The 115,343-nt window shown below is 35.5% G+C and carries 129 protein-coding genes and 4 tRNA genes (1 of these 133 running past the window's edge); 84 read left to right on the top strand and 49 right to left on the bottom strand.

What is annotated here, in order from left to right:
* A protein-coding gene (locus tag VEU72_02660) for a 30S ribosomal protein S13 (protein HYL66036.1) crosses the window boundary here: on the bottom strand, positions 1-362 show its 5' portion. It extends 241 nt beyond the left edge of the window; only the first 362 of its 603 coding nucleotides appear in the window; it begins with the start codon at positions 360-362; its stop codon lies off the left edge, out of view.
* 83 nt (positions 363-445) lie between these two features.
* Between VEU72_02660 and VEU72_02655 the strand changes: the two genes are divergently transcribed.
* From VEU72_02655 to VEU72_02645, 3 genes are read left to right on the top strand one after another with little or no spacing between them, the layout of a single operon-like run.
* On the top strand, positions 446-2,080 hold the full coding sequence (locus VEU72_02655; protein ID HYL66035.1) for an AAA family ATPase: 1,635 nt from the start codon (positions 446-448) through the stop codon (positions 2,078-2,080).
* Positions 2,070-3,413 (top strand): VWA domain-containing protein, encoded by a 1,344-nt coding sequence (locus VEU72_02650; protein ID HYL66034.1) that lies wholly within the window; start codon positions 2,070-2,072, stop codon positions 3,411-3,413. Before VEU72_02655 ends, VEU72_02650 begins: the two co-directional genes overlap by 11 nt.
* 2 nt (positions 3,414-3,415) lie before the next feature.
* The gene (locus tag VEU72_02645; GenBank protein ID HYL66033.1) at positions 3,416-3,727 is read left to right on the top strand and encodes a hypothetical protein; all 312 of its coding nucleotides are present in this window, start codon (positions 3,416-3,418) and stop codon (positions 3,725-3,727) included.
* On the opposite strand, the gene VEU72_02640 is transcribed toward VEU72_02645, so the two are convergent.
* Entirely contained in the window at positions 3,720-4,229 is a 510-nt protein-coding gene (locus VEU72_02640) for a hypothetical protein (GenBank protein HYL66032.1), read from the bottom strand. The two genes, VEU72_02645 and VEU72_02640, sit on opposite strands and share 8 nt — an antisense overlap.
* Positions 4,230-4,385: 156 nt before the next feature.
* Here VEU72_02640 and VEU72_02635 point away from each other — a divergent pair, with 156 nt between their 5' ends.
* Positions 4,386-7,472: a peptidase gene (locus VEU72_02635; protein HYL66031.1), complete on the top strand. Its 3,087-nt coding sequence runs from the start codon at positions 4,386-4,388 to the stop codon at positions 7,470-7,472.
* 37 nt (positions 7,473-7,509) lie between these two features.
* Here VEU72_02635 and VEU72_02630 read toward each other — a convergent pair whose 3' ends face one another.
* From VEU72_02630 to larC, 3 genes are read right to left on the bottom strand one after another with little or no spacing between them, the layout of a single operon-like run.
* Entirely contained in the window at positions 7,510-8,667 is a 1,158-nt protein-coding gene (locus tag VEU72_02630; protein HYL66030.1) for a cysteine desulfurase family protein, read from the bottom strand.
* A complete protein-coding gene (gene larE, locus VEU72_02625; GenBank protein HYL66029.1) occupies positions 8,664-9,464 on the bottom strand; it encodes an ATP-dependent sacrificial sulfur transferase LarE in 801 nt (266 codons plus the stop codon). The genes VEU72_02630 and larE overlap by 4 nt, the downstream gene beginning before the upstream one ends.
* Complete coding sequence (larC, locus tag VEU72_02620; GenBank protein ID HYL66028.1) at positions 9,461-10,693, bottom strand: nickel pincer cofactor biosynthesis protein LarC; 1,233 nt, start codon at positions 10,691-10,693, stop codon at positions 9,461-9,463. The genes larE and larC overlap by 4 nt, the downstream gene beginning before the upstream one ends.
* 155 nt (positions 10,694-10,848) lie before the next feature.
* Between larC and VEU72_02615 the strand changes: the two genes are divergently transcribed.
* Both VEU72_02615 and larB read left to right on the top strand, forming a co-directional pair.
* Positions 10,849-11,763, top strand: coding sequence for a malate dehydrogenase (locus VEU72_02615; protein HYL66027.1), 915 nt, complete (start codon positions 10,849-10,851; stop codon positions 11,761-11,763).
* Positions 11,764-11,800: 37 nt separating this feature from the next.
* The gene (larB, locus tag VEU72_02610; protein ID HYL66026.1) at positions 11,801-12,583 is read left to right on the top strand and encodes a nickel pincer cofactor biosynthesis protein LarB; all 783 of its coding nucleotides are present in this window, start codon (positions 11,801-11,803) and stop codon (positions 12,581-12,583) included.
* Here larB and VEU72_02605 read toward each other — a convergent pair.
* Positions 12,573-13,292 carry a VIT1/CCC1 transporter family protein gene (locus VEU72_02605; GenBank protein ID HYL66025.1) on the bottom strand — a complete coding sequence of 240 codons (720 nt, stop codon included), beginning with the start codon at positions 13,290-13,292 and terminating at the stop codon, positions 12,573-12,575. The genes larB and VEU72_02605 overlap by 11 nt on opposite strands.
* Before the next feature lie 105 nt (positions 13,293-13,397).
* On the opposite strand from VEU72_02605, the gene VEU72_02600 reads away from it, so the two are divergent.
* A complete protein-coding gene (locus VEU72_02600) occupies positions 13,398-14,963 on the top strand; it encodes a radical SAM protein (GenBank protein ID HYL66024.1) in 1,566 nt (521 codons plus the stop codon).
* Here VEU72_02600 and VEU72_02595 read toward each other — a convergent pair.
* The 6 genes from VEU72_02595 to VEU72_02570 form a co-directional block, all read right to left on the bottom strand.
* Positions 14,956-15,294 (bottom strand): hypothetical protein, encoded by a 339-nt coding sequence (locus VEU72_02595; protein HYL66023.1) that lies wholly within the window; start codon positions 15,292-15,294, stop codon positions 14,956-14,958. The two genes, VEU72_02600 and VEU72_02595, sit on opposite strands and share 8 nt — an antisense overlap.
* A 59-nt stretch (positions 15,295-15,353) precedes the next feature.
* Positions 15,354-16,601 carry a PEFG-CTERM sorting domain-containing protein gene (locus tag VEU72_02590; protein HYL66022.1) on the bottom strand — a complete coding sequence of 416 codons (1,248 nt, stop codon included), beginning with the start codon at positions 16,599-16,601 and terminating at the stop codon, positions 15,354-15,356.
* Between the two features lie 68 nt (positions 16,602-16,669).
* A complete protein-coding gene (locus VEU72_02585; GenBank protein HYL66021.1) occupies positions 16,670-17,491 on the bottom strand; it encodes a PEFG-CTERM sorting domain-containing protein in 822 nt (273 codons plus the stop codon).
* A 72-nt stretch (positions 17,492-17,563) separates the two neighbouring features.
* Complete coding sequence (locus tag VEU72_02580; GenBank protein ID HYL66020.1) at positions 17,564-18,439, bottom strand: PEFG-CTERM sorting domain-containing protein; 876 nt, start codon at positions 18,437-18,439, stop codon at positions 17,564-17,566.
* A gap of 66 nt (positions 18,440-18,505) precedes the next feature.
* Positions 18,506-19,066 (bottom strand): PEFG-CTERM sorting domain-containing protein, encoded by a 561-nt coding sequence (locus VEU72_02575; GenBank protein HYL66019.1) that lies wholly within the window; start codon positions 19,064-19,066, stop codon positions 18,506-18,508.
* 261 nt (positions 19,067-19,327) lie between these two features.
* Positions 19,328-20,233: a PEFG-CTERM sorting domain-containing protein gene (locus tag VEU72_02570; protein HYL66018.1), complete on the bottom strand. Its 906-nt coding sequence runs from the start codon at positions 20,231-20,233 to the stop codon at positions 19,328-19,330.
* A gap of 170 nt (positions 20,234-20,403) precedes the next feature.
* Here VEU72_02570 and VEU72_02565 point away from each other — a divergent pair, with 170 nt between their 5' ends.
* The 7 genes from VEU72_02565 to VEU72_02535 all read left to right on the top strand — a co-directional run bounded on the left by VEU72_02565 (position 20,404) and on the right by VEU72_02535 (position 29,688).
* Positions 20,404-20,655: a DNA-directed RNA polymerase subunit H gene (locus tag VEU72_02565; GenBank protein HYL66017.1), complete on the top strand. Its 252-nt coding sequence runs from the start codon at positions 20,404-20,406 to the stop codon at positions 20,653-20,655.
* Complete coding sequence (locus VEU72_02560; protein ID HYL66016.1) at positions 20,655-24,002, top strand: DNA-directed RNA polymerase subunit B; 3,348 nt, start codon at positions 20,655-20,657, stop codon at positions 24,000-24,002. The genes VEU72_02565 and VEU72_02560 overlap by 1 nt, the downstream gene beginning before the upstream one ends.
* Positions 24,002-27,796 carry a DNA-directed RNA polymerase subunit A' gene (locus VEU72_02555; protein ID HYL66015.1) on the top strand — a complete coding sequence of 1,265 codons (3,795 nt, stop codon included), beginning with the start codon at positions 24,002-24,004 and terminating at the stop codon, positions 27,794-27,796. The genes VEU72_02560 and VEU72_02555 overlap by 1 nt, the downstream gene beginning before the upstream one ends.
* Complete coding sequence (locus tag VEU72_02550) at positions 27,789-28,109, top strand: ribosomal L7Ae/L30e/S12e/Gadd45 family protein (protein HYL66014.1); 321 nt, start codon at positions 27,789-27,791, stop codon at positions 28,107-28,109. The genes VEU72_02555 and VEU72_02550 overlap by 8 nt, the downstream gene beginning before the upstream one ends.
* 76 nt (positions 28,110-28,185) lie before the next feature.
* Positions 28,186-28,644: a NusA-like transcription termination signal-binding factor gene (locus tag VEU72_02545; GenBank protein HYL66013.1), complete on the top strand. Its 459-nt coding sequence runs from the start codon at positions 28,186-28,188 to the stop codon at positions 28,642-28,644.
* A 4-nt stretch (positions 28,645-28,648) separates the two neighbouring features.
* The gene (locus VEU72_02540) at positions 28,649-29,086 is read left to right on the top strand and encodes a 30S ribosomal protein S12 (GenBank protein HYL66012.1); all 438 of its coding nucleotides are present in this window, start codon (positions 28,649-28,651) and stop codon (positions 29,084-29,086) included.
* Positions 29,087-29,088: 2 nt separating this feature from the next.
* Positions 29,089-29,688, top strand: coding sequence for a 30S ribosomal protein S7 (locus tag VEU72_02535; GenBank protein ID HYL66011.1), 600 nt, complete (start codon positions 29,089-29,091; stop codon positions 29,686-29,688).
* A gap of 27 nt (positions 29,689-29,715) precedes the next feature.
* Here VEU72_02535 and VEU72_02530 read toward each other — a convergent pair.
* Together VEU72_02530 and VEU72_02525 are read right to left on the bottom strand one after the other, a co-directional pair.
* A tRNA-Gln gene (locus VEU72_02530) sits at positions 29,716-29,819 on the bottom strand.
* 32 nt (positions 29,820-29,851) lie between these two features.
* Positions 29,852-30,172: a hypothetical protein gene (locus VEU72_02525; GenBank protein HYL66010.1), complete on the bottom strand. Its 321-nt coding sequence runs from the start codon at positions 30,170-30,172 to the stop codon at positions 29,852-29,854.
* A 35-nt stretch (positions 30,173-30,207) separates the two neighbouring features.
* Between VEU72_02525 and VEU72_02520 the strand changes: the two genes are divergently transcribed.
* Complete coding sequence (locus VEU72_02520) at positions 30,208-30,915, top strand: YkgJ family cysteine cluster protein (protein HYL66009.1); 708 nt, start codon at positions 30,208-30,210, stop codon at positions 30,913-30,915.
* On the opposite strand, the gene VEU72_02515 is transcribed toward VEU72_02520, so the two are convergent.
* The 3 genes from VEU72_02515 to alaS are packed head-to-tail and all read right to left on the bottom strand — an operon-like array spanning position 30,912 to position 37,557.
* Positions 30,912-31,919 (bottom strand): NAD(P)/FAD-dependent oxidoreductase, encoded by a 1,008-nt coding sequence (locus VEU72_02515; GenBank protein ID HYL66008.1) that lies wholly within the window; start codon positions 31,917-31,919, stop codon positions 30,912-30,914. The genes VEU72_02520 and VEU72_02515 overlap by 4 nt on opposite strands.
* Positions 31,920-31,973: 54 nt before the next feature.
* Entirely contained in the window at positions 31,974-34,847 is a 2,874-nt protein-coding gene (leuS, locus tag VEU72_02510) for a leucine--tRNA ligase (GenBank protein HYL66007.1), read from the bottom strand.
* A 4-nt stretch (positions 34,848-34,851) separates the two neighbouring features.
* Complete coding sequence (gene alaS, locus VEU72_02505) at positions 34,852-37,557, bottom strand: alanine--tRNA ligase (GenBank protein HYL66006.1); 2,706 nt, start codon at positions 37,555-37,557, stop codon at positions 34,852-34,854.
* 79 nt (positions 37,558-37,636) lie between these two features.
* Here alaS and VEU72_02500 point away from each other — a divergent pair, with 79 nt between their 5' ends.
* From VEU72_02500 to VEU72_02490, 3 genes are all read left to right on the top strand, one after another.
* Complete coding sequence (locus VEU72_02500; GenBank protein HYL66005.1) at positions 37,637-38,143, top strand: hypothetical protein; 507 nt, start codon at positions 37,637-37,639, stop codon at positions 38,141-38,143.
* Between the two features lie 101 nt (positions 38,144-38,244).
* Positions 38,245-38,547 (top strand): 50S ribosomal protein P1, encoded by a 303-nt coding sequence (gene rpl12p, locus VEU72_02495; GenBank protein ID HYL66004.1) that lies wholly within the window; start codon positions 38,245-38,247, stop codon positions 38,545-38,547.
* Positions 38,548-38,635: 88 nt separating this feature from the next.
* Positions 38,636-39,274, top strand: coding sequence for a trimeric intracellular cation channel family protein (locus VEU72_02490; GenBank protein HYL66003.1), 639 nt, complete (start codon positions 38,636-38,638; stop codon positions 39,272-39,274).
* Between the two features lie 30 nt (positions 39,275-39,304).
* Here the strand turns inward: VEU72_02490 and VEU72_02485 are convergent, their stop codons facing one another.
* Positions 39,305-40,171 (bottom strand): 50S ribosomal protein L10, encoded by an 867-nt coding sequence (locus VEU72_02485; GenBank protein ID HYL66002.1) that lies wholly within the window; start codon positions 40,169-40,171, stop codon positions 39,305-39,307.
* 1 nt (position 40,172) lies between these two features.
* On the bottom strand, positions 40,173-40,829 hold the full coding sequence (locus tag VEU72_02480; GenBank protein ID HYL66001.1) for a 50S ribosomal protein L1: 657 nt from the start codon (positions 40,827-40,829) through the stop codon (positions 40,173-40,175).
* A gap of 178 nt (positions 40,830-41,007) precedes the next feature.
* Between VEU72_02480 and VEU72_02475 the strand changes: the two genes are divergently transcribed.
* A complete protein-coding gene (locus tag VEU72_02475) occupies positions 41,008-41,442 on the top strand; it encodes an Lrp/AsnC family transcriptional regulator (protein ID HYL66000.1) in 435 nt (144 codons plus the stop codon).
* A gap of 1 nt (position 41,443) precedes the next feature.
* Here VEU72_02475 and VEU72_02470 read toward each other — a convergent pair whose 3' ends face one another.
* Genes VEU72_02470 through VEU72_02460 form a run of 3 tightly spaced genes read right to left on the bottom strand, consistent with a single transcriptional unit; the run spans position 41,444 to position 42,601 of the window.
* Complete coding sequence (locus VEU72_02470) at positions 41,444-41,926, bottom strand: 50S ribosomal protein L11 (protein ID HYL65999.1); 483 nt, start codon at positions 41,924-41,926, stop codon at positions 41,444-41,446.
* A gap of 37 nt (positions 41,927-41,963) precedes the next feature.
* A complete protein-coding gene (locus VEU72_02465) occupies positions 41,964-42,419 on the bottom strand; it encodes a transcription elongation factor Spt5 (protein ID HYL65998.1) in 456 nt (151 codons plus the stop codon).
* Positions 42,420-42,421: 2 nt separating this feature from the next.
* Positions 42,422-42,601 (bottom strand): preprotein translocase subunit SecE, encoded by a 180-nt coding sequence (locus VEU72_02460; GenBank protein ID HYL65997.1) that lies wholly within the window; start codon positions 42,599-42,601, stop codon positions 42,422-42,424.
* A 39-nt stretch (positions 42,602-42,640) separates the two neighbouring features.
* Between VEU72_02460 and VEU72_02455 the strand changes: the two genes are divergently transcribed.
* Both VEU72_02455 and VEU72_02450 read left to right on the top strand, forming a co-directional pair.
* Positions 42,641-43,417, top strand: coding sequence for a D-aminoacyl-tRNA deacylase (locus VEU72_02455; protein ID HYL65996.1), 777 nt, complete (start codon positions 42,641-42,643; stop codon positions 43,415-43,417).
* Entirely contained in the window at positions 43,414-43,710 is a 297-nt protein-coding gene (locus tag VEU72_02450) for an MGMT family protein (protein HYL65995.1), read from the top strand. Before VEU72_02455 ends, VEU72_02450 begins: the two co-directional genes overlap by 4 nt.
* Here the strand turns inward: VEU72_02450 and VEU72_02445 are convergent.
* Together VEU72_02445 and VEU72_02440 are read right to left on the bottom strand one after the other, a co-directional pair.
* Complete coding sequence (locus tag VEU72_02445; protein ID HYL65994.1) at positions 43,707-44,159, bottom strand: 50S ribosomal protein L19e; 453 nt, start codon at positions 44,157-44,159, stop codon at positions 43,707-43,709. The genes VEU72_02450 and VEU72_02445 overlap by 4 nt on opposite strands.
* A complete protein-coding gene (locus VEU72_02440; protein HYL65993.1) occupies positions 44,143-44,544 on the bottom strand; it encodes a 50S ribosomal protein L32e in 402 nt (133 codons plus the stop codon). Before VEU72_02440 ends, VEU72_02445 begins: the two co-directional genes overlap by 17 nt.
* A gap of 56 nt (positions 44,545-44,600) precedes the next feature.
* Here VEU72_02440 and pckA point away from each other — a divergent pair, with 56 nt between their 5' ends.
* Positions 44,601-46,250, top strand: coding sequence for a phosphoenolpyruvate carboxykinase (ATP) (gene pckA / locus VEU72_02435; protein ID HYL65992.1), 1,650 nt, complete (start codon positions 44,601-44,603; stop codon positions 46,248-46,250).
* Here the strand turns inward: pckA and VEU72_02430 are convergent.
* Positions 46,247-48,289, bottom strand: coding sequence for a S8 family serine peptidase (locus tag VEU72_02430; GenBank protein ID HYL65991.1), 2,043 nt, complete (start codon positions 48,287-48,289; stop codon positions 46,247-46,249). The two genes, pckA and VEU72_02430, sit on opposite strands and share 4 nt — an antisense overlap.
* A 77-nt stretch (positions 48,290-48,366) precedes the next feature.
* Here VEU72_02430 and VEU72_02425 point away from each other — a divergent pair, with 77 nt between their 5' ends.
* The 15 genes from VEU72_02425 (at position 48,367) to VEU72_02355 (ending at position 59,159) form a co-directional block, all read left to right on the top strand.
* Complete coding sequence (locus tag VEU72_02425) at positions 48,367-48,984, top strand: superoxide dismutase (GenBank protein HYL65990.1); 618 nt, start codon at positions 48,367-48,369, stop codon at positions 48,982-48,984.
* A gap of 65 nt (positions 48,985-49,049) precedes the next feature.
* Positions 49,050-49,466, top strand: coding sequence for a prefoldin subunit alpha (gene pfdA, locus VEU72_02420; protein ID HYL65989.1), 417 nt, complete (start codon positions 49,050-49,052; stop codon positions 49,464-49,466).
* A 12-nt stretch (positions 49,467-49,478) separates the two neighbouring features.
* Positions 49,479-50,867, top strand: coding sequence for a signal recognition particle-docking protein FtsY (ftsY, locus tag VEU72_02415; GenBank protein ID HYL65988.1), 1,389 nt, complete (start codon positions 49,479-49,481; stop codon positions 50,865-50,867).
* Entirely contained in the window at positions 50,864-51,778 is a 915-nt protein-coding gene (gene argF / locus VEU72_02410; GenBank protein ID HYL65987.1) for an ornithine carbamoyltransferase, read from the top strand. The genes ftsY and argF overlap by 4 nt, the downstream gene beginning before the upstream one ends.
* Before the next feature lie 49 nt (positions 51,779-51,827).
* Complete coding sequence (locus tag VEU72_02405; protein ID HYL65986.1) at positions 51,828-52,316, top strand: 50S ribosomal protein L18; 489 nt, start codon at positions 51,828-51,830, stop codon at positions 52,314-52,316.
* A complete protein-coding gene (locus VEU72_02400) occupies positions 52,313-52,945 on the top strand; it encodes a 30S ribosomal protein S5 (protein HYL65985.1) in 633 nt (210 codons plus the stop codon). Before VEU72_02405 ends, VEU72_02400 begins: the two co-directional genes overlap by 4 nt.
* 6 nt (positions 52,946-52,951) lie before the next feature.
* Positions 52,952-53,419 (top strand): 50S ribosomal protein L30, encoded by a 468-nt coding sequence (locus VEU72_02395; GenBank protein HYL65984.1) that lies wholly within the window; start codon positions 52,952-52,954, stop codon positions 53,417-53,419.
* Between the two features lies 1 nt (position 53,420).
* On the top strand, positions 53,421-53,843 hold the full coding sequence (locus VEU72_02390) for an uL15 family ribosomal protein (GenBank protein HYL65983.1): 423 nt from the start codon (positions 53,421-53,423) through the stop codon (positions 53,841-53,843).
* Positions 53,840-55,273 (top strand): preprotein translocase subunit SecY, encoded by a 1,434-nt coding sequence (secY, locus tag VEU72_02385; GenBank protein HYL65982.1) that lies wholly within the window; start codon positions 53,840-53,842, stop codon positions 55,271-55,273. Before VEU72_02390 ends, secY begins: the two co-directional genes overlap by 4 nt.
* Complete coding sequence (locus VEU72_02380) at positions 55,251-55,850, top strand: adenylate kinase (protein HYL65981.1); 600 nt, start codon at positions 55,251-55,253, stop codon at positions 55,848-55,850. The genes secY and VEU72_02380 overlap by 23 nt, the downstream gene beginning before the upstream one ends.
* Positions 55,840-56,472 (top strand): EMC3/TMCO1 family protein, encoded by a 633-nt coding sequence (locus tag VEU72_02375; GenBank protein HYL65980.1) that lies wholly within the window; start codon positions 55,840-55,842, stop codon positions 56,470-56,472. The genes VEU72_02380 and VEU72_02375 overlap by 11 nt, the downstream gene beginning before the upstream one ends.
* 1 nt (position 56,473) lies before the next feature.
* Positions 56,474-57,058, top strand: coding sequence for a cytidylate kinase family protein (locus tag VEU72_02370; GenBank protein ID HYL65979.1), 585 nt, complete (start codon positions 56,474-56,476; stop codon positions 57,056-57,058).
* Positions 57,030-58,028 (top strand): RNA-guided pseudouridylation complex pseudouridine synthase subunit Cbf5, encoded by a 999-nt coding sequence (locus VEU72_02365; GenBank protein HYL65978.1) that lies wholly within the window; start codon positions 57,030-57,032, stop codon positions 58,026-58,028. Before VEU72_02370 ends, VEU72_02365 begins: the two co-directional genes overlap by 29 nt.
* Before the next feature lie 26 nt (positions 58,029-58,054).
* The gene (locus tag VEU72_02360; protein ID HYL65977.1) at positions 58,055-58,504 is read left to right on the top strand and encodes a hypothetical protein; all 450 of its coding nucleotides are present in this window, start codon (positions 58,055-58,057) and stop codon (positions 58,502-58,504) included.
* A gap of 514 nt (positions 58,505-59,018) precedes the next feature.
* Positions 59,019-59,159 (top strand): hypothetical protein, encoded by a 141-nt coding sequence (locus tag VEU72_02355; GenBank protein ID HYL65976.1) that lies wholly within the window; start codon positions 59,019-59,021, stop codon positions 59,157-59,159.
* A 10-nt stretch (positions 59,160-59,169) separates the two neighbouring features.
* Here VEU72_02355 and VEU72_02350 read toward each other — a convergent pair whose 3' ends face one another.
* Positions 59,170-59,451 carry a hypothetical protein gene (locus VEU72_02350; GenBank protein HYL65975.1) on the bottom strand — a complete coding sequence of 94 codons (282 nt, stop codon included), beginning with the start codon at positions 59,449-59,451 and terminating at the stop codon, positions 59,170-59,172.
* A gap of 124 nt (positions 59,452-59,575) precedes the next feature.
* Here VEU72_02350 and VEU72_02345 point away from each other — a divergent pair, with 124 nt between their 5' ends.
* The 3 genes from VEU72_02345 (at position 59,576) to VEU72_02335 (ending at position 64,067) form a co-directional block, all read left to right on the top strand.
* On the top strand, positions 59,576-61,774 hold the full coding sequence (locus tag VEU72_02345) for a CDC48 family AAA ATPase (protein ID HYL65974.1): 2,199 nt from the start codon (positions 59,576-59,578) through the stop codon (positions 61,772-61,774).
* A gap of 347 nt (positions 61,775-62,121) precedes the next feature.
* Positions 62,122-62,219, top strand: a tRNA-Ser gene (locus VEU72_02340).
* A gap of 561 nt (positions 62,220-62,780) precedes the next feature.
* On the top strand, positions 62,781-64,067 hold the full coding sequence (locus VEU72_02335) for an FAD-dependent oxidoreductase (GenBank protein ID HYL65973.1): 1,287 nt from the start codon (positions 62,781-62,783) through the stop codon (positions 64,065-64,067).
* Here the strand turns inward: VEU72_02335 and VEU72_02330 are convergent.
* The gene (locus VEU72_02330) at positions 64,038-64,439 is read right to left on the bottom strand and encodes a hypothetical protein (GenBank protein ID HYL65972.1); all 402 of its coding nucleotides are present in this window, start codon (positions 64,437-64,439) and stop codon (positions 64,038-64,040) included. The genes VEU72_02335 and VEU72_02330 overlap by 30 nt on opposite strands.
* A 125-nt stretch (positions 64,440-64,564) precedes the next feature.
* On the opposite strand from VEU72_02330, the gene VEU72_02325 reads away from it, so the two are divergent.
* Both VEU72_02325 and VEU72_02320 read left to right on the top strand, forming a co-directional pair.
* Positions 64,565-64,825, top strand: a complete 261-nt coding sequence (locus tag VEU72_02325; GenBank protein ID HYL65971.1) for a hypothetical protein — start codon at positions 64,565-64,567, stop codon at positions 64,823-64,825.
* 34 nt (positions 64,826-64,859) lie between these two features.
* Complete coding sequence (locus tag VEU72_02320; GenBank protein ID HYL65970.1) at positions 64,860-65,408, top strand: HD domain-containing protein; 549 nt, start codon at positions 64,860-64,862, stop codon at positions 65,406-65,408.
* 6 nt (positions 65,409-65,414) lie between these two features.
* Here VEU72_02320 and VEU72_02315 read toward each other — a convergent pair whose 3' ends face one another.
* Entirely contained in the window at positions 65,415-66,377 is a 963-nt protein-coding gene (locus tag VEU72_02315; GenBank protein HYL65969.1) for a D-glycerate dehydrogenase, read from the bottom strand.
* Between the two features lie 86 nt (positions 66,378-66,463).
* Here VEU72_02315 and VEU72_02310 point away from each other — a divergent pair, with 86 nt between their 5' ends.
* Positions 66,464-67,411 carry a radical SAM protein gene (locus tag VEU72_02310; GenBank protein HYL65968.1) on the top strand — a complete coding sequence of 316 codons (948 nt, stop codon included), beginning with the start codon at positions 66,464-66,466 and terminating at the stop codon, positions 67,409-67,411.
* Here the strand turns inward: VEU72_02310 and VEU72_02305 are convergent.
* A complete protein-coding gene (locus VEU72_02305) occupies positions 67,408-69,060 on the bottom strand; it encodes a PAS domain-containing sensor histidine kinase (protein HYL65967.1) in 1,653 nt (550 codons plus the stop codon). The genes VEU72_02310 and VEU72_02305 overlap by 4 nt on opposite strands.
* A 124-nt stretch (positions 69,061-69,184) precedes the next feature.
* On the opposite strand from VEU72_02305, the gene VEU72_02300 reads away from it, so the two are divergent.
* The 4 genes from VEU72_02300 to VEU72_02285 all read left to right on the top strand — a co-directional run bounded on the left by VEU72_02300 (position 69,185) and on the right by VEU72_02285 (position 72,873).
* A complete protein-coding gene (locus tag VEU72_02300) occupies positions 69,185-69,319 on the top strand; it encodes a hypothetical protein (protein ID HYL65966.1) in 135 nt (44 codons plus the stop codon).
* 40 nt (positions 69,320-69,359) lie between these two features.
* Positions 69,360-71,273 carry a 2-oxoacid:ferredoxin oxidoreductase subunit alpha gene (locus VEU72_02295; GenBank protein HYL65965.1) on the top strand — a complete coding sequence of 638 codons (1,914 nt, stop codon included), beginning with the start codon at positions 69,360-69,362 and terminating at the stop codon, positions 71,271-71,273.
* A complete protein-coding gene (locus tag VEU72_02290; protein HYL65964.1) occupies positions 71,263-72,228 on the top strand; it encodes a 2-oxoacid:ferredoxin oxidoreductase subunit beta in 966 nt (321 codons plus the stop codon). The genes VEU72_02295 and VEU72_02290 overlap by 11 nt, the downstream gene beginning before the upstream one ends.
* Positions 72,229-72,438: 210 nt before the next feature.
* Positions 72,439-72,873, top strand: coding sequence for a hypothetical protein (locus tag VEU72_02285; protein HYL65963.1), 435 nt, complete (start codon positions 72,439-72,441; stop codon positions 72,871-72,873).
* On the opposite strand, the gene VEU72_02280 is transcribed toward VEU72_02285, so the two are convergent.
* From VEU72_02280 to VEU72_02265, 4 genes are read right to left on the bottom strand one after another with little or no spacing between them, the layout of a single operon-like run.
* Positions 72,866-73,396: a hypothetical protein gene (locus VEU72_02280; protein ID HYL65962.1), complete on the bottom strand. Its 531-nt coding sequence runs from the start codon at positions 73,394-73,396 to the stop codon at positions 72,866-72,868. The genes VEU72_02285 and VEU72_02280 overlap by 8 nt on opposite strands.
* Before the next feature lie 34 nt (positions 73,397-73,430).
* Complete coding sequence (locus VEU72_02275; GenBank protein ID HYL65961.1) at positions 73,431-73,982, bottom strand: hypothetical protein; 552 nt, start codon at positions 73,980-73,982, stop codon at positions 73,431-73,433.
* A gap of 44 nt (positions 73,983-74,026) precedes the next feature.
* Entirely contained in the window at positions 74,027-74,797 is a 771-nt protein-coding gene (locus VEU72_02270; protein ID HYL65960.1) for a coenzyme F420-0:L-glutamate ligase, read from the bottom strand.
* A 42-nt stretch (positions 74,798-74,839) separates the two neighbouring features.
* The gene (locus tag VEU72_02265) at positions 74,840-75,889 is read right to left on the bottom strand and encodes a hypothetical protein (protein HYL65959.1); all 1,050 of its coding nucleotides are present in this window, start codon (positions 75,887-75,889) and stop codon (positions 74,840-74,842) included.
* 93 nt (positions 75,890-75,982) lie between these two features.
* Here VEU72_02265 and VEU72_02260 point away from each other — a divergent pair, with 93 nt between their 5' ends.
* Positions 75,983-76,381, top strand: a complete 399-nt coding sequence (locus VEU72_02260) for a hypothetical protein (GenBank protein ID HYL65958.1) — start codon at positions 75,983-75,985, stop codon at positions 76,379-76,381.
* A 51-nt stretch (positions 76,382-76,432) separates the two neighbouring features.
* Here VEU72_02260 and VEU72_02255 read toward each other — a convergent pair whose 3' ends face one another.
* Positions 76,433-77,725, bottom strand: coding sequence for a PQQ-dependent sugar dehydrogenase (locus tag VEU72_02255; GenBank protein HYL65957.1), 1,293 nt, complete (start codon positions 77,723-77,725; stop codon positions 76,433-76,435).
* 149 nt (positions 77,726-77,874) lie between these two features.
* Here VEU72_02255 and VEU72_02250 point away from each other — a divergent pair, with 149 nt between their 5' ends.
* The 5 genes from VEU72_02250 to leuD (VEU72_02230) all read left to right on the top strand — a co-directional run bounded on the left by VEU72_02250 (position 77,875) and on the right by leuD (VEU72_02230) (position 82,139).
* Positions 77,875-79,152: a 3-isopropylmalate dehydratase large subunit gene (locus VEU72_02250; protein ID HYL65956.1), complete on the top strand. Its 1,278-nt coding sequence runs from the start codon at positions 77,875-77,877 to the stop codon at positions 79,150-79,152.
* Positions 79,149-79,631 (top strand): 3-isopropylmalate dehydratase small subunit, encoded by a 483-nt coding sequence (gene leuD, locus VEU72_02245; GenBank protein HYL65955.1) that lies wholly within the window; start codon positions 79,149-79,151, stop codon positions 79,629-79,631. Before VEU72_02250 ends, leuD (VEU72_02245) begins: the two co-directional genes overlap by 4 nt.
* An 89-nt stretch (positions 79,632-79,720) precedes the next feature.
* Positions 79,721-80,092 (top strand): hypothetical protein, encoded by a 372-nt coding sequence (locus VEU72_02240; GenBank protein HYL65954.1) that lies wholly within the window; start codon positions 79,721-79,723, stop codon positions 80,090-80,092.
* Positions 80,093-80,149: 57 nt separating this feature from the next.
* A complete protein-coding gene (gene leuC, locus VEU72_02235) occupies positions 80,150-81,565 on the top strand; it encodes a 3-isopropylmalate dehydratase large subunit (GenBank protein HYL65953.1) in 1,416 nt (471 codons plus the stop codon).
* A 1-nt stretch (position 81,566) separates the two neighbouring features.
* Entirely contained in the window at positions 81,567-82,139 is a 573-nt protein-coding gene (leuD, locus tag VEU72_02230) for a 3-isopropylmalate dehydratase small subunit (GenBank protein ID HYL65952.1), read from the top strand.
* A gap of 92 nt (positions 82,140-82,231) precedes the next feature.
* Here leuD (VEU72_02230) and rpsI read toward each other — a convergent pair whose 3' ends face one another.
* Genes rpsI through VEU72_02210 form a run of 4 tightly spaced genes read right to left on the bottom strand, consistent with a single transcriptional unit; the run spans position 82,232 to position 84,163 of the window.
* Positions 82,232-82,678 (bottom strand): 30S ribosomal protein S9, encoded by a 447-nt coding sequence (gene rpsI, locus VEU72_02225; protein HYL65951.1) that lies wholly within the window; start codon positions 82,676-82,678, stop codon positions 82,232-82,234.
* A complete protein-coding gene (rplM, locus tag VEU72_02220; GenBank protein HYL65950.1) occupies positions 82,678-83,148 on the bottom strand; it encodes a 50S ribosomal protein L13 in 471 nt (156 codons plus the stop codon). Before rplM ends, rpsI begins: the two co-directional genes overlap by 1 nt.
* Positions 83,141-83,488 carry a 50S ribosomal protein L18e gene (locus tag VEU72_02215; GenBank protein ID HYL65949.1) on the bottom strand — a complete coding sequence of 116 codons (348 nt, stop codon included), beginning with the start codon at positions 83,486-83,488 and terminating at the stop codon, positions 83,141-83,143. Before VEU72_02215 ends, rplM begins: the two co-directional genes overlap by 8 nt.
* Positions 83,489-83,527: 39 nt before the next feature.
* Positions 83,528-84,163, bottom strand: coding sequence for a DNA-directed RNA polymerase subunit D (locus VEU72_02210; protein ID HYL65948.1), 636 nt, complete (start codon positions 84,161-84,163; stop codon positions 83,528-83,530).
* Positions 84,164-84,248: 85 nt separating this feature from the next.
* On the opposite strand from VEU72_02210, the gene VEU72_02205 reads away from it, so the two are divergent.
* Genes VEU72_02205 through VEU72_02170 form a run of 8 tightly spaced genes read left to right on the top strand, consistent with a single transcriptional unit; the run spans position 84,249 to position 88,718 of the window.
* A complete protein-coding gene (locus VEU72_02205) occupies positions 84,249-84,935 on the top strand; it encodes a ribosome assembly factor SBDS (GenBank protein ID HYL65947.1) in 687 nt (228 codons plus the stop codon).
* Positions 84,935-85,636 carry an exosome complex RNA-binding protein Rrp4 gene (gene rrp4 / locus VEU72_02200; protein ID HYL65946.1) on the top strand — a complete coding sequence of 234 codons (702 nt, stop codon included), beginning with the start codon at positions 84,935-84,937 and terminating at the stop codon, positions 85,634-85,636. Before VEU72_02205 ends, rrp4 begins: the two co-directional genes overlap by 1 nt.
* The gene (gene rrp41, locus VEU72_02195; GenBank protein ID HYL65945.1) at positions 85,617-86,330 is read left to right on the top strand and encodes an exosome complex exonuclease Rrp41; all 714 of its coding nucleotides are present in this window, start codon (positions 85,617-85,619) and stop codon (positions 86,328-86,330) included. Before rrp4 ends, rrp41 begins: the two co-directional genes overlap by 20 nt.
* Positions 86,331-86,335: 5 nt before the next feature.
* Positions 86,336-87,142, top strand: coding sequence for an exosome complex protein Rrp42 (rrp42, locus tag VEU72_02190; GenBank protein HYL65944.1), 807 nt, complete (start codon positions 86,336-86,338; stop codon positions 87,140-87,142).
* A gap of 1 nt (position 87,143) precedes the next feature.
* The gene (locus VEU72_02185) at positions 87,144-87,359 is read left to right on the top strand and encodes a 50S ribosomal protein L37 (protein ID HYL65943.1); all 216 of its coding nucleotides are present in this window, start codon (positions 87,144-87,146) and stop codon (positions 87,357-87,359) included.
* Positions 87,343-87,588 carry a KEOPS complex subunit Pcc1 gene (locus VEU72_02180; GenBank protein ID HYL65942.1) on the top strand — a complete coding sequence of 82 codons (246 nt, stop codon included), beginning with the start codon at positions 87,343-87,345 and terminating at the stop codon, positions 87,586-87,588. The genes VEU72_02185 and VEU72_02180 overlap by 17 nt, the downstream gene beginning before the upstream one ends.
* Before the next feature lie 23 nt (positions 87,589-87,611).
* Positions 87,612-88,001 (top strand): prefoldin subunit beta, encoded by a 390-nt coding sequence (locus VEU72_02175; protein ID HYL65941.1) that lies wholly within the window; start codon positions 87,612-87,614, stop codon positions 87,999-88,001.
* A gap of 30 nt (positions 88,002-88,031) precedes the next feature.
* Positions 88,032-88,718, top strand: coding sequence for an ERCC4 domain-containing protein (locus VEU72_02170; protein ID HYL65940.1), 687 nt, complete (start codon positions 88,032-88,034; stop codon positions 88,716-88,718).
* Between the two features lie 83 nt (positions 88,719-88,801).
* Here VEU72_02170 and VEU72_02165 read toward each other — a convergent pair whose 3' ends face one another.
* Both VEU72_02165 and VEU72_02160 read right to left on the bottom strand, forming a co-directional pair.
* Positions 88,802-89,269, bottom strand: coding sequence for a nucleotide-binding protein (locus VEU72_02165; GenBank protein ID HYL65939.1), 468 nt, complete (start codon positions 89,267-89,269; stop codon positions 88,802-88,804).
* Positions 89,259-90,074, bottom strand: a complete 816-nt coding sequence (locus tag VEU72_02160) for an NAD(+)/NADH kinase (protein ID HYL65938.1) — start codon at positions 90,072-90,074, stop codon at positions 89,259-89,261. Before VEU72_02160 ends, VEU72_02165 begins: the two co-directional genes overlap by 11 nt.
* A gap of 90 nt (positions 90,075-90,164) precedes the next feature.
* Here VEU72_02160 and VEU72_02155 point away from each other — a divergent pair, with 90 nt between their 5' ends.
* From VEU72_02155 to VEU72_02140, 4 genes are read left to right on the top strand one after another with little or no spacing between them, the layout of a single operon-like run.
* Positions 90,165-91,010 (top strand): sulfurtransferase, encoded by an 846-nt coding sequence (locus tag VEU72_02155; protein HYL65937.1) that lies wholly within the window; start codon positions 90,165-90,167, stop codon positions 91,008-91,010.
* A gap of 3 nt (positions 91,011-91,013) precedes the next feature.
* Entirely contained in the window at positions 91,014-91,319 is a 306-nt protein-coding gene (locus tag VEU72_02150; protein HYL65936.1) for a hypothetical protein, read from the top strand.
* Positions 91,320-91,357: 38 nt separating this feature from the next.
* Positions 91,358-92,314 (top strand): 4Fe-4S binding protein, encoded by a 957-nt coding sequence (locus VEU72_02145; protein HYL65935.1) that lies wholly within the window; start codon positions 91,358-91,360, stop codon positions 92,312-92,314.
* A gap of 58 nt (positions 92,315-92,372) precedes the next feature.
* Entirely contained in the window at positions 92,373-94,403 is a 2,031-nt protein-coding gene (locus tag VEU72_02140) for a cellulose synthase family protein (GenBank protein HYL65934.1), read from the top strand.
* A gap of 2 nt (positions 94,404-94,405) precedes the next feature.
* On the opposite strand, the gene VEU72_02135 is transcribed toward VEU72_02140, so the two are convergent.
* Both VEU72_02135 and msrB read right to left on the bottom strand, forming a co-directional pair.
* Positions 94,406-95,671, bottom strand: a complete 1,266-nt coding sequence (locus VEU72_02135; GenBank protein ID HYL65933.1) for a chemotaxis protein — start codon at positions 95,669-95,671, stop codon at positions 94,406-94,408.
* A 247-nt stretch (positions 95,672-95,918) separates the two neighbouring features.
* Complete coding sequence (msrB, locus tag VEU72_02130; GenBank protein ID HYL65932.1) at positions 95,919-96,299, bottom strand: peptide-methionine (R)-S-oxide reductase MsrB; 381 nt, start codon at positions 96,297-96,299, stop codon at positions 95,919-95,921.
* A 106-nt stretch (positions 96,300-96,405) separates the two neighbouring features.
* Here msrB and htpX point away from each other — a divergent pair, with 106 nt between their 5' ends.
* From htpX to VEU72_02105, 5 genes are all read left to right on the top strand, one after another.
* Positions 96,406-97,323 (top strand): zinc metalloprotease HtpX, encoded by a 918-nt coding sequence (gene htpX, locus VEU72_02125; GenBank protein ID HYL65931.1) that lies wholly within the window; start codon positions 96,406-96,408, stop codon positions 97,321-97,323.
* 133 nt (positions 97,324-97,456) lie between these two features.
* Complete coding sequence (locus VEU72_02120) at positions 97,457-97,609, top strand: hypothetical protein (GenBank protein HYL65930.1); 153 nt, start codon at positions 97,457-97,459, stop codon at positions 97,607-97,609.
* A gap of 354 nt (positions 97,610-97,963) precedes the next feature.
* Positions 97,964-98,533, top strand: coding sequence for a hypothetical protein (locus tag VEU72_02115; protein HYL65929.1), 570 nt, complete (start codon positions 97,964-97,966; stop codon positions 98,531-98,533).
* The gene (locus VEU72_02110; protein HYL65928.1) at positions 98,533-100,140 is read left to right on the top strand and encodes a hypothetical protein; all 1,608 of its coding nucleotides are present in this window, start codon (positions 98,533-98,535) and stop codon (positions 100,138-100,140) included. Before VEU72_02115 ends, VEU72_02110 begins: the two co-directional genes overlap by 1 nt.
* 42 nt (positions 100,141-100,182) lie before the next feature.
* On the top strand, positions 100,183-100,605 hold the full coding sequence (locus tag VEU72_02105; protein HYL65927.1) for a hypothetical protein: 423 nt from the start codon (positions 100,183-100,185) through the stop codon (positions 100,603-100,605).
* 5 nt (positions 100,606-100,610) lie between these two features.
* Here the strand turns inward: VEU72_02105 and VEU72_02100 are convergent.
* A tRNA-Gly gene (locus tag VEU72_02100) sits at positions 100,611-100,684 on the bottom strand.
* A gap of 82 nt (positions 100,685-100,766) precedes the next feature.
* On the opposite strand from VEU72_02100, the gene VEU72_02095 reads away from it, so the two are divergent.
* Positions 100,767-101,042 carry a hypothetical protein gene (locus VEU72_02095; protein ID HYL65926.1) on the top strand — a complete coding sequence of 92 codons (276 nt, stop codon included), beginning with the start codon at positions 100,767-100,769 and terminating at the stop codon, positions 101,040-101,042.
* On the opposite strand, the gene VEU72_02090 is transcribed toward VEU72_02095, so the two are convergent.
* The gene (locus tag VEU72_02090) at positions 101,034-101,549 is read right to left on the bottom strand and encodes a 50S ribosomal protein L16 (protein HYL65925.1); all 516 of its coding nucleotides are present in this window, start codon (positions 101,547-101,549) and stop codon (positions 101,034-101,036) included. The genes VEU72_02095 and VEU72_02090 overlap by 9 nt on opposite strands.
* Positions 101,550-101,638: 89 nt before the next feature.
* Complete coding sequence (locus tag VEU72_02085) at positions 101,639-102,532, bottom strand: S16 family serine protease (GenBank protein ID HYL65924.1); 894 nt, start codon at positions 102,530-102,532, stop codon at positions 101,639-101,641.
* A 144-nt stretch (positions 102,533-102,676) separates the two neighbouring features.
* Here VEU72_02085 and endA point away from each other — a divergent pair, with 144 nt between their 5' ends.
* The 5 genes from endA (at position 102,677) to VEU72_02060 (ending at position 105,115) form a co-directional block, all read left to right on the top strand.
* Positions 102,677-103,246 (top strand): tRNA-intron lyase, encoded by a 570-nt coding sequence (gene endA / locus VEU72_02080; protein HYL65923.1) that lies wholly within the window; start codon positions 102,677-102,679, stop codon positions 103,244-103,246.
* A 35-nt stretch (positions 103,247-103,281) separates the two neighbouring features.
* A complete protein-coding gene (locus tag VEU72_02075; protein ID HYL65922.1) occupies positions 103,282-103,443 on the top strand; it encodes a hypothetical protein in 162 nt (53 codons plus the stop codon).
* A 69-nt stretch (positions 103,444-103,512) separates the two neighbouring features.
* A complete protein-coding gene (locus VEU72_02070; protein HYL65921.1) occupies positions 103,513-103,932 on the top strand; it encodes a hypothetical protein in 420 nt (139 codons plus the stop codon).
* A gap of 125 nt (positions 103,933-104,057) precedes the next feature.
* The gene (locus tag VEU72_02065) at positions 104,058-104,696 is read left to right on the top strand and encodes a hypothetical protein (protein ID HYL65920.1); all 639 of its coding nucleotides are present in this window, start codon (positions 104,058-104,060) and stop codon (positions 104,694-104,696) included.
* 254 nt (positions 104,697-104,950) lie between these two features.
* Positions 104,951-105,115 carry a CxxC-x17-CxxC domain-containing protein gene (locus VEU72_02060; GenBank protein HYL65919.1) on the top strand — a complete coding sequence of 55 codons (165 nt, stop codon included), beginning with the start codon at positions 104,951-104,953 and terminating at the stop codon, positions 105,113-105,115.
* An 81-nt stretch (positions 105,116-105,196) separates the two neighbouring features.
* On the opposite strand, the gene VEU72_02055 is transcribed toward VEU72_02060, so the two are convergent.
* A tRNA-Glu gene (locus VEU72_02055) sits at positions 105,197-105,272 on the bottom strand.
* 111 nt (positions 105,273-105,383) lie between these two features.
* On the opposite strand from VEU72_02055, the gene VEU72_02050 reads away from it, so the two are divergent.
* Positions 105,384-106,265 carry a hypothetical protein gene (locus VEU72_02050; GenBank protein ID HYL65918.1) on the top strand — a complete coding sequence of 294 codons (882 nt, stop codon included), beginning with the start codon at positions 105,384-105,386 and terminating at the stop codon, positions 106,263-106,265.
* Positions 106,266-106,523: 258 nt separating this feature from the next.
* Here the strand turns inward: VEU72_02050 and VEU72_02045 are convergent, their stop codons facing one another.
* Positions 106,524-106,670 carry a hypothetical protein gene (locus VEU72_02045; GenBank protein HYL65917.1) on the bottom strand — a complete coding sequence of 49 codons (147 nt, stop codon included), beginning with the start codon at positions 106,668-106,670 and terminating at the stop codon, positions 106,524-106,526.
* 98 nt (positions 106,671-106,768) lie between these two features.
* On the opposite strand from VEU72_02045, the gene VEU72_02040 reads away from it, so the two are divergent.
* Both VEU72_02040 and VEU72_02035 read left to right on the top strand, forming a co-directional pair.
* Positions 106,769-108,004, top strand: coding sequence for a hypothetical protein (locus VEU72_02040; GenBank protein HYL65916.1), 1,236 nt, complete (start codon positions 106,769-106,771; stop codon positions 108,002-108,004).
* Positions 108,005-108,029: 25 nt separating this feature from the next.
* Positions 108,030-108,704, top strand: a complete 675-nt coding sequence (locus tag VEU72_02035; GenBank protein ID HYL65915.1) for a hypothetical protein — start codon at positions 108,030-108,032, stop codon at positions 108,702-108,704.
* Here the strand turns inward: VEU72_02035 and VEU72_02030 are convergent.
* The gene (locus VEU72_02030; GenBank protein HYL65914.1) at positions 108,656-109,162 is read right to left on the bottom strand and encodes a hypothetical protein; all 507 of its coding nucleotides are present in this window, start codon (positions 109,160-109,162) and stop codon (positions 108,656-108,658) included. The genes VEU72_02035 and VEU72_02030 overlap by 49 nt on opposite strands.
* A gap of 65 nt (positions 109,163-109,227) precedes the next feature.
* Between VEU72_02030 and VEU72_02025 the strand changes: the two genes are divergently transcribed.
* Entirely contained in the window at positions 109,228-109,872 is a 645-nt protein-coding gene (locus tag VEU72_02025) for a hypothetical protein (GenBank protein HYL65913.1), read from the top strand.
* Here VEU72_02025 and VEU72_02020 read toward each other — a convergent pair.
* Entirely contained in the window at positions 109,850-110,173 is a 324-nt protein-coding gene (locus tag VEU72_02020) for a nitroreductase/quinone reductase family protein (GenBank protein HYL65912.1), read from the bottom strand. The genes VEU72_02025 and VEU72_02020 overlap by 23 nt on opposite strands.
* An 87-nt stretch (positions 110,174-110,260) precedes the next feature.
* Here VEU72_02020 and VEU72_02015 point away from each other — a divergent pair, with 87 nt between their 5' ends.
* From VEU72_02015 to VEU72_02000, 4 genes are all read left to right on the top strand, one after another.
* Positions 110,261-110,710 carry a PRC-barrel domain-containing protein gene (locus tag VEU72_02015; protein HYL65911.1) on the top strand — a complete coding sequence of 150 codons (450 nt, stop codon included), beginning with the start codon at positions 110,261-110,263 and terminating at the stop codon, positions 110,708-110,710.
* A 185-nt stretch (positions 110,711-110,895) separates the two neighbouring features.
* Positions 110,896-111,942, top strand: a complete 1,047-nt coding sequence (locus VEU72_02010; GenBank protein HYL65910.1) for an ATP-binding cassette domain-containing protein — start codon at positions 110,896-110,898, stop codon at positions 111,940-111,942.
* Positions 111,939-112,709, top strand: a complete 771-nt coding sequence (locus VEU72_02005) for an ABC transporter permease (GenBank protein ID HYL65909.1) — start codon at positions 111,939-111,941, stop codon at positions 112,707-112,709. The genes VEU72_02010 and VEU72_02005 overlap by 4 nt, the downstream gene beginning before the upstream one ends.
* A 114-nt stretch (positions 112,710-112,823) precedes the next feature.
* Positions 112,824-115,343 (top strand): HYR domain-containing protein (locus VEU72_02000; GenBank protein ID HYL65908.1); only part of this gene is annotated, 2,520 nt, incomplete at its 3' end.

Here is a 115,343-nt window from a genome sequence, read left to right as displayed (position 1 = left end):
CGAAAACCTCTCCAACTGTTTGTATTTTTTTCACGCTCTATATCATTTCTAACATTAAATTCTATATCTGAAGTAATCAAGTGCAAGTTTTCTCCAGAATCCATATCTTTTCGTCTATTTAGAAACCATGAAGGTACATTAATTGATGATGGATTTTTCATTACCTTTTCTATTTCCTCTACTTGAGATTCAGTGAGAAATCCAATATTGCTATTCTGGTCTATCTTAAGAACATCTAAGATTGCTTTGGCAAAATTGTATCCTATTCCTCTTACTTGACTTACCCCTATGATCATTTTTTTTGCTCCAGGAACATCCTTCCCCGCAATCCTAACAATGTGTCTGTATTCTTGTGAAGACAAGTAAAACAAAATTTCCTAAACCCCGATAAAAACCATGCTAAAGCAAACAATACTTTAAATCGCATTTAGGCTAATTTACCATATTGGCGCAGGAATTTGAAAATCTTGTAAGACGAAGCTATTCTTCAACTCCAAAATATACTGAAGTAATGGCAGGTCTCCCTGAAGATTACAAACAAATCAAGACTCTAGGTGATCTTTTAGAAATTAACTACAAAATAATTGGAGCTAAAGAACAACTTCGACAAAACCTAATTTCAAAAATGCTGACAAATGAGACCAAATATCCGGAAATTATTGGATTTGAAGATGATGTAATTCCTGCACTAGATAGAGCAATCTTGGCGTGTCATGATGTGATGCTAGTTGGACAAATTGGCCAAGCAAAAACAAAGATTGCTAACACCATTTCCAAGAATCTTTTGTCGCCAATACCGGTTATCAAGGGAAGTATAACAAATGATTCTCCAATGGATCTGCCACAAGACGAGATGATTTCATTATTAGAAGATAAAGAAAACACAACATCAGTTCCAAAATTTTACATGGATTCTGAAAGTATGGAAAAAATTCGTAACAACAAACTTGATACAAAAATTGAATGGGTTGAAGGCAAGGACAGATACAAGTATGTACTTGCTACACCAGATATATCGGTAAAAGATCTTGTTGGACAGATAGACGCAATTAAAATTACAAAAAAAGGAACCGAGATGTATAAAATTGAATCATATTCGCCAGGTCAGTTGATGCAAGCAAAGCATGGTCTCTTTTGCATAGATGAATTACCTGTACTTGATACAAGAAAGCAAGTTGCACTACTTTCTGTTCTTCAGGAAGGCCGGTTTACAACTGGAGCTTATCCTGTTATATTTGAACCAAAAACTGTCTTTTTTGCAACTGCAAACCCTATTGACTATACACATTCTGGTAAGATAATAGAGCCTCTTTATGACCGACTAAAAAGCCACATTCACACTCACTATCCAAAATTAATAGATGATGAAATGTTAATCATAATACAAGAAGCAAAAATCTCAAAATCATTCATTCCAATTTTCATGTTAAGAATTTTAGCAAAAATAATTCAAGATGCACGTATAAGTAATGAAGTAAATCAAGACAAGGGAGTTAGTGTACGCATGGGAGTACATAGCCTTGAGCTTTTAGTTGGTGAATCTGAACGAGCACGAGCCGTATCGCACAAAGTTCTTGCAATTCCACGACCTTCTGACATATTTTGTATCAGTCAAGCTACAAAATTTGAGCTTGCAGAAATGGATGACACCATTACAAATAGAGAAAAAGTACTCAACAATTTAATTACAATCGCACTCAAAGAGACTTCACTTGAATATGTAAAAGGAACTGATCTCTCCATACTGGAGCGGATTAAACAAGAATTTGTGGGCAAGACATTTCAAGTTTCTCAAAAGATCCTAGGCGCAAATAGTATGCAAACTTCGTATGAAAACCAACTAAAGAATTTTGAAACTATGAGATCTTTGATTGGAACAATATATGAAAAAATATCCGATGAACAAAAAGAATTTGAGAAAAAAACACAGAAACATAATATAAGATCTGAATATCTCTCCATATCTGATAGTGCAAAAAGTGAACTAAGAGCTGCGATAACAGAGTTGATACTAGAAGGACTATGTGCCATAGATCCAAAAATTCTTGACAAAAAAGAGGCTGTATTTGTTGCAGCCTAGATCCAAAAATTTTGTCTATTTTTTAAACCAAGAAAACGACAAAAAAACATCAAATACTGAGGTGTCAAACAACACACTACAAAAAATCCTCCAGACAATGGCAAAACAAGCTCTAAAAGAAAAAACACCTAATGTTCAAGAACTCGATCGTATCTTAGAGGGAATTATTCAACAATCTAACGAAAAATCAGAAATGCAACAAAATCAGGAAGAAAAAGAAACAGACATTCAAGGAACAGGTGAGCCAATCACAAAGTACTTGAAAAAAATTGGCTATCTCAAGGATGAAAAAAAATGGCTGACAAACAAGGCATTTTTTGAGATCGGAGGAAAACTACTACATGATGTAATGAAGTCAATAAGTGAAGGAGGATTTGGATTTCATGAAACAAAAAATGCTGGTGCAGGAAGTGTCATCATGGACACTACAAAAAAACTAGAACTTGGTGATGATGTGAGAAATCTTAACGTTCCACAAACTATACTAAATTCGATTCAAAGAATTAAAAAATCTTCAGAAATCAAATTTCCAATCTCTCTAAATATTGATGACTTTGAAGAATTTGAGACAATTGAAGAGACCAAAGTTGCTGTTGTGTATTGTATTGATCTCAGTTCCACCATGAAATATTCTGTTAGTTCAGGAGAAGGAAGCAGGATAGAAGCTGCAAAAAAAGCACTTTGGACTTTGTATGTTTTAAATAAAAAATTTTTTCCTAATGATTCTATTTACGTGGTTGGTTTTGGTTCTCTTGCATCAGAAATAGATCCTTATGACATTCCATACCTGAAAACATATGATGCAAATGATAATTTTTTACATTATACCAATTATCAGGCAGCATTTAGACTATCATTAAAAATTTTAAAACGTGACGGTTCTCAAAATAAAAGAATAGTAATGATAACTGATGGTCAACCAAGTGCTAGTTTTATTGATAATGAATCTCAAAAAAAGGATATACTTTCTGACAAGCCATACTCTCACTTTTACAAACCTGATGAAGCCACACTTTTGAAATTACAAAATGAACGCGATATAAAATTGGATACGGGTGGAGAGATGGTGTATCTCTGTTACCGATATAGACAGGTTGATCCAGTAATAGATGCCAAAACTCTCTTTGAGGCAAAAAAATGTAAGCGTGAAGGAATTGAAATTGATACTATTATGGTAAGTGAGGAAGTTGAACTTTTGAGTTATGTGGAAGGATTGGAAAGGCAGCTTAAAGGAAGGGCATATTACATAAACCCTGAGAATATTGATAAGATATTGATTACCGATTTCATTTCAAACAAGAAGAAAATATTAAGTTCAAAACAGGCATGGTAAAAATGGATAAAAATTATGACAAACAAAAAATGTTAGAAATTTTAGTAGATCCAGACGTTTCTATAATATTGTCAGAACTTGAAGATGGAAGTAAAGACTCTTCCTATCTTGTGGAAAAATTGCAGATATCTGACACGGAAATAAAAGAAAGATTAGCATATGTAATACAATGTGGTTTTGTTAAACTAGATCTGATAGAAAATAAAGCCATTTACACTGTTGATAAGGAAAAACTAAATGATATTATGGAGATGGATGAGAATTTTTCAGGGGTTGTTGACGGTTTAACTGAACTTGATCAATATCTTAATTGATATTGGTTTTACCGCGATTCTTAACAAGATACATTATTCCTATTGCAAGTCCGCTTAGTCCTGTTATAAGCAGAATAAAACTACACATGTCTATTAGTGCTATGTTTTGTGGATAATTTCCTATTACTGCCAAAATTTGGATTTCTCGCGATCCTTGATTTTCAATTTGTATTTTGTATGTTCCACTAGTAGAAATGATAAAATTTTCTTGGATCTGGCTTTTTGTTATTGACTTTGATATGACTGTCTCGCCTACAGGACTAAGAATACTTACTTTGATATTGTCTTCTTTTTGAAAATCTGTAATTTGAATAGAATAAACACCGTTTTGATTCTTTGATGGATCAAGATCTTTTGTTAGGGTCATTGATGCACCAGGCAAAAGATTTTGTTGCTGATTTATAACACTTCCGTTTATTAATTGAGATTCATAAAATGTAAGTGCAATTCCGATAATTACCAAAACTGCGCTGATTATAATAACTATCTTGAATTTTTTCACAGCGAAAGTTGAAGATAACCCTAGTTAAAACTTGGGATTGTAGATGAATTAAAAATATAAAAAATTTTAAGTTGGAATATGGAGTAATTTTTCTAAATAAAGTACAAATCATTCGACAACAATATTTGCAAGTTCTGCAGTTCATGTAATTATAGAATGAACCTGCGTACGATAATGGCTTTTACTCTCATAGTATTTCTTATGACCACTCCGCTATCGGTAATTAATGTAGTACATGCTTATTCTGATCATCCAGATCTGTTTATATCTGCAGAAAATAGTGCGTTTGAGAATCATTTCTCAGGAGCTATGGTTGTAGAAGTGGTTGTAAGAGATAGTAGTATTAGTCCAGTTGATCAACAACTAGGTGAACCAACCGTTACATTAAACGGAAGTCCACTTAGGATGGTGCAAGGCTCTAGTGGAGCATGGTATGCATTTTTTGCTAACGTAGACAAAGCAAAGCAAGCAGATCAAATTTCATTACCTGGAACAGCTGGTCAAAACTTAGACTTTGGTGTCTTTTGTGACAGGAGTACTGATCCATCTGTATTAGGAGTCAGTTTTTCACAAACTGACGGTGTTGCAATTCCAAATAATGGAATAACAGGTGCAACCCAAGGTACCGCATCATTTACTGCATGTACTGGTGTTCTAGGCCCTCCTACCGATCAAATGAGTGTGATTAGAAATCCTCCTGGTCTTAACATGAATTCTGGAGTGAAAACTGGTCAGATTGGGATAAATCCAAATGCATGGCCACTTGTCCAGCTTTTTACTTTTAGTAATAATGTAACTATAGAATATGATAAAGCTGGAGGCTCTGAAACTGTAAATCTGACATATGACGACATGACGGACATTTCCTCGAAACTTGACAGAACTAATTATCCGCAAGGCTCTGATGTCTTTGCAACAATAAATGATATGCAACTCAATGAAGATCCTACCGCCATAAATTCTTGGACATTCAATGTTAATTCTCCAGAAGCAACCTTCTATCAAGCATTTCCAGAATCTGGTTCTGTTCCTAGTCCAGCAGGATTAGTAAACTTGTACCCAAATCTTAGCAGCTTAGGCTTCAAAGATAACGGACATGTCGAAATGAATTTAGGTGCTGTAGCACAATTGAAAACAAATCAACTTCAAACCACTACTTCAATCACAAGTGGAGCTACCTATAATAAATTGGTAACATTTGTAGAAACTGCACCAAATTCAGGAATTTTTGAAAGCTCGTATGCCAGTACATCTGCAATTGGAATTTTAAATAATGCACCAAGGGGTCAATCGGCTTCTATATCTTACAATTCACAATCTACTTCAATATTATCTGGTACTGCTAATGCGGATCTATCTCTTGGTACACCTCCAAATGTGCAATTAAATTCTAATCAGAAACCAACACTGTCTCTTGTTGCACCAAGTGGACAATTTAATCCTGGTCAAAAAGCAATAATAACGCTTGTAGATAGTAATCAAAACCTTAATGGAGCAATAGTTGAACGTCTGGATGATTTTAGAAGCTCTGCAATATTACCTACACTAAAACTTGGAAATCCAGTTACATTGAATAGTGCATCAAACGTACAATTTTATCCAAGTTCTGCTGGCTTTGCTGGAGGAATATCGGTTCCATCTAATGTACCTGACTCAAATTCTGCTAGATTGATAATTGATACTACCTCTTCACCCAGTGGTCCTTTTAAGAAAATTATATTAAATCTTGGAATCACAGAACAAACCCTGAAAAGTCTGTTTATTGATACAAGTCAACCAAATTCAGGTGGAACCAATTGGATAAATTATGATCTAAGATCATTTCAGCTTCAACTTGGAATTAACTCATTTTCAGATACTAGCATGACTCTATACTTTGGTGCTTTAGGAAATAACCCAGTTCAGATACTAACTCCGGGCAGCATATCATCTAGAAATGGCCTTGTCCAAATAAGTGATGCTAATGTAGCTGCAATAAATGCAATATCTTCATCATCTCCAGTGTTTTTAGAAATTAATTTTGATACATCTGGCAGTCCATCAAATGGAGGAACAATATCAAGTGGAACTGAACCAATTGTGTTTGATTTGTTCTCTTTTGGAAATCAAAATAATCAAAAAATAAACAATGCGATATACAGAGCTGAACTACAAGAAACATCTGCCAACTCCAGTATATTTACAGGGACTTTGGAATATGCAATTACAAATCAATTAAATCAGTATGATCCGAATTTAATCAAAAGTCTCAGAACATTTGGTCAGGATATAAAATTTCTTGTAAATGATCAATTGACAGATAATAACGCAGTACATCTTTCAATCTCAGGTGTTTCAGCTAGCGGAGGAAATAACATTTCAAGTTTACAATCTGGTATTCAAACGCACACAGGAATAGTTACACTTGATTCACAAAGCTATGGACTTGGGCGACCTGTCACTATAACTCTAAACGATCCAGATCTTAACACGGATCCGAATGCAATTCAGACTTATACTACAGTAAATGATCCCAACTCTCCTGCAGATGATACGGTAGGAGATTCAAGTGGTAACATACTCTTAGAAGTCTGGATTAAAGGATTCAGATTTCATCACTGTACAGTAGGTGGTGTTTTTCACGGGGGTCTTGCTTCAACAGGATTTGCTCTTACTGAAACTGGTCCAGGTACTGGAATTTTCAAAGGAAGCTTTGGTATGCCAACACAAATTTGTAGTGAAGATGGAACCGCATTAATTTCTCCAATAGGAGGAAGCGTTCAAGTATGGTATCATGATTTCAGAGATGCTTTAGGACGATCTATTATTGTAGGTCTGTCTCCTTCACCTCCTACCCAATCTTATCCTATCTCAACGCCTTCTTCTACAACTCAGCAAACTCAAACCACATCATCTACAATCAGTATAAATCCACAGATGACAGATAATTATGATAGACCACTATTGGAAAAACCAACAGTTGGAACAAATCTAAATTTTGTAACACAGATTTCAAATAACGATAACCTGTTGACAAAAGGTTATTCATATATTGTACAAATAAAAGATGAAAACGATAGAGTTGTGTATATCAATTTGGTAAATGGATACGTTGATCCTGCAAGCACAAAAACAGCAGAACTTTCTTGGACTCCTAACTCTGTAGGCAAATATACTGTAGAAATTTTTGTATGGGATAAAAATGGAGTTGCATTACCTCTTACACAAAAAACAACATATAGTGTAGAAGTTATTTCTAAATAAACAATTATCTGTTTAAATTACAATGTTTATATTAGATCTAAAAATTATATTTTTCTTTGTATGGTGAAACTGTACGTAATTCTTTTACTACTTTTTTTAAGACTTGAACAGTTTCATTAATCTCTTCTTCTGTGTTTGTTATTCCAATAGTTAAACGCAGAGATCCCGTTATTTGTTCATGAGAAAATCCCATGGCTCTAAGTACGTGTGATGCTTTTTGTACTTTCACAGAACAAGCGGAACCGGTTGATGCAGCAACTTTATTTTCATCAAGTTTGATTATTAGATCCTCACCATTTACACCAAGGAATGTAAAATGAATGTTATTTGGTATTCTTTTTTCAGGATGACCATTAAGTTTGGTATGTGGGATTTCTTTTAAAACCTCATTGATAAGCTTCATACCTAATTTTTTAAAATGTTCATGATTTTGTACAATGTTATCATTTGCAAGTTGGCACGCCATGCCAAAACCCACAATACTTGCCACGTTTTCTGTTCCTGAACGCAGACCATTTTCTTGACCGCCGCCCAAAATGAGAGGATCAATTTTAACACCTTTTTTGATGTATAACGCGCCAACACCTTTTGGTCCATTTATTTTATGAGAAGATATAGATAACAAGTCTATGCCAAGATCCTTTACATTAATTGGAGTTTTTCCTGCAGCTTGTATTGCATCTGTATGAAATACAATTTTTTTTGCTTGTGTGATCTTCCCAATCTCTGTAATTGGCTGAATGGTGCCCACTTCATTATTGGCAAACATTATACTGACAAGACAAGTATCATGCGAAATTTCTTTTTCAACATCTTCTGGATTTACAAGACCATATTTGTCCACAGGAAGATATGTTATCTGAAAACCTTCTTCCTCAAGTCGTTTACATGGTTCCAGTATTGCATCGTGTTCTATTGATGATGTTATGATGTGTTTACCCATGTTATGATGTGCAATTCCATAAAGCGCAGTATTGTTTGATTCTGTTCCTCCCGATGTTATGAGCATCTCACTGCTTTCCGCATTTATCAATGACGCAATTCTTTTTCTTGCATTTTGAATTGCAATGTTGGCAAGACGACCATACTTGTGAATAGATGAGGGATTTCCGTACTGTTCTTTGAAATATGGAATCATCTCTTCAATTACTTTTTCGTGTACTGGAGTCGATGCGGCGTTATCTAGATATATCAATCTACTATCACATTGAGCTTTCCAGGTCTGTATCCTTCTGGGTCTACAATAACGGATGTGAATCCAATCTGTTTTAACCTCTCAATGAGTTTTGATAATTTTGTTTGATCAGAAAGTAGGTTTATTTCTTTCTGCTCCACTTCAATTTTTGCAACACCATTAAAATCACGTACACGAACTTGTCGTACTCCAAAAAACTGCTTGACCAAAATTTCGCCCATCTCAATTCTTGCAAGTCTTTCTACTGTTACTTCTTGTCCCCATGGAATACGAGACGCAAGACAAGAGTTTGATGGTCTATCGTATACTGATAAACCGACTTTTTGTGCATATTCTCTAACATTCTCTTTTGTAAACCCTGTCTCTACAAGTGGACTCCTAACCCCATTTTCTTTTAGAGCCTTTATTCCAGGTCTGTATTCTCTTAGATCATCAAGATTAGTACCGTCCACGATGATACTGGCATTCTCTTTTTTAGAGATTTCATTAAGATGTTCTGAAAGTTCATTTCTACAATGAAAACATCTAGTGTTATCATTTTTTACAAATTCAGGATTTTCAAGTTCATTATATTGAATTACAATATGCTTGATTCCAATTTCTAAGCAAATTTTTTCTGCAGATTCTAATTCCTCTTGTGCCAACGTCTTATAATCAGCTGTAATTGCAATTGCCGAGTTTCCAAGTGATCTATGTGCTGCATATGCAACAAGCGCACTATCTACCCCACCAGATAATGCAACAAGCACTTTAGATTGTCCATTAAACCAATTAATCAATTCATCAATCTTTGTCATTTCAAACTCAATTTTTGCTTGATCTCAGTTCTAATAAACTCGTTTGCATCTTTAAATGATATTGAAAGTGAATCTGCAATTAATTTAATATCTACTGCTTCCACTTTGAAGTGCTGTATAATATCCTGATTTTTTACCATTTTGCATCTTACTGTAAAACTTTTTCCATAGATTATTACAGGCACAGAAATAGTTACTCTTGGTACAACAAACCTAGATGATGATCTAATTCTTATTCCTAATGTACCTGTTTCAGAGATCAAAGTATCGAGAATGGCATTTATAGAACTAGAATCACATATAATAGAAACTAGATTTGTCGGCCTGCCTTTTTTCGTTATAGCAGGAGCTACTGTAACATCTTTTGCTCCATTTGCAATTATTTTATCAATCATGTGGCCCAAAACTTCGCCAGAAATATCATCAAGATTTGTCTCAAGTATTTGTACTGTATCTTGTTGAAATTGTTCTGTCTTGTCAGCTTTTACAATTTTAAGCACGTTAGGAAATCCATCAAATTTTTTCTTTCCTGACCCATATCCTATTGATTTTACTCTCATTGCAGGATAAAATTCTGCACAACTATCTGCCAGATTGACAAGAAGACTAGCTCCTGTAGGTGTAGTGAGTTCTTCCTTAATTTGCCCACCAGAAATTATGATATTTGAATTTCGGAAAATTTCTAAAATCGCACTAGCAGGATTTGATACCGTTCCATGTGAAAAAGTAAGTGTGCCTCCTCCCACTGCTACTGGCATGGTGATTACCTCTTCTGAGAAAAAATTCAAATCATCTAAAGCAACTGCAGTTCCAATTATATCAACCACTGTATCTATGCTTGAAGCCTCATGGAAATGTACTGATTCCATAGGCTCTCCATGAATTTTTGATTCCGCCTTTATCAACGATCTAATGCTTTCTTTGGCAAACACTTTGGCGTGTTCAGAAAGATCAATTTTATCTGATGTTAATAATATACATTCTTGAATGTCAGTACCTTTACGTTCATGAATATTTTCTTTAATATCAAGTAAAAGTTGAATTGCTTCTATTCCATGATTAACAATTTTGTCAAAGTCAATCTTTTGGATTTTAGATCCTGAAAGATAGTTCTCTGAGACATGAACTCCATCAATTACTTTTGATTTATTTGCACCCATGCTTACTAGAGCTGAAAGTAGCATATCGCCTGAAATTCCAGCTACTTGTGGATCTATTATTAACACCATAGAATTGTAAACTCATGAGAATGCATATAAATTGTAATTTTAATTCACGTGCGGTTTCAAGTAATTTTATCAAATTCAGAGAAATTACTTCATACACGACTTTATTCTATAATATAATAGTGAAGTTTAATTAGCGATTAAAATCACGCCTGTTTATGATTACTATTGTAGGTTCTGGTAAAGTAGGTGGTGCAGCTGCACTTTTTACTGCGTTACGAAAACTTTCTGATGAAATTCTTCTTTTGGATGTTGTGCAAGGCCTTCCACAAGGAGAAGCCATGGATCTTAATCACATGTTATCAGAAAAGGGAATTGATGTGAATATACGTGGTTCAAACGATTATTCTGAAATGAAAGGCTCTGAGATTGTTGTTGTGGTAGCAGGTTCTGGGCGAAAACCAGGGATGACAAGAATGGATCTTTTAAAAATTAATGCATCTATTGTTAAAGGCGTTGTAGAGAACATAAAAAAATATGCCAAGGATTCTATGATAATACCGGTTACAAATCCACTTGATCCAATGGCATACCTTACTTACAAAGTATCTGGGTTTCAAAAAAATAGAGTATTTGGAATGGGTGGAATGCTTGACTTATCCAGATTTGTACAGTTCATACATCAAGCAACTGGTTTTTCACGTGATTCTATACGCGCACTAGTCATAGGTGAACATGGTGAGAACATGTTACCTCTCGCAAGATATTCCACTGTATCAGGAATTCCTCTTACATCAATTTTATCAAAACCAAAACTCGATGAGATTGTACAAGATACAAAACAAGTAGCGGCCAAAGTCATAGAACTAAAGGGTGCTACTGTACATGCACCTGGAAATGCGATTTCAGCTATAATTGAAGCAGTAGTTAGAGATACAAAACAAGTAATTCCAGTTGCAACATGTCTTGATGGAGAATATAGTTATTCTGATGTTACTATTGGTGTGCCTGCAGTTATTGGTAAAAATGGTGTAGAAAAGATTATTGAACTAGATCTTGATTCTAATGAAAAAGAATTGTTCAAAAAAGGCATTGAAAGCGTCAAGACAGCTATTTCTGGTCTGGAATTCTGATTAGATTTTTAACTACAATAAGGATTTACAGTTATCATTGAATCTCATAGAAATTCTGGAATCGCTCAAGATAGGAAAGATCTCTGTAACTAAAGCAAAAAAACTACTTTCTTTACACTCTGTAGAAAAAATAGAAGAAATTGCTAAATTTGATGTTGGTAGGAAATTTAGGCGTGGTATTCCTGAGGTAATCTTTGCAGAAAAAAAACAACTAGTAGATCTAAAAAAAATATTACTTGCAGCTATTTCAAGATCTGATCCACTACTTGTATCAAGAATTAATAAAAATGATTTTAAAAAAATCATTTCTTTTTCAAATAAAAATAAGATCAAGACCAATCTTGGAAAAAATACTACATCGGTGTTGTTTTTTAAAAAAATGATAAAGACTTCTGGTGGCCGTGTTGGCATACTGACTGCTGGAACTTCAGATATTGGTATAGCTGAAGAAGCAAGATTGATAGCAGAAGCAATGGGCTGTATGTGTACATGTAGCTATGATGTGGGTATTGCTGGATTGCATAGGGTATTTCCTATAATAAAAAAAATGATACGAGCAGATGTAGATGCAATTGTGGTAGTTGCTGGAATGGAAGGTGCTTTACCATCTATAGTTTCGTCTCTTGTAGATATTCCTGTAATAGGAGTACCATCATCAATTGGATATGGTTATGGAGAAAAGGGAGTTGCAGCACTTGCTTCAATGCTGCAAAGTTGTACACTTGGACTTTCTGTAGTAAATATTGATAATGGTATAGGAGCAGGTGCTATTGCAGCTAACATTGCAAACAGAAGTGTTAGAAAAAAAACTAGAGTTTGAGTATACCGATATTTGCTAATTCTGAACCTATTCCAAATCCTACTAATGCAATACCAGTACCAAGTCCTGCCATTTCTAATCCACCACGGATAATACTAAGATTGGCAAGTCTAGATTTGACCGCTCCTATTACAAATGATGCTGATAGACTGGTTGCTATTGCAACAAGCAATGGTACATATCCATGTGCAAAGAAATATGGAATGATTGGCAATATTCCTCCAATCAGAAAAGATCCAAACATGCGAAACGCACTTTTTAATGGACTGCCAATAATTTCCAAGTTTAATTTTAATTCTTCAGTAAGCATAGTATCAAGCCAAACTTTTTTATCAGAAGTTATCTTGTTTACAATTCTCTCAAGTTCATTTCCAGAAAATCCTTTTGCCTTGTAAACATCTTCTATTTCTTGTCTTTCAGCTTCTGGAACATTTTCCATTTCCCATTTTTCTCGTTCTATCTCTGAATGTAATAGCTGTGTTTGTGCTTTTACTGCAAGATAATTTTGTACAGCCATGGCTTTTGCCCCTGTAAACATTGCTACAATGGCAGCAAGTATAATTATGTTTGAAGAAACATCTGCACCGCCAACTCCTGCAACAATGCCAAGAGAGGTGTTGATTCCATCACCAAAACCAAACACAAAGTCTCTAATTGAGCTGATTTCTTTCTGATGTCTTTCTACATGCCTTGGTTCTGATATGCCCATAATAATATACAAAGTTGTCCCGATTTATATGTCAAAATATAAAATCTGTCAAAAGAAGATAACGACCTAAACGATTTATATCATAGTATAAAGAAGAAGACAGAAATGGCTGGTAAGAGGATAGTCTTAACTGCAGACCGTAGCCTGATGACTAATTACAGAGGTAACTTCCTTTACGGTTTTATTGCATGTGGTCCTTATGAGGTACTTCCTGAATGGGTCTTTGATAAAGTATTTTGTCCAAGTGTAGAAACCGATCCCGTAACGGGTGAAGCAAAAGTAGCCCAAGTTGGTTTACGAAGAGTAGAATCTGCACTCTTACAAGGATACAAAAGAGATGAAGTCTTTGTGGCCCAACCTGAAAATCTTGAAAAATGTATAGGTCCTGACACAAAAGTTGTTGGAATAAATGTCATGGATCCTCTTGGCATGGCCCCTGTTACTACAACAATGTCACCAGAGAAACTTTCCTATGTTGCAATGAAATTCAAAAGAATGTGTGCTAGTATAATACAATTGAAGAAAAAATATAATTTTCATGTTGTTGTTGGTGGAAATGGTGCATGGGAACTTGCAAAAACTGATAGAATGAAAATTCACGGTATTGATACTGTGGTTGTAGGTGAAGCAGATGAGCTTGCACTTGATCTATTTCATGATTTAGAAAAAGGTGATGCTCCCGAATTAATGCATTGTTTTGTTAAAAACATTCAAAACATTCCAATTATTCAAGGTCCTACAGTAAACTCACTGATTGAAGCAATGCGTGGATGTGGACGAGGCTGTGACTTTTGTGATGTTAATAAGAGATCAAAAAAAGATTTACCTCTAGACCGATTACAGCATGAGGCAAAGATCAACCTAAATTATGGATTTGATTCGATCTGGTTACACTCTGATGAAATGCTGCTTTATGGTTGTGACAATCGAAACTTTCAACCAAATTATGATGCAATAACTGAACTGTGGAGGGGATTAAAATCTCTAGGTGCAAGGTTTGTTGGTACGACCCACATGACATTTTCTGCTGTTTGTGCTGATCCAAAATTGTTACACGATATGTCAGAAATTAATGGCATGAGTAATGAAAAGTGGCTTGCGACAAATCTGGGAATAGAAACAGTTGCACCAAGAATGGTCAAAAAACACCTCGGAGTAAAAACTAAACCCTTCTCTACTGATGAATGGGGTTGGGTTGTCCGAGAGGGTGCAAAGATATTAAATCAAAATCATTGGTTCCCTGCAGCTACTCTCATAATAGGATGGCCAGACGAAACCCCCGACGAAACAAAATACACTATAGACCTAGTAGAAGATTTCAAACAAACACGAATGCGCGGTCTTGTAGCACCTTTACTTTATCAAGACTTTAATGAGAAAAACTCTATGCACTTTGGTAACCTAAACGAAGCCCAGTTTACATTATTCTGGAAATGTTGGGAACATAACTTGCGAGTTATAAACGATATAATCCCAATAATCATTAGGAACAAATCGTTTGGACCTCCTATGAAAGTACTCATGTATGGTATGATAAAGGCTGGAACTTGGGCAATTATGCGATATTTGAGAGGCTTGAGTAAAGAACTATTCAATGGAAGACTACCAGATGAAATAATGGAACATTACGCAAGAAGTAGATCCGTTAATGCTCCTGCATATACTAGGTAGGATTTTTTTCTAGTTCTTTTATTGCAGCATCTGCAATAGTATTTCTTTTTGGAGTTAGTACCACAAAATAATTTTTATCTGTCCTTTCAGCTGCTTCTACAGACCTGTATTTTTTTGTATTCATGTCAAATTCCAGCATTTTTCCATCAAGTTTTCCTTTCGTGTATATCATAAGATACATGTCTCCTGTTGTTGGATTGAGTGGAATTAATGAAAATATGTAACCTTTGTAAGAATTAATTGGTAACATGTTTTTCATGGGTGGTGCTATGGTTGACATGTATACGAAAATATCTTCTGGGGAATTAAATTCCTCAAACTCAAAATTCATTATGTGACGTTTGTTATTGTATAATAATAAGTTTAACTAAAAATAAGAAATTAAACGTTCTAGTATTTTGGCATGAATCTTAACCCAGTCTTTGCAGATACAGCAATTATGGATATAATTGCAATTGCAAGTACTAGCATTGCTATTGGGCCAAACTCTGGAACTATTTGTGTGCCAATGATATCTATTTTAGTATCAGCTGCATGGAATGGAATGCTAAGATCTCTTGTGATACTATCTTTTGTTTCTGTAAACTGCACTGGTGCTCCACTTACCATGACTATGAATTTGTCATCTGGTTGTGTATTTGGATTTATTTGCACACCAGTCATTTTTTGATCAGCAGTTAGATTAGCCTGTACTTTGGCATCCATTAAAGTTCGTGGTAGATCTACAGTTAGAGAACCGTCAGATGTAGCAGCTATTGTTACTTCGAGCATTAGCTTGTCAGCATAAACATCCATGCTTTTTACAGTTCCTCCCTTGATGATATATGGAACACTATATGTTTGACCTCCAGAGTTAATCTGGAAGGTATCACTTATCATAGGCGTATTTGTAATAATTTGCCCATTACCTCCACTGTATCGAAATGTGATTGTAGCATTTTGATATTTGCCATACTGAGCTATAACGGTATAGTTTCCGGCTTGTTTCCATAATGGTCCATTTGCTTTAAGTGTGATAGTGAAAGTTCCGGTGGAAGATAGAGGCGGTTGACCAATTGAAACTAAATTTTTTAGTGAATCTCTCACTATGACGGCAATCGCTGTTTGATTTTGTATGTCTCTTATGGTTCCTTTTATGATTACAGTATCTCCTTGATTGTATGATTGTTGATCTGTGGTAACTACCATTGGTAGAGTTGCACCAAGAGCTGTGCCTGATTGAGTATTTTCAAGTATTTGATGTGCATTTGTTTGATTGTTAGTAGATGATTGTGGAACTCCTGTAGCAGCTGCAGTTCCTATATTTACATAAAATACTTGAAAGCTAGAGGTCCCGTCTTTGTAAGTGACATCCACACTACCAGTTAAGTTTCCACTTCTTTGATATGTATGACTAAGTGTTGTCTTATTTAATATATCATGAGGAGTTGCATCTCCGAAATTCCACTCTATCGCTTTAGAACTAAATCCGCCAAGATTGACGCTCAGATTAACTGTTAATGGTGCTTGACCACTAAGCGGAGTGACATTAACAGTTAATGGATGCGAAATTACGGCATGAGCTGGATTTAATGTGATAACGGTAGATATGGTAACTATAGTTAAAATAATGTAAACTAAACATATCGACTTCTTCATATTTACTAGCAAATAATCAATGATAATGAGTATTTATGTATTAATAAAACAAAAGTTGACTTGGAGTTTTAGTATTTTGGCATGAATCTTAACCCAGTCTTTGCAGATACAGCAATTATGGATATAATTGCAATTGCAAGTACTAGCATTGCTATTGGGCCAAACTCTGGAACTATTTGTGTGCCAATGATCTCTATGTCCTGATCTCCTTGCAGAAATTGTATTGTTAATGTTCTAAAACTATTGTTTGTTTCTTCACCTGATGGTTTTACTTCTGCACCATCAATTAAGACAATAAACGAATCATCTTGTCCATTACTAGTTTTGGCATCAATCAATGTTCTTGGAATTTGTAGTACAACAGTTCCGTCACTAGTGGAATTTAAAGAGACGATTAGGGAAATGCTTTGAGGATCTATGGTCATATCTTTTACCATCCCGCCACTGATGGTATAATTTACACTAAATGTTTGTTGACTACTGGGATCTTTGACTATGAAGTAATTACTTACTGGAGTTATGGAGCTAGCAAAAATAAAGGTTGTCTGTGCTGTAACCGTAGGACCGTATTGCACCTTTACTGTATATGTTCCACTGGATACCCATAATGGACCTTTAGCTTTAATGTTGGTATCTGAATAAGTACCATCTTGTGAAACATCAATCTGATCTACATTAACCAAATTACTATTGGCATTGAAAATCTGAATGGTTATAGGGGTTCCTGGCACAACAGCTTTTACAACTCCGGAAATCACAATAGAATCATTAATAGTATAAGATGATTTGTCTGTGGTGACTGTAATATTAGGAGCTGTTTGTGCAAAACTTGGGATGCACCAAACTGATAAGACAAAGAGTGCAAATATTGGAAAAACAAAATAACGCATAACAAATTTGATCTCTACGTGTATATTTCCTTTACTATGATTAGATCTAAAAAATGAAAAAAATTGAATGTTCTAGTATTTTGGCATGAATCTTAACCCAGTCTTTGCAGATACAGCAATTATGGATATAATTGCAATTGCAAGTACTAGCATTGCTATTGGGCCAAACTCTGGAACTATTTGTGTGCCAACGATCTCTATTTGTCCAGCTCCTACAGTAAATGGAATTGTTACTGTTCTTGTATCAGAGGTAGTTGTTTCTGTAGCAGTGTCTTTTTCTTCACCATCTACTAACACAACAAAGCTTTGATCATTGTTGCCGTTTTTTGAATCAAGTACTGATCTTGGAATGTTAAGTATAATTTGTCCATCATCGTTAGCTTGAATGTTCACAGTCAAGGTTTTTGATGCGACACTAAGAGTTCCACTTAACACAGTGCCACCGTTGATGCTGTAGGGTATGCAGTATACTTCATCATTTAGTGTGGCTGCAAGTTGATTTGAATCACAACTTATTGCACCGCCGCCAGGAATCGTAAACTGGACTTTAGCTGATGTCCCTTGTTGGTTTCCATATTGGGCAAAAATTGTGTAAACTCCACTTTTAGTCCATAATGGACTTGCAGTGGTCAACTTCGTTCCAAAATCGCCATTGTTGTCCAATGTTAGTTGACTGACTTGAACAATACTTCCAGAAGGATCACTTACTCGTAAGGTGATCTGTTGACCTGGGTAAGGATTTCTTACATGACCACTTACCATGATGATGGAGTTGTGATCATATACTGCCTTGTCTGTCGACACTGTTAATGGAATAGGTATACTTTCACCAGGCAATGGATTGGATGTTCCCGAAGGAAGCATTTGCCATTGTGCAAAAGCTGGAACCACTCCCACAACAGCTATTGTGGCAAGAATAGCGATCAGCGCGTATTCTTTATTACTCATCTTGTTTGCGATTTAGTCGGTATCACTATTTATGTATATTTAAAAAAATGAAAAAAATTGAATGTTCTAGTATTTTGGCATGAATCTTAACCCAGTCTTTGCAGATACAGCAATTATGGATATAATTGCAATTGCAAGTACTAGCATTGCTATTGGGCCAAACTCTGGAACTGCTGGTGGTTGTGCTGGTAATGTACCGGTAAGCTCAACCTGAACGCTGTTGGTTCTGGATTGCTCATCGCCCTGTTGGACATAAATTGTGTATGCTCCATTTTCTGTCCATATTGGACTACTAGTGTTTAATTTGGTTGTGAAGTCACCATTGCTATCAACAGTTAGTTGTGCAGCGCTTACAACATTTCCAGATGGACTAGTTACTTTCATACCTACATCTTGACCAGGATATGGGTGATCTACATGACCACTTACCATGATGATGGAGCTGTGATCATATGTTGATTTATCCGTAGTTACAGATATTGGCAGAATTGGTCCGCTGGCAGTAAGAGGGTTGTAAGTTGCCTTCGGTAGACAATCTGGTGGACAGTCTGCAAAAGCTGGAACCACTCCCACAACAGCTATTGTGGCAAGAATAGCGATCAGCGCGTATTCTTTATGAGTACTCATCTTGTTTGCGATTAGGAAGAATGGATATTTATGTATATTTAAAAAGACTTTGATACCTGATAGGACATTTTTGTTCCTCTTACCGATCTGGATATAAAATCAACATACAAAACTTTCAATTTGATTTACTTGCGTTTTGTATTGTAATCCATTTATTTCCTTCAATTTTGATACTGTGAGTTCTGATATCACGTTAGAAACAGAAGAGTTTGGGTCCTTGAAGGTAATAGAATTTTAAAAAAATGAAAAAAATTGAATGTTCTAGTATTTTGGCATGAATCTTAACCCAGTCTTTGCAGATACAGCAATTATGGATATAATTGCAATTGCAAGTACTAGCATTGCTATTGGGCCAAACTCTGGAACTATCCATGTACCAATGATCTCTATTTGTCCAGTTCCATCAGTGAATGGAATTGTTAGAGTCCTGTCAGTAGTTGTTTTTGTTTCAGTAAATTGAGCTTCTTGACCATCGTTTAAGACAAAGAATTGATCATCTGTTTGATTATTTATCTTTGCATCTATCAATGCTCTTGGTAGATCTATAGTTAATTGTCCATTCCCTGTTGTTTGTATTGATACTATCAATGATTTAGATGGGATATCAGCCTTAATTCCAAGCACTTTACCATTTGTGATGCTATATGTAACTGAAAAGTCAGTACCATCCACTTTTATGGTGTTTCCTGATGGTCCGCTCTGTCCAGAACCAGTAAACTGGAATGTTGTTTTGGCCGATCTATCTTTACTACCAAACTGTACATCTACTTCGTAAGTACCAGCAGATTGCCACAAACTACTCCCACCAACTGTGATCGTTGTACTGTATGTTCTATCACTTCCGAGATCTACTTGAGCTATCTGCACAACATTTCCAATAGGATTTCTAACTATAACTGAAACTGGTGTACCAGAAATGTAGTCTTGTGTTGTTCCTGATATGGTGAGTTTGTCTCCATCGTTATACGATGTTTTGTCTGTTGTAACGGTAATTGGTACTCCTGTTGTGGTTGTAGGATTTTGTGTACCTGCAAGTATGGGATTCTGGTACGGATTTTGCGTCCCTGTAGAATTTGTATTTGTAGAATTGTCTGCAAAAACCGGAATAGTCGCTGTTGCAGCAACCAGAATTGCAAGTAATGCAAATCCACTAAAACGAGTACTCATCTTGTTTTTGGATTATTTTTTCACTATTTAAGGTTGCGAAAAAAATTATTGACAAGAAACAGTAAATTTCAAATCCCGCTAATTACATATATATTAACCTCTCGGCTGAAAATTCATAGTTTGTGGATTAATTGTTCATTTACAGCTAATGTTAGAAGGAGCTCTTTAACATGATAACTAAAAAAGATCACATCCTAGTTCCAGATCATATCTATGTTCCAAAACATGAGATAATGACAAAAAAAGAAGCTGAAGAAACACTAGAAAAATTTCATACAAAACCTACTGAAATGCCACTTATTTATGTAAACGATCCTGCCATCAAAGGCTTGGGAGTAAAACCTGGTGATATGATTAAGATAACAAGAAAAAGTGCAACTGCTGGTGAGAGTGTCTATTACAGATACGTGGTGGAAGAGTAATGGCAAATATTTCAAATAAACGTTGGCCAATAATTCAGGACATATTAAAAAGAGAGGGTATAGCTCGCCAACATCTTAATTCATATGATGAGTTTTTGGAAAGAGGTCTTCAAAGTATAATTGATGAAGTTGGACAAATAGAAATTGAAAGCGCAGAATATCCATACAAAATTCAACTTGGTAAGCTAAAACTACAACAACCAAGAATGATGGAACTTGATGGTTCTATAACACACATAGCTCCTATGGAAGCAAGACTGCGTAATGTTACATACGCATCTCCAGTAATGCTTGAGGCAAGTGTTGTAGAAGATGGAAAAATTCTAGAATCAAGATTTGTTCACATTGGTGACATGCCAGTTATGGTACGATCTAATGCTTGCCTTTTGCATAACCTCTCTGATCAAAAACTTGTAGAACATGGTGAGGATCCAAACGATCCTGGTGGATATTTTATTATAAATGGATCAGAACGAGTGATTGTTGGACTAGAAGATCTTTCTTACAATAAAATTATAGTTGATAAAGAAACCGTTGGAGGTAACACTGTCTTCAAAGCTAAAGTCTATTCATCTATTGTTGGTTATCGCGCAAAACTTGAACTTGTAATGAAAAATGATGGTTTGATAGTTGCAAAAATTCCGGGTTCACCTGTTGACATACCTGTAGTTACTTTAATGCGAGCTCTAGGACTTGAATCTGATAGAGAAATTGCAGCTGCAGTTTCACTTGTTGATGACATTCAAGATGAACTTGAAGCATCATTTGAAAAGTCAGGCGATGTACCAACTGCAAAGGATGCGATAGTATACATCAGTAAGAGAATAGCGCCTGGAATGCTTGAAGAATTTCAGATAAAGAGAGCAGAAACTTTGCTTGACTGGGGACTTTTACCACATCTTGGAAAGCATCCAGATAATAGAAAGGAAAAATCACAATTTCTGGGCGAAGCAGCTTGCAAATTAATTGAATTAAAACTAGGCTGGCTTACACCTGATGATAAAGATCATTATGGAAATAAGGTCATAAAATTTGCGGGTCAGATGCTGGCAGATTTATTCAGAACTGCTTTTAGAAACTTGGTTCGAGATATGAAATATCAACTTGAACGTTCTGGACAGAAAAGAGGAATTAATGCGGTTGCAGCAGCAGTAAGACCAGGTATAGTTACTGACAAACTAAATAATGCAATTGCAACAGGAAATTGGGGAAGAGGCAGAGTAGGAGTAACCCAGCTTTTAGATAGAACAAACTATCTTTCAACAATTAGTCATCTTAGAAGAATTCAATCTCCTTTGAGCAGAAGTCAACCAAACTTTGAGGCACGAGATTTACATTCAACACATTTTGGTAGAATATGTCCAAGTGAAACCCCTGAGGGATCAAATTGTGGACTAGTCAAGAATCTGGCTCTTTCTGCAATAATATCGGTGAATGTTCCATCAGAAGATATTATTGAAAAACTCTACGATCTTGGAGTGACTTATGTTTCAGATGCAAAAGATGAGCTAAAAAAAGAAGGAACAAGAATTTTTGTTGATGGAAGACTAATTGGATATTATAAAGATGGACAAAAGCTTGTAGATTCATTACGTGAGCTAAGAAGAAATTTCAAAATTCATCCTCACATTGGAATATTTTTGTACCAGTCTGATATTGAAGGTTCTACAAAAAGACTTTATGTAAACTGTAATGCAGGAAGAGTTCTACGTCCTTTAATCGTAATAAAAGATAACAAACCGCTTTTAACACAAGAACTCATAGATAAGGTAAGCAAAAAATTCCTTTCCTGGAGTGATCTTTTACACATGGGGGTAATTGAATTAGTGGATGCAAATGAGGAAGAAAACTGTTACATTGCAATGGATGAAGAGAATGTAAAAAAACATACTCATATGGAAATATTCCCATCTGCAATTCTTGGAGCTGGCGCATCTATAATTCCATATCCTGAACATAATCAATCTCCAAGAAATACATATGAATCCGCCATGGCAAAACAAAGTCTTGGTTTTTCTACCCCGTTGATGAATGCAAGTACATATGTGCGACAGCATTTCATGTTATATCCTCAAACTCCAATCGTAACAACAAAAGCGATGGGACTTTTAGGATTAGAAGACAGGCCTGCTGGACAAAATTGTATTGTTGCAGTACTACCTTTTGATGGTTACAATATTGAAGATGCTATAGTTTTAAGCAGATCATCTGTAGAAAGAGGACTAGGAAGAACTTTCTTTTATAGAATCTATGAAGCAGAAGCGAAACAATATCCTGGAGGAATGAGAGATAACTTTGAAATTCCAAATGCAGAAGCAAATATTCGTGGTTTTCGTGGTGAAAAAGCTTACAGATTGTTAGAAGAAGATGGCGTAATTGCAACTGAATCAACAGTTCAAGGTGGAGATATTTTGATTGGAAAGACAAGTCCACCAAGATTCATGGAAGAATATAGAGAATTTGAGGTAAAAGGACCATATAGACGAGATACCTCAATCGGAGTAAGACCATCGGAGAATGGTGTTGTTGATACCGTTGTCATGACTCAATCACACGATGGTGGCCGGATGTATAAGATTCGAGTTAGAGATGTCAGAGTTCCGGAAATAGGTGACAAATTTGCATCTAGACATGGTCAGAAAGGAGTTGTAGGTTTACTTGTAAATCATGAAGATCTACCATATACAGCTGATGGAGTTGTTCCAGACGTATTAATTAATCCACATGCATTTCCATCTAGAATGACTGTTGGAATGTTTCTAGAATCAGTGACTGGAAAAGCTGCAGCACTTAGAGGCACTAAAATGGATGGCTCTGCATTTGTAGGAGAAAAATTGGAGGATGTCAAAGGAGTCCTAGAATCTGCAGGTTTCAAATATTCTGGAAAAGAAATGATGTATGATGGAAGAACAGGAAAAGCATTTCCTGCCGAAGTTTTCATTGGAGTTGTATATTATCAAAAACTTCACCACATGGTTGCAGATAAGATCCATGCTAGAGCAAGAGGACAAGTACAGATGCTAACAAAACAACCTACAGAAGGACGTGCACGTGGAGGCGGTTTGAGATTTGGAGAAATGGAAAGAGATTGTCTTATTGCATACGGTGCTTCTATGATGTTAAAGGATAGACTGCTTGATGAATCAGACAAGGCCGATATTTATATCTGTGAAAGATGTGGGCTAGTCTCATATTATGACATCAAACAACGACGCTTTGTTTGTAGAGTTTGTGGCGATAAAGCAAAGGTGACATCAATTTCAGTAGCCTATGCATTCAAGCTCTTGTTACAAGAAATGATGAGCTTAGATGTTGCTCCAAGACTCTTGATAAAGGAGAAGGTATAATGGCTCTTGAAACAATAAAGATAATCGACGGAATCAAATTTTCCGTTTGGTCACCAACAGAAATTAGAAAGTATTCTGTTGCAGAAATTACTGCTCCAGAAACTTATGATGAAGACGGGATGTCTGTACAAGGTGGACTAATGGATGGACGGCTTGGAACATTAGAACCAGGACAGAAATGTATTACATGTGGCAATACTGCTGCAAGGTGTCCTGGACATTTTGGTCACATTGAACTTGCCGAACCTGTCTTACATATAGCATTCATTGATAATATCTACAAACTTCTTTTGACTACATGCAGATCCTGTGCTAGACTGAAAATTCCAAAAGAGGACCTGGAAGAATATCATAGAATACTGAACAAAGAGGCAGCATATACGGTAATATCTGTAAAACATATACCAGACCAAATTATTGAAAAAGCAAAAAAAGAAAAGACATGTCCGCATTGTGGCAAATCACAATATGATATGATCTTTACAAAGCCGACAATCTTTATTGAAAAGACGGAACTTGGTGAAAACAGATTACTGCCAATAACAATTAGAGAAAGATTCTCTCACATGATTGATGATGATTTGAAACTTTTGGGATATGATCCTTCCACTGCAAGACCAGAATGGTTTGTACTCCAAGTTCTACCTGTACCACCTGTAACTGTAAGACCATCAATAATTTTAGAAACAGGAATTAGATCAGAAGATGATCTAACACACAAACTTGTTGACATAATAAGAGTAAATCAGAGATTAAAAGAAAGTAAAGAAGCAGGAACTCCTCCACTTATTGTTCAAGATCTTGTTGATTTGTTACAATATCATACAACAACATATTTCGATAATGAGGTTTCTGGAATTCCACAAGCTCATCACAGATCAGGTAGACCGCTGAAAACTTTAACACAAAGACTAAAAGGAAAAGAGGGAAGATTCAGAGGCTCACTTTCTGGAAAAAGAGTAGACTTTTCCAGCAGAACTGTGATTTCACCAGATCCAAATCTTGACATTGCTGAGGTTGGAGTCCCAGAAGCTGTAGCAATCAAACTTACAATACCTGAAGTTGTTACAGAATGGAATATTGAAAGACTAAAGAGACTTGTGATAAATGGTCCAAACAAATTCCCAGGAGCAAATTATATTGTAAGACCTGATGGAGTAAAGATTAGACTTGATTTTGTTGAAGACAGAGAAACAATTGCAAACAACATCGAGATTGGATATCTCATAGAAAGACATCTGTCAGACGGTGACATTGTCATGTTTAACAGACAACCATCTTTACACCAAATGTCAATTATGGGTCATTATGTTAAGGTCTTACCAGGAAAAACTTTCAGATTACATCCATCGGTATGTCCTCCATACAACGCTGACTTTGATGGAGATGAGATGAACTTACATGTACCACAAAGTGAGGAAGCTAGAGCTGAAGCAATTCTTTTGATGCGTGTACAGGATCAGTTGATCTCACCAAGATATGGAGGACCAATCATTGGAGCATTACGAGATTTCATCACAGGAGCATATCTATTAACAAAAGATGACACTACACTAACACCAGAATACTTTGCAAATCTTGCAATGATTGGAGGATACGATGGAACTTTTCCAGAACCTGCAATTAAAAATAAAAACGGTCAGTTTTATACTGGAAAACAACTATTCTCACTTTTCATGCCAAAAGACTTTAACTATGTAATTACGTCAAAGTGGTCTAAAGGAACCAAAGGTCCAACAAAAGATGTTGTAATAAAAAATGGTCAGTTAATCAGTGGTGTAATTGACAAAGCATCAATTGGTGCTGAAGAACCAGATAGTGTTTTGCATAGAATCACAAAAGACTATGGATATGATGAAGCAAAGAAGTTCCTAAATTCTATTTTGGTAATGCTAAAACAATTTATCACACATTATGGTTTTAGTTATGGCTATTCTGATCTTGAGCTTTCAACAAAAACAAAAGAAAACATTCTAGGCGGAATACAAGAAACATACGACAAGGTTTATGATCTTATCTCCCAAGCAAAGAAAGGAACTTTGCAGCTTAGTAGAGGTCTTTCTGCAGATGAAGCATTAGAAGCATATATTGTAAATGAGCTTTCAAAAGCAAGAGACAAGGCAGGAAGCACAGCTGACAAGTCTTTTGATGAAACAAATGCTGGAAGAATTATGGCTACAACTGGTGCCAGGGGCTCATCTCTGAATATAGGACAGATGGCTGGTGCCTTAGGTCAGCAATCAATCAGAGGAAAAAGAATCAACAAAGGATACAACAATAGATCTCTTCCACACTTTAAAGAAAATGATACTAATCCAGATTCGAGGGGATTTGTAAAATCAAACTATCGTGAGGGTCTTTCTACATTAGAATTTTTCTTCCATGCAATGGGAGGGCGTGAAGGTCTTGTAGATACTGCAGTTAGAACCCAACAAAGTGGTTACATGCAAAGAAGATTGATCAATGCACTTGAGCACCTTAAGCTAGAATATGATGGAACTGTACGAGATCCACATGGTCATATTATACAATTCTTATATGGTGAAGATGGAATCGATGTCGCAAAAAGTGATCACGGTGAAGCATTTAGAGTTCAAAGATTAATAGAATCTGAAACAATTATTGACATTGGTAAAAAAGCAACAAAGGAAGAGATAACAGAACTTTCCAAGAAATACACAAAGACATTCAATCCACGATTAACACACGCAGTACACGATGCCTTACTTGAATCAAAAATAAGCAGAGACGGTGTTGAAAAAGTTTGCAAGAAGGCATTAGAGTTGTATGATGATGCCAAAGTAGAACCGGGGCAAGCAGTAGGTGTAGTAACTGCACAATCTATTGGTGAGCCTGGAACTCAGATGACACTAAGAACATTTCACTTTGCAGGAATTAGAGAAAGAAATGTAACACTCGGTCTTCCAAGATTAATTGAACTTGTTGATGCACGCAAAAAACCAGTAACACCAACAATGGACATCTATCTGGAAGAAAACTACAAAAAATCAAAAGAAAAAGCAATCAAAGTTGCACGTGAAATCTTACATACAAAGGTTAGTGCACTTGTATCAAGCACAGAAACTGATTATTCCACAAAAATCAAACTGAATCTAAATACTGACAAGCTAAAAGAAAGGGCTTGTACCATAGCTGATGTTGAAGAGGCATTACAATCATCAAAAAAGAAATTTGAAATTGAAACTAACGGTAATTCCATTACACTAACACTTGCTGAAGAATCAGATGCTCAAACAGTTCTTGCAATGAGAAATAAAATTCTTGGTACCAAAGTAAAAGGGGTAGCTGATGTTGAAAGAGTTACTATAGTGCAACAAGACGATGAATGGGTAATACAAACATCTGGTTCTAACATTGCAAAGGTGTTTGAAATTGATGGTGTTGACAAGAAAAATATACGCACAAACAATGTCTTTGAAATTGCAAGTACACTAGGAATTGAAGCTGCACGTAACGCACTGATAAATGAGCTTAGCTCAACACTTGAGGACCAAGGTCTTGAAGTAGACATTAGATATCTTATGCTTGTTTCAGATTTGATGTGTTCTAGAGGATATATGCAACAAATTGGAAGACATGGAATTGCTGGAACAAAGACAAGTGTACTTGCAAGAGCTGCATTTGAAATTACTGTTCCAACCATTGCAGAAGCTGCATTGGCTGGAGAAGTTGAACAACTAAAAGGTGTGACAGAAAATGTAATTGTTGGTGGAAATATTCCTGTAGGAACTGGAACCGTGGATCTTTACATGAAGGTAGTTGAAGATGGCTAAACTTCTAGAAAAAATAATCAAAGATGCCATGGATGACAAAAAGTGTTCTCTAGGTGCAAAAGAGGTAATTGGTTCAATGAAAAATTCTAAATTGATAATTTTATCTCAATCTATTCCAAAGAATACACTTCAAAAGATACAAGAGACTGCAACAAGCTCCAAAGTTCCTACTTTGAATTTTAAGGGCTCGTCTGTTGAACTTGGAAGGCTTTGTGGTACGCAATTTAGAATCTCTGCACTTTCGCTTAAAACTTTGAGTGAAACAAATCTCAAAACACTTTTGAAAGAAGTGGAAGAGGAGATACAACAATAAATGTCTTATTTTTGCATAATTTTTTATGAAGATTTAAATGTCCCACGAAGAGATCGATTTTAAAACAGGCATAGAAATGACGGAAACAATCAAACTAACAACCGACCAAATTAAACTGATGTCGCTATTTCAAAACGTAACTGGTGCAACAGCTCGTGATTGTATTGAAGATGAAAAACTTGATAGAGTAATCTTTGTTGTAAATCCAGGTAAGATGGGTCTTGCAATAGGCAAGGGTGGTTCCACAATTCGAAACCTACAAAACGTAGTAAAAAGAAATGTTGAACTTGTGGAATATTCTGATGATCCTGCAGATTTTCTCAAAAATATGTTAAATCAAAAGCTTGTATCTGAAGTTAAAATAAACAAAAGACTTGATGGTTCTATGCAAGCAATTGTTATGGTTGATGCAAAAAAGAAAGGTATCGTAGTTGGTCGTGAAGGTCGTAACGCTGAGAAGGCAAGACTACTTGCAAAAAGATACTTTCAAATTTCCAGTGTTCTAATACAAAGTCCAGAAAAAATAATGGAATAAAAATATGGCAAAATCACCACTCGGTCTATTTTCAGGAAGAGTTCTAAAAGATAAAAGAAAGAAACAACGTTGGTCTATTGGTACTTATAAAAGAAGAAATCTTGGCCTTGACAAAAAAGCAAGTCCATTAGGTGGTGCACCACAAGCTCGTGGAATTGTTTTAGAAAAAGTAGGTATTGAAGCAAAGCAGCCAAACTCTGCTGTTCGAAAATGTGTTCGTGTACAACTCATAAAAAATGGAAAGACTGTTACTGCATTTTTACCAAGAGACGGTGCTATGAATTTTGTTGATGAACATGACGAAGTACACGTAGAAGGAATGGGCGCATCCATGGGAGGAGCAATGGGAGATATTCCTGGTGTAAGATGGAAGGTATTCAAGGTAAATGGAACTTCACTCAAAGAACTTGTATATGGTAAGAAAGAAAAACCAAGGAGATAGAAATGACAGAAACTGCAAATCTTTTACTTTTTAGGAAATGGGACCTCTCAAAAATAGAGATTAAAGATCCCGGTTTAAAAAATGCTATATCGGTAAACAAAATTATAATGCCCTTAACTTTTGGTCGTTCTGCACTAAAGAGATTCAACAAGGCTGAAGTTAACATAGTAGAAAGACTTGCAAACAAGCTTTTACACTTTGGAAAAAGATATGCAAAAAACACAGGTAGGATGGGTGGAAAGAAAACTCGATCAATAAACACTGTCAAAGCAGCACTTGACATTATGTTTCTCAAAACAGGTAAAAATCCAATTGAGGTTCTTGTACGAGCAATTGAAAACTCTGCTCCAAATGAAGATACTACAAGAATAGTTTATGGTGGTACTGTTTATCATGTGTCAGTAGATGTTGCACCTTTACGAAGAGTGGATCTTGCATTACGATTCATTGCGGAAGGTGTAAGGGACGCATCATTTTCAAATCCAAAAGCAATCGAAGAGAACCTTGCAGAACACCTTATTCTCGCAGCAGCAAATGACATGAATGCTCCTTCTGTGAAAAAGAAAAATGAGCTTGAAAGAATAGCTATGGCCTCTAGATAGGCAATTATAATTTTATCAAAGATAAAGTAGCCCGAGGCAGATTCGAACTGCCGTCCCCAGGTTTCCTCTCGTAAGATCCAGAGCCTGGAATCCCTAACCCAAAATTTGTTTGGCCACTAGACTATCGGGCTACCGACACGACTTGGAATACCTGAGAATATAATTATTTGGTGTTTGTTTCCCGTACTGCTGTTGCATAATCACAATCAGCTTTGAGTCTCATATATGGAATTAATCTGTAATGAATTGAATAAAGATCGTTTTCCTTGTAAAGAATTCCTTTTAACAAAAGTGATACAAAACCACCAGCAATTTTTGATGATGGTATTCCAAATTCTTTACAAACTGCATCACGTTTTTTTTTGTATTGTGATGTAGTAAAACTAATGTTGTTTAATTCTAAAATCAAGGGCCACATCACTTTTTCCCATACAAATCGTCTGTTTTCGGTAGCAGATGCGTACTTGCCTTTTTCCCTCAACATTAATAACGTTCAAAGTTGTGCTTGTAATTTATTAGTTGATGCGAAAGGAACTTGAGGAATCACTTGAACTTTTATCAAAAAATTGGGAAATAAATCCAATCATACGGGATTTTATTCTAGGAAACAGAAGTGATGTTTCTGATTTTGCTATCAAAGTAAAAGATGTTGTTTTTCATATTCCATATATTGCAAAAGCAGAAAGTTATGTTCTCTGGAAATGTTACTGGCCTGATTGCCATAATTGCTGTGACAGACAAGGCAGATTACCTCTTACATCAAATGATCTAATCACAATTGCAAAGGGACTAAAGTACCAAAAAGTTACAGACTTTATAAAAAATGACACTAACATTGCTACTTGGGAAGAAAGAGGCCCATCTGGAAATAATATAACAATGACCATGATAAACCTGAAACGAAAAGAAAATGAGACAGAGGAAGATGATGGAACCCATATCTCTTGTAGATTTTTGGATGAGAAAGGTTACTGTGGATTGCATCCAAATAGACCTGGAGTCTGTTACCTCTATCCGTTTTCATCTTGGCTTGAAAATGAAAAAGGCAGAGCTCGTGTTCATGCAAGCTTTCAGTTTACCGGCGACTGTCCGGGTTTTTATCTTTCAAAATCAATTGATGAAATGAAGAGTGTTCTTTTGGAATATTCTAAAATGATATATGATTATAACATGAATTCAAACAGAACGGTGCGAGAAAATTTTGGATCTGTTACTATGGGGTTCTAGGCCTTTGCAACCTTCATCATATCTGTCATTTTAATTTCCATACCAAATCTCTGTTCATTTTTTTTCATGTATCTATAAATTGCAATAAGATCTGCAAAGTGCTTTATCGTACTAAATTTGCTGTCCATTTTATTTCTGACAAATGCAAGTACCTTGGAGTATATGGCAAACTTTTCAAGTACTTGCTGTCTGTATCTTTCATTATTACCAATATTCTCGATAAATATGTCCGCACAGGTCATGCTTGGTATGATGCCTTCTCCTAAAAGTGGGTAAACAGTTCCAATCGATTCACCGACACCAACAACCTTTCCATGATAAAATGGTTCGCACATATCAGGTGTAGCAAGACGAATTGGTCTTCCAACTGTTTTGAGTATTTTTCCACCATATTTTTTAAAAAATGCATCAGTTACTTCAACATGTTTTCTGTTTTTATCGCCAGCACCAATATGTGCATGTTTTTCCCCTAATGGAAAATACCAAAAATATCCACTAATTGAAGAAAATGGCTTAAGGTAAAAGTCGTCAAATGGCACTTTGTCTTCATATTCTACCTTGTATTGGTATGTTGGCAGATGAAAATCTTGAGCAAGTCTTGGAAGATACATTCTGTAAAATCCAGTTGCATCAATTATGAGATCAAATTCTGATTCTAAATCTGCAAGTTTTGGTGTGGTACCATAATTGATCTTACATCCTTTTGACATGTCTTTGATAAGACCAATTTTGTCGTAGGTACAAAGACCCATCAATTTGATGTTGAATCTGTCTGAATTCATGTCAATGTACATGTTTTTTCCGTCATGAATTATGTAATCGTTAAAATCGAGATTACATTTTTTAGCAAATTCTTGCATTGGTCCGCGAGTTGTGCCCCAAGCACATATGGAATCATGATTTTCTTGTGTGGATCTTTCAAAACCAACTACTTCATGTTCATTTTTCAATCTACCAAGAAGATATCCACCTGCAACTCCAATGCCAACAACTGCTATTTTCAATTGAAGCTTATTCTGAAAATACCTAATAAAAAGATGTGCAGTATTTTTCTAATTCTATTCTATTAATATTGCAGGCTTGAATGGCCTTGCAGTACGTGCCTTGTTTTTGGGATCATATTTTTGGGTATCTGATTCACCAAACACTTGTACCTCCACACCGAATTCTTTTTGGACAAGTGAATTAATTTCTAAAAGAATTTTCTTCTCATCAACAAGACCTGACTTTGCTCTGGATTTTCTTGATTCTACAGGTTCTGATAATATATCATTAACAGTTTTTTTGACAAAATCGGGATCTTTTTTTACATTTTCTGTATCCTTGTCTGCAATTAGAGATTTTATAAGAATTCCAATATTCATCTCACCTTTGATAACACTTGAAAGAATCTTTTGGTATGCCTTTGTCTTCCATGGGTCTGAAGTATAAATGATGATTCGTTTTGGTGAAATTTTGGTTACTTTGAGAATGTTCTTGATATCTTCCAATGTTGATTTGAGAAGATTTTCTGATTGGAGTGCTACGGCATCAATCTTGTTTTCATGAACTAATGGCCACAACGATTTTGAAACAATTCCAGAATTTCCTAATTTATTCCACATCTCTTCTGCAACATGTGGTGCAAAAGGAGAAAGCATGGATACTCTAGCAGAAAAAATTTCATGTAAGATACCAGATGTATTTTTTCTATTCTTTGCCTCTGTTCTCTTTAGATACCATTGCATGTCTGAATCAAATTCGTACAGTACATAATGCAAGGCTTCACGTAATCTCATTTTTTCCATAGCTGATGTAATTTCAAAGATAAGCTGTTGCAGTCTACTTTGTAGCCATCTGTCTTCTTGTTCTTGATTGTTGAATTGGCCTGCTTTGTATTTGGTAGATTCGCCCAACATGTTTTCAAGCTTGTTTTTAATTCCTCTAACTGCTTCCAAATTAAAATCGGCATCCTGCAATAACTCTGCAGAAATTAAGATAGCTAATCTAATTGGGTCAGCTCCATGTGTTCTAATTGCATCCCGTAATGGAATTATGTTTCCCATTGATTTTGACATTTTTTTTCCTTCCATCAAGACAGAACCATTTACTACTATCTCTTCAGGCCAATATTTTTTGGGAAATATTGCAATATGATTAAAAACAAAGAAAGTTAGATGATTTGGAACAAGATCACGTCCTGAATGTCTTGCATTAACAGGATAAAAATACTGAAATTCGTTTCTGATCATTTCTAAAACATCATATGATATTTTAGATGATGAAGCAATTTTCTTTGAATCTCCCTCTCCAAAAAATACATAATCAAAAAACTCATCCCCAAGACTTTCTGCTACTAGTTGTTTTTCATTTACATATTTTGCCAAGATGTAGTATGCCATGTAAATTACTGAATCTGACAAACTCTCAACTATCCAATCCTTGTCCCACGGTAATTTTGTACCAAGACCGTGTTGTCTTGCACATGCCCTTTCCCTAAGCCAATCCACAACATAATTGAATTCTCCCCGTATCTCTTCTGGAAGTATCTTCATTTCATTTATCCAATGATGCGTATCATCCTTCCATTTTTTATTAGAATAATCTAGAAACCATTGATCATTGAGTAATTTTACTACGCACTCGGCGCCGCACCTACAACGGATCGGTCCATCATTTAGTTCAAATAAAATATCTGCATTATTACTTTGCAGAATCCATTTTTTGACTTCTTCTTTAGCTTCTACAACAGTTTTTTGTGCAAATTTTCCAGTGTTTTGTTTTAATTTTCCTCCGTAGAATTCTTTTGCATAAAGTTCTTTTGTTGCTTCTTCAAGTTTGGGATTGTTTTGGTCTTCTATTTGAAATCTTTCAGTAACTTCCTTTGCAGGAATCTCTCCACATCCGTCAGTTTGTATGATGGAAATTGGTAAAATCGTTCTTGCAATGGAAGCAAGATTTTGATCATTGCTCAACTTTTTAATATCTTCTAAAGCTTGATAGTCAAATGGTGCATGTGCTGGCACTGACATTACAATTCCAGTACCGTTTTCACTCTTGACAAAGCTTGCAGGAAATATTATGATCTCTTCATTTCTATCTGGAACTTTGACTTTTTTGCTTACAAGTTCAGAACCTTTTATCTCGCCTGTTATCTTGACTTTCTTATCAAGAAACTCTAGTTTTCTCGCGCATTCTGCACTAACAATCCATGTTTCATTATCTACGTTTGTAATCTTGTAAGTAACCTGTGGGTTTATCCAGAGATTTGTTACACCAAATATTGTTTCAGGTCTAAGTGTGGCAGTTGGTATGATATATTTTTCATATCTGAATTTGATGAGAATATACTCTGTAAAACTTGGTTCTACATCACCTAACGTATCATGTTGTGATACTGGATTTTGATCTTTTGGGCACCAGCCAACAGGATGTGATCCTTGAATGACCAAATTCTTACTTCTCAACTTTCTAAACTGCCATTCTATGAATTTATTGTAGACCGGATCTATTGTAGTAAACTCTCTTCTCCAGTCTATAGAGTAACCCATCTCTATCATTCCTGATTTTATTTCTTGATGGAAATAATCTGCAATTTTTACTGGCTCTGAAAACTCTACAATATTTTTTTCTGGAACTTTGTATAATGTTCTAAAGGCCTCGATTAATTCCTTATCGTTTTCTTGAACACGTCTTGCCATGCCAAGAATTGGTGTTCCTGTGTAGTGAAAGCCCATTGGAAAAAGTACGTTGTAACCACGCATACGCATGAATCTTGCATGAACATCAGCTAAAGTATAGGTTCTTCCGTGGCCTATGTGCTGTGGAGAATTTGGATATGGGTATGCTACTGTGACAAAAAATTTTTTTTGTGAGCTTGGATCTGCCTCGAAATATTTTTCATCATGCCATATTTTTCTCCATTTGGATTCTATAGATGACCAATCTGTCACAAAATCACTTTTCCAAAATAGATTGTTCAGCAGCAATTAATGCATCTTTTAGTTTGGACAAGTCTTTTCCTCCTCCTTGGCCAAAGATCTCGTTTCCTCCTCCGGAACCGCCTAAGATTTTGGAAACATCACGAACCAAATCTCCAGCCTTCTTTGTTTTTACTGCCTCTGGACCAGCAAATGCAACTATTCGTATGCCGTCGTTTTTCAAAATCAATGCACAATATATCATAGATGGATCCATCTTGATTGTTTGTTCTCCTACTGCAATATGGAATTCCTCATCCATGTCCTCGTCTATCGTGGAGTATAGTTTTACTTTACCTAGATTTTTTGCTTGGAGTATGACATTTTTTGCAGTAGGTTCTGATACTCGTTTGATTAATTGTTTTAGCTTTTTCTTGGAAGAATCTGCGTCCTTTATGGTATGTTCAAATGATTCCATTATCTTTTCTTTACTTGAGCCTAGTAACTTTACAATCTGAGAAATTTTTCTATCTTGATTTTGAGTGTATTTTATAGCAGTTTCGCCAGAAACAAACTCCATTCTGACAACTCCATCCTGAATTCTTTCTGCCTTTGTAATCTTAATGAGTCCTATCTCTCCTGTTTTTTTAACATGTGTTCCTCCACATGCTTCTACATCGTAACCTTCAATGTTTACAATTCTAACTAATTTTACTGGAACTACACCGCCTTGGTAAATTCTAAATCCATACTTTTGTTCAGCATTTCCTCGTTCAAATTCATTAATCATGATGGGAACATCTCTTCTAATAGTAAAGTTTGCCAAATCTTCAATTTTCGCTACATCATCTTCAGTCAGGTTAGAATGATGAGTAATATCTAATCTACCGTAATCTTTTTCCTTAAATGCAGAGTGTTGCCAAATCCATGATCCCAGAGTTTTTCGTGCAGAAGCATTTAGCACATGGGTACTAGTGTGATTCCTTGTTATTCCATATCGACGAGATGCATCTATTGCACATTTCACAATCTCTCCTTCTTTTAATGTGCCACCCTTAATTTCGTGAACTACGACATTTCCATGTTTATTTACATCAATCACCTCAAAGGTCCCAATCTCTCCATGATCTGGTTCTTGGCCTCCACCTCTGGGATAAAATGATGTCTTGTCTAAAACAACTAGCTTGTTTTTTATTATTTTGAGAACTCTGGCCTCAAACTCTTCTGGATCATGTTTATAGTATAATAATTCGGTATCTGGAATTCCTTTCAAGTCCAAATCTTCTTTTTTCTCTTGTTTTTCTGATTGATGCAAGTCTGATAACCTCTCATAAAATGTAGGTGGAATTTCAGAAATTATTTGGGTCTCTTTTAAAAAGTCGGGAGTTATTCCATCAGATTCGTATAATCTGATAAGATCATCTACGGTTAATTTCTTGTCTTGATTCTTTAGTGTACTTGCAATGCCTTTCATTCTTGTTTTTGATTCATTGTATCTCTCACTTTCTATTCCAATTATGGTCTTGACATCATTTCGTGTTTCTTCTAATTCTGGATATGTTGATTTTAAATAATCCACATGCATGTCAACTAATTCTTTTAGATCAAAATTCCAGCCAAACCTATCCATTGTAGCTACTGTTCTTCTTAGAATCATTCGTAAGTTGTATCCTCCACCTACATTACTTGGCAAAGCACCATCAGAAATTGCAAACACCAAAGTTCTGAGATGATCTGCAATTAGATAAATCCCTTCTAGTGGCGCTATTGTTTTATTAAACCGGATTTCATCAATTCCTGCTTGTTTTGCAGCAATTTTTCTTGCGATTGATATATCTTTTGAATCGCCAAGGCTTTTTGCTATTGATATGAAATAGTTTGATATAATTTTAGAATCAAGATCTATGCATGCTTTTTGTATGAGATTTTTTGTAATAGGACCAAAACAGCAATCATATGCAGTTGGAGTGCCCATGGTAATCCAAGCAAACCTCTCTAGGCCTGCTCCCATGTCTATTATTTTTTGGTCTAAAACAGAATAATTTTCTAGATCTCCTTGAAATTCAGTAAAAACTGCATTTCCAAGTTCTAGCCCTCTAACAAAATATTCTAATGAAGAGCCAAATGAACCACCTCCCACCCATACATCTTCTACAAAAACTATTTCTTTTTTATCAATGCCAAATCTTTCTGTTAGTAGTCGAAAATCTAGATCAACACATTTGTCTTTCCAATATCCTTGTGAATTTGGAATACTGTGCTGTCCAATCATACAAAAACTAGAAAAATGTCTTCCTGTAACTCCAACATTTTCAATGTCTTTGAATCTAAGACAAGTTTGTGGAACCACTAATGGATTTGCAGGAAATTCAAAAACAACCTTAGAACCCATAACTCTTTGAAAGTCTACAATTGATGCTATTGTAAAATACAGATCATCGCGCCATCTGCAGACAACTGGGTATCTGCTGACTGATTTGTGGCCGTTTTGCACAAAAAAAGATTCTACTTCTCTCCATGCTTGAACATAATCAAATCTTTTCTTTGTGGGGGGATTGCCAATAAATGAATAATTATTTTCAGAATCATCAGGGCAAAAGTTTTGATTAGTATCTATAGTCCAGAAATATCGTTTACATTTTGTGCATGATTTTCGTACAAATCCTTCATTTTCAAATAATGCTACTTTGTAATACCTATCAGGATCGGTAGAAAACTTTGCAAGAATTTGTTCCTTGTCCATCTTTGAGAAGTTTTCGGAATGACCGATATTAAGCATTCTGAAGCAACACATTAAATATGATCTTTTTTGAAAAGCTGCCATGTTCAATAAAAAAACATGGAAGGAAGGAGATCATGCTTTTACATCTGTACAAGACGGAGAATTTAGAAACATAGTTGTTGGGGTGGTCACAGGCGTTGAAAATTCCAAGATAGGTGTTAACGGTATTATAATAAATGCGGTTGGTCTCAAAAACAAAGTTGCTCAAAACAAAGGAGGACCGCAGTCTATAGAGCAACTAAAAAATCCAGACCCAAAAGATTGTATATTGGCTTTGATATATAGAGTAGAATTTGATAATTATACTGGTGTCTTTGACATTAACACTGATTCGGTAGTTAAAATACACAAAAGAATTCACAATGTAATTGATGGATGGGTAAGAGAATCGATTCCAGAATTGATCAATAATGTTCTTTCACTGTCTGATGGTGCAGAAAAAGATCAAGCAAAAAGAATTCTAAAGCAAAGAATGGATACTTTATACGATAAAGAATTGAAAAAATACATGTACTCTATTTGCCGCAGTCTTAAGATTCTAAACTAGTTCATTTTTTACATTTCCGAGTTTTGTATATTGGAATAATAAATTCGGTTCAATATCTACTCCATAGTTTTATATTATGCCTTTAGCAAATTCCGTTTACGATGGAATATGTATATGCCGCATTACTTTTGCACAAGCAAAAGAAGGAAATCAACGAAGCTAATATTACAAGTGTAATCAAAGCTTCAGGAGCTGCAGTAAACGAAGCACAAGTAAAGGCACTTGTAGCAGCACTCGCTGACGTAAACATTGATGAAGCTATCAAAGCAGCCCCAGTAGCAGTAGCAGCAGCACCTGCCGCAGCAGCCGCATCTGGTGGAAAGGAAGAAAAGAAAGAAGTAGAGACACCATCTGCTAAGACCGAAGAACAAGCAATGGAAGGCCTCTCTGCATTATTTGGTTAGGTACGTCATTTTTAAAACTCCCTTTTACATTTTGTTCTTTGTTTAGATCTCTAAACATTATTTACCATATGATACAACTAACTGTGATTTGACTGAACTATCCCCATCGATTTCTACTCTTATTTTGGCACTCGATCTTTTTGGAACAATGGCGTTTGCTGTTACTGGAGCATTCAAAGCCATTGAACACAAGGCAGACATTGTAGGGATAATAATTTTAGCTACAATAACAGGTGTAGCGGGTGGAACTATCAGAGATGTGATGATAGGTCATTTTCCACCTCATTCCATTTCAAATCCGTTGTATGTGGTAATTACAGTTTTAACGGGAATTGCCATATTCTTTCTATATCCAAGAATACAGAAACACTGGAATCTGTTTTTAAAATTTGATGCCTTGGGGCTAGGAGTATTTACAATAATTGGTGCAACATTTGCGTATGATGTTTTTGGACTAAACTTTCTTGCAATGGCATTAGCCGGAATGCTTACTGCAGTTGGGGGAGGAATCTTGAGAGACATGTTTGTAAACGAAATTCCAATAGTGTTTGTAAAGGAACTTTATGCTTCTGCAAGTTTTGTAGGTGTTGTAACTTTCTTTATTCTTCTAAGCGTTAATGCAGAACCAAACATAGCTACATTTGCTGGAATTGCAACTTCCACAATACTTAGACTTGTTGCAATGAAGTATAATTGGAATCTGCCAAAGGTACGAGAAAAACTGTAATTCTTTTTAGGAATTTTTAAGAAATGGCTTCTACTGTGGAGTGTAATTCTTTGCCTTTCTAGCTAGTGCATTTGCTTGTGCGTTGGCCTTTTGTATTACTTGATCCTTGATATCATCAGTTAGAATTCCTGCTTCCAATGCAACAGATCTTGCTTGCTGAGCTGCCTTTGCAAGTATTGTTGATACGTTTTCTTTGGTGACATAACCGATTTCTATTGCAAGCGCCATCGCCTCATGATGTGCCTGTGCAAATGCGTCACGATACTTTTCTACATCTATTACTAATTCGTTCTTTGCATATAGGATATCTTCTGCAACAGCTGCATCAAGTATTATGCCGGCTTCTACTGGTTTTACATCAAGCTTACTTAGTAATGTGGCAAGCTTTTCAGAAATAACTGCTCCTTTTTTGGCAGGGATAGAATCCTTTGTTATCCAAATTGTTCCTTGATCAATTTTTGTAGCTACGCCAGCTTCTTTAAAGTCAGTAAGAATTGGACCTGGTGTAATGCCAGTATTTCCTGCCTTGATTACAACATCGATACTTGCAAGATCTCCACCACGTGCAGCCATCATTATCTTGTTTTTACTAAGTAAGATGTTTAGTTTGAAAGGAGTCATGTTTGTGAACATCAATACACATTGTCCAACTAGTTTGTCTACCATCTTGTCAATAGAAGGCATTTTCAGTCCAGCTAGTGCCTTTTGTGCAACTTTGTCTTTTATGCTAACAATTTCTACTTCGCCTTTGAATTTTTTTCTTAAAGGCAATAATTGTGATGATCTTACTTTTTCCATTCTTACAAGAGCAATTACATTATATTTTTTTGGAAGCTCTTGGAGTTGTTGATACATCAACGATTTCTTTTGTGGATATTTTGTTCTATTTTGGTGCATTTTACTTCTTTTCTACTAGTGGTTGTTTAACGAGTTTTCCCATGGTGGTTTTTATCATAATTTTTTTAATGTTCTTATCTCCACTTGGTAATTTTTTTTCTACCAAGCTAATCACTGCATTAGCATTTGCAGTTAGATCTTCATCAGACATTGTCTCATCGCCTATCTTACATGCAAGAGAAAGTGAATTTCGTAGTCTGACACGTATTGAAGATCGGAATCTTTCTAAAATTGAATCAATTGGTGCATTGAAAGGAACTGGCGTTGGCATCTTACCTCTTGGACCCATAAACTGACCCAGAGTCTTACCTACAGTTGCCATAAGTGAAGTGTCTGAAAGGAAAAAATCAAAACCGTTAATCAGCTTTCTTGATTCGCGCTTGTTTGCACCTATTTTGTTTACTTCGGTTCCATCTACTATTCTATCTGCATTGGCACTTTTTGCCTTCAAACCGAGATCTCCTGAAGCTACAACACAGACAGACGCTGGTTGACTAAGCGTTTTTGGAAGTTGAACAGTCTCATTTATTGCAAAACCCTTCTTTACATCAATATCTCTAAAAACCATGATTAGCTCTACGGATTGTTTGAACTTGCGTTGTTTCTGACTTTTCTTTGCCTCTCCTATCATCTGAGTTAGATGAGCATCGCTAATCATTACGAAATCGTTTCTGAGAAGCCTATTTAAAATCGTTTACAGGTATGGATGGAATAATTTCTTACTTTGTAGTGAAATTTGAGTTACAAGAGTATAGATCACTTGAGAATTGAACTTACATTTTTAACTAGGAATAAAAAGTAATTCGTTAAGTTTGCATAAATTCGATGAACTTGATATGAAAATTCTTACCGAACTTACAAAAGACGGTAATGTCTCCGTACCAAATCTCTCAAAAAGGTTAGGAATTAACACATCTGTTTTGTATAGTAGGATAAAGAGATTACTCAAAAAGAAACTGATAAAAAAATTCACAATTGTAGTAGATGAATCACTTATTGGCATAGGTGTGCGGGCTACAATGGGAATAAATCGCGATCCAAAACAAAAAGAGCAGATCCACAAGGCATTACTGAAAACTCCCGAGGTCATTATGATGTCTGAAGTGACTGGAAGATTTGATATGTTACTTACAGTACGAGCCAAAAATCTAGAGGAATTGCACTCTGTAGCAATAGAAAAGATTGGAAAAATAGAGGGAATTCAAAATACAGAAACCTTCGTGGAACTACAACGAACAGAAAAAGACCAGTCTTACGAATTAAAAGAATAATTTACTTTAATTTATCATCCCACTTGCCTGAGTTTATCTCAACAGTAATCTCTTTCGGATTCTTACCATCGATTTTTACTCCTAGTGGCAAACAGGTGCCCACAATTTCTTTTGCTGCACCTTTGATGTCTTGTGCATAAGAAGAATCAATTTTCAACTTTGCTACTTTGATTATTGAATCCATTTTGATATCTCCAACCCATGTTGCTCCTGAAGTCCCAGATCCTTTCTGAATGCCAGCTTCTTTTAGTATGAGTGCTGCTGCAGATGGAATTCCAACCTCGACTGTCCACTGTTTTGTTTTCTTATCAACTGCAACTGTAACAGGAACTTTCATTCCTTCAAAGTCTTTTGTCTTCTCATTTATGGCAGTTACAATTTGTAAAATGTTGACACCTAATGGACCAAGTGTTGGACCAAGTGGAGGACCTGCATTTGCTTGTCCTCCCGTAACAAGTGCGGAAACAGTCTGTATATCTGCCATGATTTTTCTTTCCTAGAATCTGTAAATTTAATCCTTGCTACTGTGTTGATAACTTTAGGTAGTTTGCATCAACAGTTACTGGTAATTGATATGGTGCATCAAGCAAAATGACAGTAGCCTCTTCTTTTTCATGATCTATTCTGGTGACAGTCGCTTTCATTCCTTTAAATGGACCACCTATGATTTCAACAATCTTGTCTACTGCAAGCTCAGATACTGTTGATTTCTTAACTAAGTATCCTTCTATATCCTTGAACTGTAACTCACCTCTAAGTTGTCCTCTGATATGTCGTATTCCCTGTAGTGCATCAAAGGCAGCATTTGCATCAATTGCTTCTACTACCACATATCCCTTGAGGTTATCTAAAAGTAAAACTGCTTGAATGTTTATTTTTTTTAGTTTTATTCTATTTTCTAATAATCCCATGACTACTTTTTCTTGTCCTCCAGTTGTCCTTACTGCAAAAAAATGTGATTTTATTTCCTGAGTCAATGCTATCTGTGTCCGAGATTAATTACTGCAAATACGAACTGAATTATAAATCCAACTGCACCTACGGTTGCCATTCCAAGAAGGACTAACCTGAGGTGTTGCATATAGTCATCCTTATCAGATTTTTTGGCAAGCTTAATTGTATTTACCATATCCTTTAACATCTGTCTTGGGTTTGCCATTGGAGGAAATTAATAAAGTCGACTTATATCTCTTATCTTGTGCAATTACTTGTTGCGTATCAATCAGACCCTGCAGGCTCTAACTTGGCATATCATATATCACAAAACATGAAACAAGACGGAGAGATTTATCGCGGGAAAAATTATGATCTTGTAACAATTCCAACACCATCCATATCTGCAGACTGGCTTGAAGAAAAATATCACTATGATGGATTTGTGTTTCTATCAAAGCACGCCTCTGAAACAGGTACGCTGGCGCTTACGTGCCATAGTACAGGAAATTTTTCAGAAGCACTATTTGGAGGAAGACCGCGAGAAGTTGCAATACCACATCCGCATATACAGAAATCATATATGCGAGCCTTGTGGGAAAAAAGAAATAATTTTACAAAATTTGAGATCACAATAGAAGCAACACATCATGGTCCTACAGCACTAAACAAACCTGCTTTGTTTATTGAAGTCGGAACAACAGAAAAACAATGGAATGACAAAGTATTATGTGATTCCGTGGCTTCTGTCATAGAAGAAGTGATGTCAATTACACCACAAAAAAACAATATAGCTATATGTTTTGGAGGAACTCACTATCCAGAAAAATTCACCAAAGAACTAATTGAAGGTCAATACGCTTTGGGTACTGTTGTACCAAAACATGCTCTAGATCACATAGATGAGAAATTGTTTTCACATATTTTAGAGAGAAACAACGAAGCAAAATATGCTCTAGTAGATTGGAGTAGTTTGGGTAAAAACAAACAAAAGATAGTTTCACTTTTAGAAACAACAAATCTTGGGATGATACGAGTTTGAAGCTTGAAGATAAGGTGTACAAAAAGCTGCTCGAAGTTCCTCCGGGTATGGTGACTACATACGGAGAGCTTGCTAAGGCAGTATGTCTTAAAAATGGACAAAGAGCAATTGGTAGAATTATGAACAAAAATCCATACCCAGTCATAGTTCCGTGTCATAGAGTTATAAAATCAAATGGAAAAATTGGTGGATATGCATGGGGAGAAAAGATAAAGACCAATATGTTATCAAAAGAGGGCGTAAAAATTAAGAATGGAAAAATTATTGATCTAGAAATGATCTATAGATTCTAAGTGCGTTTTTTATGTGTCTCTTCAATCAAAGTTCGAAGATGTGCCACGTTTCTGATTTGATTTCCACCTGCTTGTCTGTATAATTTCCAATATTCTGGGTTAGTTATCTCTTTTCTACCCTTTGAAACATGGAGACGGTGTCGTAAAGCCTTTATCTTTTTTACATAGACTTGTTTTTTACCAATACGCGATCCTTTAGCACCTTTCTTTGAACCTTGTTTTGTTCCACGTTTACGCCTCTGAGATTTTTTGTGATGCGCTCTACCTTTGGATGTACCCTTTATCGGTCTGACTTCAATTATGTTTGCAGTAATTAGACTTCGAACGTTGTCTCGTGTAATTGCATCTGAAACATCATCCAAATATTGTGAATCAAACTTTATTCTGTTTGCACCTACTCCTAACATCCTTGCAACAAGACGTCGTTTGGTTTTAAGATTTACTACCACTTGTTGACACCCTTGCGTTAAATATCTTGAAATTTTTCTCTTTTGCTTTAGATACTATTTCTAATCTCTTCTTTTTTCCTACACTGTGACCAAGTCTTACACCATCAGTTTTTGGATCAAGTTTTTCCAATTCCTTTACATTATGAACTAAATTATCGGTATATCCTGATGGGTGTAATCCTTTTGAAATATTTGGTCCACCATAACCAGCCTTGACAAGTGCAGGCCAACCCTTCTTAGACTTTCTCTGATGATTGTCAATTCCCTTTGGTTTTCTCCAGTTTTCTGCTAACCTAAAGTATCTCCAGCTCTCTTCTCTAACAAACTCAGGTCTGTGATCTGCTACTTTTTTTCTTAACTCTAACAGGTCTTTGTTGATCGGCATGTAGAAGAACCTGCTTGAATTTTAAAATAAATACGTTTCTGGAGGCAAAATACATAATGAGAAGAGATAATAAGGAAATTAGAGGCGGATCGTTTTACCCAATGATTGAGGATCTCAAGGCAACTATCACTGGCAAATTTATTACACAGCTAAAGGAGCAGGGCATTACTACAAGTAACATACACAGAAACCTGCCTGTAAAATTACTTATTGATATTATACTTGAAAAAAATGAGGGCATCCTTACATCCAACGGCTCTCTTTCAGTACGTACAGGAAAATATACTGGAAGATCCCCTGATGACCGTTATATCGTTGATGATTCTGAAACCCATGTTAATGTAGACTGGGGCAAAGTCAACCACCCTTTTCCTGAGGACAAATTTGACAAACTATATGAAAAAATGAAGAAACACATTGAAGGAAAAGAAATCTTTGTCTTTGATGGTTTTGTTGGAGCAGATCTCGATAACAGATTGCCTATACGAGTTATAACTGATCATGCGTGGCAAAATCTCTTTGTCAGACAATTATTCATCAGACCGTCAGAAGCAGAGCTTGAATCACACAAACCAGAGTTTACTTTACTTGCGTTAAATGATTTCAAAGCTATTTCAGAAGTTGATGGAACCAGAAGTGATGCTTTTATCATATTAAATTACACAAAAAAAATTGTACTAATTGGGGCAACTTGTTATGCAGGCGAGATAAAGAAGGCAATGTTTTCTGTCATGAATTACATACTTCCACCTAGAGGCGTCTTTCCAATGCACTGTTCTGCAAATATTGGGAAAAAAGACGATGCTGCATTATTTTTTGGACTATCAGGTACTGGGAAAACAACACTTTCAGCAGATCCAAACAGAATGTTAGTTGGAGACGATGAACATGGATGGTCTGATAACGGAATTTTTAATTTTGAAGGAGGATGTTATGCAAAATGTATCAATCTTAACAGAGATGCAGAACCACAAATTTGGAATGCCATCAAGTTTGGTTCAGTTTTAGAAAATGTTGTACTGGACAAAAAAACACTAACACCAGACTTTAACGATGGAAGCTTAACTGAGAACACAAGAGCTGCATACCCACTTGACTACATTCCTGGCGCCATAACTCCAAGCATTGGAGGAAATCCAAAAATAATTGTGTTTTTAACAGCAGATGCGTTTGGTGTACTTCCACCTGTTGCAAGATTGACAAAAGAAGGAGCTATGTATCATTTTATGTCGGGATATACAAGCAAGCTTGCAGGAACTGAACGTGGAATTACAGAACCCAAAGCAACATTTTCAGAATGTTTTGGAGCACCTTTCATGTCGAGACATGCATCAATATATGCAAAGATGCTTGGAGAAAAAATCACAAAACACAACACCAAAGTCTATCTCATAAACACGGGATGGTCTGGAGGACCATACGGTATAGGTAAGAGAATGAACATCAAACATACAAGGATGATGGTTACAGCTGCCCTTACTGGTGTGCTTGATATGGTAAAATATAGACACGATGAGGTGTTCAATTTGGATGTGCCAGAGACATGTCCTGAAGTGCCTCCAGAAGTACTAAATCCAAGAAATACATGGGCAGAAAAAGAAGGATATGATAATTCTGCAAGAAAACTTGCACAGATGTTTGTTGATAACTTTAAGAAATTTGGAAATACTACAAAAGAAATTCGTGATGCAGGTCCACAGATTTAGTTACGTCTTACCACCAACACAACAATTATCGAAGCAACGATTACTCCAGAAATTATGATTATCTCTTTTATGGGAATTCCAAAGGATTCTAGAAATTCAATTCCTGTTTTCACTGCAGGTTTTTTAATAATGATATCATCATACACATTATCAATACCATCCGGTGTGGTTATTTGAGCTTCAATCCAATACTTTCCTGGTTCATATAATGACAATGATGTGATTTGCTGTGGAACAAGTGATGCACTTTGAATTTGGTCAGTGCCTTCTTTAATTACAGAAATTTTTGCATATGACCAGATTTCTGGGCGTTCAAGGCTAAAAGTTAAGATCCCATCACTCTCACTTGTATTGATTATACCTTTAGTTACATGAATCATAACAGGTACATGATATGCTGTTGTACCGTCATTAATCTCAAACATTTTATAAAAATCACCAGTCATGTTTTTTTGCATCGAAATTTTTATGTTTAAAGAATTATTCTTAAGACTAGATTCTAACTTGAAATCATTTTGATCAGAGATAAATTTTGTTTGAATGTTTGGTAATATTCCTTGTATGGTTTGTAGATGTAGTGTTCTTGTTTGATATGGTTTTTCTAAGGCGAGATTGAATACAAGACTATGTGGAATTATTATTAAATTAGCAGAAAATGCTCTTGTAAGATTTAATCTTCCACTACCAGTAACATCAACAGGCTCATCATTTCCATAAGCATCTGTAACAGGATCTGTTGTTGTAGAAAGAAGTGAAGCAATATCCTCAGGCTTAAGATTTGGATCTTTTTGTAACAAAAGAGCTACTGCTCCTGTAACATGTGGCGCTGCAATACTTGTTCCACTTGTTAGATTATATGTTCCTCCTATGTGAGTGGAATTTACAAATACGCCTGGTGCTACAAGATCAGGTTTGATATAAAACGGTGAAACCGGACCACGAGAACTAAACGGTGCAACAAAATCTGGATGACTAAATACATCTAACTTTGCTACTGTTTCATTTTGAAGTGACTTTTTTAATGCAAGTCCGTCGCTTTTTGACATTGATATGACTGGTATTATTGGATTGTTACTGGAGGTGGAATTTGGTTGAAAAATTTCTCCAAAAAATATTCCAGGTTCATTGTTGAAAATTATAAGAGCTTGGGCACCGCTTTGTACAGCATTACGTTCTTTTTCTGAAAAATAGATCTTCTCTCCTTTAATGTCACTACCTCTTTCTTCAAGTAATATGGAATCTTTGGCATCCACATTGACAAGATCTCTAATCCTACCATATCCTCCAAAGACAATTTTCCCTGTAATTGGTTTTGATAATGGGTTTGTACCAAGCATTGGAAGCACTTGGTATTGGGTTTTGTCAATTTCTAATGTTGAGACAACACTTTGCGTTATGTTGTTGTATGTTGCACCAACTGTTATTACATCTGGATCTTTTCCTGGACTGCCAATAGTACCATTATCTGGACCATTGTTTCCTGCTGCTACAACAACTATGATTCCATTTTTTACAGCTTCATTAACAGCTTGATCAATCTCATCATTTGTCTTGTTTACACCTAAACTGATATTGATTACATTGACCTTGTCTTCAATTGCGCGATGAATTGCTTTTACGATAAGATCTGATGACACAGATTCTCCAGTTGATGATACCTTGTACGAAAATAGCTTCGCCTTTGGCGCTACTCCTTTGAGATTTCCATCTGCAGCAATTATTCCAGCTACTTCAGTACCATGTCCAGTAGTATCGATTGTTTTGTTGTCATTATCTACAAAATTATATCCTCCAATAACTTTGCCACTAGGACCAAAACCCAGAAGATCTGGATGGTTGTAATCTATCCCTGTATCTATTATACCAATTTTGATTCCCTGCCCTTCAAACCCTTGTTCTCTTGGAATCTCAACTCCAATAAGCGATGTATTTTTTTCAAGATAAAATTCGATTTTTTGTTGATCCTTTACAATTGATAAAATAAAGACAGTACATAAAATTATTGCAAGTGAAAAAAATACAAATTTGTAGTGTTTCAACAAATTTCATCAAATTTAGTTAGATAAAATACATTTGTAACCAAAGCCATAAATTGCATGCATACATCACCTCTTGCATGGCAAAATATGAACTTCCAAAATTGCCTTATGCGTACGAAGCACTAGAACCTCATATTGATGCAAAGACGATGGAAATTCACTATTCCAAACATCATCAAGCATACACAAACGGTCTGAACACAGCTTTGGAAAGTCTTAGCTCAGAGTTGCAAAACATGGAACTAACAAAGTTGCTCTCAAGCTTAGATAAAGTGCCTGAGAATGTTAGAGGTGCAGTTAATTTTCACGGTGGTGGATATGATAACCACACACTATTTTGGAATAACATGAAACCAAATGGTGGAGGAACTCCTGGTGGCAAAGTAGCTGATGCTATCAATTCAGTTTTTGGAAGCTTTGATGCATTCAAAGAAAAATTTTCCAAAGACACTGGTGCAATTCAAGGCAGTGGATGGGGTTGGCTAGCTTACAATCCACAAAGCAAGAAAGTTGAATTTACAACAATGCCAAATCAAACTAGCCCTAGAACAAAAGGATTGATTCCTTTGTTAGGACTAGATGTGTGGGAACATGCCTACTATCTGAAATATCAGAATAAACGTCCAGACTATATAACCGCATGGTGGAATGTAGTAAACTGGGGCGAAGTAGAAAATAGACTTTCAAAAGTATAATCTCTTCTCTTTTTTTGTTTTAATCAGAGAATGCATTTATAGCCGGGAAAGAGAAATTTTTGCAAATGAGCGAAGAACAAGCCCAAGCATTGATGCAACAAATGCAGGCACTTGAAGCTTACATGTCGGATCTATTGCAAAAAGAAGATGCTGTCATAAAACTTTTACACGAAGCAACAAGTGCAATAGAATCAATGAAAATACTAGGGGATAAACAACTTGAAACCCTTGTGCCAGTAGGAATGGGGGCATATGTGAAGGCAATAATACAACCAAATGAAAAATTACTTGTAAGTATTGGCGCAGGGGCTTCACTTGAGCAAGATAAGAATTCTGCAATTAATTATGTTGAGGAAAGGATAAAGGAATTGGAAATTGTACTACAACAATTATCTGCACAAAAACATGAGGTTGCAGCAAGACTTGAACAGGGACAACAACAAATGAATCGCATATTACAAGCAAGCCAAAGTAAACAATAAAGGCAAAATATTATGTTTGAAAAACTAAGGAACGCTTTTTCTTCGGCGGCGAAGAGCTTTGGGCAGAAAGAACTCAAGGAAAAAGACATTAACAAGGTTCTTTTTGAGCTTGAAGTAGCACTGCTAGAATCTGATGTTGCGACAGAAGTGATTGATTCATTGAAAAGTGATTTAAAACAGAAACTAATTGGTGTTACTGTAGAAAAAGAGCAGATAGCAAACATTGTAAAACAAAACTTGCGAGAACACATCTCAAACATGTTTGATTCTGCAGGAAAAGTTGACATCATATCCAACATTGAAAAGAAAAAAAGTACAGGCGAACCATATATCATATCATTTATGGGAATTAACGGAACAGGAAAAACAACAACTGTGGCAAAGGTTGCATATCTTTTACGAGAAAACAAATTTTCTGTTGTAATAGCAGCCGCTGACACATACAGGGCAGGAGCGATAGAACAGATAACTGAACATGCAAAGCGACTTAATCTAAAAATCATAGCACAAAACTATGGTTCTGATCCAGCTGCGGTTTCCCGTGATGCTGTACTTTATGCCAAATCACACAAGATTGATTGCATACTAATTGATACTGCTGGAAGAATGCAGACAAGTAAGAATCTCATGGACCAGATATCAAAAATCAACAAAGTGGTAAATCCAGATTTGAAAATTTTTGTTGGTGATTCCCTTGCTGGTAATGACACAGTAAACCAAGCACGAGAATTTCATCAATACACAAAGTTTGAAGGCTCTATACTAACAAAAAGCGATGCTGATGCACGGGGAGGTGCGGCAATTTCAATAGTAAAGGTTACATCCACTCCAATTTTGTATCTAGGAGTAGGACAAGAGTACAAAGATTTGAAACCCTTTGACAAGGACTCGTTTTTGGAATCACTGTTTGGTGCAGAAGAAATTTCGATTCCACAACCTGAAATCAAAATGTTACAAACTCTTATACCTGTACAACAAGAAAATACTGAAAAGTCAGAAAAAATAGGAGAAAAAATTGAGCAACAAATTACACCCGATGAAATTCCAAAACAAGTAGAAAAAGAACAAACAACACCAACGTCACAACTTGAAACAAAATCTAAACCCGAAATAAAACAGGAGAAAATTTATGTCGAAGATGAGGATGATCCTTTTGCCAGAATTGCTACAAAAGATATCGAAAAATATTCTGATCTATATGACGTACCATCGCCTGAGAATGATAAAGATGCAAAGGACTTAGCAGTTAAAATCAAAAAATGGATCTCAAATGGAAGACCAAAACCACATGAATCAGCAAAAGAACAAGTAATAGATAAAGAAATAGAAGAAAAAACGATGAAACAAGAAGATGTTAAACCTAAAAAGAAGCACTCCTTATTTGGATGGGGAAAGAAATGAAATTAAAAACTAAAGACCTCTTAACATTAAATGAACTTGGCAAAAATGAGCTAGCGGGAATCCTAGACGATGCTATGAAACTAAAAAAAGATCTCAAGGCAGGAATTTGCAAACCACTTTTGAAAAATAAAACACTTGCAATGATATTTCAAAAACCATCTACACGTACACGCGTTAGCTTTGAAACTGGCATGTTCCAACTAGGCGGCCATGCACTGAGCCTAACATCAGATGAATTGCAACTTGCACGAGGAGAAACAATTGAAGATACATCAAAAACACTCTCACGTTATGTTGACATCATGATGGCACGTGTATACTCACATGAAGAAATAGAAATTCTTGCAAAAAACTCAACCATTTCAGTAATAAATGGACTATCTGACTCCTTCCATCCTTGTCAAATCCTAGCAGACCTTATGACAATAAAAGAAAAGAAGAAAAAACTTGCAGGTCTAAAGCTTGCTTGGGTTGGAGATGGTAACAACGTTTGTAATTCAATGATCTATGGATGTGCTAAATCTGGAATTGATATTAATATTGCAACTCCTAAAGGATACGCCCCAGATTCCAAAGTTATCAAAGAATCAAAAGAGTTGGTTGACATTAAACTACTAAATGATCCGTTATCAGCTGTAAAAAATGCAGATGTGGTTGTTACTGATACATTTGTATCAATACATCACCAGGCAACTGACAGAACAAAGGATTTTCTTCCAAAGTTTCAGGTAAACTCTGATCTCATGAAAAAAGCTGATCCACATGCAATCTTTTTACATTGCCTTCCAGCAAAACGTGGACAAGAAGTAACAAGCTCTGTAATTGACGGACGACAATCAGTTGTTTGGGATGAAGCTGAAAACAGATTACACGCCCAAAAGGCGCTGATGGTTGCATTGCTCCAAGTCTAACGTTTATAAGAGCTTTACCGAAATTTTTTGTAAAAGAGGTATTAGTAGAATGGTATATTCGCAAATATTACGCAGATTAAGGGAAGAGAAGACCAACTATAGAAAAAGAAAACATCTTCTAATGGGTAGGAGAGACTATATCACAGTTCAAATTTCAAGTGAAAACACTCTAGTTCAAATTCATAAACCAGAAATGCAAGGTGATAAGGTCTTGGCATCAGCACATTCTAGATATCTTTTAGGTAAGGGCTGGAAAGGTTCTAGAAAAAATATTCCGGCAGCTTATCTGACAGGATATCTTGCGGGAAAAAAGGCTCTTGGTAAAGGAGTAAAAGCCGCGGTTCTTTACAGCGGCACAAGAAAATACACACAAAGAATGGCAGCAGCATTGAAAGGTGTAATCGATGCAGGCCTTGAAGTGCCAGCTGATTCTGAAACATTTCCAAACGAAGAAAGAATTTCAGGAAAACATCTCAAAGTACAAAATGAAATTAATAAAGTGAAATCTGCAATTGATGTAGAGGTTAAAACTAAATGAGCAGACAAGAACAACGACCAAGAGAAAGAAGAGAACCAGAAGAACAATGGGTTCCACGAACAACTCTTGGAAAGTTAGTAGATAGTGGAAAAATTACATCAATGAACGAAATTTATGAAAATGGTTATAGAATACAAGAAGCTGGAATTATCAAAAAACTTTTGCCGGGAATTAAAACTGAAGTAATTGACGTTGGAATTGTACAAAAACAAACAACCAATGGTGAATATACGAGATTCAAAGCTCTAGTTGCCGCTGGAGATGAAAATGGTTGGCTTGGAATTGGTCAAGGTAAATCAAAACAAATGAGAATTGCAATTGAAAAAGCTACAAACGCCGCATATCTTGCTGTTAGTCCAGTAAAACTTGGTTGTGGTAGTTGGGAATGCAGATGTGATAATCCACACTCTGTTCCGTTTAAAGTAAGAGGTAGAGGTGGAAGTGTTGAAATTGAAATTATTCCAGGACCAAGGGGACTTGGATTGGTTGCAGGTGGAAACATTAGAAATCTGTTAAAGCTTGCAGGACTAAAAGATGTCTGGACAAAAAGCAAGGGTTCTACTAATACGATGACTTCTACATCAAAAGCGGTTCTTAACTGTCTAAGGCAGACATTTAGTCAAGGTTGATGATTTATGGCAAAAGCTTTCCTAGTAGTTAGAATGAAAGGAACAGTAAATACGCCTTACTGGGCAAGAACTACACTTGATCTTCTGCATTTAGACAAAAGGTTTAGAGCGACAATAATTCCAGCCAAAGATAACACCAAAGGCATGTTGGATAAAATAAAACACTATGTGTCTTGGCAAGAAATTGATGTTCCTACAACAAAAGAACTCTTAGAAAAGAAAGCACGAAAAGAAGGATATAAGAAACTAACTACCGATGATATTGCAAAATTAGGATTCAAAAATACTGATGATCTGGCCCAGTCATTGACAGAAGGCACTGCTACATTATCAAAATTAAAAACGGTAAAACCATGGTTTGCCCTGTCCCCTCCAAGAGGAGGCTTTAAACGAAAAACGAAAAAAATGTATGGCGAAGGAGGAATCTTGGGTAACCACAAAGAACTTCTTGCACAAGTAAGGATTATGATGTAAAATGCCAACCAGATTAAGAAAGACACGAAAGTTTAGGGGAAGCAGATTCCACGGATGGGGACAAATTGGTCAACATAGGGCAAGTGGCCACAAAGGAGGTCTTGGTAGATCTGGTATGCACAAGCATCACTTTATCAAAATGCTTCTAAATGACCCAGATCATTTTGGTCATGATTCTACTCATCCGCCACATCCATACCTTGTAAAAAAGTGGATTAGTGTAAGAGATCTGGACGATTTCTTTGCAAAATTTGGAAAGCAGGAAGGAGGAAAAAAAGTAATCGATCTTGCAGAACTTGGTTATGACAAACTATTAGGAGGAGGACAAACCAAGAATGCTTACATTATCAAAGTAGAGCGATTCTCTGCTTCTGCCGAAGAAAAAATAAAACAAGCTGGTGGCGAGGTGCTTGTAATCGCATGATTGAAGAAGGAACACCAACAGGTATTCTGAGAAAAATAATTTCTAAAGCTGAAGTCTACATTCCGCAAGTTCCAAAACCAAAAAAGAAAATTCCATTACAAGTCCGTCTCATGTGGTGTGGATTGGCACTCTTCATCTATATGATAATGGGCCAAACACCGCTTTATGGTGCAACCGTTCCAGCATTTGACTTTCTTGCATTTGCAAGAGTTATCTTTGCATCACAACAAGGAACACTAATCGAACTTGGAATTGGTCCTATAGTTACTGCAGGACTTTTGATGCAGCTCTTAAAAGGCTCTGAAATCTTTCACCTTGATTTCAAGAAACCAGAAGATAGAGAACTATATCAAACAGCAACAAAGATTGTAACATATATCGTAATAGTTGCCGAGTCATCACTATATGGAATGGCAGTCTATGGTCCAAGACTACCAAGTCATGAGGCAGGTTTTATTCTAGTAGGTCAGCTTATTGGTGCATCAATTATAATCATGCTTTTAGATGAATTAATTCAAAAGGGATGGGGACTGGGAAGTGGAATCAGTCTTTTTATTGCTGCAGGTGTAGCACAACAAGTAGTCTGGAGTTTATTTAGTCCAATACCTGCAGGAGATGGTGGACCTGTAGGTGTATTTGTAAACATTGGGCATTCCTTTATCACTGGAAACTTTTCAAATCTATTTTTCCGGTCTAACCAGCTGCCTGGTATCTTTGGACTCTTTGTCACTGCTGGAGTATTACTAATTCTAGTTTATACACAGGGAATCAAAATCGAGATTCCAATCGTATCCACAAAATACAGAGGATTTTCTGCAGTTTACCCAATCAAATTGATGTATGTGTCTAATATTCCAGTAATTTTGGCATCAGCACTTACTGCCAACGCAGTGTTTATTGGTCAGATGCTTTGGGCAAACTTTAATCCAAGAAATGCCAATCCATTTATGAATTTTCTAGGAATGTTTGATCCTACAGCTCCGTCTACTCCGACCGGAGGTATATTGTATTATGTTACAGCTCCGCGTGGATTGGACATTGTTGCACTAGATCCAATGCGTGCAGTGATGTATATCTTGTTCATGGTAGGAATTGTGGTTTTGTTTGGTAGGTTGTGGATAGAACTTGGAGGATTATCTGCAAAGAGTGCAGCGAAGAACCTTCTTGATGCAGATGTCCAAGTTCCTGGCTTCAGACGTTCAAACCAACCAGTGGAAGCTCTTCTTCAAAAATATATTCCATCTGTTACTATACTTGGTTCTATGATTCTTGGTCTTCTAGCTGGTACCTCTGATGTCTTGGGAACTTTTGGATCTGGAACAGGGATGTTACTTACAGTAGACATTTTGATCAACTATTATAACTTGCTTGTAAGAGAAAAAGTAGAAGAGGTAATGCCATCACTGGGTGCCCTACTTGGCAGAAAGTAGGCGCGTAATAATTGTAGGAATTCCTGGTGTTGGAAAGACTACTCTGGTATCGAAGGTTGTAGAATTATTAAGATTAAAAAAAATTAGCGTAAATGTATCTATCTTTGGAACTGTCATGTTTGAAGAGGCAAAAAAAAATGGAATCAAAGACAGAGATGATCTGCGAAAACTTTCAGTGCCAGAGCAGAAAAAACTCCAATCCATGGCAGCAAAAAAAATTGCCTCTATGACAGATGATGTTGTAATTGTGGATACACATGCATTTATTGCAACAAAAGAGGGATATTACCCGGGTCTACCTCACAACGTCTTGGAAATTTTAACACCGGACAGTTTCATTATGATTAGCGCAAGACCGGAAGAGATCTATAATCGAAGAATGAAAGACACCACACGAAATAGAGACATTGTCTCAATAGAGGCAATTAAAAAAGAACTGGACGTTACTAGTGCCATGCTTTCCACATGTTCCATTTTATGTGGATCTCCAATTAAGATGATTCTAAATTCAGAAGGAAAGATTGATGAGGTAGCTAAAGGAATTGTAAGTGCGATGGGATTCAACAATGGAACATAGTATAATCCTGGATTTTCTAAATTCAATCTTTCTACAAATACCTGGTCTGAATAGAGGTCCCCTTGGCAGTGAAAATCCTCTGGTAAAGGGGATGATAGCATCTGCATTTGGAATTGTTGGAGTTGCAATAGCGTTAAACTTGTTTAATGCTATAATAAAACGAAAAATGGTTGACCAAAGTAAACTCAAAAGGTTGATGCGAGAAACAAGAACATGGCAAAAAGAAAGAATGGCTGCCTTTAGGGCAAAAGATCAAGAAAAAATTGATGAACTAAATAAAAAATCGGCGTACATGAACAAGATGAACATGGAACTAATGCAGATAAACATGAGGCCGATGATGATTACGTTTGTTCCTCTGATTTTGATATTTTACTTTGTACTGCCACATTTGTTTGCATATACAGTTGCACTAGCACCAATGTCTCTGAATTTTGTTCCAGGAGACTTTTTCCAACTAACGTGCACGGTCGCTAAAGTAGCTGACTCACAAATTACTGGCCATCCGCACATTTGTCATCATGTAAACGAAGTGTACTTTTGGGCTTGGTACTTCCTTTGTTCTATTTCCTTTAGCGGAATAATAATGAGACTCACAAAAACCACAATGGATTTAGACTGAATTGCTGAAGTCAGTAATAATTTCTGGTCCTCCAGCCATTGGAAAGACTACAGTATCAAAAGGACTTGCAAAAGAATTTGATTTAAAATATCTTAGTGGTGGTGATGTATTGAAGGAACTTGGAGAAGAACAGGGATTTAAGACAGGACGAGATGATTTTTGGGACACTAGCTTTGGTATGAAATTTTTAAACATGAGAAAGACAAATCCAGAGTTTGACAAAAAAGTAGATGAAAAGCTAAAGAAATTATTCTTGGAAGGAGGTAAAATCATTACTAGCTATACACTTCCTTGGCTTGTAGAAGATGGAATTAAGATCTGGCTTGCGGGCTCTCAGGAAAATAGTGCAAAAAGGATGACTGTACGCGATGGTATTTCTTTTGATGAAGCATTTGAGATTGTAAAAAAACGATATGAGGAAAACAAAATGATCTACAAAAAACTTTATGGGTTTGATTTTGGTGAGGATCTTACGGTCTTTGATATAATAATAAATACGGATAACCTGGGTGCAGACGAAGTACTTTCAGTGGCAAGCTCATTGGTAAAAGAAAGATATGGTGCTAAAACAACTACAAAATCTTAGAGTAATAGATCAAGACATAACAAACGATTCTTATGGTACATATTGTGAAAAAAGAACCGTACAGCAACTTCTTGATTATGGTTTTATTTTATTGGATAAACCAAACGGTCCAACAAGTCATGAGACAGTGGCATGGATCAAAAAAATTCTAAACATACCAAAGGCAGGACATAGTGGAACACTTGATCCGATGGTCTCTGGTATATTGCCAGTTGGTCTTGGTGAAGCCACAAAAGCATTGATTGTTCTGCTTTTAGGTCCAAAGGAGTATCATGCACTTGGTAGGTTACACACACTTCCTTCAAATGAAAAACTACAATCTGTTCTAAAGCAATTCACTGGAAAAATTTACCAAAAGCCGCCACAGCGCTCTTCTGTTTCAAGACAAACCAGAGTCAGAAGTATCCATGAAATCGATGTAATTGAACAAAAGGAAAGACTAATTCTTATGAGAATTTTATGTGAAGCTGGAACCTATATAAGAAAAATTTTCTATGATATTGGTGAAGTGCTTGGTCCAGGTGCCACAATGATTGAGCTAAGAAGAACTCGTGTGAGTCAATTCAATGAAGATTCTAATCTTGTAAAAATGCATGATCTTGTAGATGCATATGCCATATGGAAAGAAAAAGGTGATGATTCAAAACTACGTAGAATACTAATGCCAATAGAATATGTATTAAGTGAGCTAAAATCAGTAGTAATTCGTGATTCTGCAGTAGATGCATTATGTCATGGTGCTCAGCTTGCAATACCTGGCATATTGGAAATTTCACATGGTATTACAAAAGGTGATTTTGTTGGAATCTATACTCAAAAAGGAGAGGTTGTTGCTCTTGCAGAAGCAATCTTGTCCGAATCTGAAATTGTAGAAAACACAAAAGGATTTGCATTTCAGCTAAGGCGAATTATCATGGCGCCAAACACATATCCAAAGAACTGGCGAACAAAATCGGTTATTAACAATTAAAAAGGAAACAAATTCACTTTTTAGAGTTGATACCAAAAGGCGCCATCATTTGTATTATACTAGGAATAATTGGAAGTGGTCTTGTGGGAATTTTCTTTTTAGAAATTGCTAATCAATCTCTAATCCCTATTCATGTTCTAGGACCATCACTTTCTGTAATAACGGAAAAAACAAACTTTCACCTTGGTGAACCAATACATATCAAAATAGTAAACTCTGGCACGATTCCATTGACATTTTCAGATGCATCGTATGGTTTGAAGATAAAACAGCTTGATGGAATTGTACTTTATTCTCCAATATCTGCTCAGGTAATATCGGTTCTGAAACCAGAAGAAGAAAAAGCATTTGTATGGAACCAGACAAAATTAGATGGTAATAAAATAATTGAAGGGACATATAATATTGTTTCAAGCACAGATTCCTCCTCAGGTAATATGTTAAAAAAATCAATTACGATAAACATCTTCAAATGATTTTGTAATCAAAACAAGAATTAATCAAAACCATATAATGTGATTCCAACACTAATCAATAAAGTTGACAGAATTGATTTTATTGTCATTTGTGCATTTGCAGAAAATATTTCCACATAAAATGAAGGTAAACCATTTTTACACATGCAACTAATACATCATATTGATTTTTTTGTTCATATAACATGATATGTAATTTTGCTTATAATCAACTGTGCATCTTTGTTACTTAACAAAGTTAACTAACATGGTTAATCAATTGTTATATTTTAAACAAATAATCAGCAGATATGAAAAAAGCATTCGAATTTGGTGATATGAATATAAAATTCGATCATACAGTCAAAGTAGAAAACAAAAACAAATCTACAATAGAGAATATTACTAATGAAAAAATTAACTAGATCATCAGTAATGGAATTGTAATAGCTGTTCATACTTTTACATGATTTACAAAAAGAACAAATCATATCTAGACAACTTGGTGTTAATATTATAGGTGCTAAAGAACACAATGTTTGATAGAAAAAAAGATTTTAAATGTAAAGAATGTGGCATGCAATTTGGAGATCTTGTAAGATTAGAGAGACACTTCAAGGCAGCGCATCCATCAAAACATGATGGATTCAAACCAAAATGGTATTGGGAAAATTAATTTTTATTTTTTATACTTTATACAAATAAATTTTGGCGTACTCATTTTTGGTTCTAGGATCACTTTTCACACCAATATCAATAAAATATAATTCTATTTTTCTTGCAATATCAGAAGAAGAGGCAGCATGATAAATCCATGCGTCATTTTTTTCATTTACATGATAGTCTCTAAAAAGTCGATGCTTTGCATTTTCTGTAATCCCAACGCACCATTCTGAATATTTTCTGCCCCAGCCTGAAACATATTCTTTCATTTCTGATTTAATGATCTCCACTTCATTCTCAGACATGGCAATGAGTAATTTTTGCTGTATAAATCAATTTAAAGATCAAAAAATGATTTGATTGTACCATGCCACTTTGTAAATAATTGAAATAACAAAGGTATAAGGCTCAGGCTAGGTAACTGAATTCATAAGCCAAAATGAAATCTCACTTAAGATATTAGAAGCATATGCTCGTGATGTTGGAAGAAGTATTGCACGTATTGATTCTGATTCAATGAAAAAACTAGAGGCATCAGCAGGTGATATTTTAGAAATCAAGGGAAAAAGAAGATCAGTTGCAAAATGTCTTCCACTTTATCCATCTGACGAAGGAAATGGAATTGTTAGAGTGGATGGTCTTGTTAGAAACAATACGGGAGTAGCAATGGGGGATACCATTACAATGCGAAAGATAAAAACTGTCACTGCTGAATCTATAATAGTTGCACCGCTTGATTCTATACCTCCACTGGATGAAAAATATCTTACTGATTCACTAGAAAGCGTTCCTTTGGTAAAAGGAGACAATGTGATGGTTCCGTATTTTGGTGGTAGACTTACTTTTCAGGTAATTGGTGTCACACCAGCGGTAGATGCAGTGATTGTCACTCAAAAAACAGTATTTCACATTGCTGAAAAAGGAGATACTCTGCGTGGAGTTCCTCAAGTGTCATATGAAGACATTGGAGGACTGACTAGCGAAATTAAAAAAGTCCGTGAAATGATTGAGCTTCCAATGCGACATCCAGAAATATTTGAAAAACTTGGAGTTGAAGCGCCAAAAGGTGTGTTACTTTATGGAGTGCCAGGAACTGGAAAAACACTTTTAGCTAAAGCAGTTGCCAATGAAAGCAATGCCCACTTTATCAGCATATCTGGTCCTGAAATCATGAGCAAGTTTTATGGAGAAAGCGAAGCAAGACTACGAGAAATTTTTAAAGAAGCAAAAGAGAGAGCACCATCAATTATTTTTATAGATGAAATAGATTCTATTGCTCCAAAACGCGAAGAGGTAATAGGCGAAGTTGAGAGAAGAGTAGTTTCCCAGATGCTCTCACTCATGGATGGTTTGGAGGGAAGAGGAAAAGTAATTGTAATTGCTGCATCAAACAGACCAAATGCCCTAGATCCGGCGCTTAGGAGACCTGGTAGATTTGATAGAGAAATTGAAATTAGAATCCCAGACAAGAAGGGAAGATTAGACATACTTTTGATACACACAAGAAACATGCCATTAGCTGAAGATGTAAACTTGGAAAAAATTGCTGCAATAAGTCATGGATATGTAGGCGCTGATTTGGAATATCTTTGCAAAGAAGCTGCAATGAAATGTTTGAGAAGATTATTGCCAGAAATTAATTTGGCAGATGAAAAAATTCCAACTGAAACTTTGGAAAAATTAATTGTAAACGCAGAAGATTATCAGTATGCATATCGTGAAGTTACACCAGCCGGAATGCGTGAAGTTTACATTGAAAGACCGGATGTAAAATGGGACGAAGTTGGAGGATTGGAAAGTGTAAAGCGTGAATTACAGGAAGCAGTGGAATGGCCAATGAAATATCCTGAACTTTACTCAAAACTAGGTTACCGGATGACACGCGGTATATTGCTTTATGGACCAAGCGGAACTGGCAAAACGCTTTTAGCAAAAGCTGTAGCAACAGAAAGTGAAGCAAATTTCATTTCAGTAAAGGGCCCAGAGTTACTCTCAAAATGGGTTGGGGAATCAGAGCGTGGAATACGTGAGATATTCAAAAGGGCAAGGCAAGCTTCGCCGTGTGTAATATTCTTTGATGAGATTGACTCTATTGTTCCGGTACGAGGAATGGGAGAGAGTGCCGTTACAGAAAAAGTTGTTAGTCAGCTTCTAACTGAACTTGATGGCATTGAAAGCTTACATGGCGTTGTAGTCCTTGCAGCAACAAACAGGGCAGACATGATTGACAAGGCGATAATACGACCTGGAAGATTTGATAAGATGATTTTAGTACCAATGCCAGAAAAAGAGGGACGACTCAAAATATTAGAGATAAATTGTAAGGAAATTCCTATTGACAAAGAAAAAAGAATTGAAAACAGTCCAAACCCTGATTATGTGGATCTAGAAAAGATTGCTGAGAATGCCGATGGTCTGAGTGGTGCTGATGTTGCTTCCATTGCAAATACTGCGGCATCAATGGTCATACATGAATTTCTTGAAAAATATCCTGATCCAGTAGAAGCAGAAAAACAGGCAGAAACTGCCAAAGTTAAAATGAGACACTTTGAAGACGCACTTCGTAAAGTCAGAACACAAAAAGATCTAAAGACTGGTGAAAAGCTAACAGTCTCACATTTTAGATAATTTCAAAAAAATTATTTAATGATGTTAAATCTAATTGTCTTAGGTTAATTAAAAATAAATTTTTAAAAAATCATCTAGTTTGTTTTTAGTTTATTCTTTTTTAGTTTCTTTCTCATTTGATGGTTTTGCAGAATCTTTCTTAAACCATGATATCAAACATGCTAATTTTTTGTTCATCGCATCCAAGCCTAATGTGACTTAATAAACCGTCCTAAATCTCTGAATAAACAAAATATGATTTGGATTTACTGAAGAAAAATTATTTTGCTGTGGAATGTTTGTATGATTTAAGAAACCTTCTCTTACAGTAATATATAGTCAAAATTAGGAGTAAAATTGGCGAAAATGCCGGGGTCGCCTAGCCTGGTAGGGCGCGCGCCTGGAAATAATTTACCATAAAGCGCGTACTCGCAAGGGTCCGAGAGTTCAAATCTCTCTCCCGGCGCCTTGATTTCTTAAAAATAAAAGCTGATTTTTTGAATTGTGTTATTTTCTAGGATGAAAAAACTTGCATATGCAATGTTCTTTATGTACATTACAAGCAAAAATTCCTGCATTACCTATGTGTTGTATGAACTCATGTCCACATTCACACTTTAACTTGTATACTTGACCAATGGGAATTTTCATTGTATCATAACGAGCTTTTTAATAAATAAAACTGACGTAGCTTTTATCAGTAAATATAATCAATTAAGATTTGTTGATGAAAATAAAATCATTATGTTTTAGTGAAAAATTATACGCGTTCCTTTTTAGCAACTAAAACAAAATATGGATCAGGCAAGCAGGATGATCTCTTGTCTGGAATCTATATCCTGACACCATGTGAACCTGTTTGCCTAGAGTATTTCATTATTCTATTCAGATAATCAAAGTTGATCCAATCCAACTAAGTACTAAGAAGATACACAGCTTGAATTACGGTAATATCATACTCGAATTAGTCTTATCTAGATAATACCTCACACAATCAATTAAAAGAAACGCCATTATTTTGGTATCATTGGCAAAATGTAATGTAGCTATAATTGGAGGTGGATTGCTTGGAACCTGCATCTCATACTGGCTTTCTAGTCTATATGATATCGAAGTAGTAGTAATTGAGAAAGAACCAGAAGTTGCAATGCATACAAGTAGCAGAAACACAGGTGTGGTACACTCTCCTTTTTATCTAGATCCTGAAAAAAAAGGTAAGCTTGCCAAGGCGGCTTTTGTATCTCATGATCTATGGAAGAAATTTGCAGAAAAAAAAGGATTAGCATGGAAAACCATTGGAACGCTAGAAATTGCATTAGATGGTACACAACACAAAATTCTAGAAAAATATCTAAAGTGGGGCGTACAAAATGGAATTTCAGAAAAAGATCTTGAACTGCTTGACAGAAATGATGTTACAAAGAAAGAATCTAATGTATCTTGTCACTCTGCAGTATTTTGTAAAACAGATGTTGCTGTTGATTATGGTAAATTAACGCAAGAATTAAAAAATGAATCACAAATAAATGGAACAAAATTTTTGCTAAACCACAAAGTGAAATCAATTGCAAATAAAAAAGAAACAATCATAAATTTTGAAAATAAAACACAACTATCATGTGATTTTGTGATAAACTGTGCAGGAGGATACTCGCTTGATATTGCAAAAAAATTTGGTGTAGCTGTGCAATATTCTAATTTGCATTTTAGAGGAGAATACTGGATTGCACAAAAAGAATACACAGATCTTGTGAAAACAAATATTTATTCGGTTCCAAATTATCCTGACTTTCCATTTTTAGATCCACATTGGATTTTACGATCTGATGGAAGATGTGAGGTGGGACCAAATGCAGTACCTGTACCAAGTCCTGAAACATATTCTGGATATGTAGGGAATGTGGAAACATTTATCACAAAATTAATTGATGTGGTAACTGGAAATGCACGAAATCTGCTCCTAAATGCTGATTTTATGAATCTGGTTGCAAAAGAATGGTTAAGTTCTGTCTCAAAGGTAGTAATGATTGAGAGAGTACAAAAATTCATTCCCAAAGCAAAACCTGAATATTTTTTAGAGCGAGGGACAGCTGGAATTCGTACCCCTATCATAACACCGGAAGGAAAATTTTTACCAGATGTTATGGAACTTGAAAGTCCAAACTCATATCATATTTTAAACTATAACTCTCCTGGGGCAACTGGGGCGCCAGCTTATTCTGCATACGTTGTAAAATCATTACAAGAAAAAGGACTATTAGATTACACTACACATACAAAAGAATCAATTTGGGATTTCGAAAAAATCATGTAACTCTATAGGTTTACCAATTCCTAAAACAGTTCCTATCTTACTTGAAATTTCTAAAATTTTGTTGTTATCAACGTGACCTTCACAGGTGCAATAAAATATCAAATCATTGTGATACCAAACCAGTTGATGAACCTTTGTTCTACAAACATGAGTAAAAGCAACCTTGCCTAATGTTTTGTTGAATTTTTTCTCTATCTGTTTTGTATTGTACAGATCTAAAGATAATAATTCTTCTTTTCTTTGGGCCTTGACACTATGCTTTCCTTGTTTCATTTTGTTTAGAAGTAATTCTCCATTTTCCCCAATGATTTCTACATATCGCATTGAATCGTCTATTGCTAAAATTTCATAGGATATCTTTGTAAAATCCACTACTAAGAAATTCTAAAAATACATCTTTATTTTTTGTGTGTAACTAAAATTACAAACACTAGGAGGTTTTGGATCATCTGAAAATTGGAACTAAACTTAATATTTTGTGACACTCAAACAAGATAATGCTTCCAGAACACTGTTCCATTAGAGAAAAGGGTGTAGATTGCCCAATGCCTCCTGAATTTATCATATCTATCAAGGTAAAAGATGATGAATACATGGTTGGAGTAACATGTGATGGGCACAAAAAATCATTTATGGATAAATTAGAACTATTGAAAAAAGAGGGTAAGGTTCCAAACGGTATTATCTCTTTTACTGGATTAAAGGCAGTTGGCACAGACTGTATCAGAATAGATCCAAATGACCTGATTCAACTTTAGGCACATAAGTCCAATTACCTTTACCAGAAAACAATTGTCAAAATTAGAATCTGCAGAACTATTTGCCAAAGAGAGACATTCTGGCATGACAATTGATGGTAAGATTCCATACTGGAAGCACTTGGAAGGAGTTGTAAACAGACTCAAAAATATAGGAATTACTGATGAGGATCTATTATGTGCATCTTGGTTACATGATTGTATAGAGAATACTGCTACAACTTTTGATGATATTGAACAGAGGTTTGGCAGCAAAGTAGCAGTCTTGGTTTTGGCATTATCAAAAGACAAGTATTTGTCTAAGAGAGAACAAGAACAACAATACGTTAAACAACTAAAAGATGCATCTTGGGAGGCAAAGCTCATCAAGCTTTGTGACATATCTGCAAATCTTAAAGATCTAAAAAATATACCATGGTCAAAAACAAAAAAATCAAAGGAGGTAAAAAAGAAATTGTATTATTTGAATTTAATAAAATCGGAATTGATCAAAAACAAATCCCAAGTTCCTGGTATTCAAGGTATAATAGATGGAATCAATGAAGTGTTGATTTCATTTAATCAAAGGCCTATAGTTTTATGAGGAGTTTTAGGCCCTGACTTGATAAATTGGCTTCTTTCCAGATAATGAAAGTACAAGATTTTTGACACAAATTTCAGACATTTTACTTCGTGTTTCTACAGTAGAGCTACCGCTGTGAGGCATAATTACTACATTTTCCATTTTGGAAAGGGGATGATTGGAACCAATAGGTTCTTTTGAAAATACATCAAGACCAGCTCCAGCAATTATCTTTTTTTGTAATGCAAAAACCAAATCTTTTTCATTAATTATTTTTCCACATGCTGTATTAACCAAAAATGCGGTCTTTTTCATTTTTTTAAGTAATTTTAAATTTACAATTTCATTTGTTTCTCTATTATGAGGTGCATGAATACTAACAACATCGCTTATTCTAAACAATTTATCCAATTTACAATATTGTACTCCTAATTTTCTCTCCTCTTTTCTAGAGAGCCTAGTTCTGTTGTGGTACAAAACATTCATCTCAAAACCTCTAGCCCTTTTTGCTACCGCCTTTCCAATTCTTCCCATCCCAAAAATTCCCAGAGTTTTCTTATAAAGATCAGTTCCCAAAAATTCGTTTGGTCCAAAGATTACCTTCCACTTATCATTGCGAATTAATCTATCACCTTCTACAATCTTTCTAAAAACAGCAAGCAATAATGCCATGGTGAGATCAGCCGTAGCCCGAGTCAACACCTCAGGAGTATAGCTTATAACGATTCCTTTTTTTTTAGCATATTTCACATCAACATGATCATACCCTACACTATAGGTGCTAATTGCGGCAAGTCGTGACGCAACATCAATAACTTTTCTATCTATTCTATCATATGGATAGCAAACAAGTCCGTCCTTATCTTTTATCTTTGATAACAACAAATCTTTTGGCATTGGAATTTTTCCAGTATGAATTTCAACATCATATAGTTTTTGTAATTCCTTTACAGCAAAATCATGTAATGGTCTAGTGAGTAAAATTTTCACAACTATTTTCCTCACAAAAAGACTGATTTTAACCTTTGATCCATTAAAAGATAATCGTTTTAACACACGGTACCGTAAATGATATCATGGAGATAATGGGAAGAGGTTTTCGTCAGATAATGCAGGAATCTCCAGGATACTTTCACATCGGCTTAAAATATTTTGGCTACAAATTCTTTAATAAAAAAAGCCCAATTTATGGTTCTGCAGATATAATCAACATATGTAATCTACACTGTACACATTGCTATTGGTGGTTAAACAGAAAAGAAAATGAAGAGCTAACAGTTGATCAATGGAAAAAAATTATAGATGAAAAATTCAAGAAAAAACACATTTTCATTGTTACTCTAGTAGGAGGTGAACCTACAATGAGGATGGATGTCATTAAATTATTTGTTAAAGAATTTCCAAAGCGGGCATGTGTTGTATCAAACGGTACATTTCCACTAGAAAAAATCAAGAATCTGTACTTTTATTGGATATCAATAGATGGTACACAACAAGTCCATAATAGTATCCGTGGAAAAGATGCATATGAAAAGACAAAGAAGAATATCATGGATTACATAGAAAAAAATGGAGAAAAGGCATGGAAAGACATTTGGATCTCTATGACAATTAACTCACAAAACTACAAGACAGTAAAAGACGTTGTAGAAGAGTGGCAACCCATTGTAAATAAAATAGGATTCCAGTTCCATACTCCATTTACAAAAGGTGATCCATTATGGCTTCCATTTGGACCAGAAAGGACTAAAGTAGTAGATGATATCATTGCAATAAGAGCAAAATATCCTGATTTTGTCATAAATCCAGTAAAACAATTAGAATTGATGAAACGAAACTGGGGTGGAAAAGGAACCACGCCAGTTGACTGTCCAACATGGGCTATTTTATCCGTAGACCATATGGGAAGAGAAAAGATGCCATGCTGTATTGGAAGTGCAGAAAAAAATTCCATAAAACCAATTTGTGAAGAATGCGGTCTTGGATGCTATTCTGTACTGGTTGCAAACGGAATGAAAGGCTAGCTTTTAGTCAATGGCAATAAAATATGGATTTCTGTACCTTTACCTCTTCCTTCTGATTCTGCCCAAATTTTTCCACCATGTCCCTCGATGATTCCCTTGCATACTGACAAACCTATTCCTGTGCCACCATGTTCTCTTATTGTTGTAGTGTCAGCTTGATAGAATTTTACAAATATTTTATCTAAACTACTTTTTACTATTCCTATACCGTTGTCTTTTACAATTATCTTTACACTGTTGTCTTGTGAATGTAATTTGATATGTATATTCCCAATTTCTTTTGAACAGAAATCTAATGAGTTTGTAATTAGATTTGATAAGACCTGCTCTATTCTTATCTTATCACATTGACAAGAAATTCCTTTATGCAACTCAGTCGTAATTGAAATTCCATTTCGTTCAACTATTGGTTTCATTTTATTTACAGCATCATTAATTATTCCTGCAATATCGTAGGATTCTTTTTTCAATGTTAATTGTCCTAGCTCTATTTTTTGTGCGTCCAAAATATCAGAAATTAATTTCAAAAGTGATTTTGAACTTGATTTCATTATTTCCAATCTATTTTTTTGTGCTTCATTTAGTGGTCCTAAAACTCCTGATAATAAAATATCCACATAGGAATTGATTGGAACTAGAGGAGTTTTTAGTTCATGTGTGATCATGGTCAAAAATTCGTCTTTTACCTTAGTGAGCTTTTTAAGATTTTTGAGCTGCTCTCTTATTTGCGCTTCTCTTTGTTCAATCTTTTCTTTTGCAAGATAAATCTGGGTGAGGTCAGTTAACGATACGGTTCTTCCTATGGTTTTACCATTTTCGTCATAAAGACTTGTTCCGCTAAGCAATGTTGGAAAGATAATGCCATTTTTTCTTTTTAACCAGATTTCCATTTGCGAAATCATATCAGTTTTTCTCCATTGTGACATGTCTTGCTTCATATCTTTAATACTTTTTTCTGCAGTATGATCAAATATTGACATGCCAAGAATCTCTTTTTTTGAGTATCCAAGATTTTTTGCATATGCATCATTACAATCAGTAATAATCCCATCTACATTTATTGAGCGTAGCAGTGCAGGTGTTTTTTCATACAGGTTTCTATATTTTTGTTCTGTTGATAGTAAAAGACTATTTGTTTTCTTAAGTTCTGTAAATTGTTTTCTTATTCTATTTTCATTTTCTTGTATCTTTTTTCTTGCATTGTGAAGCATTGTGATGTCTCTTATTGCAGTATTGCTTCCGATTAGGCGTTTTTTAGAATCATAAATGTTGGTTGCACTTAATAATCCCAAAAAAACAGTTTTGTCTTTTCTCTTAAACCAAATTTCTCTGTTGTGAACTAGACCGGTTCTCTTCCAAGTGTTAAAGGTTTTTTTCATTTCATCATGACTTTTCTTTGCAATATGATTGAAAATAGATTTACCTATGATTTGTTTTTTTGAATAACCAAAACGCTCTGCGTAAAGATCGTTACAAGCAATTATGATCCCTTGTCTATTGATAGTTCGTTGTAATATTGGTGAGCCTTCGTACAAGAGTTTATAGTCCAATTTTGGCTCAATACTTTTGATTTTATTACGTTTTTTCCTGTTTGAAACCATTCGCATTTTCTTAGGTTTTTCTTTAACTGATTGTACTTTTAACTTCATTGTATTATGATTGTAATCTAAGTTTCTAGGGATAATCTTTGCGGTGTTTGATTATGATACAAAAATGGTTTAAGATCATTTCTATAACAACTCATTTATAATAAAATGTGGTAGTAATACCAATTTGAAACACAAGGATGAGTTTGCAATTTGTGTCCAGTGTGCAAACCCAATAGAGAAATGTATTTGTGTTTGTCCTTTTTGTGGAGAGCGTGATAAGTGTGAGTGTGCACTTGGCGATGCAGCTACTGGTGGATGATCATAGCATTGTTAATATTTGATTAATGTCTAGGTTTGATATGTCCTCTATAGATCTAACATGGGTTATAGGTGGTCCTCAAGGAGGAGGTGTAGAAACTGCAGCGAACATTTTTGCAGGTGCATGTGCAGCATCTGGTTTGAAAATATTTGGAAAACGTGAATATTATTCTAATATCAAAGGTGAGCATAGTTATTTTGGAGTTCGAGTTTCAGATAAAACAATTCGTTCTAATGTAAACGGTGTAACAATGCTTGCAGCATTTGATGCTGAAACAATATTTCGACACGCAGATGATGTTTTCAATGATGGTGCCATAGTTTACGAGTCTGATCTTGCACCAATGAAAATAGAAGAAGTCTCTACACTAGATCACGACTTCAAGAAAAGACTAGTAAAATATCTAACATCAAAAAACAAGTCATTAACTATACTGGGAGCATTGGATGCAGCAAAAGAGCGCGGGGTTCAGCTTTATCCTGTCTCATTTAAGACTATTTTATCCAATCTGGCAGACGAAATGCAAAATCCAAAGCTTAGGGGCATGTTTAGAATGCTTAATGTTCTTGCTGTTTCGGTATCACTTGGAATTTTGAGTCTACCTTCTGATACTTTACTCAAATCAGTTGAGTCTATTTTTTCAAAAAAATCCCAGATTGCAGAGATGAACAAGCACGCAGCAAACTATGCGTATAACTTTGCAACCGCAAAATATCCAAAATACAAGTATCAACTCTCATCAATCCAAAAGGAACCAGATACAATCATGCTTCAAGGTTTTCAATCAACAGGTCTTGGCAAGATAGCAAGCGGTTGCAGATTCCAATCATATTATCCTATTACTCCTGCTTCCGATGAAAGTGTATTTATGGAATCAAATGAGACCTTTGATGTAAAAAACAACAGACCAGGTTCCACAATGATCGTACAAACAGAAGATGAAATTTCTGCAATTGGGATGACAATTGGTGCAGCACTTACTGGAACACGCGCTGCAACATGTACATCAGGTCCAGGATTTTCCTTAATGTCTGAAGCTCTTGGATGGGCTGGAATAAACGAAGTGCCAATTGTAGTGACACTATACCAAAGAAGCGGACCATCAACAGGTCTACCAACAAGACATGGTCAGGATGATTTACAATCTGCAATACATGCAGGGCATGGAGATTTTCCAAGAATTGTTTATGCCTCGGGGGATATGGAAGAAGGATTCTATGATACTGCAAAATGTTTCAATTTTGCAGAAACTTTTCAGATGCCGGTTATACATCTGATGGACAAATTCATTGCAAGTACAGTTGCAACCGTAAAAAGATTTGATCCAAAAAAGATTACAATTGAACGTGGCAAGCTTTTAGAAAAAATTGAATCAGAAGATTACAAAAGATTTGCTTCCTCTCCTGACGGACTATCACCACGCTCAAGACTTGGACTGGAAAAGGGAATGTTTTGGAACACTGGTGATGAGAGTGATGAATATGGTCATATATCAGAAGATCCTGAAAACAGAATTTTCAAGATGGACAAGCGTGCTACAAAGCTAGAGTTTGCTCTAAAAACGATACCAAAGGAAGACCAAGCTACAAACTATGGTGTTTCAGAATTCTGTATAATAAGTTGGGGTTCCACCAAAGGACCAATTTTAGATGCAATTGATATGCTAAAAAAAGAAGGACTTGCAATAGGCTTTATCCAGATCAAGTTATTACAGCCATTTCCAACTGATTACATCAAATCTTTGATAAAAGGATCAAAAACAATCATAGACATAGAGTCAAACCACACTGCACAGCTTGGCTCTTTACTAAACGAACACTTGGATCAAAAAGTCGATTATTATATCGTAAAATATACTGGAAGATCAATGACTTGTACTGAAATTTATGATTCATTAAAAAAAATATTACAAGACAAGGCAGAAAAAAGACAGGTGTTAACATATGGTGTCTAATTTATCAGATTACAAGACAGAGGTCCACAATGACTGGTGCCCTGGGTGTGGAGACTTCGGGATTGTAAATGCAATACAAATGGCACTAGCAGAAATGGAAGTTCCAAGAGACAAGGCTGCTATTTTTTCAGGAGTTGGTTGTTCAGGAAAAACATCTCATTTTGTAAATGTCTATGGAATACATACTTTGCATGGACGAGTCATGACATTTGCACAGGGTGCCAAGCTTGCAAATCCTGAGATGACAATTATTGCAGCAGGAGGAGATGGGGATGGATTGGGAATTGGAGCTGGACACTTTGTTGCAGCTGGCAGAAGAAATGTTGACATGACATACATCATCTTCAATAATGGAGTGTATGGCTTGACAAAAGGACAAGCCTCTCCAACTTTGAAGCTAGGGTTGAAAACAAAATCACTTCCGGAACCTAATGTTAACCAAGCTGTAAATCCAATAGCACTTGCAATTGCCAGCGGCTTTACATTTGTTGCACGAGGATATGCTTATGATGTAAGACAACTAAAAGATTTGATTATTGCTGCAGTAAAACATAGAGGATTGGCATTTTTGGATGTCCTTCAACCATGTCCAACATACAACGACATCAACACAAGAGATTGGTTTTCAGGAATGGATAATATCAACGAGATGACAAAAAAACCACAGTCAAGAATATACAAGCTTGAAGACACAAACTATGATCCTATTGTGCATATTGATTCACAAGAAGAAGAAAATGAAAAGCTGACGCAGGCATTAATCAAATCAAATGAATGGTGTGAAAAAATACCAACAGGCATATTCTATCAAAATGAGCTTATTGCTCCATATGATCAAAGAATTGCGGACAGGATTCCAAACTATCTTGAGAATCCTCCATCTGCTCAGGAAATTACATCTAACGGTAAACCAATCACAGACATCTCAAAAATGTTGGACTCACTACAAATCTAAAAATTATTCAATCTGGACAAAAAAATCAAAGACTTGATTACTTCAGGAAAATTTTTCTAGAAACCATCAGTAAATTTTTATTTTTTTATATTTTATTATGAATGGTACTGTAGACAATCTAGGTATGTTTAGTCGCACTACACAAGGGAGATAGTAGGCATCAAGAACGAAATAAGTTATTAGCATGTTGAGTTTGAGAGTATTTTATCGTTGAATATATCAGAAGTAAACAAGGTATTTCGAAAATCTATAATCAAGGGCTACTTTGAGCCAAGTCTTCTGAATCTTGATTTCAAAAAATCAAACATCAAGCATCCAACAATTCATGACGAAGGTCTTATGCAATCACATCTATTGCATCTTTTTTTTGATATTGATACAGGTGGTGACTATCCTGATGGAGACGAGTGGTTCATGGCAGAATATCTTTTCCCTTATAATATAAAAATTCCAGACACAATGAAAGGAACAGATTATTTTAGTACAATGTCAGTTGGGGAAGGAAAAAACTTTTGGCGTCATAGAGAAATGATCCGTTACAAATATGGCAAATCAAAAAAACTAGAAGAAGCCCTCGAATTTTTGGAAAAAAAATACCAAGAACTACAATCTATGTTAGAACCATTAGAAAAAGAAATCAAGTAAGTTTCCATTCATTTTTTGAAAAAACATATGTCGTATCATTTGAATCTGAAGTATGTACATTCCACTTTCCTATTGTCTCATCAAATTCATAAATCACATCACTGATATTTTGAGGAATTTTTCTTGGATCAAGCTGGAACGGAAGAAGCTCCAAAACAAAATCTATTTTATCAATTGCATTGTTAAACCAAGTGTTCTCCTGTAAATCCACGACAAAATTTATGTTTGGATTGCCAACAAATCGAATGAAAGTTTGCAGTGTCCGTCCGTTTCCCCTACGTCTTTTTAGCTCTTTTAGTAATCCTTTTGTTTTGTCCCATCTTGCATTTCCAAACCATTTGAAAAATGCTTCATTGAATTCCAATGGAAAAGCGATATCTAACATAGTAGTATAGTCTTCGTATTGTTGGGGAATGGGATGTTCTTCTACTCTAAACATGCCATTTAACAACCCATAAAGTACTTCCAGTTCCCAAGGTGAAATCCCATAATATTTTAGTGATGCTACAAGCTTGGAATTCATTATTTTTATTAATGAAAAAATCTAATTAAAGGTTCTAGATTGTAAGCAGGTATTTTATAAGATAAATAGATCCGATTGTCCCAATTACAAATACCATTGGCTTCCAAGCAAAGACTGGAAAACTAGGCGTCTTGAGTTGGATTTTATAATTATCAAAAACAGTCTGTACGTATTTCTTTATTCTTTCATTCCAGATCTTGTATTCTATTTGGTGTTTTTTTAGTAGCATCTCAACTTCATAAAAGACTGGAGTTCTTTGGCAAAACAGGTGCTGCAAATAATCTCTTGAGACCTCAACTTCTGCCTGAATGGCAACTAATCCCTTTTTCATCTCAAGTAGTCTTACATGCATCTCCCATGGTTTTTTCAATTTTAATGAAAGACCATGTCCTATCTGCAATGGCTGTTTGTGTTCAAATTTGACATGGGTAAAGCCTTCATGTGAAAATATCTTCAATAACTCATCAACACTATTCTTGACAACTATAGTTAGCTGTTCTACACCCTTCTTGTCTACTGATATCTTTTCTCTCTTACCGTTAAGTAGGGATACCGTCTTTGGATATTTAGTCAGAAACTCTACCATCATAGCTCCACCTCCATCTGACCTCTATTAAAAGTATGACTGTTCTAGTTTTTCGTTCCTAGTCCACGAACGTAGACACACTGGTCATATGAGATGGTCATCTCATGCTGGCTTATTTTCCTATCTGTTATTTGTGCCTCTGAGTTTTTTATTATGCAAAATGGGATGGCATCAGAGCCCTCACCCATCTTGAGATTTGCTATTGATGAAAGGTTATCAGCTACTGCCTGAAATGTAACTTTAAGCGGATTTCCAAAAAGATCTTTTTGACCCCGTATGTCAGATAATGGTTCTATTCCTGTACATGCAATGGCAACACCAACTGTACCAACTCTTGCAGGCATTAACCTACTGTCTATAATTATAACACCAACATGTATCGAATATTTTAAGAAAATTTTTCGTCGCAGTTGTTCTGCAACACGATATGCATCTATGGGATACAGAATTATCTTTCCTTTTTGTGCATTTGATTTGTCAATTCCTGCATTTGGGGCCATGATGTTATCAGATGATGTAATTACAAATCCAGGTACGCCGCCAAAAATAGTATCAGATTCTCGCAGTATGATTTCTGCAATCTTGGGATTGATTTGAAATTTTTTACCAAGGGATCTGGATTCCTCAGATGGGACAACATATTCATAATCAATAACCCTATCTTGAGAATTTGCAACAAACTTGCTTGAAATTATGATTACGTCTCCATTTTCCACCATGATCTTGGTTCTTTGCAAAGAACTAATCAAGGATTCAAAGAGATCAAAGGCTTCTGTTTTTACCTCTGATTTTATAGGATAAACAGAAAGAGACATGATGCGATTTATTCACCTTTACTTTTTAGCGTTTTGCAATGCCTATTGAATATCTTTCCTTGTCTTTTTCATAACAAAGATTATGCTACCAACAACTCCAGCTGTACCAATAGCTATTGTGATTGCAACATTATTCCAAGTTGAACTATGTGAAGGTATAGGTTGTGAGATGATCTGTTGTGGTGTATAAGATAAGCTATTCTGTTCAGCATCATTTACGATAGTATGAGTTTGTACAGTTGTTGATTCAGACGACCTTGTATTGTTTTCAATCATCCCAGAACTTGGTTTTTCAATATTATTCTGAGAAATATTCACTTGTTGAAGAACATTTGACGTATGATCTGGACCAGAGCCACCAGTTTGATGTGGAAGCTTTCCTATGATGGCCAATGCTTGTCTTATCTGTTCATCATTCCACCCAAGTGCCCTGAGTTTATTTTCAAATTCTGCACCGTTAATCACTCCACTCTGATATTCCTTTATTACAATATTGCCGTTCTCAGCAACCGGTGGTGGAATTGATGGAGATCCAGGAGTGACAGTAAACTGGACAGTTTTTGCAGTATATCTTTGTTCCAAATTAGTTTCAAGTAACCAAACAAATCTGATTTGATATGTACCTGTTGGTTCGTCTTTTGTATTACATAACGTAGAGTATCTTTGTATTATCTTTCCATTTAGAATAACATCGCAGATAGAATTTTCGTAACCATTAAGAAAGATAGGATTTGGATTATTTGTACTAAATAATGTAAATGTTATAGTTCTGTTTTCAAAGTTTTGTTTCAATGCGTCATCATATGTATAAATTGGAAAACAATCTTCTCCTTCACAATGACTCTGTACTGTCGCTCCAAATGGTTTTGAGAATGGTAGGTAGATGTAAAGATCAGGATACGGATACGTTTCCTTTGAAATATCAGGAAGATGTGATACTGTAATAGTAATCATTGTGCCAGGTGGACCTGATGAAGGAGTAATTGTAACATATGGACTACCCAATGTGCTGAGATCTGTTGTAGCCCATGCGGAACAATAAAGTGGAATTACGATCAATACAGATAATCCAAGTAAAATTGATTTTCTCAAACACACGAAGATCACATCTATAATTAATAAAATTTAGGACTAAATCATCAGAATGATTGTTATCTTTTTGTAATACTAAATTAATTTAATATCGTGGGATTATTCGCCAAAAAAGAAGAATTTTGTACTATATGCAACAAGGGTATTTTTCATAAACATAAACCAAAGCGTAATTGGAATGTTGAAGGTCCACTATGTGCCGATTGTTATGTGGATGTAATGAAAAAACACTATGAAAAAACTGATGAAAACAAATGTGTTGTATGTGGTGCAAAACCAGGATCATTTAGCTTGTGGAAATCAAAAAAGGAATGGGATGTAAAAGGCTGGCTTTGCAAAACTTGTTTTGATGAAAAGGAAAAGTCAGACAACGAATCAAAGAAACTATGTAGTATATGTGGTACCAAACTTGGTTTTATCAGTTACAGCCCAAAAAAAGAATGGGGCATAAAGGGGTATATGTGCAAAATTTGTTGGAATTCAAAAAATTAAGATTACAAATGATGATAAAACCAAAATACTTTATTTTGAATTATTTTTAAATTATTTCTTGTCTTTTCTTATGTATATGGCAGCAATAACCACTGCAGGCACAATTAGGAAATAAAGCAGATATTGCATAAAGTTATTCGACATAAAATTTTGTGTTGTTGAATTAGGAATTATCCTGTAGATTGCACCATCTGATAATGAAACAATATACAATAGACCATCTGGCCCTGCAATGACATCACTCATGCATCCAAATCCTGTACCGAATATTATCTCATCCATGGAGTCACCCCAGCCTACAACTTTATCAGCTAGTTGAGGTGATTTGAAAACAAAACCATCTCTGTTATCATTTAATTGAAATCTGTATAAATTACCATTGTTACAATCTCCGACAAACACACTGTTTTTATATTTTTCAAATTGCGGAGAATTAACAAATGCTATTCCTGTTGGCGCAACCGTTTTCATCCAAGTGAATTGTGGATCATGATAAGTATATCCTGGATAGTTTGGAAGTTGTGCTAATGTAGTTTTATTTGTAGACCCCGTGATAATACCCCATCCAGTAAGGTCACTCCCTCCTTTAGGCTTGTAAAGTGTGGTTTTATTTGCAGGACCTTGGATGATATCCCAGCCGCTGTTAAAGTTTGGTGGTACAATGTTAACCTCATCGCCAAAGTCAGGACCGTTTTCTGTATCCCAAAGTTTTCCAGTTACAGGATCAACGGTTAAACCAAAACTGTTTCTAATACCAATTGCATAATACGGTCCAGTAGGAGCAACACGCCAAATAACACCCGTATCATTTGGTTCACCAATTGGCTGATTCTGCAGTTTTCCATATTGTCCAGCATCTCCAAGAACAATGTATACAGAGCCATTCAGATCAGTAGTCATGGCTCCGCCATTATGGTAGGTTTGTGTCTGTGGAAAATTCTTTACAAGGGTTTTATGTATAAGCGCACTTCCATTCCAATCATAGCTATAAATCCTCTTCCCTAATGGCGGTCCTCCATTGAATGAAGATTGTGTAAAGTAAAGATATACCTTAGTTCCAACATTAGTGATTCCAAGCATTCCTTGTTCTCCTATGCTTGTGACATTTTCATGAAGTATTGGTCCTTGTTGTACGCCATCTCGTATAAGAGTAACATTGCCTGAAGTTTTTTCTAACACTAGGATATTGTTTTTGTCTACAAAACCCATTGTGGTTGGACTACAACAAATGTCTGAAACATATTTTTGAACTACAAAATCATTGTCTTTTATGCTAGGTTGAGAATATGCAGATAAAATTATGCAGGAAGATAATACAAAAATCAAAAATAACCAGAATTTCACTAATCACACTCTAAATCACTACTTATTAAATTTCAAGAAACAAAGTTCTTCATTAAATCGTTTGCGATATTCATCATGATGTATATGACAAAATCTAACTCATTTTCTTCTGCAAACCTTTTAATTTCAAAAAAGCCCAGTTCAATCGAATGGGAATGAACATAACAGAAAAGATACTTGCCAGAGCATCTGGAAAGACCAGTTTAGCTCCTGATGATGTCGTTTTTGTCAACGTAGACAAGGTAATGATTCATGATGTTTCTGGACCTGGAGTGATAGCAGTATTTGAAAAATTGAAAAAACAGGGTATGAAGATAGACAAGCTCTGGGATCCATCAAAAGTCTGGGTTGCAGAGGATCATTTCGTTCCTTCTGCTGATAAGATATCTGCTCAAAATATCGTACTTCTTACAAATTTTACAAAAGAGTTTGGAATTTCAAAACACTTCAAGTATGGAATGGGTCAGTACGGAATATGTCATACGTTATCGCATGAAGAGGCAATGGTATTACCAGGTGAAGTCTATGTAGGGGGAGATTCACATACTAATACTACAGGTGCACTTGGTGCATTTGCAGCAGGTCTTGGTCATACAGATGTTGCCTATGTTTTGTTAAATGGAAAGATATGGTTCAAAATACCTCCAACAATTTACTTTAAGCTAAATGGCAAATTACCAAATCATGTAATGGCAAAAGATTTCATACTGAAAATTATTGGTGATATCGGTAATGATGGTGCTGCATACAAAACAATGCAATTTGGAGGTAGTGGGGTTTCTGAAATGTCAGTTGAAGAACGTCTTACTTTAACAAACATGACGACAGAAGCGGGAGCAAAAAGTGGAATCATAGAACCAGATAAAAAACTTAGAGATTATTTATCTACTAGAGGTGCAACAAAATACAAAGAAGTTCATGGAGACCAGGACGCACAATATGAAAAGTTATACGAATACGAAGCATCTGAACTTGAACCAACTGTTGCAAAACCATTCTCTCCAGAAAATATTTCAGTAGCACGGGATTTGTCCTCAATTGAGCTAGACAAAGCGTACATTGGTTCTTGTACTGGTGCCAAGCTTGAAGACCTAAGAGCAGTAGCAAAGATTCTCAAAGGAAGACATGTAAAAATTAGAACCGAGATCTTGCCAGCTGCAATTTCAATCTTCAAAAAGGCAATGGACGAAGGACTCCTTAAAATTTTTATGGATGCTGGAGTGATGATTGGTCCACCAACTTGTGGTGCTTGTTGTGGAGCGCACATGGGAGTCCTAGCAAAAGACGAGGTTTGCATCAGTACCACAAATCGTAATTTTCCAGGAAGAATGGGACATTTAGAATCAAAAACATATCTTGCATCACCGCTTGTTGCAGCAGCATCAGCTGTCACTGGAAAGATAACCGATCCGAGGGATTTGAAATGAAAGGTTCTGTAATAAAATATGAAAAAGACAACATCGATACGGATGTAATCCTTCCAGGTCCTTATCTTAAGATTCATGATTATAAGGAACTTGCAAAACACGCAATGGAAGGCTTGGATAAAGACTTTCACTCTAAAGTAAAAGAAGGTGATTTTATACTTGCAGGTCGCAATTTTGGGTGCGGTTCATCAAGAGAACATGCTCCAATAGCACTTTCGTATTCAGGAATAAAAGCAGTTCTGGCTTTGTCGTTTGCAAGAATATTTTACAGAAATGCAGTTGATGGTGCATTTTTGCTGCCAATAGAAATTGACGAAAATGCATACAAGGATATTTCACAAAGTGATACCCTGGAGATTGACATTACAAAAAATGAAATAAAAAATCTAACCAAAAGCAGGATTTATCCAATGAAGCCTTTTCCTGAATTAATTGGAAAGATTGTTGCTGCAGGTGGATTGTTCAATTACAAACCATAAAAGATGCTATTTCAAATTTTTCTTTGTTATTCTATATTCAAAAGATCAAGAAATACTATTTATGACGGATTTTTTTATCCATAAAGTAATTGACACAAAATTACATAAATACAGATACTGTCAAATTAACAGAAGTTTTAAAGCTAGATGATTCTATTAGATTTGTAGGGAAAATAAAAAATCGTAAACTGCATTCATTTGTGAGACGTGAAAACAAAACGCCTTTGCTTAATGAGGAATTGGATAATATGGCTCACTATCAAGCTTCGGTGAAGGCAAATATGGAAAATATGTTTGATAGTACTTTAGGCAAGACAAATTGGATGATTACCTCAAAAGAAAAAGTAAAACTTATCACACTTTTCTTAGACGATGGTTTATTAATATTCTCTACCGAATCTGAAGCAAATCATGATGAAATAATCAGAAAAATTCAAAGTTTGAATCTAAATTTCAGTTAATCAAGATCAAGATTTTTTATACCATTATATCTTGCGTCTGCAAAGAATCTCTGTATAATGTCAAGAACACTAGCTGAAAAGATTTGGAATTCTCATATCGTATTAGAGCAGGATAATGGACCTTCCCTACTTTATGTAGATAGGCATCTTATTCATGAAGTAACATCGCCGCAGGCTTTTGATGGATTGAGAATGAATAAACGAATGGTAAGAAGAACCGACCTCACATTTGCTACAATGGATCACAATGTTCCAACAACTGACAGGTCGTTACCAATTGTAGATCAGATCTCTTCAAGGCAAATCCAAGTATTGGAAAAAAACTGTAAAGATTTTGGAATTGAATTATTTGATATTCATAGTCCGAATCAAGGAATAGTACATGTTATTGGTCCAGAGCTTGGTATAACATTGCCTGGCACCACAATTGTTTGTGGAGACAGCCATACTTCTACACATGGCGCCTTTGGTGCATTAGCATTTGGGATAGGAACAAGTGATGTGGAACATGTCTTGGCTACTCAATGTATCTGGATGGAAAAACCGACAACTTTTGAGATCAAAATAGAAGGCAAGAGAAAAAACCCACATGCTGTTACTGCAAAAGATATCATACTTTCTATTATACGACAGATAGGAACAGCTGGCGGAACTGGCACAATAATAGAGTATAGAGGAGAAACAATATCAGATCTTACGATGGAACAAAGAATGACAATTTGTAACATGTCTATTGAAGCAGGTGCAAGAGCTGGTCTTATTGCTCCTGACGAAAAAACATTCGAGTTCTTACGAGGAAAGAAATATGTTCCAAAAAATTACGATGAACTTGTAGATTATTGGCATGAAAATCTAAAAAGTGATGCAGGAGCACATTTTGATAAAAGCTTTACATTACACGCTGACAAGATATCGCCACAAGTATCATGGGGAACAAATCCTGCAATGACTACTGATGTAACAGGAACTGTGCCGTTTCCAGAAGAGTATTCTAAAGGAAATCCTGATGAAGAAAAGGCAGCACATAAAGCATTACAATACATGGGTCTCAAGCCAGGAATGCAAATCACAGACATTTCACTTGATCGAATCTTCATAGGTTCTTGTACGAATTCAAGATTAGAAGATTTGATTGAAGCATCAAAAATAATCAAGGATAAGAAGATCTCATCAAAGGTACGTGCAATGGTTGTACCAGGTTCACAACTTGTTAAAAAACAGGCAGAACAATTAGGACTAGACAAAATTTTCAAGGATGCAGGATTTGAATGGAGAGAATCAGGTTGTAGTATGTGTCTGGGAATGAATCCTGACATCTTGACATCTGGAGAGAGATGTGCTAGCACATCAAATAGAAATTTTGAGGGAAGACAAGGTGCAGGTGGAAGAACTCATCTAGTCAGTCCTATTATGGCAGCAGCTGCTGCACTAGCAGGACATTTTATTGATGTAAGAGAATTGAATTTGAATTAACATGGAACGATTTAAAAAAATAAAAAGCATTGTTACACCTCTTGATAAGGTAAATGTAGATACTGATCAGATAATTCCAAAACAATTTTTAAAACTAGTGCAAAAAACTGGGTTTGGTCAGTATTTATTTTATGATTGGAGGTTTGAAAACGGAGATAAACCAAGAGAAGATTTTGTCTTAAATAATTCAAAATATTGTGATTCAAAGATATTGCTTACAAGAGACAACTTTGGTTGCGGTTCTAGTAGAGAACACGCTGCATGGGCTTTGCTTGATTATGGATTTAGGGTAATTATAGCTCCGTCTTTTGCAGATATATTTTATAATAATTGTTTTAAAAATGGAATTTTACCAATAAGGCTTGACTCTCAAAATGTAGAGAAATTATTCAATAATTCATCTGAGATTGAAGTTGATTTACTAAACCAAACCATAACTAATGATATTGTTATTCCTTTTGAAATAGAAAGTCACAGAAAAAAGACTCTGCTTGACGGACTAGATGATATTGCTGTCACTTTACAATACGAAGATAAAATAACTATGTATGAAAAATCTAAACCCAAACTTTAGGTCTTCATTTTATTGATTGCCTTTGGGAAATAATCAGTAAACAACTTACCACTTCTACCATGTATATAGGTCAAAATTACAGCTTTCAAATCTTACCTGTATGATTTCTGTTTTCTTCTTCTAGCACTAGGCCCACCAAACTTCTTGGGTTCTTTTCTCCTATCGTCACCGCTTAGAAGATGTTTATCAAAATCAGTAAGGCGTTTTTTAAGATCCTCGCGAATTGTTTTTGTAAATGGATGATCCTTTGGTTCTTTCTTTGATTTTGTCCAACCTGTCATTGCTCTTGATATGGCTACAGAAGATGCATAGGCTTGTCCCATAAAACCGCCACCGCTTACTCGCACGAAAAGATCAATTTTATCTCTCAAATCTCCAGCAACCTCTAATGGTGCAAGCATTATTTCTCTTGCAGTTTCTTGTTGAACTATTTCTACTGGAATATTGTTTACTCTAACCATGCCTGCTCCTTTTGCAATGTGAACATGTGCTCTTGCAGATTTTCTTGATGCAAAATAACTTTCTATTCTAGTAACCATTATTCATGCCATCCCACTAATTTTCCAAGATCTCCCATGCTGGTATAGTATGGAGAAGCTTTTCTAATCTTTGAATCTTCAAATTGTGTAGTTGTCATTGATTTAAGCTCATTTGGTACTCCCAAGTATGCTCTTAGTCTTTTGAATGCAGTTTTTCCTGATGGTTTTTTTGGTAACATACCCCTTACCATCTTGGTTATCATGGTATCTGGTCTTCTTGGATGAAATGGTCCAAACTTTGGATTATTAATACTTGCAATCTCTAAAAATTTCCTGTATGATTTTATGATAGCATCTCTGTCACCGCTTAACATGACATTCTCAGTGTTTACAATTGATACTCGATTTCCATCAATCAATAGTTTTGCTACATGTGAACACAGTCTTCCTGCAATCATGTTTGTTCCATCCACTATGATGTTCTGAATTTGTTTGACTTCAGTCTTTGTATGGGTTTGTTGTTTAGCCAATTATTATCACTCCTTTTCCTGTTGGATAGATTTTTATTAGATCAGTAAAGTTGAGAATCTTTCCACCAGAGTCTAGAATCTTTTTGGCGCCAGATGTAGAAATTGAAAATGAACAAAGTGTTATTTTATGTGAAAGGTAACCCGTTCCAAGTACTTTTCCTGGAACAACAATTATGTCATTGTCTTTTACAAATTTATCTATTTGACCAATATTGATTGTTCTTCTAGCGCTAGATGGTTTGAGTGCAAGTTCTGCTAATCTTGACCATATTGGCGCATTGTTTTTCTTTGATGCCCCTTTGAGTTCCTTTGCCATTTGCATTACAACTTGATTGGTCATTTGTAATATTGCCTTTTTTAACCCAAATATAATGCATGCTCAGCCAAGGGTAGAAATTACTTGTTTGAAGCTATCTAGTCTTTTTGCAAGCTCCTCTATTCCAGCTGAAACTATTTGAGCTGGCGTTAGTGCGCCTGTTGTTTCTATAGTTAAGATGTGATCCTCAGGATTCCCAGTTTCTGTTAATACTGAAACTGTAGCAGAATTCCATTTTGCATGTTCCGTACCTCTTCCTAATCTTGCATATGCTTCAAGTTTTAATTTTTGATTTGGTGCAAGTTCAATAATTGGAATTTTATCACTAACTGGTTTTACAACTTCATCTTCCGAGGTAAGCTCAGCTGATGTAACAGTTCTTGTAGTATCTGCAGAACCTGCATCGATCATTAACATCACTCTACAACGAGAACAACCAACTTCACTATGACAGTCACAATTTGATGCTTCAACAAACCTTGTTAGGTCTGTCCTTATTGGAGTCATTGCAAGTCTATGGGCTACACCCTCATCTGCAAGGACAGAAGAATTTTCAATTATCACTACATCGTCGATAGCAAAAACAGGCACTCCAGTTAGGCAAATTCTTCTTAATGCGTTGGCGTATTGTAATGGGACATTCTTTAATTTAACAACAATCTTTCGTTCATTTTGCTCAATAATCTCTAAAGAAGTCAAACCTTAGAGAAAACAATCGTTAGTCCAAATAAAAATCTAGCGAGTTTTTCCGTATAGATAAATACCAAAGTTAAATATCACAATTATGGACAAGCCATCCGTAGTCAGATTTGCAGTTGAAGGAGAAAAATTCGAGATTCTTGTAAAGCCAGATCCAGCACTCGATTTCAAGTTAGGAAAAAAGAAAGATATTTCATCTATAATGATCTCTGAGGAGATTTATTCAGATTCTAATAAGGGCACACGAGCATCTACTGAAAAATTGATGAAAGCATTTAAGACAATAGATCAAGCTACAATTGCAACTATAATTCTTCAAAAAGGTGATCTTAACCTAACAACAGATCAAAGAAGAAAGATGGTTTCAGAAAAACGTAAACAAATTGTAGAGTTTATTGCCAAAAACTTTGTCGATCCTAGATCCCATCTCCCCCATCCGCCGCTTCGGATAGAGCAAGCTATGGATGATGCACGAGTCTCAGTTGATCCATTTAAAAATGTAGACGAACAAACAAAAGATATTGTTGAACAACTGCGTTCCATAATACCATTAAAATCAGAAAACATGCTTCTTGAAATTCTTGTACCCGCACAGTTTGCTGCACAATCTTATTCCGTTTTAAAATCTGTAGGGTCTTTAAAAAAAGAAGAATGGCAAGCTAATGGCTCTCTTAAAGTAATACTAGATATACCGGCTGCAGCAAGGGCAAATGTGATAGATAGATTGGGATCAATAACAAAAGGTTCTGCTTCTGTTGAGGTCGCGAAATGATGGAAACAAAAAGAAGATACGTAATTCCTGGCGACGTTATAACAACTGGACCCTTTAGACCGGAACAAAATGTCTACCAAGAAGGAGATCGAATTATTTCTACAAGTGTGGGTATTTCTGAAATTTTTGATAATGCGGTACGCGTCATTCCACTTACAGGAATATACATGCCAAAAACAAATGACTTGATTATAGGCAAAGTAGTAGGACATTCATCATTATCATGGGAGTTTGATATTAACTCATGTTTTGTAGGATTTTTACCAGCCCAAGATGTTTTTGGTAGAGACTATTCTCCAACCAAAGATGAACTTAAAGAAAGACTTGACAAAGGGGACTTGGTTGCAGCACGAATTGCTAATTTTGATAGATCGCGTGATCCTTTGCTTACTGTACAGGATAGGGATCTTGGAAAAATTGAATCAGGAGAGCTAATCGAGATTTCTCCAAGCAAGGTTCCAAGACTTATTGGAAAACGAGGCTCTATGATCCAAACAATTGAGATGGCCACAAAAGCAATGATTACAATTGGACAAAATGGATGGATAGTAGTTTCATCTGAAGATCCAGATGGATTATTAAAGGCAATAGAAGCAATCAGAATGGTTGATGCCCAGGCACATATGCCGAACTTGACTGAAAGAGTCAAATCCATGCTTGGGGTAGAACTTGGTGATAATAATGACACAATTAATGAATGAAAATGGAATTAGATGTGACGGAAGAAGAGTAGATCAATTAAGAAATATATCTATCAAAGTGGGAGTTTTAAAAAATGCAGATGGCTCTGCATATATAGAGTTTGGTAAAAACAAAATTCTTGCTGGTGTTTTTGGACCTCGTGATGTTCATCCAAAACACATGGCAAATCAAGACTCTGGAATTCTGCGTTGTCGATATCACATGTCTCCTTTCTCTGTCACAGAAAGAAAGAATCCAGCTCCTTCAAGAAGAGAAATAGAGATCTCCAAAGTAATCAAAGAGGCATTATTGCCTGCCGTAATACTAAAGGACTTTCCTAGAACCGTAGTAGATGTTTTCATTGAAGTGCTTCAGGCTGATGGAGGTACCAGATGCGCTGCATTGGATGCAGCGTCTATTGCTTTAGCAGATGCAGGAATACCTATGCGTGATCTGGTTTCTGCGTGTGCGGCAGGAAAAGTAGCTGATCAAATAGTTTTGGATATTAACAATGAAGAAGATCAAGAAGGGCAAGCTGATATGCCAATTGCGTATATGCCAAATCTTGAAAAAATCACTCTAATGCAACTTGATGGAATCTTATCTCCATCTGAGTATCAAAAATGTGTTCAAACTGGAATAAATGGTTGTAAACTAGTTTATGAAATGCAAAGAAAAGCATTAATGGACAAATACTTTACAAACGAGACATAATAGACATGGCTAATTCAGTTATACTTGCACAATTAAAACGTGAACAAATCTTAGAACTCCTAAAAGAAGGAAAAAGACTTGATGGTAGAAGTCTTGAAGATCAACGACCTCTCTCAATTGATGTTGGAGTAATTCCAAAGGCAAACGGTTCTGCAAGAGTAAGGCTTGGAGATACCGAGATTGTCACAGGAGTAAAGATTCAACCAGATAAACCGTTTCCAGATCTTGGTGATAAAGGAATACTGATATGCACTGCAGAAATTCTTCCACTTGCAGATCCCAATGCAGAACCAGGCCCACCCTCTGAAGAAGTAATAGAACTGGCAAGAGTTGTTGATCGAGGAATCAGGGAAACTGAAATGCTTGATTTACACCAATTGGTTCTTATCGAGAACAAATCAGTAATTGGAATTTTTATCGACAGTAGTGTAACAGACGCAGACGGAAATCTCTTTGATGCATGTTCATATGCTTCCGTTGCAGCTCTTTTATCATGCACTGTTCCAAAATATGAAATCCAAAATGATGTTCCAGTTCTAGTAGAAAGCATAACTTCAAAACCGCCTGTAAAAACAATTCCAGTATCTGTTACAATGGCAAGAATTGGGGATCATATTATAGTAGACCCGTCATCAGATGAAGAAGCTTGTATGGATGCAAGATTGACAATTACAACAAATACCGAGGGAAACATTTGCGCAATCCAAAAAGGAGGAATTGATGGCTTTACCTTGGAACAAGTTATAAGATGCTCAGAAATTGCTCTTTCTGTGGGAACAAAAGTAAGGAAGCAACTTGAGAAACTGATGTAAAATGGTTAAAAGTAAAAGCTCTTCATTAAAGGGACTTGGTGCAAAGTATGGTTTAAAACCACGCAAAAAATTTACTGCAGTACACAGGCTTTTGAAAGCAAAACGAAGATGTGTTGAATGCGGTTCTACCAAATTTGGAAGAGTTGCAGTAGGGATATGGGCCTGCAAAAAATGCGGATTTAAAATAGCAGGAATGGCATATGATGTTGAGGTATAATGCCAAAATAGAAATTTTTGCTAAAGAAAAAACAAAATCCATTTTTGACTCGATTCAAATAGACAATAAATTTTCCGCTGAAACTCCCACAAAAACAACAACATCTTTTGATAAAAAAATCACAATCTTAATTGACGCACAAGAACTTTCACATTTGCGTGCAAATTTGAATTCAACGTTACGTCTTGTACAAGCAAGCAACGATTCTATCGAATCGGTAAAAATATAAACAAATCAATTCGTGAATCTAATATGTCTTCTGGCGAGCAACAAATTCCACCATGGTTACAAGAACAAGTTGGAAGATTACAACAACTACAACAAAACCTCCAATCCATAATGGGACAAAAACAACACTTGGAGATGGAGCAACTTGAGACAGAAAGAGCACTTGAAATTCTCAAAAAAGCAGGTGATAATGATGCTGTTTTCAAAAACGCAGGTTCCATACTAATAAAATCAACAAAAGCAAGTCTTATTGCAGAATTAGAGGAAAAAAAGGAACTTGCTAACACTCGTATCACGGTATTATCAAAACAAGAAACACGTGTTAAAGAAAATCTCAAGGAAGCAGAGATTAAGATAAAAGAAATGCTTCGTGGACCATCTGAAGGTCAACCAAAAACTGACACTCCCAAATAAAATATTAACAAACTCTGTAAATGTTATATAATGAAGATAAATGACCTGCGAATGATAATTGATGAAAGGGAAAAGAAAAGCGGAATCCCTGATCTTCTCAGAGCAGTTGGAGTAAACATTGAACTCAAAAATCTACCAGTGGGTGATTATATTGTAGCCCCAGAAACCATAGTGGAAAGAAAAAGTATCCAGGATTTTATCTCATCTGTTTTTGATGGAAGACTATTTGATCAATGTAACAGACTAAAAGAACACTTTGAGTATCCAGTTATTTTGATGGAAGGTAACGTGGATCAAATTGACGATCTCACTGAAAACCCTCTTGTTTTCTATGGTGCAATCTCGTCAGTTGTCTTAGATTTTAAGATTCCAATTATTCCCACACCAAGTGCGTCACATACAGCAAAACTTTTGATAGCTATGTGTACAAGACAGGAAAATAAAAAGGGCCCATTTTTAAAAAAAATAAAAAAATCAGATGATTTACAAAAACAGCAACTATCTGTTCTTTGTAGTCTGCCAGGAGTAGGAGAAAAATTAGCAACTCGAATGCTGGAAAGATTTGGTTCGCCAACTAATACACTAAATGCATCTTATACCGAGCTCTCAAAAATCAAAGGTGTGGGGGAATCAAGAGCTCAAAAAATAAGAAAAATGCTTGATGCAGAAAACAAATCAAAGAAAAAAGTAGACCAAAAAACATTACATGATGTCTAATACATATTCCAATATTTTTGTAAACGAATGAAATTATTGTTTCACTCTAATCTTTACTGTTGGGCTAGAGACTTACTCTTGGCTTATCTACGACTAAGATTATTTCCACAAATAGGACACCGTGATATCTTTGAAAAGATTTTTTCACATCCGGGACAAAAATAAACCCAATCCTTTACCTCTGTAATGCCTTTGGTCATGACGGGAATGACTTTAAGGTTGAGCTGTTTGGCAGTATTTGATATTGCATAATCATCAGTAATTAGCTCTCCTTCTATCTGCAAACACAATGCAATCACAGAGATGTCTCCTTTGGAAAGATTTTGAAAATCTCCTACTTCTCTTGCTTTTATCAACACTTTTGTAATGTGTTCCTTTTCAGGATTGATAATCTCTAATCTTTTTGTTTCAACCAGTACATTTAATGCATCATGATTTTTCTTGATGTGTTTTATCTCATCAAAAACAATTTGTGTTGTATAGCTTTTCTCTTGTGAAGCAAAAGGAATACCTGCATAAAAAGCACTGGCATCTAAAATTCTAGAAACCAAGCTTGCTCATCTGTCTTAGACCACGCTTTTTGATTCTTACAAATACTGCTTGTTTTTTGTATTTTTTTATTGTTATGACATCATCATATCTTGCAGGTTTTATCACTTGAGCATCCATGATAATGTTAGAATCATGAGAACTAAGTATCTCTATTTTTTCATCTGGAACAACTAGTGATGGTAATTTGTTCACTGGTGCAACTGGCGTAATTATCAATACATCCAAACTTTCATGCAATATTGGACCACCAAGAGAATAGGAATGTCCTGTAGACCCACTAGGTGTTGCAATTATGACGCCATCCATTTTTTGTGTAACGGTATCATTTTGAAATCTAATTTCAAAAAGTGAGGTCTTTGTAAGATTCTGCCTGTTTATGAAGATCTCATTTAGGGCAGGTGGAAAGTCTTGGCCATTACATGATGCAACAACTCTAATTCGTTTATCAAGAAAAATATTATCTGAAAGTATTTGGTTTATGGCAGTATCGATCTCATGTAATGTAATTTCAGATAATATACCTCGGTTTCCTCCTACGTTTATAGCCAAATTTGGAACTTCATTTTCTAAATATCTAAAAGTACGTAAAGTTGTACCATCGCCACCAAGAGTTATGGTCAAGTCAAGCTTCGCATCCTTTAGTTCTTCTAAATCAGCTACTTTTTTTGCACCTTCTACTTCTACTGGAGAAATAGTAAAAACTTGAGATTTTTTTGCAAGCAGCTTCTTTGCTACTTTTTTGGCAGCATCTTCTGATTCTTTTGAACCGACCTTGCTTACTACAGCTACTCTGTTGATATTCAAGCGGAAAGTGGTATTCTAATTTCACATAAAAAGCATCTGATGAGGATATAAAATATAAGGACCGCTAATGGTAATTCATTTGAGAAGAAAATGAGTTATGCAAATCCAAATGTTTTAACAGATACTGAATGGGTCACAAAAAATATCTCAAATAAAACGATTAACATTGTAGAAGTGGACTATGATCCAGAAAATGGATACAGACAAGGCCATATTCAAGGTGCCAGTCTGATATGGTGGAAACGTGACATTAATGATCCAATAAGAAGAGACATCATAAATAAAACCCAATTTGAAGACCTTATGGCAAAAAATGGTATTACTCCAGAATCAGAAGTTATCTTATATGGTGATTTTAATAATTGGTTTGCAGCCTTTGTATTTTGGATTTTCAAGTATTATGGACACAAAAATGTTAAACTAATGAATGGTGGTCGAAAAAAATGGGAATTAGAAAAGAAACCATATACAAAAGATGAACCACACATTCAAAAAACAAAATATGTGTCGCTTCCACCTGATGAAGGATTGCGAGCATATCTGTTTGATGTTAGACGAGCAATTGATAGACAGGATAATGTATTGGTTGACGTACGATCTCCAAAAGAGTTTACTGGAGAGATAACTGCCCCACCAGAATATCCAATGGAACATGCACAAAGAGGCGGTCACATTCCTAAAGCAAATAATATTCCTTGGGCTACTGCAGTCAACGATGCAGATGGTACTTTTAAATCTGTAAACGATCTAAAACAGATCTACGAATCAAAAGGTGTAACGCCAGACAAGGATGTGATATGCTATTGTAGAATTGGAGAAAGATCTTCTCACTCCTGGTTTGTTCTCAAATATCTGCTAGGATACCCCCAAGTGAGAAACTATGATGGTTCATGGACTGAATGGGGTAACATGATCGGAAATCCAGTTGAAAAGTAAGAATTGAGCAAAGAACTTCCATTACTAAAGAAGGGGATTTTCTATTTCATACGAGACGGTGATGATTCTATTATTATGGAGGATAAAACAAAAGGTGGTCTTACAGTGCAGGAACGATCAATTGATGAAAAATATAATGTAGAGGCAGAAAAAGGTATGATCTATGATATGGATGGAATCGGTCACAAAGTAGGAATTCGTTGGTTCTTTCCAAAGAAATATTATGCTTTTGACAAGGTACTTTCATTTGCACAAGAAATGGAACAGAGATACAGGAAGATAAGGGAAGAAACCTGTCCTGACTATTAAGAAGCATTTTTAAAGACTTTTGAAAATAATACCAATAGATGTCTCTTCTGTTAAAAGACAAAGTCTACACTATACAATCTACTATTGCTAAACGAGGTATCTATCCATTACACAGCTACAAACTAGGTCTTTACAGATTACCAATAAAACTAGAAGATCAATATGAAATTGATTCTATTGTTATTGGCTTGAAGAAAACATTTGTGATGGATGCATTTGCTGATAGGGTGTATGCAACATATTATTGGAAGGAAGAGAACATGCCAGATCCAGACGCATCAGGTTACAAACAGATAGAACTTCAAATCCAAGTAGAAGTTGTTACAGGAGAAGTTGTAGATATGATCTATCAAATTTATCCAGTTGAAAAATATGGTGATGCTCTTTGGGTAAAAGATTATAGAAAAAAGGCAGACACCAATGCAAAAATGATTATCGATACTATATTGCGTAATACAATTCTCGCAGATAAAATGATAGAACATTTGGTTCAGACAAAGAAACTTTCTCAAGAAGAGGCCTTGAAAGAATTGGACGAGATGACCCCTCTTGCACAAATTGTACCAAACGCAAAACCAAAACCAAAACCAGCTTCACCACCTCCAGGACAAGCTGTACAAACAGAAGCAGAGCCAGAGGTTAGTAGTGGAGCAAAGCCTGGTCCAATTGATGTTGGATTTAAGACAAAGCTAAAGGTAAGTGAGATATTTACTGCAACTTCTAGTGGAAATAAAATTAAGATCTTTGGTACAAGGAAGGGCAATGAGGTGTTAGGCATCTGGGGTGAGTATGTTTCTGTTGATTTTGATATTTGTATTGGCGACGGAGCTTGCATTGATGCATGTCCAGTAAAGGTGTACGAATGGGCTGAATTTCCTGGAAATCAATCTTCAGAGAAAAAACCCCTGATGTCAAGAGAACCAGATTGTATATTTTGTCTTGCTTGTGAAAACGTATGTCCTGTACAAGCTATAAAAATATCAAAGAAAGGATAGTGCCTTCCTATCCATACAACTATAAATACAATTTTTAGTTTCTTAGAGTAGAGGGTCTATGTTAATGCATACCTTCCCAAACCCATTAACAGAATTTCTGTTCAGTGTGTTCATAGGGATTGCCATTTTGATTACGTTCTACACATGTAATTTCTATTATCTTGTTTTTCTTTCAAAACAAAAACCCAAATCACAAAAAACTGATCTAACTGATACACCCACAGTTACAATCCAACTACCTATTTACAATGAAAGATATGTTGCAGCAAGACTTGTTAATGCAGTATGTGCTATGGATTATCCAAAAGAAAAAATGAATATCCAAGTACTGGATGATTCAGATGATGATACTTATGATATTTTAGAAGATCTTGTTGTGGATTATCAAAAAAAAGGATTCGATATTTCACATATACGAAGAGAAAAAAGAAATGGTTACAAAGCTGGTGCACTTCGAAACGCAATGAAGTATGTCAAAGGAAGTCTTGTAGCAATATTTGATGCTGATTTTATTCCACCTTCTTGGTTTTTGAAAAAAGCAATACCTTATTTTTGTGAGCCCGAAATAGGCTTTGTTCAATGTAGATGGGGTCATGTAAACGAGGCCTACTCTGCACTTACAAAAGCACAGGCCCTAAGCTTAGATTTTCATTTTCTTATAGAACAAAGAGCAAAGAGTAACTCACATCTTTTCATGAATTTCAATGGTACTGCAGGAATTTGGAGAAAAGAATGTATTGATGATTCTGGTGGGTGGCACACTGCAACACTTGTTGAAGATTTAGATCTAAGCTATCGTGCTCAAATGAAGGGATGGAAGTGTGTCTTTTTGCCTGAAATTGTTGTAGATGCCGAGCTTCCAGTGCAGATGAATGCAGCAAAAAGACAGCAGTTTAGATGGGCAAAAGGCTCTATGCAATGTGCAATTAAATTACTTGGAGATATTGTAATTAAAAAAATTCCAATTGATACAAAAATTCAAGCATTTGTTCAATTAACCAGACACATCGTTCATCCTCTAATGCTCGTACAATTTCTTATAATGCCTATACTTTTGGCAGCAAAAATTAACATCTACATTGTCAGTACACTTCCATTGCTTACAATTGCTGCATATTTTGCCATAGGACCTCTAGGATATCTCATGATAATACGTGACTTGTGGGGGAGTAGCTGGAAATCAAAAGCACTAGCATATCTTTATCTCATAATTTATTCTGCTGGCATGTCAGTAAACAACACTGTAGCTGTTTTTGATGCCTTATTTGGAAAGAAAAATGAATTTTTACGAACTCCAAAATATGGTATTATAAACAAGACAGATGACTGGAGAGACAAGGCCTACAACTTGCCTTTTACAAAAACTACCTTGCTTGAGATATTTTTTGGCATTTATGGAATCATTGCAATCTTTGTAGCAATTTATTCAAACAATCCTGTATTCGTACCAATACTTGGCATTCAAGCATTAGGATTCTTCTACATATCCTATCTTAGCATATCACATTCAACATTTAAAAAGAGTAAATCGCAAAAACTACACAAGGTAACAAAGGCAGAGAAAATGGCAAATGGATACTATAAACTTGCAATGATTGGGATTATGGGATTTATCATATTTGGCGTAGTGGTTGCATTTGAGGGATACAAGAATGCCGTTTATCCTCTTGAGGAATCAAGAGGAATTTTGTACAGAATTCAAGCAACATCCGATCCGCAACTGTTATTGACAGAAATTAGAACTCTTAAAGTGCTCTTACCAAAAGATGGTAACCCAGTTTGGATATTTCCAACAGACGAAACTGACTTTGGTTTAATTCAAAAAGACCTTGATAATATGATCTCTACAGTAGATAAGATATCTACTTCGTCACAAAACATCTCTGATTATAGTACTGGAATGGTTAACATACATTTTCAAGCTCAGGCAGTTGATGCTAGTTTGCTTGACGCTATTCCATACATGTATGTAAGCTTCTCAAACGTTGTATTTAGCTCTGTATGGATTGCTGCAATCATAGGAATTTTTGCTTTAATGAAACGAAAGAAAGAGCGTCTAAAAGGCTACGAAATGGCTGATGACATTTAGAATTATTGGATATTAAACTCGTGTCTTACTTCATCAACTGCACGAATTCCAAATAAATCCCTGATCTGTTCTAATTTCAAAGATTCTTTTACAAGATCAGATCCTAACTGAGAAATCAAAAGTCTAAACACATCAGTAAATCTAATTTCCCACCTATCTGCACAATCCAGTATTTTTGCCACAGACCACTGTTTTACTTCTTGTGGGAGTGGCATTTTCTTTTCAGATTCAATAGAAAGTCTATCAAATAAATTTACCATATCTACTGTTTGATTAATCATTTTTTCAAGATCATCCAGAGTTCCATATTTTGATTCTGAGTGCATACGTACATTTGACTGGAACTCTGATAGACGCAATAACCCTATTACTTCACGTGATGTATTCTGGGATGTCTTGTGGGTAATGTTACGAATATCTTGTAGTTCATTATAGATTTCATTCGTTTTTTTATGAAATTCTGATGTTGAGGCTACATTACTGTTTAACATTTCTGTCAAGTCAGCCATTTTTTCATCTATTTGCCTTGTCTTTCCAAGTATGTTTTCTCTAAAATTAACAAATTCTATTCCTACATTTCTAATGTCTCCTCCCAAAGCAGCAAGAGAATCTGTCTTTCTAACTAATGAACCAAGCTCTATTCCCACATCTCTTATATCAGAATTCAAATTGAGAAGAGGTTCTGTTTTTGAGACTACTGAATCTATGTTTACTTTCAAGTTTACAATGTTTTCTTCTAGACGTGACACGTTTTCTGTTTTTATTGCTACCTGTTTAATTTCATCTCTTATTTTTTCTGTTTTTTCAGCTACATTCATTATCATTTTTGTATTGTTACGAATTGAATCAAGGCTGTCAGCAACATTTTGCATTAATTTATTAACGTCAGGTATTGATTCTTGTTTTTCACGTATCTTGTTGACTTGATCTTGAAGTTTGTTTGTCTGTTCATTTACTTTGGATATTAAATTGGAATGAGCTTTTACTTGACTTAATCCGGTGAACAATTTTTGTGTATCTTCTTCTAAAATATTTACTTGCCTTGAATATCGTTGAATTTGTTCTAACGATGAGCCAACCGCATCTATCATGGTTTTTAACGAAATGAGTATCTTTTGATTCTCCGCAAAAATTTTTGACATTGATTTTACTTCTGTAGCCAAAGTCTTTGTAGCATCAGAAATGGAACTCATTTTTTTTAAAACATCTGAACTTGAATCTTTTTTTTCAACATTCGATGATCCTTTGCGGCTAGAATGTTTTGTCACTTTACAATAGAACAAGACCAGCCGATAAAAAAGTTCGTTTTTAATGATGACTTTTGAAGAAAAAAGAACTAGAATTAGTTGTTTACTAATTCTGGATCATGAAGTACTTCATGGAATGTTTTTTGAACTAAACCAGTAGCTGTTTCGATAAACTGTTTGGGACAGTATTCGCAGGTTAACATGATATACCGTACTGTACGGTACTATTAATACTAGGGTAATTTTGAAATGACCTTCAGAAAATTGCTTAACGCTTCTCAAGTTTGAGTGAAGCTGAATTGATACAATACCTTTGATTTGTAGGTAATGGTCCATCGTCAAAAACATGACCTAGATGAGCATCACAATTTTTGCACATTACCTCTGTTCTTAACATACCATAGCTAATGTCTGTCTCATTTTTCACGTTGTTTTTGATGGGTTCCCAAAAGCTAGGCCATCCTGTACCTGAATCAAACTTTGTATCAGAACTAAACAGATCTATTCCACAACAAACACATTTGTAAATTCCTCTTTCCTTACAATTATTGTATTCTCCAGAAAATGGAGGTTCTGTGCCTTTATTTCTACAGATTTCGAATTGTTCTGGCGTAAGTGTCTTTTTCCAATCACTGCCTAGTTTTTCCATTATATATTAAGAATATAAATTTAGATATTAATCTTTGATTTCAGAGAATTTGCTTGCTGAAAATTGAATCGGACGAATTATAAATCGATGAAATCTCCTTTTCATCGTGCACAAAACTGACATTCAATTAACGTTACGTATGACATTTAGTTTTCTAGTTCTGGCAATAATTTATCTTGCGTTTCTTAGCTTCATATCGCTATATTTTGGATTAGGAATATTGCCGATGGCAGTTATTGCTGGTCTGATGATCGGAGCTCAATGGTATTTTTCAGATAGGATAGTTCTTTGGAGTACTGGCACTAAACTAGTAACAAAAGATGAATATCCTATTTTACATGAAATTGTTGAAAGACTTGTTGTAAAAGCAAATATTCCAAAACCACGAATAGGCGTAGTAAATATGGAAGTGGCAAATTCATTTGCCACAGGAAAAGGCCCAAAAAGTTCAGTAGTTGTGGTAACTACCGGTCTCATGAGAATTTTAGAAAAAGATGAACTAGAGGGAGTACTATCACATGAGCTTACTCATATCAAACATAGAGATGTTACGGTTATCACTCTGGCAAGTTTATTTTCTACTATTGCATGGTTTGTCATGCAATCTTCTATGTTTGGTGCAATGTGGGGTGGATATGGATATGGTTCTGGAGGAAGACAACAACAAGGGGGAGGAGTATTCTTGGTTTTGATTGTAGCAGCAGTTGTATGGTTTCTAAGTTTTATAATAATACGTGCCATATCCAGATACCGAGAATTTGCCGCAGATAGTGGCGGTGCATATATGACAGGCCAACCTCTGTTTCTCTCAAGAGCACTAATGAAAATAAGCGGTGAGGTAAAAGTAGCTCCAAAACCAGAATTAAAACGAATTGAGGGAATGAATGCATTTTTCATAATTCCAGCCATGTCAGGTCAGACTATAGCGAGATTTTTTGCAACACATCCTCCAGTTGAAGAAAGAGTAAAGCGTTTAATGGAAATTGAGGCTGAACTTCGTAATTCTGACAAGGTTGACTCATGATTCGTGCATAAGAATTTCATCAAAAAGAGTTTTTTTAAATATGAAATATTTAACAAAGTGTATAATAAGCTAATTTTTTTATAAAATTAATATAAAACAGCTAATTATTATATGACTTTACCGTATATGGAGTATGTCAGAAGCTGGTTGGCAGACATATGCCGCAGCAGCAGGCGCACTTGCAATCACTATTGCAATCTACTTTGCAGAACGTGCCTATAGGTACAAACGAATGAAAGAGAACAAACATGTTGGTACCTATGGATTCAATTTCGAAAAAGAGTAAACACAAAACCATCATTAAACTTCGGATTCAAAATTAGGCTAAACTATATTCGAAATATTGGCCCTAGTTATAATTTTTAGATAAAATAAGTGATCTTTGTTATTTACAGCAGTCAGATACCCCAGGTATAATTCTTCATGTGTCTCAGACTACCCAATCATCATTCTGCTTTGTTTAATTATCAAAATTCCTTTATAATATACATGATGCCAAATATTGTCACTTTCACATTCATCATTGTTTAGAAACTATCCGCTGTTCATTTATGCTATGTGTCAATAGGTAAGAATTTTTCACTAAATTGTTGGGCGAGACTACGTTGGGTATTAAATAAAATTTCAAGAAATTAATGGCATGAGTGAGAACATTTTTGAGAGTATAGCCTCTGCAGGTTTAAATGGAATAAAAAAGGCAGAATTGAAAAAAACTTTTGGAAAGAACTGTGATAATATTTTACAAAAATTAATAGATACAGAACAAATTTTTATTGAGAAAAAAGGCGTAGCATATTTTGTATGGACGCGAGATAACTATGTCTCATATTTATCTCAAAATGATCCCAAATGCAAAATTGTTCTAAGTATGGATATGGGAAAAAGTCACTTTGACGCTAAAGTTAAAGAATATAATAACATAGGAGATACAGTAAATAAAACTTCACAACAAAATGTGGCAAATCAAGTAGGTGACTTTAAGGTTGAATTTGATAAACGTTTAACAGAGTCTTCTACTTCTATAGGATGGGCACCTTTTTCAGATATAAGGAAAAAGATATGTGAATCTAAAAAAATCTCATCAGAAAACTTCTACTCTATGGCAACTGAACTTGTGGAAAAGTATAGAGAAAAATATGAAGTATCATCAGGCGGTCAGGAAGGAATCATTATGCGAGGATTAGTTCATGGTTATGTGAGGAATGTCTGATGTATGCATATCAATTAGAAAATAATCCATATCCTAGTAGTCCAACTCCAACAGAAAAGGATGCAAGAATACTAGGAGGAAAAAGACACAAAGAAGCCAAGTCAGCTATTTTAGAATGTATAAAAGAATTATACAACAAAGTTGAGGGACGAGATTCAAACGATGGTGACTTTAGAGTAATTACATTGATCCAAGATGTTGGATCTGGCAAGACACATTTGGCTTTACATATAAAAAACTTTCAAAGCAGACATAATACAATCTGCACGTTTCTTGATCTATCCACAATATCTCCAAAGACCATATCAAGTCTTTACAATGCAATTATCAAAGGATTTGAAAATGAATTTTTTATACATCTTAGAACAAAACTTGTAGAGTATATACAGGATAGAGCAGAGCAAGGAGATAACTCTGCTAAAAAAGCACTTGATTATTCTTTTATGAATAAACTTTCTGGATTGACAATAAAACAAAAAGCAGAAGAGATAATTTCAGGTAAGTCATCTGTTTCTGTAGAAAATATAAAAAAGTTTCTTGTACAATGGTTTAATTATTATGAATCAAATTTAATACGAAATATAATCACAAATTCGTTTGATACTGTTACAAATCTTGAAGAACTACTTGGTATGATGGCAGCTATTTCAAAACTAACTCATAGATTCTTGAGTAAAATTGTTCTTTATGAAATTGATGAGTTTGATGGAAATCAAGATTCTATAGAATTTATTAAGGGAATAATAAATGCGCATCTTCCAGCATCTGTTGTATTGCTTATCTCAACACCTTCGGGTTATGCTGAGATTCAAGGCAAAAGCCCTTCTGTTTTTGACAGATTAGAAAAGGCAAACTACAAGATAGACCTTGTAGGATCAAATTCTCAAGAAGAACTTTTGGAAATTGTCTTAGAATACATTAAACACAATGACAAAAAGGGTAAATTCACACAAAAGACACAAGATGAATTAGATGAGAAAATTAGAGTACTATATGATGAATTCCCAGAGTTTCGTAGTGTGCGCTCAATCATAAACATATTGTACCATGCCATGGAAAAATCATCAGAACTTGATTTAGAAAAAATAGATGAAACTGCTATAGATGAAACAATCAAGCATACATATCCCGGCCTAAAAGTTCGTGGAAGTATAATGGCAGTACCAATATCTGATTTTATATCTATAAGAAAAACATGTGAGGGTGAATCAACTGGAACCCAGTTAAAAAAGGCAGTCGCAAATCTTGTTAATTTTGCACACGAAATGGGAAATATAGGGAAATTGGAAAAGCAAAACCAGCCGCTTGACGTAGTTTATCAAGATCCATATGGCTCAAAAATTGGAATAGCCGTTGTGATAAATGAAAATCATGCCAAAAACTTTGAAGAGATCTCAAACATTTCAAAATCTTCAGCACTTGTGGATAAGCTTGTAATACTTACAAACTCTAATCTCCCAAGCTCAGAATCTACAATTATAGTTAATGTTGACAAATCTAAGATGGTAGACCTTCTTTATTTTAACAATAGATATGCCGATCATAAGATTGGTTCCTCTGACAATGAAAAAATACGAATGCTTGCAAGAACAGTAAATATCATTTAATCCAATGTAATCTTTTTTTTATAGGAAGATGCAACGAAAATAATGTCAAATGATGAATTTGAACGCCTATTAGCAAAAACGCACAGGGACATAACCCTGTTTGATTACAATGAAATCAAGGTACCATGTATTATTCTTGAAGAAAAAAGATTTGATAATATCATGAAAATAATTGCTGGCAAACCAGTTTCTGTGGAAACAAATTTGAATATACTTCAAGATGACTTGGGTCATGTATTTGTAGATGTGTCTTTGAATTTTTCACAAGGAGATATAGTTGAAAAACTATTGTTATATGCTAACGATTGCTTTGAATTCTTTGAATCGCTCGCAGAATCATCTCTACTTGCTCTCTCTTCACCACGTTCTGAATATGGAAAATCAAATGTCTTTATGATCCAACTTCCAAATCCAGATAGAGCAATAAACGCGCTAGAAATTATCAAAAAAGGTTTAAAGAAATAATTGAATGCGGTTGCCGGGATTTGAACCCGGGTCGCGGAATTGGCAATCCCGCATATTAACCAAGCTGTACTACAACCGCTCAATCGATTTAGAAAATTCTAGTCTATTAAAGCGTACTGTTTGGTAACACTATTTTTTAACTTCATATTTCTAGATAAAATGTGGATCATAAGGTAGAAGAAAAAATAAATCAAAAGATCAAAGAGGTTGCAGAAAAATCTGACGAAATTTCACAAATAATTAATTCATTAAAAGAATTAGAAACACACTCTGATTCCTTTGGTTACGGAATTGCAATAGGACGATTATACAATTCGTTTTATTATCAATGTAGAAGAATTCTGAAAAGAAATCCTACCCATGAAGAATTTTCTGAATTCGTAGATATTCTTGATAAAAGACAAAAAGATATTCTTAACGCACTAAAACTAAGCTGATGCAGGTTTGATTGGTATTATCTTTATTACCTTTATTGTTGGTGTTATAGGTAATTTTACACATGCTCCATGCAGTGCTTTTTTTGCAAATTCTAGATGTTCTTTTTTCACAAATGCTTCCATGATGACTTGACCTTTATCAACTCGTGCAGCTAAACTAACTGCTTTACCGAAGGCACCTCTCATACCTTCCTGCAATCTATCTGCGCCTGCTGTTGCAATCATCTTATTTTCTCTTAACAATATATGTGGGTAAACCCGTAATTGTGAGAAATAACCAGTTTCACCTGCTACCTGTTCGATTTTTTTGTTTGCTGATAATCTTGCAGATTCTATTGCCATATGTCTTATTTGCATTTTCTCATTTGAACAAAGTTGTACGCAATAATCATAATCGTCTCTTTTTCCGCCAGAGAATTTTGCTATTTTTATCTGAGGTTTACCCTTGATGTACTCTTTTCTTGTATATGGTTGACCGTTACCGGTTCTATAATTTGCGCCGTGCATAACTACACTTTTGATTGATTATTGGAAGCCCATATTTTAACCGTGAGATTGCATTTGAGTCAAAAATTACAAAACAACAAAATCTAAGATTAGGTTCTAGAATTGAAATATGAAAGTGCCTGTCCTATGTTATTGACCTCAATAACTTTCATTCCGTATTGCTTTTCAGTTATTGGGGAAAGTGGTTTTTCTTGTGCAGTACATGATCTATAAGTGAATAATCCTTCTGTTTTTTCATCACATGATTGAATCTCTACTGTTGCCTGCCCCTGTGGAACAAGAAATATTTTAGCTCCGTATTTGCCTGCTGCATCAGCCTTTTCTGTGACTCCACCGATTTCTCCAATTGTACCGTCCTCCTGTATTGTTCCAGTCATTAACACTTTATCATTTAGCGCCTTTCCTAATATCTCCGATGAAAGTAGTACAGTCATTGCACCACCTGCACTTCCTCCATCAACTGCTTGTAATTCTTGATTGTTTTCAGAAGATATGGAAAAAATCACATCTTTCTTTGACAGATCTACATTGGTGATTTTTTGGGCTACCATAACTGATGTTTTAGCCGATGTTTGAAAATCTACTCCTGTGGGAATGGCTGTGTTAACCAATACCAAACCAGAACCATCACGAATATCTACAGTGATTTTCATTACAGTACCCTGATAGGTAGTAGTTTCAAAAACACCGTTGTTTTCTAACACTGGTCTTACTGCAACAGCTTCTATGGATTCACTAGAAGTGTAATTACTGACATGTGATACTGTTTCAGTTATGGTTTGGTTATTAAGTAAAGGAGCTATTGATGTTTGTTTTGGAGTAAGAGTAATGTTTGAAAGTTTTTCCAAATTTTCATTATTTTGATTTTTGTAATAATCTACCGTATGTTCTAATAGTTGTGTCTTTTGATATAGAAGATAATTACTAAAAATTGAAATTGAGATTATTCCTATTAACGCATAAATTATTTTATGGTTTGACATGATATTATCAATTAAATCAAAAGTAGTTAATAGTTTTTCGTAATCTGATAATTATTTAATTTTCTAGATTGTTTTGATTTGTACTTATTTTAAAAAACTAATGTACGTAATGTTATATTGCCAATGTTTTCTATCATAAAATAGATGTCTGATATCGAGTCCAAAGTTGCAGGAATATTGATCAAGGATCATACTATGGTTATTGATAAAAACATGCAACACAGTTTAGAACAGAAAGGCTTTGGAGAAATAATAAAAAAAAAGTTTTTTCTCAAACCGTTTGAATCTCTTTATCTCTTGTATACTGGTAATCTCAAACTACTAAAAGGAAAACTCCAAGTTAACTTTGACTCTATGATGCAAGAATGTGTAAAATATGATGTTGACGCACTTACAAAATTTCTGATCTATCGTGATTTGAGATCTAAAGGTTATATAGCAAAAGATGGGTTTGGGTTTGGTTCTGATTTTAGGGTATATGAGAGAGGTCAATTTGGTGAAAAGGCAGCAAAATATGTGGTATTTGGACTAAACGAAGGAAGACGACAAAAAATGGGTTTGTTACAAAAACAAATAGAGCAAATAACTACAATGGGTAAAGAGCCAGTCCTTGCTGTGATTGAGAGGCGGGGAGAAGTAATTTACTACAAGATCTCAAAAATACAATTTCATGAAAATAAAGATCAGCCAGGCATTTCACCCATAGAATTTTAACTTATCTTAAAATATTGTGGAATCTTAGTGTCCTAATGGAGTTTAAGGAAATATACTGTTTTAATTGCAAGAAAACTTTGGGAAGATATAATGAAAAATATTTCTCAGACGTGAAGATGGGTGAAATGATAAAAGTAAATCATTCTTCTCATGTACATGAAGGACATGAGATTGTCATAAGAAAAATAACTGTCTGAATTGATTTTTTATCCACACGAATGAATGTATAGTAAATATTTTATAGTAAACGTAATACGGTAGCGTTAATGAAGCCGATTTATCTGGCCATAGTGTTATTTCCATTAATAATATATATTACACCAAATGCTCTTGGCGCATTTGGTGACATTACATTAACAACTCCTAAAATGGTTAATACTACTGGACATGAATTGACTAGCTTTCAAGTTGGCCAACAAATTGGAGTAGAATCTACACTCACGAATCATGCCTCCTCCGAACAAAAATTCACATATCTCGTACAAGTAATCGACAAATATGGTGCGGCCGAATATCTAGAAGGATTTTCTGCATCCATGATGTCTAATCAATCATTTACTACATCACAGACATGGATTCCAAAAGAACCGGGACAATATACTATACAAGTGTTTGTATGGGATAGTTTGAAATCCGGCATTCCCCTCACAAATATACTGCAAACCCAAATTACTGTAAATCCGTAGTTCTTCTGGAATTAATAGACAAAAAATTCATTTTGCTTTACAATTATTGAATTTAAATTTTTAGTATGATTTACTAGTATCAATTCTCAGCATTGCTTAATTATAATGACAAATTTTGGTTGCTAATGCCAGATGAATCATGTAGAACCTGTGGTGGAACACTTGTAAATTGTTCATTATGTCCAAGTTGTAGAAAGATGACTCAACGAATTTGTAATATTTGTGGTTTTAAAACAGAGGAGCAAACTCATTCTAACTGCCTATATGTAGAATCATTGCAGACAAAAAATGGAATGAAGATTAATGTTATTACTCCTATATATGGTAAGAAAAAAGAAATTAATCGAAAATCAGAAAAAGTACATTCTTTGCGAAATGTACTTTTAGTATTTGGAATTATTGGCTTTTTTGTCTTAGGGTTTGTAACAGCTAATTATTTTGATTTGTTTCAAAGTCAGACAAGTGAAGCTCAAACAATTAAAACTATTATCCCACAACCATTGCCGCAAAATCATGATAATTTACTGCGTAGTTCTTTTGACAATTGTCTTGCATATGGAAGTGGTCAATCCATGACAGTTACATGCCCAACCGAGTATGGGTATGTATACAATGCCATACTAAATATACCACAAAAACTTGCATCTGAATTTTCAGGTGCAGTTTTCTCCATAAGGGGGCTCTCAGTTGTGGAATATTCTGATGGTTCGGTTGTTTTACAATATCATAAAAATTTGTATGCTACAAATTTCTTTGCAAATTAATCAAGCAGACATAATTCGCAATCACATGTTGTGCTAGAATCACTCTTAGCAATACATTTAACATGTTGACCTGCTTGGCACTGAACGCATATAGCATTGGAATTTTCTAAGGTAGAATATTTTTTCGCACCATCAAAACCAAAACCACCATCTTGGGGGCCAACCATCGAAATAAGATGAATTTGCCAGTATTTTAGACTGTATTTGCTACATAAAATGTCATTTGGCCTTTCAGGTGATAACTATTAGTTATTATGTGGATAAAAATCCCAAAAGTCATGGACGCAGACAGAAAAATGTATCCTGCCACTTGTGCGGATTGCAAAAAAGAAACCCAAGTCCCATTCCAACCAAAAGAAGGAAGACCGGTATATTGTCGCGAATGTTTACCAAAACACCGTGGCGAACGTAGATTTTAAGCTGAAATATGCTTATTTTACTTTTTTTAACTTAGAATTATTTTCAAATAAAAAATTTTAAACTGTTTTAAAATAACGAAATGCTCCCGCCGGGATTTGAACCCGGGATCACCGCCTTGAGAGGGCGGTATGCTTAGCCGGACTACACCACAGGAGCTTGCTAAAAACCATAAAGAATAGCAATTTAAAGGAATGTTTTGTCATTGAATAAATTTGTAAACTTTAACAGCTTAGATCCTTTATAGCAAAAAATTAAAATGAAATTTACATGGATTTGAAAACTCTGCCAGAAAAACTTTCACTTTCCAATCTTCCAGTAGGATTGGGTGGATGTAGAAATAATGGTAATAATTTTCAGTGTTGTGAGTATAATATCACGGTGTTTGATGACAAACAAGAAGAATCGTCTATACATGAAATAGATGGAAATATGATAAAATTACATCACGGATCACTCTCTGAAAATAATGTTGGTGTTTTGAAACAGCTAGAAGACATGAAGGTTTTGATAGATGAACAATGGAATCTTCGAATGTTCCTAACAAAGATAAAAACAAAGAGTAAACAAATTTCAAATTCATATATACAAAACTGTCTTGTAGATGCAGGTGTCTATGCAGCAAAAGCAAAAGAACTTGTTAAATCATCAGATGCTTTGGCAGATGTTTGGATAAAATGCGCATCTTATTTTCTTGCAGATGCTATATTCTTGATAAATTCAAAGCGACCTAGTCCAACCCACATGTTGGAAATAATTCGTGGATTTGATAAAAATAAGATTAACCAGAATTTTCTAGTTGTTCATCAATGTCTTGGAATTGAAAGAGCATCAACATCACTTCTTTCAAGGATGGTAAAATCTACCATTGGTTTTTCTGATATGGTAGAGAAAAATAATCATTCAAAAATAATTCAACAGAAATATGACTATCTAGTGCAAAACTCACTTCTTTCAGATTGTTACTTTTACCTTGGTTACATAAATCGAAATAATGTGATCAAAATAAAGAATACATTGCACCATAACTTAGAATATGCACATTTGCTCAAAGTTGCTCTTGATACAGAAAGTGATCCATTGGTAGTTGAGCGCCAAGCGACAATTCTCTTAAAAACAACAAACGATCTTCTAACTATAATAAAAAATTGAAGTCCATAACACCGTTTTTTAATTCGTTGATTTTTTGACAACCTTTAAAACCCTGTAGGAGAAATCCCAGTTATGACAGATGCAGCATGCGGATGCGAATCTTCCGCAGATAATAAAGTAGAATGCGATTGCCAAATGCAAGGAGAATGCTACTGTGATGCTAATTGTACTTGCAAACAATCAACCTGTAAGACTCAGGTAGCCACATTCAAATAGATTTAGGAAACTCCTTTTTCTTTTATTTTTAAGATAATTGTATTATTTTTCTTCTTCACCCTGAATGCCCCATGTTTTTACCAATTCTTTTTGGAATTTGTCTACCTGTTTTTCATTTAGGGCAATTCCACAATTTTTGTGTGTTGGTACAACAACCATTCCATCTAACTTGAACTCAACTTCATACATGTGTACCTTCTCACATTCGCACATAGACAAAATAATATTGTGCCATTATATTTGCCTATTTGAAAGATTTAACTATAGGATTTTTTCTTATACAGCCAATGCAAAAGTATTTTCTTTTAGCATTTTCTGCCGGTTTATTTTTAATCCCCATTGGACTACATTCTGCATTTGCTGAGACTTGGTATCCAGGTGAGGGACTCAAAGTAGGCGATTATTACAGATATAGTACATGCTTTACTGACTGGCATAACTGCACTCCAATAGAGATTGACTTTTGGATTCAGAATAAAACTAGCGATGGCAGTGGTTATAATGTGCAGTTTCTTGCTATTGATGGAAGCAATATACAAAAAGGTCATACTGTATTTGGAATGGTAACACCAGATCCTACATACTCTGATCCAAATATAGCTGATTATACCAATGTTTACAGAAATACAATCATCTGGTTAGATGCATTTGCAACATCTGATTCTCCAAAGGACTTTAGTTATCCGGCATGGGGTAGAACAGGATCAGTTGGAGGTCAATCAGTGGGACCAATTGATCAAGAACAAGTAACTGTTCAGGGAGGTACATACAAAGCATGGGTTATTGGTTGGCACAAAGGTGTAGATAACAAACTGTGGGTAGTACCAGGTATGCCATTTCCGGTAAAAGCTATAGTCTATACAGATGTTACACAAGGATCGCCTCCACCACAATTTAATTTTGAAATATTGGAAACTGGAAACAGTCAAACCCCGCCCTCATTTCTAAATAATGTTTCTACTGCCAAACCTGGAGAGGGAATTTGTCCAACGGATGATACCTCAGCAGTTCACCAATCCATAAACACTGATACCAGTTCTATGATTATTGAATATAGGTATACTCCAGCAGTTCCTCATCAAGGATGTCCAGTTCAGTGGTCATTGTACTTTGAACAAAACTATGATCCAAACCAGAAAATTCAAAATATTCAATATGATATCTATACCGTAGATGATCAAGGAAAAAAAATTGGTTCTGTTGCAGAAGACCTTGGTAAGAGTTCTTTGTTTGCACCAGTAGGAACTGATTTTAGAACGATTGTAATCAATCAGCCTCCTCCGACTACACATTATATCATAAATGTTGCTGGTACTGGACAGGAAAACACAGTTCCTGATAATACATTATCTGGATTAATCAAGGTTGATGTTACAACAGCGGCACCACTTGGACCATTACCAATTAACAATTCAGCAGTTCCAGAATTTCCAGTCAGCGCTGTAATGGTTATGGCTATAGTTGTATCTATGGTTATCCTGTTTACAAGATTTAAGACTAACTTTTCTGATCTTAAATTCTAAAATGCGTTATACTGGCTGATAATAAATGGTAATCAAGCTACTGCTTGGGATATGTGTTATAGTTGCAAGTGTGATAGGAATACTCTGGTTTACATACTTTGCAGGACCGCAAAATGGAGAGGTTGTTCCACGTGAAGCTAGTCAGTGGCATATAGGAAAAGGAGCTCAATACAATCCTATAATGCAATATGATATTTCAACAAATGCAACAAAGTTTTCTGCAAAGATAACATTTTTACCTTCCATAAATTCTGAAAATCAAAAGATTCTCTTTGAGATAAATCCAAACACAAACGAAGAGATAAACCAAACAGTTCCAGTAAACATAGTTTATGATTTTAATGATGTACCAGATAATGCAAAACCATTTTTTACCATCTTGGATTCAACAGTTTTTTCAGTAAGAGATCTTGCTATTGAAAACAAGTACCTAGTAAAAGATGCAGTATGGGGCGATATGTACATCCATGATGTGCAAGAAGAAATCAAGGTGACAGATCATAGCAAAGTCTCACTCAAGTTTGGCTCTTTAGACTCCTACATTATTTCATATCAAGAAGGTGAAAAGGAAAACAAACTCTGGATAGTAGACAATTTGCCTCTTCCAGTAAAAGCCGAAATATATGATCTTTCTGGAAATCTTCAATATTCTTATGAACTTACTTCGCTTTCTGCGCCTCTGACACCTGGTCTAAATTGATAACAGTTTACCAAAAGCCAATCACAAAATTCTATGACCTTTCTATCAAACTTGCCCCATACATGTAGCGATGCTGGTAATACATCTAATCTTACAGAATCTAAAACAACTCTCACACCTTCTTTTCCTTCATACATATATGCATCTTGAATTTGTACATTACCGAAAATTTCTGATGCTTTTGATTTTATTAATTCCCTTTGAATCGGAAATGTCTTTCTAAATCTATCAATTATCATGCCTATGTTCTCTGTTCCATATGATTCAAAATCTTCTATCTTTCCACGCTCTGGGAAATTTATAGAAAGTAATAGATTGTATTTTTTTCCCACTTTTGTTGAGATTTCATTTATTGTGGTAAAAGCAAGTGCTGGGGATTTTTTTAAAAGTAATCTTATTTGCGGCATATTTGAGCGCAATTCATTTTGAAGATCTTGCGTAATATCTGAAAAACTCACGATTTAAAATTTAATTTTTGCCATATATTTATTGGGTTTATTTACAAGGCATTTTAATAAAAAATATGCTTCCATTAGATAAAGAAGGTTTTCCTTATGATGAAGGTTCAGAAAGAGCATCTAGTGTAGAAGACTACAAAGTAACATGCATTCAATTTATCAAAGATATCAGTAATGATTACCTTGCCTGGGTGGATTACTATAAACTTCCACCTGAAGAGGATAAAAAAAGACGTGATAGAATATTTGCTACTGTAGAACGGACAAACGAATGGATTGCTAAAGTAGCTACCACAATCAAAGGAGTAGATGTAGTGATGAATGATGGAATACAAAAAATGGCAGAAAGCACGGCAGGTAATCCTTTTCAAATTGGCGTCTTTGTAAATAATTCGTCTGGTTATACGTTAGCAAAATCGGGAATGATAAACATTAATGTTAAAGCAGTAGGTCGAGAAGGGTACAAAGTTAAACTTGGTTGGCACCAAAAGGACAGGCGCTTCTTGATTAACTCGACCGCTAATGTTTCAGTAGATGAATCCGCTATTACAGAAGGACAAGAATTTGATTTACTTGATCTGCATCTGAAGATAAACGCTCAAGAATGCAAACCACGTGACATAATCTCATTTACAGTCATTATATCTGAAATGAGTGAAGGTCAAGAGCATGAACGACGTGGTGTAACTACAATTGTTCATGTAACGTAACCTCTAAAACAACTCTTGATTCCTCTGCTTTTTTATCTGAATATTTTAATTGTGAGATTTTTTTTGCCAAGTTTTCATCAGTTATTAATGATGCAATTCCAGAAAATATGACACCATTATATTGTATTTTTACTTGAGGATTGGCAAGTGAGTTTTTTAACCAATCACTTTGAGAATTTCTCCTTGAAAAATAGAATTTGTTATCATAAAAGACAGTTTTTAGTTCCACAGCGTGTTCCTTACCTGTCTTTCTTCCTGTTGTGACTAATATTGCCTTGAATGTTACTTCTCGCGGCTTCATGGGATTTGTTTTGTTCTAAAGAATTTAACCACTTGGATTGAAAACTCTGATACTTGATTCAATAAATAAAAATAATTGATCTTAGGCATGACCACCGAATTACAAAATAGTGAAAACAAGCTAAACGCAGATGAATTTAGAGGAAGAAAAGTAATTGATAGAGAAGGAATTGGATATGGAAAGGTAAAGCACGTACAAATTGACTGCGATACATTACAGGTAACTGGAATTACAGTCCATGAGGGATTCCACAAGGATTATTTTTTACCACGTGGTCATATTGACAGATTTACAAACGAGTCAGTTTTACTTGGAACAGCACCGTTAAGGAAGGATACATCTGTAGTTGATATTGACGGTCACAAAATAGGTAAAATAAAAAAAATAAATAAAAACCAAGATACCAAAGAAATTGAATCAATCGAGGTCTCTGAAGGATTGACAAGAACAAGAGTTTTTTCAAAATCTGAAATATGGGGAATCGGAGAAAAAGTCATTCTTAAACTAGCAAAAGACGAATACAAGAAATCTCATTAATTATCATCTTGTTTAGCATTTGCAAATAGTGTGATACATAATTCAAGATATAATTATTATGCGAATACATAATTCTAAGATCTTAAAGTTTTACCACAACAGCGTGTTTTCAAGCGTAAAGGGATAACCATTTTTACTAATTGTTAATAAACCCTTTTGCAGGTTCAAAATAAAAATTTGGAAACATGCGATACCATTATTTTATCAATTCCAACCATAGAATTAGATTGTATGCAATAGAGATAGGTGATCTAACTAAGGTCTTTAACAAACGCACTAAAGCCGTAAACGGCATTAGCTTTGTGGTACAAGAAGGAGAAATCTTTGGTTTGCTTGGACCTAACGGAGCTGGTAAGACAACCACGATTAGAATGGTTACCAATCTCACTACGCCAACTTCTGGATCCATTATGGTATTTGGATCAAATGCCTCAAACTCATCAGAAAAAGTTAGGCAGATGATAGGTTACATTCCACAATCAATCTCAGTTGATGCAGACCTGACAGCTTATGAGAATTTGCTCATCTTTGCCAAACTTTTCTATGTTCCAAAAAACGAGAGGGACAAGAGGATAAGATTTGCACTAAAATACATGGGACTAGAAGATAGAACAGATGATCTAGTAAAGAGATTTTCTGGAGGTATGATGAGAAGATTAGAGGTTGCACAAGCACTTGTAAATCAACCAAAGATGCTCATATTAGACGAACCAAGTATTGGACTTGATCCATCTTCAAAGATGCAGATGTGGAAATATCTAAGGCAATTAAATGAAGACTTTGGTACTACTATTCTTATCACGACACATGACATGTCAGAGGCTGACGAACTATGTGATAGAATTGCTGTAATGAGTTCTGGAAAAATTGCAGTCATAGGATCACCTATGGAGCTAAAGGAATCTGTTGGAAAAGAAACACTCACTATAACTCTACAATCAATGCCTTCATCTGAACAAATCTTACCTCCATTACCACCTGAACTTGGTATGATAGCTAGCAATGATAGCAAGATAGTAAAAATTTTGACAAGAAACGGGGAACATGCAATTCCAAGGATTCTAGAGTCTTTTAGAAATGCAGGATTACACGTTGATTCAGTTTCCCTCAATAAAATAACTCTAGATGATGTTTTTATAAAATATGCAAAGACAAAATTCGAAGCAGAAAATACTGAATCAAACAGGGATGCTCGCTTGGTACGGCGGACCTATAGGAGACGTGCAGGATGACTCCAAAAAAGTTTGCAAGCAGTATTCTTACTGTTGCTGAGATAGAGGTACGTAAGATACGTCACGATTCATCTGAATTATGGACAAGAATTATCCAACCAGCATTGTGGTTATTAGTATTTGGTGAAGTCTTCAATGGGATAAGGGGATTTGCACCAACTGGAATACCGTATCTTGAATTCATAACACCTGGAATACTTGCCCAATCTGTTCAATTTATTGCAATATTTTATGGCATCACAATAGTTTGGGAAAAAGATGTCGGGCTCTTGACCAAGTTGCTTTCAACCCCATCTCCAAGATCGTCTATCATAATTGGTAAAGCACTTGCCGCAGGATTTCGTGGAATCTTTCAGGCCATAATGATATTTGGACTTGCACTCTTACTTGGTGTAAATCTGAGATTTGATCCTTTGGACATTGCAGGTACGTTCTTTGTCATTGTATTATTTGCTATGTGCTTTACAAGCCTCTCCATGGCACTAGCATCATTCTTGAAAACACGTGAAAGAATGATGGGTATAGGTCAAGCCATTACAATGCCATTGTTCTTTGCAAGTAGTGCCATCTATCCAATAGCTCTGATGCCAAAGTGGTTGCAAGTCATTTCCTTGGGAAACCCTCTAACCTATGTAGTTGATGCTCTGCGAGCAATGCTTCTGACAGGCAACTACTCTAATTTGGCAGTTGATTTATTTGCGCTAGTAATTTCTACTGCTGTGATGATTGTACTTGCATCACTTGGATTAAAGCGCCTAGTTGATTAGAAGACATTCACTTTGTAAGACAGATCAAGATATGCTTCACGAGAGAGTCTACAAGCACTTCTAATTGACCTTAATTGACAAAAACTGCAATAATTCCTAACTTTGGAGATCTTTTTGGTATTTTACAATTTATGCCAGTTGAAAACATTCCCCTTCTTACTAATAGGGATTATAGCTATAGTGCTTGCTAGTACATTCTTTATTCCGTCTTCTAGTGCAAGTACTGCACCTCAATATGCAACCCAATGGGGTTCATATGGACTTGGAAAGCTAGGACAGTTTGCTTTTCCACAGGGAATATCCATGGATTCGGCTGGTAATGTCTATGTTACAGACTTGGGTAACAGACGAGTTGAAAAGTTTGATTTTAATGGAAATTATTTAGATACATGGGGAACTAAAGGAAATGGAAATGGACAGTTTCAAGCTCCAACTGGAATTGCAGTCCATGGAACTTTTGTTTATGTTGTTGATAATGAACTAAATACAATTCAGAAATTTGATACGTCAGGTAAATTCATAACACAATGGGGAAGCAAAGGCAGTGACAATGGACAATTTTTATTGCCACAAGGAATTACAACAGACCCAAGTGGTGATGTTTATGTTGCTGATACTGGAAATAGCAGAATAGATAAATTTTCATCTGATGGTAAATTCATAACCTCTATTGGACAAAGTGGTCTTAGCGATGGTCAATTTCTTTCTCCACGTGGAATAACTGCGGATTCACAGGGTAGTATCTATGTGGCTGATTCTGGAAATAATAGAATTGAAAAATTCACACAAGATGGTGTTTTCTTGAAAACTTTTGCTGCATCATCTGGTTCAAACTTTAAAACACCACTTGGATTAAGTGTTGATTCATCTGGAAATATTTATGTCACAGATACTGGCGATAATCAAATCGTTGAAATTAATAAGGATGGAAATCTGCTCACATCATGGGGAAGTCAGGGAACTGGACCTGACTTTTTTGACAATCCACGAGATGTAACAGTTGATTCTAATGGAAATGTCTATGTGGTAGACAGTAGCAACAACAGAATCCAAAAGTTTGGTTCTTTATCTTCTCCAATGACACAAAACGAGACTCCAACTGTTAATCAAAATCAACAATCACAAAATTCTGTTAACCAAACACAGCAAAACATTCCAAAAATACTTAATTCTAATGATAAGACTCCTCCAACAATCACTGCACCGTCAGACATGGTAGTTCAGGCATCTGGCATGTTGACTCCTGTTTCAATTGGTCAGGCAACGGCGACAGATGATACCTCAGTCACAATTACAAATGATGCGCCAGCAAAGTTTCCGCTCGGCACAACCATGGTAACTTGGACTGCAACTGATTCGGGAGGAAATATCTCAAAGGCAGTACAAAAAATTACAGTAATTGATACAACTGCACCTACATTAACAGCACCTCCAAATGTGACTGTAGAAGCAAAAAGTCCAGATCATAATTCCATTGATCTTGGATTGCCATCAGCATATGATGCAGTTGGGGTCATGTCAGTTGGAAATGATGCGCCTACATACTTTCCACTAGGACAGACAATTGTAACCTGGACTGCCAAAGATGCTTCAGGAAATGCTGCCACAGCAAAACAAATTGTTATAGTTCAGGATACTACTCCGCCAACAATTCATGCCCCATCTGACATTACAATGGAAGCAACTAGTGCTACAAACAATGTGGTCGATTTAGGCAATGCTACTGTAACAGATAATGGCATAATACAATCTTTAACCAATAATGCACCAAAGACATTTCCGTTAGGTACAACTACAGTTACGTGGACTGCACAGGATGCTGCAGGTAATGGTGCTACTGCTACTCAGACAGTAAAAATAGTTGATACCACTCCTCCAAAATTAACACCTCCATCAAATGTTGTATTTGAAGCTACATCGATAACAGATAATCAAGCACCCTTGGGCAATGCTACTGTAACAGATAATGGCATAATACAATCTATCACTAACAACGCCCCAAAATCTTTCCCACTTGGCAAGACTTTGGTATTGTGGACTGCAAAGGATGCAGCTGGCAACATCTCTAACGCAACTCAGACAGTTGATGTAGTTGACACCACTGCACCAAAGATCACTCCACCAAAGGACATTACATTTGAAGCTACATCACTTAACAATAACACCATTCCATTAGGTACACCAACAGTAACTGATCTAGAACAAATTACTACAACAAACAATGCACCAAAAGTTTTTGGTATTGGTTTGACTACAGTTACATGGACTGCAGTGGACGCAGCAGGTAATTCTGCTAATGCCACTCAAACAGTAGATGTTAGAGATACAACTCCCCCAAAATTGATCATACCAAATGACATTACGGTTGAGGCTACCAGTGTAAATGATAATGTAGTATCTGTTGGAAAGGCAAATGCGACAGACGCTGTAGGTGTAGAGTCTGTAACTGATAACGCTCCATCAGTATTCCCAATAGGCAAAACTGCAATTACATGGACTGCAAAGGATGCAGCTGGCAACATCTCTAACGCAACTCAGACAGTTGATGTAGTTGACACCACTGCACCAAAGATCATTCCACCAAAGGACATCAAGGTAGAGGCAACTTCCCTTACTGATAATACCGTATCACTA

The organism is Nitrosopumilaceae archaeon (assembly GCA_035631875.1).
Classification (GTDB): domain Archaea; phylum Thermoproteota; class Nitrososphaeria; order Nitrososphaerales; family Nitrosopumilaceae; genus TA-20.
The sequence above is the reverse complement of the archived record's forward strand: the minus strand, read 5'-3'. Positions and strand labels throughout refer to the sequence as shown.

Excerpts from the sequence above, each read along its gene's own strand:
- VEU72_02115 (HYL65929.1), top strand. The coding sequence starts at position 97,964 with ATGAGTGAGAACATTTTTGAGAGTATAGCCTCTGCAGGTTTAAATGGA.
- VEU72_02090 (HYL65925.1), bottom strand. The coding sequence starts at position 101,549 with ATGCACGGCGCAAATTATAGAACCGGTAACGGTCAACCATATACAAGA.
- VEU72_02485 (HYL66002.1), bottom strand. The coding sequence starts at position 40,171 with ATGCACCAAAATAGAACAAAATATCCACAAAAGAAATCGTTGATGTAT.
- VEU72_02535 (HYL66011.1), top strand. The coding sequence starts at position 29,089 with ATGACAGAAACTGCAAATCTTTTACTTTTTAGGAAATGGGACCTCTCA.
- VEU72_02170 (HYL65940.1), top strand. The coding sequence starts at position 88,032 with ATGAAGATAAATGACCTGCGAATGATAATTGATGAAAGGGAAAAGAAA.
- rrp4 (HYL65946.1), top strand. The coding sequence starts at position 84,935 with ATGGAAACAAAAAGAAGATACGTAATTCCTGGCGACGTTATAACAACT.
- secY (HYL65982.1), top strand. The coding sequence starts at position 53,840 with ATGATTGAAGAAGGAACACCAACAGGTATTCTGAGAAAAATAATTTCT.
- VEU72_02045 (HYL65917.1), bottom strand. The coding sequence starts at position 106,670 with ATGTATGAAGTTGAGTTCAAGTTAGATGGAATGGTTGTTGTACCAACA.
- VEU72_02390 (HYL65983.1), top strand. The coding sequence starts at position 53,421 with ATGCCAACCAGATTAAGAAAGACACGAAAGTTTAGGGGAAGCAGATTC.
- pfdA (HYL65989.1), top strand. The coding sequence starts at position 49,050 with ATGAGCGAAGAACAAGCCCAAGCATTGATGCAACAAATGCAGGCACTT.
- VEU72_02575 (HYL66019.1), bottom strand. The coding sequence starts at position 19,066 with ATGAGTACTCATAAAGAATACGCGCTGATCGCTATTCTTGCCACAATA.
- VEU72_02440 (HYL65993.1), bottom strand. The coding sequence starts at position 44,544 with ATGCCGATCAACAAAGACCTGTTAGAGTTAAGAAAAAAAGTAGCAGAT.
- leuD (HYL65952.1), top strand. The coding sequence starts at position 81,567 with ATGGAACGATTTAAAAAAATAAAAAGCATTGTTACACCTCTTGATAAG.
- endA (HYL65923.1), top strand. The coding sequence starts at position 102,677 with ATGTCTGATATCGAGTCCAAAGTTGCAGGAATATTGATCAAGGATCAT.
- VEU72_02065 (HYL65920.1), top strand. The coding sequence starts at position 104,058 with ATGCCAGATGAATCATGTAGAACCTGTGGTGGAACACTTGTAAATTGT.
- VEU72_02180 (HYL65942.1), top strand. The coding sequence starts at position 87,343 with ATGATGTTGAGGTATAATGCCAAAATAGAAATTTTTGCTAAAGAAAAA.
- VEU72_02070 (HYL65921.1), top strand. The coding sequence starts at position 103,513 with ATGAAGCCGATTTATCTGGCCATAGTGTTATTTCCATTAATAATATAT.
- VEU72_02555 (HYL66015.1), top strand. The coding sequence starts at position 24,002 with ATGGCTCTTGAAACAATAAAGATAATCGACGGAATCAAATTTTCCGTT.
- VEU72_02635 (HYL66031.1), top strand. The coding sequence starts at position 4,386 with ATGAACCTGCGTACGATAATGGCTTTTACTCTCATAGTATTTCTTATG.
- VEU72_02290 (HYL65964.1), top strand. The coding sequence starts at position 71,263 with ATGGTGTCTAATTTATCAGATTACAAGACAGAGGTCCACAATGACTGG.
- leuD (HYL65955.1), top strand. The coding sequence starts at position 79,149 with ATGAAAGGTTCTGTAATAAAATATGAAAAAGACAACATCGATACGGAT.
- VEU72_02605 (HYL66025.1), bottom strand. The coding sequence starts at position 13,292 with ATGGGCATATCAGAACCAAGGCATGTAGAAAGACATCAGAAAGAAATC.
- rpsI (HYL65951.1), bottom strand. The coding sequence starts at position 82,678 with ATGGTTACTAGAATAGAAAGTTATTTTGCATCAAGAAAATCTGCAAGA.
- VEU72_02020 (HYL65912.1), bottom strand. The coding sequence starts at position 110,173 with ATGAAGCCGCGAGAAGTAACATTCAAGGCAATATTAGTCACAACAGGA.
- VEU72_02120 (HYL65930.1), top strand. The coding sequence starts at position 97,457 with ATGTCAGAAGCTGGTTGGCAGACATATGCCGCAGCAGCAGGCGCACTT.
- VEU72_02205 (HYL65947.1), top strand. The coding sequence starts at position 84,249 with ATGGACAAGCCATCCGTAGTCAGATTTGCAGTTGAAGGAGAAAAATTC.
- VEU72_02500 (HYL66005.1), top strand. The coding sequence starts at position 37,637 with ATGTTCAATAAAAAAACATGGAAGGAAGGAGATCATGCTTTTACATCT.
- VEU72_02355 (HYL65976.1), top strand. The coding sequence starts at position 59,019 with ATGTTTGATAGAAAAAAAGATTTTAAATGTAAAGAATGTGGCATGCAA.
- VEU72_02590 (HYL66022.1), bottom strand. The coding sequence starts at position 16,601 with ATGAAGAAGTCGATATGTTTAGTTTACATTATTTTAACTATAGTTACC.
- alaS (HYL66006.1), bottom strand. The coding sequence starts at position 37,557 with ATGGACAAGGAACAAATTCTTGCAAAGTTTTCTACCGATCCTGATAGG.
- VEU72_02275 (HYL65961.1), bottom strand. The coding sequence starts at position 73,982 with ATGGTAGAGTTTCTGACTAAATATCCAAAGACGGTATCCCTACTTAAC.
- larC (HYL66028.1), bottom strand. The coding sequence starts at position 10,693 with ATGGTGTTAATAATAGATCCACAAGTAGCTGGAATTTCAGGCGATATG.
- VEU72_02305 (HYL65967.1), bottom strand. The coding sequence starts at position 69,060 with ATGAAGTTAAAAGTACAATCAGTTAAAGAAAAACCTAAGAAAATGCGA.
- VEU72_02005 (HYL65909.1), top strand. The coding sequence starts at position 111,939 with ATGACTCCAAAAAAGTTTGCAAGCAGTATTCTTACTGTTGCTGAGATA.
- VEU72_02145 (HYL65935.1), top strand. The coding sequence starts at position 91,358 with ATGTCTCTTCTGTTAAAAGACAAAGTCTACACTATACAATCTACTATT.
- VEU72_02085 (HYL65924.1), bottom strand. The coding sequence starts at position 102,532 with ATGTCAAACCATAAAATAATTTATGCGTTAATAGGAATAATCTCAATT.
- rrp41 (HYL65945.1), top strand. The coding sequence starts at position 85,617 with ATGACACAATTAATGAATGAAAATGGAATTAGATGTGACGGAAGAAGA.
- VEU72_02480 (HYL66001.1), bottom strand. The coding sequence starts at position 40,829 with ATGATTAGCGATGCTCATCTAACTCAGATGATAGGAGAGGCAAAGAAA.
- VEU72_02395 (HYL65984.1), top strand. The coding sequence starts at position 52,952 with ATGGCAAAAGCTTTCCTAGTAGTTAGAATGAAAGGAACAGTAAATACG.
- VEU72_02140 (HYL65934.1), top strand. The coding sequence starts at position 92,373 with ATGTTAATGCATACCTTCCCAAACCCATTAACAGAATTTCTGTTCAGT.
- VEU72_02595 (HYL66023.1), bottom strand. The coding sequence starts at position 15,294 with ATGAATTTTGAGTTTGAGGAATTTAATTCCCCAGAAGATATTTTCGTA.
- VEU72_02425 (HYL65990.1), top strand. The coding sequence starts at position 48,367 with ATGGCAAAATATGAACTTCCAAAATTGCCTTATGCGTACGAAGCACTA.
- VEU72_02155 (HYL65937.1), top strand. The coding sequence starts at position 90,165 with ATGAGTTATGCAAATCCAAATGTTTTAACAGATACTGAATGGGTCACA.
- VEU72_02350 (HYL65975.1), bottom strand. The coding sequence starts at position 59,451 with ATGTCTGAGAATGAAGTGGAGATCATTAAATCAGAAATGAAAGAATAT.
- VEU72_02050 (HYL65918.1), top strand. The coding sequence starts at position 105,384 with ATGGATTTGAAAACTCTGCCAGAAAAACTTTCACTTTCCAATCTTCCA.
- VEU72_02215 (HYL65949.1), bottom strand. The coding sequence starts at position 83,488 with ATGACCAATCAAGTTGTAATGCAAATGGCAAAGGAACTCAAAGGGGCA.
- VEU72_02525 (HYL66010.1), bottom strand. The coding sequence starts at position 30,172 with ATGTTGAGGGAAAAAGGCAAGTACGCATCTGCTACCGAAAACAGACGA.
- VEU72_02105 (HYL65927.1), top strand. The coding sequence starts at position 100,183 with ATGTCAAATGATGAATTTGAACGCCTATTAGCAAAAACGCACAGGGAC.
- VEU72_02270 (HYL65960.1), bottom strand. The coding sequence starts at position 74,797 with ATGTCTCTTTCTGTTTATCCTATAAAATCAGAGGTAAAAACAGAAGCC.
- argF (HYL65987.1), top strand. The coding sequence starts at position 50,864 with ATGAAATTAAAAACTAAAGACCTCTTAACATTAAATGAACTTGGCAAA.
- VEU72_02540 (HYL66012.1), top strand. The coding sequence starts at position 28,649 with ATGGCAAAATCACCACTCGGTCTATTTTCAGGAAGAGTTCTAAAAGAT.
- VEU72_02175 (HYL65941.1), top strand. The coding sequence starts at position 87,612 with ATGTCTTCTGGCGAGCAACAAATTCCACCATGGTTACAAGAACAAGTT.
- VEU72_02025 (HYL65913.1), top strand. The coding sequence starts at position 109,228 with ATGCTTCCATTAGATAAAGAAGGTTTTCCTTATGATGAAGGTTCAGAA.
- larE (HYL66029.1), bottom strand. The coding sequence starts at position 9,464 with ATGACAAAGATTGATGAATTGATTAATTGGTTTAATGGACAATCTAAA.
- VEU72_02325 (HYL65971.1), top strand. The coding sequence starts at position 64,565 with ATGCTTCCAGAACACTGTTCCATTAGAGAAAAGGGTGTAGATTGCCCA.
- leuC (HYL65953.1), top strand. The coding sequence starts at position 80,150 with ATGTCAAGAACACTAGCTGAAAAGATTTGGAATTCTCATATCGTATTA.
- VEU72_02060 (HYL65919.1), top strand. The coding sequence starts at position 104,951 with ATGTGGATAAAAATCCCAAAAGTCATGGACGCAGACAGAAAAATGTAT.
- VEU72_02565 (HYL66017.1), top strand. The coding sequence starts at position 20,404 with ATGATAACTAAAAAAGATCACATCCTAGTTCCAGATCATATCTATGTT.
- VEU72_02615 (HYL66027.1), top strand. The coding sequence starts at position 10,849 with ATGATTACTATTGTAGGTTCTGGTAAAGTAGGTGGTGCAGCTGCACTT.
- VEU72_02280 (HYL65962.1), bottom strand. The coding sequence starts at position 73,396 with ATGAATTCCAAGCTTGTAGCATCACTAAAATATTATGGGATTTCACCT.
- VEU72_02310 (HYL65968.1), top strand. The coding sequence starts at position 66,464 with ATGGAGATAATGGGAAGAGGTTTTCGTCAGATAATGCAGGAATCTCCA.
- VEU72_02365 (HYL65978.1), top strand. The coding sequence starts at position 57,030 with ATGGTGCTAAAACAACTACAAAATCTTAGAGTAATAGATCAAGACATA.
- VEU72_02035 (HYL65915.1), top strand. The coding sequence starts at position 108,030 with ATGGTAATCAAGCTACTGCTTGGGATATGTGTTATAGTTGCAAGTGTG.
- VEU72_02250 (HYL65956.1), top strand. The coding sequence starts at position 77,875 with ATGGGAATGAACATAACAGAAAAGATACTTGCCAGAGCATCTGGAAAG.
- VEU72_02475 (HYL66000.1), top strand. The coding sequence starts at position 41,008 with ATGAAAATTCTTACCGAACTTACAAAAGACGGTAATGTCTCCGTACCA.
- VEU72_02560 (HYL66016.1), top strand. The coding sequence starts at position 20,655 with ATGGCAAATATTTCAAATAAACGTTGGCCAATAATTCAGGACATATTA.
- VEU72_02295 (HYL65965.1), top strand. The coding sequence starts at position 69,360 with ATGTCCTCTATAGATCTAACATGGGTTATAGGTGGTCCTCAAGGAGGA.
- VEU72_02075 (HYL65922.1), top strand. The coding sequence starts at position 103,282 with ATGGAGTTTAAGGAAATATACTGTTTTAATTGCAAGAAAACTTTGGGA.
- VEU72_02570 (HYL66018.1), bottom strand. The coding sequence starts at position 20,233 with ATGAGTACTCGTTTTAGTGGATTTGCATTACTTGCAATTCTGGTTGCT.
- rrp42 (HYL65944.1), top strand. The coding sequence starts at position 86,336 with ATGGCTAATTCAGTTATACTTGCACAATTAAAACGTGAACAAATCTTA.
- rpl12p (HYL66004.1), top strand. The coding sequence starts at position 38,245 with ATGGAATATGTATATGCCGCATTACTTTTGCACAAGCAAAAGAAGGAA.
- ftsY (HYL65988.1), top strand. The coding sequence starts at position 49,479 with ATGTTTGAAAAACTAAGGAACGCTTTTTCTTCGGCGGCGAAGAGCTTT.
- VEU72_02185 (HYL65943.1), top strand. The coding sequence starts at position 87,144 with ATGGTTAAAAGTAAAAGCTCTTCATTAAAGGGACTTGGTGCAAAGTAT.
- VEU72_02405 (HYL65986.1), top strand. The coding sequence starts at position 51,828 with ATGGTATATTCGCAAATATTACGCAGATTAAGGGAAGAGAAGACCAAC.
- VEU72_02040 (HYL65916.1), top strand. The coding sequence starts at position 106,769 with ATGCAAAAGTATTTTCTTTTAGCATTTTCTGCCGGTTTATTTTTAATC.
- VEU72_02580 (HYL66020.1), bottom strand. The coding sequence starts at position 18,439 with ATGAGTAATAAAGAATACGCGCTGATCGCTATTCTTGCCACAATAGCT.
- VEU72_02015 (HYL65911.1), top strand. The coding sequence starts at position 110,261 with ATGACCACCGAATTACAAAATAGTGAAAACAAGCTAAACGCAGATGAA.
- VEU72_02400 (HYL65985.1), top strand. The coding sequence starts at position 52,313 with ATGAGCAGACAAGAACAACGACCAAGAGAAAGAAGAGAACCAGAAGAA.
- VEU72_02460 (HYL65997.1), bottom strand. The coding sequence starts at position 42,601 with ATGGCAAACCCAAGACAGATGTTAAAGGATATGGTAAATACAATTAAG.
- VEU72_02545 (HYL66013.1), top strand. The coding sequence starts at position 28,186 with ATGACGGAAACAATCAAACTAACAACCGACCAAATTAAACTGATGTCG.
- VEU72_02645 (HYL66033.1), top strand. The coding sequence starts at position 3,416 with ATGGATAAAAATTATGACAAACAAAAAATGTTAGAAATTTTAGTAGAT.
- VEU72_02470 (HYL65999.1), bottom strand. The coding sequence starts at position 41,926 with ATGGCAGATATACAGACTGTTTCCGCACTTGTTACGGGAGGACAAGCA.
- VEU72_02600 (HYL66024.1), top strand. The coding sequence starts at position 13,398 with ATGGCTGGTAAGAGGATAGTCTTAACTGCAGACCGTAGCCTGATGACT.
- VEU72_02010 (HYL65910.1), top strand. The coding sequence starts at position 110,896 with ATGCGATACCATTATTTTATCAATTCCAACCATAGAATTAGATTGTAT.
- msrB (HYL65932.1), bottom strand. The coding sequence starts at position 96,299 with ATGGAAAAACTAGGCAGTGATTGGAAAAAGACACTTACGCCAGAACAA.
- pckA (HYL65992.1), top strand. The coding sequence starts at position 44,601 with ATGAGAAGAGATAATAAGGAAATTAGAGGCGGATCGTTTTACCCAATG.
- VEU72_02375 (HYL65980.1), top strand. The coding sequence starts at position 55,840 with ATGGAACATAGTATAATCCTGGATTTTCTAAATTCAATCTTTCTACAA.
- VEU72_02110 (HYL65928.1), top strand. The coding sequence starts at position 98,533 with ATGTATGCATATCAATTAGAAAATAATCCATATCCTAGTAGTCCAACT.
- VEU72_02585 (HYL66021.1), bottom strand. The coding sequence starts at position 17,491 with ATGCGTTATTTTGTTTTTCCAATATTTGCACTCTTTGTCTTATCAGTT.
- VEU72_02550 (HYL66014.1), top strand. The coding sequence starts at position 27,789 with ATGGCTAAACTTCTAGAAAAAATAATCAAAGATGCCATGGATGACAAA.